100 protein-coding genes and 1 tRNA gene (2 of these 101 cut by a window edge) are annotated in these 115,343 nt (G+C 41.0%); 59 read left to right on the plus strand and 42 right to left on the minus strand.

The genetic code is table 11. The features are described from left to right. From asnS to pyrH, 5 genes are all read right to left on the minus strand, one after another. A protein-coding gene (asnS, locus tag AB8M93_RS11340; RefSeq protein ID WP_373057703.1) for an asparagine--tRNA ligase crosses the window boundary here: on the minus strand, positions 1-525 show its beginning. Its footprint begins 918 nt before the window's first position; only the first 525 of its 1,443 coding nucleotides appear in the window; it begins with the start codon at positions 523-525; its stop codon lies off the left edge, out of view. Between the two features lie 63 nt (positions 526-588). Continuing rightward, positions 589-3,015: an efflux RND transporter permease subunit gene (locus AB8M93_RS11345; protein WP_373057704.1), complete on the minus strand. Its 2,427-nt coding sequence runs from the start codon at positions 3,013-3,015 to the stop codon at positions 589-591. Positions 3,016-3,091: 76 nt separating this feature from the next. Then, positions 3,092-5,560 (minus strand): DUF5686 family protein, encoded by a 2,469-nt coding sequence (locus AB8M93_RS11350; protein WP_373057705.1) that lies wholly within the window; start codon positions 5,558-5,560, stop codon positions 3,092-3,094. Positions 5,561-5,680: 120 nt separating this feature from the next. Continuing rightward, entirely contained in the window at positions 5,681-6,232 is a 552-nt protein-coding gene (gene frr, locus AB8M93_RS11355) for a ribosome recycling factor (protein ID WP_373057706.1), read from the minus strand. 32 nt (positions 6,233-6,264) lie between these two features. Then, entirely contained in the window at positions 6,265-6,972 is a 708-nt protein-coding gene (pyrH, locus tag AB8M93_RS11360) for a UMP kinase (protein WP_373057707.1), read from the minus strand. 184 nt (positions 6,973-7,156) lie between these two features. Here pyrH and AB8M93_RS11365 point away from each other — a divergent pair, with 184 nt between their 5' ends. Next, complete coding sequence (locus tag AB8M93_RS11365) at positions 7,157-7,846, plus strand: zinc metallopeptidase (protein WP_373057708.1); 690 nt, start codon at positions 7,157-7,159, stop codon at positions 7,844-7,846. A 195-nt stretch (positions 7,847-8,041) separates the two neighbouring features. On the opposite strand, the gene AB8M93_RS11370 is transcribed toward AB8M93_RS11365, so the two are convergent. Beyond that, the gene (locus AB8M93_RS11370; RefSeq protein WP_373057709.1) at positions 8,042-8,512 is read right to left on the minus strand and encodes an Lrp/AsnC ligand binding domain-containing protein; all 471 of its coding nucleotides are present in this window, start codon (positions 8,510-8,512) and stop codon (positions 8,042-8,044) included. Positions 8,513-8,562: 50 nt separating this feature from the next. Further along, entirely contained in the window at positions 8,563-9,936 is a 1,374-nt protein-coding gene (locus tag AB8M93_RS11375) for a saccharopine dehydrogenase family protein (RefSeq protein ID WP_373057710.1), read from the minus strand. A 94-nt stretch (positions 9,937-10,030) separates the two neighbouring features. On the opposite strand from AB8M93_RS11375, the gene AB8M93_RS11380 reads away from it, so the two are divergent. Both AB8M93_RS11380 and pckA (AB8M93_RS11385) read left to right on the plus strand, forming a co-directional pair. Continuing rightward, positions 10,031-10,420 (plus strand): DUF423 domain-containing protein, encoded by a 390-nt coding sequence (locus AB8M93_RS11380; RefSeq protein ID WP_373057711.1) that lies wholly within the window; start codon positions 10,031-10,033, stop codon positions 10,418-10,420. A gap of 77 nt (positions 10,421-10,497) precedes the next feature. Then, positions 10,498-12,096 (plus strand): phosphoenolpyruvate carboxykinase (ATP), encoded by a 1,599-nt coding sequence (pckA, locus tag AB8M93_RS11385; RefSeq protein ID WP_373057712.1) that lies wholly within the window; start codon positions 10,498-10,500, stop codon positions 12,094-12,096. A 207-nt stretch (positions 12,097-12,303) separates the two neighbouring features. On the opposite strand, the gene AB8M93_RS11390 is transcribed toward pckA (AB8M93_RS11385), so the two are convergent. Both AB8M93_RS11390 and AB8M93_RS11395 read right to left on the minus strand, forming a co-directional pair. Beyond that, positions 12,304-13,050, minus strand: coding sequence for a uroporphyrinogen-III synthase (locus AB8M93_RS11390; RefSeq protein ID WP_373057714.1), 747 nt, complete (start codon positions 13,048-13,050; stop codon positions 12,304-12,306). A 24-nt stretch (positions 13,051-13,074) separates the two neighbouring features. Next, positions 13,075-13,731 carry a DUF4271 domain-containing protein gene (locus AB8M93_RS11395; RefSeq protein WP_373057716.1) on the minus strand — a complete coding sequence of 219 codons (657 nt, stop codon included), beginning with the start codon at positions 13,729-13,731 and terminating at the stop codon, positions 13,075-13,077. A gap of 104 nt (positions 13,732-13,835) precedes the next feature. Between AB8M93_RS11395 and AB8M93_RS11400 the strand changes: the two genes are divergently transcribed. Genes AB8M93_RS11400 through AB8M93_RS11410 form a run of 3 tightly spaced genes read left to right on the plus strand, consistent with a single transcriptional unit; the run spans position 13,836 to position 16,400 of the window. Then, positions 13,836-14,570: a polyprenol monophosphomannose synthase gene (locus tag AB8M93_RS11400; protein ID WP_373057718.1), complete on the plus strand. Its 735-nt coding sequence runs from the start codon at positions 13,836-13,838 to the stop codon at positions 14,568-14,570. After that, the gene (locus AB8M93_RS11405; protein WP_373057720.1) at positions 14,567-15,910 is read left to right on the plus strand and encodes a dihydroorotase; all 1,344 of its coding nucleotides are present in this window, start codon (positions 14,567-14,569) and stop codon (positions 15,908-15,910) included. The genes AB8M93_RS11400 and AB8M93_RS11405 overlap by 4 nt, the downstream gene beginning before the upstream one ends. Before the next feature lie 7 nt (positions 15,911-15,917). Beyond that, positions 15,918-16,400, plus strand: a complete 483-nt coding sequence (locus AB8M93_RS11410) for a DUF4296 domain-containing protein (RefSeq protein ID WP_373057722.1) — start codon at positions 15,918-15,920, stop codon at positions 16,398-16,400. Here the strand turns inward: AB8M93_RS11410 and AB8M93_RS11415 are convergent. Next, entirely contained in the window at positions 16,397-17,413 is a 1,017-nt protein-coding gene (locus tag AB8M93_RS11415; RefSeq protein WP_373057724.1) for an NAD-dependent epimerase/dehydratase family protein, read from the minus strand. The two genes, AB8M93_RS11410 and AB8M93_RS11415, sit on opposite strands and share 4 nt — an antisense overlap. An 80-nt stretch (positions 17,414-17,493) precedes the next feature. Here AB8M93_RS11415 and tyrS point away from each other — a divergent pair, with 80 nt between their 5' ends. Beyond that, entirely contained in the window at positions 17,494-18,789 is a 1,296-nt protein-coding gene (gene tyrS, locus AB8M93_RS11420) for a tyrosine--tRNA ligase (protein WP_373057726.1), read from the plus strand. Positions 18,790-19,002: 213 nt separating this feature from the next. On the opposite strand, the gene AB8M93_RS11425 is transcribed toward tyrS, so the two are convergent. The 4 genes from AB8M93_RS11425 to AB8M93_RS11440 all read right to left on the minus strand — a co-directional run bounded on the left by AB8M93_RS11425 (position 19,003) and on the right by AB8M93_RS11440 (position 24,632). Next, positions 19,003-19,980 carry a LuxE/PaaK family acyltransferase gene (locus AB8M93_RS11425; RefSeq protein WP_373057728.1) on the minus strand — a complete coding sequence of 326 codons (978 nt, stop codon included), beginning with the start codon at positions 19,978-19,980 and terminating at the stop codon, positions 19,003-19,005. Between the two features lie 74 nt (positions 19,981-20,054). Then, a complete protein-coding gene (locus tag AB8M93_RS11430; protein ID WP_373057730.1) occupies positions 20,055-20,393 on the minus strand; it encodes a T9SS type A sorting domain-containing protein in 339 nt (112 codons plus the stop codon). 166 nt (positions 20,394-20,559) lie between these two features. Further along, positions 20,560-21,840, minus strand: coding sequence for a hypothetical protein (locus AB8M93_RS11435; protein WP_373057732.1), 1,281 nt, complete (start codon positions 21,838-21,840; stop codon positions 20,560-20,562). 29 nt (positions 21,841-21,869) lie between these two features. After that, complete coding sequence (locus AB8M93_RS11440) at positions 21,870-24,632, minus strand: TonB-dependent receptor (RefSeq protein ID WP_373057734.1); 2,763 nt, start codon at positions 24,630-24,632, stop codon at positions 21,870-21,872. A 171-nt stretch (positions 24,633-24,803) separates the two neighbouring features. Here AB8M93_RS11440 and AB8M93_RS11445 point away from each other — a divergent pair, with 171 nt between their 5' ends. Further along, a complete protein-coding gene (locus AB8M93_RS11445) occupies positions 24,804-25,487 on the plus strand; it encodes a response regulator transcription factor (protein ID WP_373057736.1) in 684 nt (227 codons plus the stop codon). Then, positions 25,487-26,566, plus strand: a complete 1,080-nt coding sequence (locus tag AB8M93_RS11450) for a sensor histidine kinase (protein ID WP_373057738.1) — start codon at positions 25,487-25,489, stop codon at positions 26,564-26,566. Before AB8M93_RS11445 ends, AB8M93_RS11450 begins: the two co-directional genes overlap by 1 nt. On the opposite strand, the gene AB8M93_RS11455 is transcribed toward AB8M93_RS11450, so the two are convergent. After that, positions 26,513-27,565 (minus strand): glycosyltransferase, encoded by a 1,053-nt coding sequence (locus AB8M93_RS11455; RefSeq protein ID WP_373057740.1) that lies wholly within the window; start codon positions 27,563-27,565, stop codon positions 26,513-26,515. The two genes, AB8M93_RS11450 and AB8M93_RS11455, sit on opposite strands and share 54 nt — an antisense overlap. A 68-nt stretch (positions 27,566-27,633) precedes the next feature. On the opposite strand from AB8M93_RS11455, the gene trmB reads away from it, so the two are divergent. The 7 genes from trmB to AB8M93_RS11490 all read left to right on the plus strand — a co-directional run bounded on the left by trmB (position 27,634) and on the right by AB8M93_RS11490 (position 32,321). Next, complete coding sequence (gene trmB / locus AB8M93_RS11460; protein WP_373057742.1) at positions 27,634-28,305, plus strand: tRNA (guanosine(46)-N7)-methyltransferase TrmB; 672 nt, start codon at positions 27,634-27,636, stop codon at positions 28,303-28,305. Between the two features lie 3 nt (positions 28,306-28,308). Continuing rightward, entirely contained in the window at positions 28,309-28,932 is a 624-nt protein-coding gene (locus AB8M93_RS11465) for a LysE family translocator (protein ID WP_373057744.1), read from the plus strand. Then, a complete protein-coding gene (locus AB8M93_RS11470) occupies positions 28,929-29,279 on the plus strand; it encodes an MGMT family protein (RefSeq protein WP_373057746.1) in 351 nt (116 codons plus the stop codon). Before AB8M93_RS11465 ends, AB8M93_RS11470 begins: the two co-directional genes overlap by 4 nt. A 196-nt stretch (positions 29,280-29,475) precedes the next feature. Further along, the gene (locus tag AB8M93_RS11475; protein WP_373057748.1) at positions 29,476-30,612 is read left to right on the plus strand and encodes an Mrp/NBP35 family ATP-binding protein; all 1,137 of its coding nucleotides are present in this window, start codon (positions 29,476-29,478) and stop codon (positions 30,610-30,612) included. Further along, the gene (locus tag AB8M93_RS11480; RefSeq protein ID WP_081210586.1) at positions 30,613-30,855 is read left to right on the plus strand and encodes a NifU family protein; all 243 of its coding nucleotides are present in this window, start codon (positions 30,613-30,615) and stop codon (positions 30,853-30,855) included. It abuts the gene before it with no gap. Positions 30,856-30,879: 24 nt separating this feature from the next. Next, positions 30,880-31,941 carry an NAD(P)/FAD-dependent oxidoreductase gene (locus tag AB8M93_RS11485; RefSeq protein WP_373057750.1) on the plus strand — a complete coding sequence of 354 codons (1,062 nt, stop codon included), beginning with the start codon at positions 30,880-30,882 and terminating at the stop codon, positions 31,939-31,941. Positions 31,942-31,985: 44 nt separating this feature from the next. After that, positions 31,986-32,321: a 2Fe-2S iron-sulfur cluster-binding protein gene (locus tag AB8M93_RS11490; RefSeq protein WP_373057752.1), complete on the plus strand. Its 336-nt coding sequence runs from the start codon at positions 31,986-31,988 to the stop codon at positions 32,319-32,321. Between the two features lie 67 nt (positions 32,322-32,388). Here the strand turns inward: AB8M93_RS11490 and AB8M93_RS11495 are convergent, their stop codons facing one another. The 7 genes from AB8M93_RS11495 to rplM form a co-directional block, all read right to left on the minus strand. Further along, positions 32,389-33,177 (minus strand): DUF3050 domain-containing protein, encoded by a 789-nt coding sequence (locus tag AB8M93_RS11495; RefSeq protein WP_373057754.1) that lies wholly within the window; start codon positions 33,175-33,177, stop codon positions 32,389-32,391. Between the two features lie 288 nt (positions 33,178-33,465). Then, positions 33,466-34,641, minus strand: coding sequence for an acyl-CoA dehydrogenase family protein (locus tag AB8M93_RS11500; protein WP_373057756.1), 1,176 nt, complete (start codon positions 34,639-34,641; stop codon positions 33,466-33,468). 194 nt (positions 34,642-34,835) lie between these two features. Beyond that, on the minus strand, positions 34,836-35,582 hold the full coding sequence (locus AB8M93_RS11505; protein WP_373057758.1) for a tRNA1(Val) (adenine(37)-N6)-methyltransferase: 747 nt from the start codon (positions 35,580-35,582) through the stop codon (positions 34,836-34,838). A 183-nt stretch (positions 35,583-35,765) separates the two neighbouring features. Next, positions 35,766-36,593 carry a translation elongation factor Ts gene (gene tsf, locus AB8M93_RS11510; protein ID WP_373057760.1) on the minus strand — a complete coding sequence of 276 codons (828 nt, stop codon included), beginning with the start codon at positions 36,591-36,593 and terminating at the stop codon, positions 35,766-35,768. Positions 36,594-36,685: 92 nt separating this feature from the next. Continuing rightward, positions 36,686-37,579: a 30S ribosomal protein S2 gene (rpsB, locus tag AB8M93_RS11515; RefSeq protein WP_373057762.1), complete on the minus strand. Its 894-nt coding sequence runs from the start codon at positions 37,577-37,579 to the stop codon at positions 36,686-36,688. 171 nt (positions 37,580-37,750) lie between these two features. Then, positions 37,751-38,137, minus strand: a complete 387-nt coding sequence (gene rpsI, locus AB8M93_RS11520; protein WP_373057764.1) for a 30S ribosomal protein S9 — start codon at positions 38,135-38,137, stop codon at positions 37,751-37,753. Beyond that, positions 38,137-38,592, minus strand: a complete 456-nt coding sequence (gene rplM, locus AB8M93_RS11525) for a 50S ribosomal protein L13 (RefSeq protein ID WP_373057766.1) — start codon at positions 38,590-38,592, stop codon at positions 38,137-38,139. Before rplM ends, rpsI begins: the two co-directional genes overlap by 1 nt. 359 nt (positions 38,593-38,951) lie before the next feature. Between rplM and AB8M93_RS11530 the strand changes: the two genes are divergently transcribed. Next, a complete protein-coding gene (locus AB8M93_RS11530) occupies positions 38,952-39,539 on the plus strand; it encodes a lipocalin-like domain-containing protein (protein WP_373057768.1) in 588 nt (195 codons plus the stop codon). Positions 39,540-39,644: 105 nt separating this feature from the next. On the opposite strand, the gene AB8M93_RS11535 is transcribed toward AB8M93_RS11530, so the two are convergent. From AB8M93_RS11535 to AB8M93_RS11550, 4 genes are all read right to left on the minus strand, one after another. Beyond that, a complete protein-coding gene (locus AB8M93_RS11535; RefSeq protein ID WP_373057770.1) occupies positions 39,645-40,691 on the minus strand; it encodes an AI-2E family transporter in 1,047 nt (348 codons plus the stop codon). A gap of 345 nt (positions 40,692-41,036) precedes the next feature. After that, positions 41,037-43,865 carry a DNA polymerase I gene (gene polA, locus AB8M93_RS11540; RefSeq protein WP_373057772.1) on the minus strand — a complete coding sequence of 943 codons (2,829 nt, stop codon included), beginning with the start codon at positions 43,863-43,865 and terminating at the stop codon, positions 41,037-41,039. 96 nt (positions 43,866-43,961) lie between these two features. Continuing rightward, a complete protein-coding gene (locus AB8M93_RS11545; RefSeq protein ID WP_373057774.1) occupies positions 43,962-45,272 on the minus strand; it encodes a sugar MFS transporter in 1,311 nt (436 codons plus the stop codon). A 17-nt stretch (positions 45,273-45,289) separates the two neighbouring features. Continuing rightward, entirely contained in the window at positions 45,290-46,261 is a 972-nt protein-coding gene (locus tag AB8M93_RS11550) for a glycosylasparaginase (protein WP_373057776.1), read from the minus strand. Between the two features lie 187 nt (positions 46,262-46,448). On the opposite strand from AB8M93_RS11550, the gene AB8M93_RS11555 reads away from it, so the two are divergent. After that, positions 46,449-47,672, plus strand: coding sequence for a metallophosphoesterase (locus AB8M93_RS11555; RefSeq protein WP_373057778.1), 1,224 nt, complete (start codon positions 46,449-46,451; stop codon positions 47,670-47,672). 74 nt (positions 47,673-47,746) lie between these two features. Next, complete coding sequence (locus AB8M93_RS11560) at positions 47,747-48,043, plus strand: thioredoxin family protein (protein ID WP_373057780.1); 297 nt, start codon at positions 47,747-47,749, stop codon at positions 48,041-48,043. Here AB8M93_RS11560 and AB8M93_RS11565 read toward each other — a convergent pair. Then, entirely contained in the window at positions 48,040-48,738 is a 699-nt protein-coding gene (locus AB8M93_RS11565) for a polysaccharide deacetylase family protein (protein ID WP_373057782.1), read from the minus strand. The genes AB8M93_RS11560 and AB8M93_RS11565 overlap by 4 nt on opposite strands. A gap of 64 nt (positions 48,739-48,802) precedes the next feature. Further along, a complete protein-coding gene (locus AB8M93_RS11570) occupies positions 48,803-52,117 on the minus strand; it encodes a glycosyltransferase family 117 protein (RefSeq protein WP_373057784.1) in 3,315 nt (1,104 codons plus the stop codon). A 313-nt stretch (positions 52,118-52,430) separates the two neighbouring features. Here AB8M93_RS11570 and AB8M93_RS11575 point away from each other — a divergent pair. Further along, positions 52,431-52,503, plus strand: a tRNA-Gln gene (locus AB8M93_RS11575). 238 nt (positions 52,504-52,741) lie between these two features. Then, entirely contained in the window at positions 52,742-53,413 is a 672-nt protein-coding gene (locus AB8M93_RS11580) for a DUF2490 domain-containing protein (RefSeq protein WP_373057786.1), read from the plus strand. A 176-nt stretch (positions 53,414-53,589) separates the two neighbouring features. Here AB8M93_RS11580 and pckA (AB8M93_RS11585) read toward each other — a convergent pair whose 3' ends face one another. From pckA (AB8M93_RS11585) to AB8M93_RS11595, 3 genes are read right to left on the minus strand one after another with little or no spacing between them, the layout of a single operon-like run. Next, entirely contained in the window at positions 53,590-55,221 is a 1,632-nt protein-coding gene (pckA, locus tag AB8M93_RS11585; RefSeq protein ID WP_373057788.1) for a phosphoenolpyruvate carboxykinase (ATP), read from the minus strand. A 27-nt stretch (positions 55,222-55,248) separates the two neighbouring features. Further along, positions 55,249-57,087 carry an SLC13 family permease gene (locus AB8M93_RS11590; protein WP_373057790.1) on the minus strand — a complete coding sequence of 613 codons (1,839 nt, stop codon included), beginning with the start codon at positions 57,085-57,087 and terminating at the stop codon, positions 55,249-55,251. 18 nt (positions 57,088-57,105) lie between these two features. Further along, entirely contained in the window at positions 57,106-57,885 is a 780-nt protein-coding gene (locus tag AB8M93_RS11595; RefSeq protein ID WP_373057792.1) for a universal stress protein, read from the minus strand. Between the two features lie 337 nt (positions 57,886-58,222). Here AB8M93_RS11595 and AB8M93_RS11600 point away from each other — a divergent pair, with 337 nt between their 5' ends. From AB8M93_RS11600 to AB8M93_RS11610, 3 genes are all read left to right on the plus strand, one after another. Next, positions 58,223-59,473 carry a PAS domain-containing sensor histidine kinase gene (locus AB8M93_RS11600; protein ID WP_373057794.1) on the plus strand — a complete coding sequence of 417 codons (1,251 nt, stop codon included), beginning with the start codon at positions 58,223-58,225 and terminating at the stop codon, positions 59,471-59,473. Positions 59,474-59,497: 24 nt separating this feature from the next. Beyond that, on the plus strand, positions 59,498-60,550 hold the full coding sequence (locus AB8M93_RS11605) for a response regulator (protein WP_373057796.1): 1,053 nt from the start codon (positions 59,498-59,500) through the stop codon (positions 60,548-60,550). Between the two features lie 63 nt (positions 60,551-60,613). Then, complete coding sequence (locus tag AB8M93_RS11610) at positions 60,614-61,450, plus strand: universal stress protein (protein WP_373057798.1); 837 nt, start codon at positions 60,614-60,616, stop codon at positions 61,448-61,450. Between the two features lie 116 nt (positions 61,451-61,566). On the opposite strand, the gene AB8M93_RS11615 is transcribed toward AB8M93_RS11610, so the two are convergent. The 6 genes from AB8M93_RS11615 to AB8M93_RS11640 all read right to left on the minus strand — a co-directional run bounded on the left by AB8M93_RS11615 (position 61,567) and on the right by AB8M93_RS11640 (position 65,398). Continuing rightward, entirely contained in the window at positions 61,567-61,953 is a 387-nt protein-coding gene (locus AB8M93_RS11615; protein ID WP_373057800.1) for a group III truncated hemoglobin, read from the minus strand. Further along, a complete protein-coding gene (locus AB8M93_RS11620; protein ID WP_373057802.1) occupies positions 61,953-62,237 on the minus strand; it encodes a hypothetical protein in 285 nt (94 codons plus the stop codon). Before AB8M93_RS11620 ends, AB8M93_RS11615 begins: the two co-directional genes overlap by 1 nt. Before the next feature lie 105 nt (positions 62,238-62,342). After that, positions 62,343-62,642: a thioredoxin gene (trxA, locus tag AB8M93_RS11625; RefSeq protein ID WP_373057804.1), complete on the minus strand. Its 300-nt coding sequence runs from the start codon at positions 62,640-62,642 to the stop codon at positions 62,343-62,345. A gap of 170 nt (positions 62,643-62,812) precedes the next feature. After that, positions 62,813-63,394, minus strand: coding sequence for a YceI family protein (locus tag AB8M93_RS11630; RefSeq protein ID WP_373057806.1), 582 nt, complete (start codon positions 63,392-63,394; stop codon positions 62,813-62,815). A 104-nt stretch (positions 63,395-63,498) separates the two neighbouring features. After that, positions 63,499-64,782, minus strand: a complete 1,284-nt coding sequence (locus tag AB8M93_RS11635) for a hypothetical protein (RefSeq protein ID WP_373057808.1) — start codon at positions 64,780-64,782, stop codon at positions 63,499-63,501. Positions 64,783-64,810: 28 nt separating this feature from the next. After that, the gene (locus AB8M93_RS11640) at positions 64,811-65,398 is read right to left on the minus strand and encodes a YceI family protein (protein WP_373057810.1); all 588 of its coding nucleotides are present in this window, start codon (positions 65,396-65,398) and stop codon (positions 64,811-64,813) included. Between the two features lie 237 nt (positions 65,399-65,635). Between AB8M93_RS11640 and AB8M93_RS11645 the strand changes: the two genes are divergently transcribed. Further along, positions 65,636-67,987 carry a PAS domain S-box protein gene (locus AB8M93_RS11645; protein WP_373057812.1) on the plus strand — a complete coding sequence of 784 codons (2,352 nt, stop codon included), beginning with the start codon at positions 65,636-65,638 and terminating at the stop codon, positions 67,985-67,987. Then, positions 67,984-68,388: a response regulator gene (locus tag AB8M93_RS11650; protein ID WP_373057814.1), complete on the plus strand. Its 405-nt coding sequence runs from the start codon at positions 67,984-67,986 to the stop codon at positions 68,386-68,388. Before AB8M93_RS11645 ends, AB8M93_RS11650 begins: the two co-directional genes overlap by 4 nt. 28 nt (positions 68,389-68,416) lie before the next feature. Here AB8M93_RS11650 and AB8M93_RS11655 read toward each other — a convergent pair whose 3' ends face one another. From AB8M93_RS11655 to AB8M93_RS11665, 3 genes are all read right to left on the minus strand, one after another. Beyond that, the gene (locus AB8M93_RS11655; RefSeq protein WP_373057816.1) at positions 68,417-68,749 is read right to left on the minus strand and encodes a hypothetical protein; all 333 of its coding nucleotides are present in this window, start codon (positions 68,747-68,749) and stop codon (positions 68,417-68,419) included. Positions 68,750-68,894: 145 nt separating this feature from the next. Then, positions 68,895-69,515: a metallophosphatase domain-containing protein gene (locus AB8M93_RS11660; RefSeq protein ID WP_373057818.1), complete on the minus strand. Its 621-nt coding sequence runs from the start codon at positions 69,513-69,515 to the stop codon at positions 68,895-68,897. A 48-nt stretch (positions 69,516-69,563) separates the two neighbouring features. After that, positions 69,564-69,785, minus strand: coding sequence for a hypothetical protein (locus tag AB8M93_RS11665; RefSeq protein WP_373057820.1), 222 nt, complete (start codon positions 69,783-69,785; stop codon positions 69,564-69,566). Positions 69,786-69,972: 187 nt separating this feature from the next. On the opposite strand from AB8M93_RS11665, the gene AB8M93_RS11670 reads away from it, so the two are divergent. Continuing rightward, a complete protein-coding gene (locus AB8M93_RS11670; protein ID WP_373057822.1) occupies positions 69,973-71,487 on the plus strand; it encodes a hypothetical protein in 1,515 nt (504 codons plus the stop codon). Here the strand turns inward: AB8M93_RS11670 and AB8M93_RS11675 are convergent. Further along, positions 71,484-72,311: a universal stress protein gene (locus AB8M93_RS11675; protein ID WP_373057824.1), complete on the minus strand. Its 828-nt coding sequence runs from the start codon at positions 72,309-72,311 to the stop codon at positions 71,484-71,486. The genes AB8M93_RS11670 and AB8M93_RS11675 overlap by 4 nt on opposite strands. A gap of 164 nt (positions 72,312-72,475) precedes the next feature. Between AB8M93_RS11675 and rimP the strand changes: the two genes are divergently transcribed. The 3 genes from rimP (at position 72,476) to infB (ending at position 77,025) form a co-directional block, all read left to right on the plus strand. After that, positions 72,476-72,937, plus strand: coding sequence for a ribosome assembly cofactor RimP (gene rimP / locus AB8M93_RS11680; RefSeq protein WP_373057934.1), 462 nt, complete (start codon positions 72,476-72,478; stop codon positions 72,935-72,937). A gap of 12 nt (positions 72,938-72,949) precedes the next feature. Continuing rightward, on the plus strand, positions 72,950-74,182 hold the full coding sequence (gene nusA, locus AB8M93_RS11685; RefSeq protein WP_373057826.1) for a transcription termination factor NusA: 1,233 nt from the start codon (positions 72,950-72,952) through the stop codon (positions 74,180-74,182). 65 nt (positions 74,183-74,247) lie between these two features. Continuing rightward, positions 74,248-77,025 carry a translation initiation factor IF-2 gene (gene infB / locus AB8M93_RS11690; RefSeq protein WP_373057828.1) on the plus strand — a complete coding sequence of 926 codons (2,778 nt, stop codon included), beginning with the start codon at positions 74,248-74,250 and terminating at the stop codon, positions 77,023-77,025. Between the two features lie 148 nt (positions 77,026-77,173). On the opposite strand, the gene AB8M93_RS11695 is transcribed toward infB, so the two are convergent. Then, positions 77,174-77,563 (minus strand): SPOR domain-containing protein, encoded by a 390-nt coding sequence (locus tag AB8M93_RS11695; protein WP_373057830.1) that lies wholly within the window; start codon positions 77,561-77,563, stop codon positions 77,174-77,176. Positions 77,564-77,786: 223 nt separating this feature from the next. Here AB8M93_RS11695 and AB8M93_RS11700 point away from each other — a divergent pair, with 223 nt between their 5' ends. From AB8M93_RS11700 to AB8M93_RS11840, 29 genes are all read left to right on the plus strand, one after another. Then, positions 77,787-79,157, plus strand: a complete 1,371-nt coding sequence (locus AB8M93_RS11700) for a c-type cytochrome (protein ID WP_373057832.1) — start codon at positions 77,787-77,789, stop codon at positions 79,155-79,157. A 45-nt stretch (positions 79,158-79,202) separates the two neighbouring features. After that, positions 79,203-82,277, plus strand: coding sequence for a TAT-variant-translocated molybdopterin oxidoreductase (locus AB8M93_RS11705; RefSeq protein ID WP_373057834.1), 3,075 nt, complete (start codon positions 79,203-79,205; stop codon positions 82,275-82,277). Between the two features lie 30 nt (positions 82,278-82,307). Continuing rightward, positions 82,308-84,113 carry an NrfD/PsrC family molybdoenzyme membrane anchor subunit gene (nrfD, locus tag AB8M93_RS11710; RefSeq protein ID WP_373057836.1) on the plus strand — a complete coding sequence of 602 codons (1,806 nt, stop codon included), beginning with the start codon at positions 82,308-82,310 and terminating at the stop codon, positions 84,111-84,113. A gap of 5 nt (positions 84,114-84,118) precedes the next feature. Next, entirely contained in the window at positions 84,119-84,646 is a 528-nt protein-coding gene (locus tag AB8M93_RS11715) for a DUF3341 domain-containing protein (RefSeq protein ID WP_373057838.1), read from the plus strand. A gap of 5 nt (positions 84,647-84,651) precedes the next feature. After that, on the plus strand, positions 84,652-85,365 hold the full coding sequence (locus AB8M93_RS11720; protein WP_373057840.1) for a c-type cytochrome: 714 nt from the start codon (positions 84,652-84,654) through the stop codon (positions 85,363-85,365). 25 nt (positions 85,366-85,390) lie between these two features. Further along, a complete protein-coding gene (locus tag AB8M93_RS11725; RefSeq protein ID WP_373057842.1) occupies positions 85,391-86,779 on the plus strand; it encodes a quinol:cytochrome C oxidoreductase in 1,389 nt (462 codons plus the stop codon). A gap of 32 nt (positions 86,780-86,811) precedes the next feature. Next, positions 86,812-87,978, plus strand: coding sequence for a cytochrome c oxidase subunit II (locus tag AB8M93_RS11730; protein ID WP_373057844.1), 1,167 nt, complete (start codon positions 86,812-86,814; stop codon positions 87,976-87,978). A 20-nt stretch (positions 87,979-87,998) separates the two neighbouring features. Further along, complete coding sequence (locus AB8M93_RS11735) at positions 87,999-89,825, plus strand: cytochrome c oxidase subunit I (protein WP_373057846.1); 1,827 nt, start codon at positions 87,999-88,001, stop codon at positions 89,823-89,825. Between the two features lie 113 nt (positions 89,826-89,938). Further along, positions 89,939-90,961: a Holliday junction branch migration DNA helicase RuvB gene (gene ruvB / locus AB8M93_RS11740; protein ID WP_373057848.1), complete on the plus strand. Its 1,023-nt coding sequence runs from the start codon at positions 89,939-89,941 to the stop codon at positions 90,959-90,961. Between the two features lie 169 nt (positions 90,962-91,130). After that, complete coding sequence (locus tag AB8M93_RS11745; protein WP_373057850.1) at positions 91,131-92,462, plus strand: cytochrome P450; 1,332 nt, start codon at positions 91,131-91,133, stop codon at positions 92,460-92,462. Next, positions 92,459-93,382: a tRNA epoxyqueuosine(34) reductase QueG gene (queG, locus tag AB8M93_RS11750; RefSeq protein WP_373057852.1), complete on the plus strand. Its 924-nt coding sequence runs from the start codon at positions 92,459-92,461 to the stop codon at positions 93,380-93,382. The genes AB8M93_RS11745 and queG overlap by 4 nt, the downstream gene beginning before the upstream one ends. Positions 93,383-93,519: 137 nt before the next feature. After that, the gene (locus tag AB8M93_RS11755) at positions 93,520-95,811 is read left to right on the plus strand and encodes an NADP-dependent malic enzyme (protein WP_373057854.1); all 2,292 of its coding nucleotides are present in this window, start codon (positions 93,520-93,522) and stop codon (positions 95,809-95,811) included. A gap of 85 nt (positions 95,812-95,896) precedes the next feature. Then, positions 95,897-96,478 (plus strand): Holliday junction branch migration protein RuvA, encoded by a 582-nt coding sequence (gene ruvA, locus AB8M93_RS11760; protein WP_373057856.1) that lies wholly within the window; start codon positions 95,897-95,899, stop codon positions 96,476-96,478. A 5-nt stretch (positions 96,479-96,483) separates the two neighbouring features. After that, positions 96,484-103,656: a T9SS outer membrane translocon Sov/SprA gene (gene sov, locus AB8M93_RS11765; RefSeq protein WP_373057858.1), complete on the plus strand. Its 7,173-nt coding sequence runs from the start codon at positions 96,484-96,486 to the stop codon at positions 103,654-103,656. A 63-nt stretch (positions 103,657-103,719) separates the two neighbouring features. Continuing rightward, positions 103,720-104,100 carry a glycine cleavage system protein GcvH gene (gcvH, locus tag AB8M93_RS11770; RefSeq protein ID WP_373057860.1) on the plus strand — a complete coding sequence of 127 codons (381 nt, stop codon included), beginning with the start codon at positions 103,720-103,722 and terminating at the stop codon, positions 104,098-104,100. After that, on the plus strand, positions 104,090-104,485 hold the full coding sequence (locus tag AB8M93_RS11775) for a VanZ family protein (RefSeq protein ID WP_373057862.1): 396 nt from the start codon (positions 104,090-104,092) through the stop codon (positions 104,483-104,485). Before gcvH ends, AB8M93_RS11775 begins: the two co-directional genes overlap by 11 nt. Before the next feature lie 24 nt (positions 104,486-104,509). After that, positions 104,510-105,259, plus strand: coding sequence for an energy transducer TonB (locus tag AB8M93_RS11780; RefSeq protein WP_373057864.1), 750 nt, complete (start codon positions 104,510-104,512; stop codon positions 105,257-105,259). 111 nt (positions 105,260-105,370) lie between these two features. Further along, positions 105,371-106,093: an energy transducer TonB gene (locus AB8M93_RS11785; RefSeq protein ID WP_373057866.1), complete on the plus strand. Its 723-nt coding sequence runs from the start codon at positions 105,371-105,373 to the stop codon at positions 106,091-106,093. A 118-nt stretch (positions 106,094-106,211) separates the two neighbouring features. Beyond that, complete coding sequence (locus AB8M93_RS11790) at positions 106,212-108,347, plus strand: energy transducer TonB (protein ID WP_373057868.1); 2,136 nt, start codon at positions 106,212-106,214, stop codon at positions 108,345-108,347. Between the two features lie 89 nt (positions 108,348-108,436). Continuing rightward, positions 108,437-109,339, plus strand: a complete 903-nt coding sequence (gene cyoE / locus AB8M93_RS11795; protein WP_373057870.1) for a heme o synthase — start codon at positions 108,437-108,439, stop codon at positions 109,337-109,339. Then, positions 109,330-109,911 (plus strand): cytochrome c oxidase subunit 3, encoded by a 582-nt coding sequence (locus AB8M93_RS11800; protein ID WP_373057872.1) that lies wholly within the window; start codon positions 109,330-109,332, stop codon positions 109,909-109,911. The genes cyoE and AB8M93_RS11800 overlap by 10 nt, the downstream gene beginning before the upstream one ends. Positions 109,912-109,955: 44 nt before the next feature. Further along, the gene (locus AB8M93_RS11805) at positions 109,956-110,936 is read left to right on the plus strand and encodes a cytochrome c oxidase subunit 3 (RefSeq protein ID WP_373057874.1); all 981 of its coding nucleotides are present in this window, start codon (positions 109,956-109,958) and stop codon (positions 110,934-110,936) included. Between the two features lie 17 nt (positions 110,937-110,953). Beyond that, the gene (locus AB8M93_RS11810; protein ID WP_373057876.1) at positions 110,954-111,322 is read left to right on the plus strand and encodes a cytochrome C oxidase subunit IV family protein; all 369 of its coding nucleotides are present in this window, start codon (positions 110,954-110,956) and stop codon (positions 111,320-111,322) included. 78 nt (positions 111,323-111,400) lie between these two features. After that, positions 111,401-112,039, plus strand: coding sequence for a hypothetical protein (locus AB8M93_RS11815; RefSeq protein WP_373057878.1), 639 nt, complete (start codon positions 111,401-111,403; stop codon positions 112,037-112,039). 10 nt (positions 112,040-112,049) lie between these two features. Continuing rightward, on the plus strand, positions 112,050-112,787 hold the full coding sequence (locus AB8M93_RS11820; protein ID WP_373057880.1) for an SCO family protein: 738 nt from the start codon (positions 112,050-112,052) through the stop codon (positions 112,785-112,787). Next, on the plus strand, positions 112,784-113,320 hold the full coding sequence (locus AB8M93_RS11825) for a DUF420 domain-containing protein (RefSeq protein WP_373057882.1): 537 nt from the start codon (positions 112,784-112,786) through the stop codon (positions 113,318-113,320). Before AB8M93_RS11820 ends, AB8M93_RS11825 begins: the two co-directional genes overlap by 4 nt. A gap of 51 nt (positions 113,321-113,371) precedes the next feature. After that, a complete protein-coding gene (locus AB8M93_RS11830) occupies positions 113,372-113,596 on the plus strand; it encodes a hypothetical protein (RefSeq protein ID WP_373057936.1) in 225 nt (74 codons plus the stop codon). A gap of 197 nt (positions 113,597-113,793) precedes the next feature. Further along, positions 113,794-114,495, plus strand: coding sequence for an ABC transporter ATP-binding protein (locus AB8M93_RS11835; RefSeq protein WP_373057938.1), 702 nt, complete (start codon positions 113,794-113,796; stop codon positions 114,493-114,495). Continuing rightward, positions 114,488-115,343: the 5' portion of an ABC transporter permease gene (locus AB8M93_RS11840; protein ID WP_373057884.1), read on the plus strand. The gene runs 392 nt beyond the window's last position; the window shows 856 of its 1,248 coding nt (coding positions 1-856); it begins with the start codon at positions 114,488-114,490; its stop codon lies off the right edge, out of view. Before AB8M93_RS11835 ends, AB8M93_RS11840 begins: the two co-directional genes overlap by 8 nt.

The raw sequence follows: 115,343 nt of genomic DNA on the forward strand, positions 1-115,343 counted from the left end.
GACTTTAAACATTTCTCCGGCACCTTCTGCATCACTCCCGGTAATAATTGGGGTATTGACGTAGTGAAAATTGTTCTGCTGAAAATAGCTGTGCACGGCAAAAGACAATTTTGACCGCACCCTCATTACCGCGCCAAAAGTATTGGTGCGCACTCTTAAGTGTGCCTGCTCCCTTAGTTTTTCCAGGCTGTGGCGCTTGGGAGAAAGAATGGTAAGCTTTACTTCTTCCGGGTTGGCGTCTCCGTGTATTTTGATCTCTTTTACTTCAATTTCCACGCGTTGCTGGCTTCCGGCACTTTCCTTTAAGGTTCCTTTTATGCCCACTGCCGCACCTACCGTTATTCTTTTAAGGATTTCTTCGTCGGTATTTTCAAAATCTAAAACGCATTGAAGGTTGTTTATGGTGGAACCGTCATTAAGCGCTATAAAGCGGTTGCTCCGGAAAGAACGTACCCATCCGTTTACCTGAAATTCCTGTAAAAATTGATTGCTGTTTAATATTTCAGCAATTTTTGCCTGTATCATTATGCCTAGATTTTGTTGGAAACAAAGATAATTTTTCCACTGCAGCACACAAAGCTTTGATTTTTAATTTTGATTTTTGTTGGTATTCTGCTCTTCGGGATTTTCTTCATCCTCTTCAGAACTTTCTATAATATCAATTGCCGGTTCTTTTAGTACTTCTTTATTGGCAATGCTCCTTTCCAGGGACAGCAGCAGCGAGGGCAGCAACAGCAAATTGGCCAGCATGGCAAACAATAAAGTTGCCGAGACCAGTCCGCCCAGTGCAACGGTTCCGCCAAAACTACTAATCATAAATACTGAAAAGCCAAAGAAAAGTACAATAGAAGTGTAGAACATGCTCACTCCTGTTTCCCTTAAGGCAGCATAAACCGAACGTTTTATTTTCCAGTTATTGCTTTTTAATTCCTGCCGGTATTTTGCCAGGAAGTGAATGGTGTCATCTACCGATATCCCAAACGCGATGCTAAATACCAGGATAGTGGATGGTTTAATGGGCACGCCAAGAAAGCCCATCATTCCTGCGGTTACCAGTAAGGGTAGCAGGTTTGGTACCAGGGAGATCAAAATCATCCTGAAAGACCTGAACATCCAGGCCATTAGCCCTGCAATAAGAAAAATAGCCAAAGACAGGCTCAATACCAGGTTTTTTACCAGGTAGTTAGTCCCTTTTTGAAATATAAGGGCTTTACCTGTTAAGGAAACCTCATAACGGTCTTCAGGAAAAATTTTATTGATCTGTGGCCAGAGGTTTTCTTCTATACGTTGCATCTCTTCTGTACCAATATCTTTCATAAAAGTGGTGATCCTGGCATATTGCCCGGTAGAATCTACATAAGATGAAAGAAGATTGTCTGTAGAAGGCATGCCCTTTATGTAAGGCATAATAAAATTTTGCTCCTGCGAAGTGGGCAACTGGTAGTATTTTGGATTGCTGTTGTAATAAGCCTGTTTGGAGTATTTTACCAGCCGTACTACAGATAGCGGTTTAGAAAGCTCGGGCACTTCAGCAATAAGGTTTTCCAGCCTGTCCATTCTTTTTAAGGTGGAAAGTTTCATCACGCCCTGTTTCCTCTTCGTGTCGATAAGAATTTCCAAAGGCATAATCCCGTCAAATTCCTCTTCAAAAAATTCGATGTCGTGGAAGAATTCGGCATCTTGCGGCATATCTTCCAGCAGGCTGCCTGAAACTTTAATGTTGTAGATCCCAATAATACTCAATGCCAGTAAAGTAATGGAAACTATGTAAATACTAATCCTGCGATGGCGCACCATTTTTTCCATCCAACCCACAAAAGCGCCAATCCAGCGTTTGTTCAGGTGCTTCAGGTGTTTTTCCTTGGGCAGCGACATATAGCTATAGATAATTGGAATTACCAGCAGGCAAAGCAGGAAAAGCGCCAGAATGTTGATGGAAGCCACAATGCCGAATTCCTTCAGCAAAGTGCTGTCTGTTAAGATAAAAGTCGCAAATCCCGAAGCAGTGGTAAGGTTGGTCATCAAAGTGGCATTTCCCACTTTGGTAATTACCCGCTGCAGCGATTTTGCCTGGTTCCCGTGTTTCTGGATTTCCTGCTGATATTTGTTTATTAAGAAGATACAGTTAGGAATTCCAATTACAATAATTAGCGGCGGGATAATGGCGGTAAGAATGGTGATTTCATAATGTAGAAGGCCAATTACCCCAAAGGCCCACATTACACCAATACAAACCGTGACCATAGAAATAAATGTCGCTCTTGCCGAACGGAAAAAGAAAAAGAAAATTAAAGAGGTTACAATAAGGGCCGCAAGGAGAAAAAGCCCAATTTCATCTATAATATTTTGAGAATTTAGCGTACGGATGTAAGGCATTCCCGAAACCCTAACATCCAGATTGTACTTTTCATTAAAATTATTCAGCAGTGGCTCCAGCTCTTCAAGCACAAAGGTTTTGCGCTCTTTGGAGTTTACAATGTCTTTATTTACATAAAGCGCCGATTGTATGGTGTTAGAATGGGAGCTGTAAATAAGATTCTCATAAAAAGGCAGGCCGTTAAAAAGCTCATTTTCATATTCCTGTAATTTGTCCTGGCCCGGATTCCCTTCTTCAATAAAAGGGACCATTTCAAACCTGTTGGGATCATTAAATTTTTCCAGAGTTTGCAAGCCGTTGATGGACAGCACGTAATCTATCTGCGGAAATGTGGCCAGGCTGTCGTTAAGCGCAGTCCAGGCCTGGAATTTTTCAGGCGTAAACAAAGCAGAATCTTTTACGGCAATTACAATCAGGTTACCTTCTTCTCCAAATTTATCAAGAAAATCGTTATACGCCTGATTGATAGGATGATCATCTGGCAGCAAATTGGCTTCAGTATAAGAAAAACGCATATTTTTCCACTGGGTGGCCAAACCTATGGTGATCGCAATTATAAGAATTATGATAGTAAGCCTGTTCCGAAGAATAAGCCGTGCTACGGAATTCCAGAATCCAAAACTGAAAATCTTAGACATGCTGATTTTTTAAGGAGTGCAAAGGTAAAAAAAGCTTTGCTAATTCTTTAGGATAAGTTCCTCAAAAAAAGGCTTTTCAGAGCGGCAGCCGGAAGCTGAATTTAAGAGAAAAATTATCTTCAAAATCAGGTAGGTGATAAGCGCCGTAACGGTAAGCTGTGGTAAGGCCAAAACCTGCGAAAATATTGTTTAATTCCAGCCCGGCTTCAGAAAAACCATGGTCCAGGGATTTAAAGCTCGTGCCCAGATGTTGTTGTTTATTCCTTATATCCCCAATGGCAAAGCGGGAAACCAAAACCAGCTCTGGCCTTATGCTGCGGCCAAGTCTAAAAGGCCTCAACTGGTGCCTTATATTAAGCATGGCAAGGCGGTCACTGTAGAATTCGTTGAAATACATGGTTTCGAAAATAGATTTTCCTGATACCGAAAAGCGGTTAAATACCCCCTGCTCGTTAGCGTTATTTGGAGAAGCATTAAAGGTGTGGGTAAGGGGCAGATTTCCAAAGCTATAATTTCCTTCCAGAATAAATTCGGTGCGCGATTGGTCCAGCCTTATAATTTGATGGTCTGCTATCAGGCCTATTCTTGTAAAATTAAAATCTCCCCCGGCAATACCTTTAATAGCCTGAGAAACCTGTGCGGTAAAACGTGGAAAACCATTTTCTATAGTTACATACTCTTCAGGAGTATGCAAAAATTTGCTGAAGGGCCGCCATAATAAAGCCAGGCCTATTTCAGAAATTTCATATTCTGAATATATTTTTCCATTGTGGGAAAAGCGGTAATCTATACTATTATTCATCGCGATATTGCTCCTGCTCAGGAATAATTCAGATTCCAGTGAAGGAAAAAGGCGGTTTTCCAGGCCAAGTTTTAAATTCTTATAATTATAGAAATTGGTAATATTGGAATACCGGGGGCGGAGCAAAGTAAAATCGTTTACTTTTTTATAATATTCAAAAGATCCAAATTCCCTAATGTCGCTAGTATAACCAATATTAACAGCGGTGGCAGAAGCCTTGTGAAGATAAATTGAAGTGCCCAGATGATATTTAAATTTATGGTCTCTGAACCCATAGGCGCTATAAGCGTTAAAGCTGAATTTCTCAGAAAGTTTGGAATTGGTTTTTCCTCCAAATCCCGGCCTCAAGCCTTCGTAGCGGTTATAGCTAATCAAATTGCCCAGGTCCAGCTCCCAAAAGCCCAGAGGATAATACCCATTAAGCACAGATTTTTGCACTTCCAGTCTCCGCTCAATATTTTGCGCATCAATAATGCTATCTATATAAGCCGAGGTATTGCGGTCCCGCCGGGTGTATACTTCCTGCCGGTTCTCCTGCCAGAATTCCGGCGAATGCTGCGCAATATCGGGTAGCACCTCTATAGCTGCGGAATTAGGGGCTATGGAACTGCTGTAATTTAAGTTCACTTCATAATTTGTGGCAGTAGAAGAAAGATAGTTGTTGGGATTAGTTACCGTGCCTCCAAGCATACTGCTTAAAAGATCACTACCTCTTTGTAGGCTGCCTACAGAAATAATCCCGCCAAAAACCGAAATATCCTTACCTCCCGAACCCGGTCGTATGGTGGTAACCTGTTTTTCAGGAAACCAGAGGTCGTTTTCAGGATAATAGTTATAGTAGTGGTTTGCTTCCAGTTTTATAGCGCCCAGTAATTGGGCTTTAGCCTGTTGTATAGCATAACTAAGCGTGTCCAGGTACAGTACGCCCTCTAAACCTGCAACAATTTTCTCCCTTTTCGGGGCAAAATAAATTATATAGGCAGGCCTGGCAGTAGCAGTGGTGTCCAGAATGGTGAACGTGTAATTTTTAAAGGCGTCCCTGGCAAGCGGGGCGGCATAGTTGGTTCCAAAAAGCTTATAGTCCTCTTTATACAGAGATAACGGGTTGCTCTCCAGGCTTAACATCTCATAAACCGGTTCTTTAAAGCCGGCTGTTTCCAGGGCCAGGACGGTTTCTTTTATGCCTTTGCCCCGGCTATAGGTGTTGCGGGAAACTTTTTCTGAAAGGTATGCCCGGGCAGTATTTATAATTGTTTCTATTCCGGCATTTGCAGTGTCGGCCTGCAGCCTCATCTCTTCTGAAAGGTTATCGATAATGAGTTTTGTATAGGTTTTGTAGCTAAAATGTTCCAGTGCCCGCTGTGGGTCATTTTGATCTTTGTTGGCGATTGCCTTGCGGATGATTTTGTTAGCAGGGTTTTCTCCGGAAGAGAGCATTACAGGCGGCAGTTGTTGTAGTGAAGGCTGAAGTTTTACCAGAACATATTGCATCTCATGGCTAATCTGCACTGTTTTACTGCTGAAGCCGGCGTAGGAAATTTTTAGCTCAATTTGATCCTGATGATAATTTATCTGGAAGGAACCGTCTATATTGGTTAAAACCTGTTCCTCCCCAAAATTGATGCCTGCATAGGGGAGGGGTTCGCCATTTTCAGCATTAATGATCCTTCCCTGAATGCGGTACTGAGCACAGCACACTTCAGCAGTAAAAAAGACAAAAATCAAGATCAGCCAGTTACGCATATCTTTTTTTAGTAAAAGCACCAGAATTTTAGTTGAAAAATAAAATAAAAATTGCCAAACCGGGACATCCTTTAGAGGCCCAATCTGGCAATAATTAAACTTTTTCAGAATAGAAAAAAATCAGATAGTCATGATCTCTTTTTCCTTTGCGGCCAGGATCTCATCTATTTTCTTTATATGCTCATCTGTAAGTTCCTGTACATCCACTTCAGCATTTTTCCTTAAATCTTCTGAGATATCCAGGTTTTTTAATTCATTATTCGCATTTTTCCTGTCGTTACGCACTCCAACTTTCGCGTCTTCGGCTTCAGCTTTAGCACTTTTTACCAGCTGAGTACGTCTTTCTTCAGTTAATGGCGGCACATTTATAATTACATTGTCCCCGTTATTCATAGGGTTAAATCCAAGGTTAGCCTGCATAATTCCTTTTTCGATCTCTCCAATAAGGCTTTTTTCAAAAGGCTGGATGGTAATGGTGCGCGCATCTGGAGTGGTAACGTTGGCCACCTGGTTAAGCGGTGTTTTGGAACCATAATACTCCACCAGCACTCCCCCAAGCATGGCAGGGTTGGCTTTGCCAGCGCGAATGTTTACCAATTGTTTTTTTAAATGCTCAATAGCCTTATCCATACCTTCTTTGGCGGTATCTATAACGAATTCAATTTCTTCCATTTTATAAGAATTTTTAAGCTTTTCTCTTTTAGTTATAAATTGACTTTAGTTCCAACCTTTTCTCCGGTAACCACCCGCAATAAATTGCCGGGAGTATTCATGTCGAATACAATAATGGGCAATTCATTTTCCTGGCTTAAGGTAAAGGCCGTTGTATCCATTACTTTTAGCCCTTTTTTAATTACATCTTCAAAAGTAATATAATCAAATTTGGTGGCTTTTTTGTCTTTTTCAGGGTCTGCTGTATAGATGCCGTCCACCCGGGTGCCTTTAAGGATCACATCGGCGTGAATTTCAATGGCGCGCAATACCGCGGCAGAATCTGTAGTAAAATATGGGTTTCCGGTGCCTCCGCCAAAAATAACCACCCTTCCTTTTTCAAGATGGCGGATCGCTTTTCTACGGATAAAAGGCTCTGCAACTTCATTTATTTTAATAGCCGATTGTAGCCTGGTTTGTATCCCGCCATCTTCCAGGGCGCTTTGCAGGGCAAGCCCGTTGATTACCGTGGCAAGCATACCCATGTGGTCGCCCTGTACGCGGTCCATTCCTTTGCTGGCGCCGGCAACTCCCCTAAAGATGTTTCCCCCGCCAATCACTATGGCTACTTCAATTCCCAGGTCTGTTACAGATTTTATTTCTTCAGCATATTCTGCCAGTCTTATAGGGTCAATGCCATATTGGCGCTCTCCCATTAAAGCTTCCCCGGATAATTTTAGAAGTATTCTTTTATAGTGCATAGCGAGATTTATAAATGATTGATGCAAATATAGATAATATCTTAGTTTGAGAAATAACTTAAATAAAAGGAATCTTATTCCGGTAGCTTTTATATTTTGTCAGCCTGCAATGACAGGTTTCTTAAAATTTCAATTGGCCGGGTTTTTGCTATTTTAGAGGTTAGTAATTCAAGAAAATTAAAAGATGTTAGGATATTATATAATAGCAGGATTAATCTTTATTGTGAGCATGTATGTGAGCAATAAGCTAAAGAGTAAGTTTAAAAAGTACTCTAAAGTACATCTTCAGAACGGGATGAGTGGAAAGGAAATCGCTGAAAAAATGCTTCATGACCATGGCATTTATGATGTTAAGGTAATTTCGGCCCCAGGGATGCTGACAGATCATTACAATCCATCCAAAAAAACCATTAACTTAAGTGAAGGAGTTTATTCCCAGCGCAATGCCGCTGCCGCTGCAGTGGCTGCCCATGAGTGCGGGCATGCTGTGCAACATGCAAAAGCTTACAGTTGGCTGCAAATGAGGAGTAAACTGGTACCGGTGGTAAGTGTGGCTTCCAGGTTTTCGCAATGGGTGATCTTTGGTGGTCTAATGCTCATGGCCACAACGGCCATGGGAAGTACCATTTTGTTAATTGGGATCATTATGTTTGGGTTGGGAACCCTGTTTAGTTTTATTACGTTACCCGTGGAATATGATGCCAGTAAACGTGCCCTGGTATGGCTGGAGACCGAAAATATGCTGAGCAGGCAGGAACATGATGCGGCTGAAGATTCGCTAAAATGGGCCGCCAGGACCTATGTGGTGGCTGCAATTGGTTCTCTGGCTACCTTGCTTTACTTCCTTAGTATCTATATGGGAGGCAGGCGGTAAGAGCTGCTTTCAGATAAAGTTTATAATTATCAATCATATATTAAGATAAAAGGCCGCATTTTTCTGTGGCCTTTTTCAATTGATTTCTGCCTGTTTGTTACAAAATGCAATAGGATAAATTTAAGCAGGGAAGCAGGTTGATTTAAAAATTACTCGGTTCCTTAATTGGCACAGAAGACCTGATAGTTGAAGGCTTTAAATTTTTATTTGTCTTTTTATTTGCTGGTTTAAAGAAATAAAAGTTTCTGTCCTGGAGACACCTTCTATGCCCTGTATGTTTTTATTGAGCACCTGCATTAAGTGCTCATTATCTTTACACAATATTTTTAAAAATATGGACCAGTTACCGGTGGTATAATGGCATTCAATTACTTCAGGAATTTCTTTAAGCTGATTTACCGCCCTGGGATTACTAACTGCCTTATCCAGGTAAACCCCCACAAAGGCCATGGTTTTGTAGCCCAGCAGCCGTGGGTCTATCATTAATTTTGAACCTTCAATAAGGCCAGATTTTTCCAGTTTTCTCAGGCGCTGGTGTACTGCCGCCCCCGTAATCCCTATTCCCCGGGCTATTTCCAGGATGGGTTTTTTCGCGTCCTCCATTAAAGTATTCAGGATGGTTTTATCTATTCCATCTATAACTACACTTTGATCTACAACTTTCATAATGCCAGGTTTTGGATGTAAAGCTAAAATAAGAAATTTGCTTTACAATATTAACCTCCAACCGCTCCTAATGGATTATACCCCAAGTATTCTGTATGTTTTTCCTTGAATATGATATTATGCTTCGCCAGTTCCCCGAGAATGGGTTCATACACTTCTTTGGTAATGGGCAGCTGCACTCCGGGGGTGGTAATTTCCTTATTCAGGATTTTTAAAGCTGCAATGGCTACTGGCAAACCTACGGTTTTCGCCATGGCGGTCTCCTGTTGATTCTTGCCAATATGAGCCATGGTGGCATCTATCTGTTTTTTTTCTCCATGCAGTTCGTAACCAAATTTATGGTACATTACTATCATGTCCTTATCCTCCGGCTCAAGGGTCCATTTATCCATTAAAATTTTCTGAAGCGCCTGTGCCGGGGTGGCATCTTTAATCCCAATTTTCTTTTTGTCATTAAAAAGGTCCAGATCGGTCAATTTTTCCCACATGATATCATCCTGGTCAATCTTCAGAATATGGCGCATTTTCAATTCTACGGAATCGGTAGGCGAATAGGGCAGGAATGAGTTCACAAAATCGCGGTAACTCATATTTTCAGAGTTGAACATCGTAAAGCTGTCATCTGTCATTCCCAGTTGAACAAACATATTCCATGCACGGCTGAAGCCCACCCGCCTTATCGTGCCGCGATAAAGGGTAAGGATATCCTCCAGGCCGTAAAGAGAGCGATAATCGAGGGAATTCCTGTTGGCATAAGCTTCAAACTTCCCATAGCCTTCAATGGCTAGAAATTCTGTCCTTCTAAATAAACGGTGGTAAGGAATAAACTTATATTTTCCTTCCTGGATAAATTCGGCCACACCGCCCTGTCCCGCCACCACCACGTTGCGCGGGTTCCAGGTAAATTTATAATTCCAAAGGTTATTGTCGCTCTCCGGAGCAACCAGGCCGCCGGTAAAAGATTCAAAAAGCAGCATTTTACCGCCCTCTTCCCTAATCCTGTCAATTACCTGCATGGCGCTCATATGGTCTATGCCGGGATCTACGCCAATTTCGTTCATAAAAACCAGGTTCTTTTCTTTAACTTCTTCATCTAAAGCTTTCATCTGAGGGCTTATGTAAGAAGCGGTAACCAAGCTTTTTCTGAATTTTAAGCATGCCCTGGCAACTTCAATATGAAACCTGGCGGGAAGCATGGAAATTACGATATCTGCGATTTTCACCGTCTCTTCCAGGTTTTCTTGATTGAAAATATCAAGAAAAATGGCTTCACATCGGCCGTATCCTTCCGCTATTTTTTTAGCATTGGTAAGGTCAATATCGCCTATTTTCAGGAAAAGATCTTGTTTTTCAGATTGGTCCAGCAGGTATTTTATAAGGACAGCAGTAGATTTTCCTGCACCAATAATTAAAATTTGTCGCATAAATTGAGTTAGTTTTGTGTAGTGTATCTAAATTATTAAAATTTTGCGTCTGCTGGAATTTACAGGGCCTTCAGTTTGCTGAAATATATGTGAGATGAATAAAAAATTTCTGGTTGCGGGGGCTGTTTTTGGCCTTCTTGGAGTAGTCATTGGAGCCTTTGCCGCCCATGGCCTTAGGCCCTTAATTACTACGGAATCTTTGCAAACATTTGAAACCGGGGTCAAATATCAAATGTACCATGCCCTGTTTTTGCTGATTTTGGCCGGGGGAAATTTTCTTACTCCAAAACTAAAAGATGCTGTTTTTTATCTTTTGATTTTTGGCATTCTCTTCTTCTCGGGATCCATTTATTTATTGGCCACCAATAATTTAACCGGTTTTGACTTCCGAAGTATAGCATTGGTAACTCCTTTAGGCGGAAGCCTGTTAATTATCGCCTGGATTCTTGTCCTTATAAGTGTAATAAAGTTAAAAGAGAAATAAAACAGGATGAGAAAGAGGGCTTTCCATCAGGTATTTTTAATTTTGTATTTGTAATTAAACCACACAAACTAAAAATTATGATTACACATGAAGAAGTTACGAAAACGATTTCGTTAAGGGGCTACGGAATCAAAAATGCCAAAACTTATTATCAGCTTTCCCCGCAGGAACTGCATGAGGAAACTCTTAAAAGAGGAGAAGGGGTGGAGGCTGCCAGCGGAGCCCTTGCGATTAATACCGGTAAATTTACCGGGCGCTCTCCAAAAGACCGATTTATTGTAAAAGATGAACTTACTAAAGATGAGGTTTGGTGGGGAGACATTAATATTCCCTTTGAAAAAGAAAAATTCGACCGGTTGTACAGGAAGGTTGCAAAATATCTTTCCGGGAAAGAATTGTATGTGAGGGATGCTTATGCCTGTGCAGATGAGAATTACCGGATGAACTTAAGGGTGATTAATGAATATCCCTGGTCTAATATGTTCTCTTACAATATGTTTCTTCGTCCTGAAACAGAAGAACTGGCAACTTTCAGGCAGGATTGGAGCATTATTAATGCTCCCGGTTTTCAGGCAGATCCCGATACTGATGGCACCCGACAGGGAAATTTCGCTATTATTGATTTTACCAGTAAGATGGTACTAATTGGTGGTACAGGATATACAGGAGAGATTAAAAAAGGAATATTTTCAGCATTGAATTTTATATTGCCAAAATTTCATAACACCCTGCCTATGCACTGCTCGGCCAATGTGGGAGAAAAAGGAGACACTGCTGTTTTCTTTGGATTATCGGGAACCGGTAAAACAACTCTTTCCGCAGACCCGAATAGAAAGTTAATAGGAGATGATGAGCACGGATGGACTCCTGAAAATACCATCTTTAATTTTGAAGGCGGTTGCTATGCAAAGGTTATCAACCTGACTGAAGAAAATGAGCCGGAGATTTATCATGCCATAAAACCCGGTGCCATTCTGGAAAATGTTATCCTGGATAAAAAGGGCAAGGTGAACTTTGAAAATGCTTCTATTACTCAAAATACCAGGGTGAGTTATCCTATAGGTCACATTAAAAATATTCAGAAGCCTTCTGTTGGGGAGAATCCCAGGAACATCTTTTTTTTAACAGCCGATGCTTTTGGTGTTTTGCCTCCAATCAGCAAATTATCACCCGGCCAGGCCGCGTATCATTTTATAAGCGGTTATACCGCAAAAGTGGCAGGAACAGAGGCAGGTATAGAAGAGCCTGTGCCTAATTTTTCAGCTTGTTTTGGCGCACCTTTTATGCCGTTGCACCCTACGCATTATGCTGAAATGCTTAGCAGAAAGATGAAAGAGGCCAGGATTAATGTCTGGCTGGTAAATACCGGATGGACGGGAGGTCCTTACGGCACCGGAAGCCGGATGAAATTAAAGCACACCCGTGCAATGATTAGTGCGGCTTTGGAAGGAAAACTGGAAAATGTGGAATTTGAGACTCATAAAATTTTTGGGCTTCAAATGCCGCTAACCTGCGAAAATGTTCCTGCGGAAGTGCTGAATCCTGAAAAGACCTGGAGAAATATGGAAGATTATAACCGCAAAGCTAAAGAGCTGGCTTCTTCATTTAAAAAGAATTTCCGGCAGTTTGAAGAATATGCAAACGAGGAAATTTTAAATGGAGGCCCGGTTGTTTAGATTTAATTAGTTGAACAAAATCCGGTGCCTTGAATAAGCTGCCGGATTTTTAATGTCTTGTGATTGCGGAAAGCAAATGCCGTTAAATATTCATGGGATTTACAGATAAAAATAACTCCCGGAAATAACAGAAAATCTTCCGCAGCAATCAGAACTAATTATTTTAGACAACAGACAACAGACAACAGACAACAGACAACATGAGAACTACTTCTTATTCACCTGTGCAATATATTTATTAAGCGCCATGGTCATGGAAGGAGTTTCGGCAGTTGGAGCCTTAATATTGACTGTTAAGCCATGTTCTTTGGCAGCTTTAATGGTGGTGTTTCCAAAAACTGCGATCCGGGTTTCGTTTTGCTTAAAGTCAGGAAAATTTTCGAAGAGGGATTTAATACCGCTGGGGCTAAAAAACACCAGGATATCATAGGTTACATCCCTTAAATGGGACAGGTCGCTTACCACCGTCCTGTAAAGCACTGCTTTTTTCCATTCCACTCCAAGTTTGTTCAGGGTTTTAGGAACATCCGGTTTTAGCATATCTGATGAGGGAAGTAAGAATTTCTCGTTTTTGTACTTTTTAATGAGCGGGGATAATTCAGCAAAAGTGCGCTTGCCAACATAGATTTTACGTTTTCTATACACCACATATTTCTGAAGATAATATGCCACAGCTTCACTAAGGCAGAAATATTTAAGGGTATCGGGCACTTTGTAGCGCATTTCTTCAGCAATTCTAAAGAAGTGATCTACGGCATTCCTGCTTGTTAAAATGATGGCGGTGTACTTGGTAAGATCTACCTTTTGCTGCCTTACTTCCTTAGAAGGTACGCCTTCAACATGTATAAAAGGGATGAAATCAATTTTTACTTTTTGTTTTTCCTCAAGCTCAAAATAAGGAGAGTTTTCAACTTTTGGTTCAGGCTGAGAAATCAAAATTGTTTTCACTTTCATATATCAGTACTTTTTTATCCCCGGTTATTTAGTAACCACCTTGTACAAAATAATATAAGGGGCAATTTCGAGAGCGCAAAGGTACAAAATAAAATAAAACAACTGCTGTGAAATCAATCGCTGATTTTGTTTAATGACCATAAATAGTCCCAGGCCGTTACTCAGCAGCAGAAACAGGAGCAACCCGTAGAGAATATTACGGGTGGGACTAACGGCATAGGTTAGAAAAACGACTGCGATAAAAACAAATAACGCCAGAAAATTCCGGTAGCCCAGTTTTTTAAAAATGTATTCATCCATTTGCTGGTCCAGTCCAAAAATATTGGCGATTATTTTTTCAATCCCTGTTTTTACCATCACAAAACAGGTATAGCCGGTGGCAATGCGTATGTAAAGAATCTTTGGAGAGATTCCAGGAGCTCCTTCAAAAAACGTGTAAAACAAAAGGAGAAGAAGGGAAACCACGGCAATGTTTACCAGAAACAGCAAAATGTTAAAAGGATGAAAAGCATTGTTCTCCTTACCCTTAAACATCATAAATTTGTTTGAAGTTAGCATAGACAGGAACTCCCCGAAACGCTGTGGATAACGATTCCGGATTATAGCCAGGATAAGGATGCAAACCACAAGTATTATCGTAATCCAGTCGGTAGATTCTACTTGTCTCTCTATTGCTTGCAAGGGAAAAATATTTTTTACAAATGTATGATATTGAATGAAAAACTTGAGGCTCTTACCAAAGAAAGCATAAGTTAAAATATTACATTTGTGCAAAATTCTCCGGGATGGTAAAAGGGATAATTATTATACCCACCTATAATGAAATAGAAAATATAGAACGTATTATAAGGAATGTGTTTTCCCAAAGGCGTAAATTTCATATTTTGGTGGTTGATGATAATTCTCCGGATGGTACTGCAGCCAGGGTGCGTACTTTACAGGCAGAGTTTCCGGAGTGGCTGTTTCTGGAAGAAAGGAAAGGAAAACTTGGTTTGGGCACAGCGTATATTTTGGGGTTTAAATGGGCTCTAAAAAAGGGTTACGACTATATCTTTGAAATGGATGCCGATTTTTCTCATAATCCAAATGATCTTATCCGGTTGTACAACGCCTGTAAAAGGGATGCTGCCCATGTAAGTATAGGTTCCAGATATATAACGGGGGTAAATGTAATTAACTGGCCAATGAACCGTGTTTTAATGTCCTGGCTGGCTTCCCGTTATGTGAGGTTTATCACGGGAATGGATATTGAAGATACCACCGCTGGTTTTGTTTGTTACAAAAGGGAGGTGCTGGAAAGAATCAATTTAGATAAAATACAATTTGTAGGTTACGCGTTTCAAATTGAAATGAAATTCAAGGCCTACCTTTTAAAATATAAAATTGTGGAAGTGCCGGTTATTTTTACAGACAGGACAAAGGGAACTTCTAAAATGAGCGGCTCTATTATTTCTGAAGCCGTATTTGGGGTAATAAAAATGAAGATGAAAAGTCTTTTTAATAAGGTTGAAGTGCAATGAAAAAAGTTTTAATAAAAAACGCCAGAATTGTTAATGAAGGAAAAATTAAAGAAGGCGATGTTTTTATAGAAGATGGAATTATAATTGAAATTGCTGACAGTATAAGTGCTAAATCCCCCGATGTTGTTATTTATGATGCCGAAGGGAATTACCTTTTACCGGGACTAATAGATGATCAGGTTCATTTTAGGGAACCCGGCCTAACACATAAGGAATCTATAGAAACCGGGTCCAGGGCGGCTGTTGCAGGAGGCATAACTTCTTTTATAGAAATGCCCAATACCCTGCCGCAAACCACCACTATAGAGTTGCTGGAAGAAAAATTCCGCCTGGCACAGGAGTCTTCTTACGCCAACTACTCTTTTATGTTTGGAGGGACCAACACCAACCTGGAAGAGATTTTAAAGGTAAACCCCAAAACCACCGCCGCATTAAAATTGTTCCTGGGATCTTCTACAGGGAATATGCTGGTGGATGATGATAAAGTCCTGGAGCAGATTTTTTCGAAATCCCCTCTTCTAATCGCGGCACACTGCGAGGACGAGGCAATAATCCAGAAGAATTTAAAAGAATGTGTGGAGCGGTATGGAGATGATATCCCTGTGGAACTGCATCCTAAGATTCGCAGTGCAGAAGCCTGTTACAAATCTTCTTCCAAAGCTGTTGCGCTTGCTAAGAAAACAGGGGCAAGGCTGCATGTATTCCACGTTTCCACTGCTAAGGAAATAGGGCTTTTCAGCAATAAAAAACCCCTTAAAGATAAAAAGATCACCGCAGAGGTGTGCATCCATCACCTTTGGTTTGATGAATCAGACTATGCAAAAAAAGGAACTTTTATCAAATGGAATCCCGCGGTAAAAACAAAAAAGGATAAGGATGCTTTGTTGCAGGCTGTTAAAGATGATTACATAGATGTAATAGCCACAGACCATGCCCCGCATACCCGTGAGGAAAAGAAAAATGTATATACCAAAGCGCCCAGCGGCGGCCCATTGGTACAACATGCCCTTCCTGCTCTTCTGCAAATGCACCACCAGGAGAAGATAAGCCTGGAGAAAATTGTGGAAAAAATGTGCCATAATCCAGCCATTTTGTTCCAGATTGAAAAACGCGGATTTATAAGAGAGGGCTACAAAGCAGATCTTGTTTTAGTAGATTTAAATGCCCCCTGGGCAGTACAGCCAGACAATACACTGTACAAATGCGGCTGGTCTCCATTTGAAGGCACAACTTTTAAATCCCGGGTTACGCATACTTTTGTAAATGGCCGCCTGGTTTACCGTAATTTTAAACATCAGCCTTTTGTGCGGGTGGCAGAACGACTTACTTTTGACCGTTAAGCCTGAAATGATAAAAAAAATCCTTTTCATATTAATATCTTTTTTTCTGCTTTGTGCCTGTCAGAACATTGAGCGTACAGAGCGGCCAGATGATTTAATTGGCGAAGATAAGATGGTAGATGTGCTTACAGAACTGGCCATTTTGCAATCGGCAAGAAACCTTAACAAGAATGTGCTGGAGGAGGCCGGGATACATCCTGAAGAATATATTTATAATAAGTATGATATAGACAGCCTGCAGTTCCAAAACAGTAACGATTACTACACAGAGAATTTTACAGAATATGAGCATATCTTCACCCGGGTTAAGGACCGGCTGGAAAAGGTTAAAATAGTGAGGGACTCTATTAGGGAAGAGGAAGTGCGGGTAGAAGATTCCATAGCCAGGCTGGATTCCATCAGCAGGGATTCTATCAAAGAACTTCGGGGAAATAATATTAATGTACGGGACAGTCTAAATGATGCCGTACAATTCCGCAGGAAGCGCTAAGCATCAATTTTAGATTGGTAGATTTCTGCGGTTTCCGCAATACAATCTGCTACGGGTGAAAATTGAAAATCCAGGTATTGTTTTATCTTTCGATTGCTGAAGTGCCATTCATCAAATAAAGAATAGACCGAATCCCGGGTAAGTTGCTTTTTAAAGCCAAAAATACTGCCCAGGCTTTGCAGCATCCACCCTGCAAAAACCATCCATTTTTTTAATGCTCTGGAAGGAGGTTTTTTCTGAAGGCTCTCTGCAGTTAAGCTTAAAACGGTTTTAAAGCTGAGGTTTTCTGAAACCAGGATAAATTGTTCATTTTTTATTTCAGAAGCCATTAGATGCTGCATGGCTTTTACCACATCTTTCACCCCAACAAAGGCAGTAATCTTTGGAAAATGATATTTAAAACCTTTATAGACCTTTTTAAAGAGCAGGCCGCTGCCTGAATTCCAAAAACCCGGACCAATAATAACTCCCGGATTTACAATTACGGCATCTACGCCTTCCTGTGTCCCTCGCCATACTTCAATTTCAGCCCCGTATTTGGAGATCGCGTAATCGCTGTGGTCTTCTTCAGGATTCCAGGTGGTTGCTTCAGTAATATTATTCCCTTCAAGAGGTTTGCCCATACTGGCCGTACTGCTTACATGGCAGAGTTTTTTAATGGAATTGGCAATACACAGGTTTACAATATTTGCTGTCCCGGCAATGTTATTTTGTCTTAGTTTTTTTGCGTCTTTGGGGTCAAAAGAAACCAGGGCGGCACAATGGTACACATATTCCACTTCTTCAAATGCCCGGCTAAGTGCCGGAACATCCTGTATATCTGCCACACGCCACTCTATTTTACTGAAAAGCGCTTTTGCTTCTGAAGTAGAGGTATAATAAGAAAATACTTTTTCTACAGCATGAAGATCACTGGTTTTTCTATAAATCGCACGGATCTTTTTCTGGGATCTGCTGAGGTCAAACAGCAGATGTGAGCCCACAAGCCCTGTACCTCCGGTAACTAAAATCATGGGGTAAATATAGCGAAAGCACCTAGGAAAAATAACAGTTTATGGTATCTTTACGGCTGTTTTTATAAGAATTGTAGATTATGATTAAAAATTTTATAGAAGAACTTAAGTGGCGCGGAATGTTGCATGATGTAATGCCCGGTGCAGAGGAACATCTAAATGCTGCCATGAGATCTGCTTACATTGGTTTTGATCCTACGGCAGATTCCCTTCATATCGGGAACCTGGTGCCTATCATGTTGCTGGGCCATTTTCAACGTTGCGGGCATAAACCTTTTGCCCTTGTGGGCGGGGCAACCGGGATGATTGGTGACCCTTCAGGAAAGTCTGCCGAGCGTAATCTTTTAGATGAAAAAACCTTAAGGCATAACCAGGAGTGCGTAAAAGACCAGCTTTCGCAGTTTCTGGATTTTAATTCAGGCCAAAAGAACGAAGCGGTCCTGGTGAATAATTATGACTGGATGAAGAAGATCTCTTTTCTTGATTTTATAAGGGACGTGGGGAAACATATTACCGTGAATTACATGATGGCAAAGGATTCGGTAAAGAACCGCCTTTCAGGAGAGGGTACAGAAGGCATGTCCTTCACAGAATTCACCTATCAACTGGTGCAGGGGTACGATTTTCTTCATCTTTATAAAAACAATGACTGTACCCTCCAAATGGGCGGTAGTGACCAGTGGGGAAATATTACCACGGGAACTGAGCTTATACGGCGAATTGCCGGCGGAAAAGGTTTTGCCCTTACCTGCCAGCTAATTACCAAGAGCGATGGCAGTAAATTTGGGAAGAGTGAAGGGGGCAATGTATGGCTGGACGCCAACAGGACATCACCTTACAAATTTTACCAGTACTGGTTGAATACCAGCGATGAAGATGCTGAAAAATATATCAAAATTTTCACATTTTTAGATCGGGAGACTATTGAGCAGCTAATAAAGGAGCATAAGGAAGCACCACATCAGCGTTTGCTTCAGAAGACTCTGGCGCGGGAAGTCACTATTACCGTACACAGTGAGGAAGAATTTGAGAATGCTGTGAAAGCTTCAGAAGTATTGTTTGGCAAGAGTACTGCTGAGGATCTTAAAAGCCTTAATGAAGCAACATTTCTTGATATTTTTGAAGGGGTGCCACAGGCGGAAGTTCCTCTTGCAGAGGTGCAAACCGGCCTTGACATGATTGCCGCGCTTTGTGCCCGTACCAATTTCCTTAAATCTAACGGGGAAGCGAGAAGGGCACTAAAAGAAAATTCTGTTTCTGTAAATAAGGAAAAGGTAAAGGAAGATCATGTTATTACCCAAGCAGACTTGATAAACGGCAAATATGTGATCCTAAACAAAGGCAAGAAAAATACCTTTATAATAAGAGCGGTATAGCATGCAAAATCCCTCTGTACCATAGGGGATACAGAGGGATTTGCAACTAACTAACCAATCAATCAATTATAAAAAAACCAACCTAACCTATCAAAGAAGATACAGCATTAGGTTTGCTGTCCTTGCTTCTATTAAGTCGGTAAAATTGCTTCACATTACAAAATTCAGAACCTTTTTTCTTTGTTTAATAGAGGGAATTCCGGCTGTAAAATACTATAACACCATAAGGTTACAGCCGCGTATATCGCTGTTGTCAAATCTTCCCAGGATCTCGTAACTTTTTTCTGAAAGCATTTTGCCTAAATCCTGCGTGGCAATAAAAGAGCAGGAATAAAGGTTTGCAAGGTCGATAATATTTATTCCCCCGGTTTTGTTCGCGGGTAGAAGGCTTACCGCATCTTCAGGATCCCTTATGAGGATCTTCATCCACGGCGGGCATTCAAATATGCCTGCACCTTTAGAATAAGCCTGCGATAGCAGCTCTGTCATCCCGTATTCACTATGTATTTTTTCAACTCCAAAGCCTTCAGAAAGTATTTTATGAAGTTCTTCACGAATCATTTCTTTACGCCGGCCTTTCATCCCGCCGGTTTCCATAACAACAGTATTATTCAGCTGAAATTTATAGTTTTCAACAAGATCAAGAAGGGCAAAAGAAACTCCAATTAAAAGTATTTTTTTTCCGGCTTCATCTAATTCCTGCAATTTCACGGCCAGATCCTTAAGGTCATTAAGGTAAAAGCCACTTTCCGGGTTTTTGCTTCTCTTGATGAGGTGGTCTGCCATATAAATTAATGAGGAACCTTCCCTTTCAAGGTAAGATGGTAAAAGGGCAAATATTACCAGGTCCTGGGGATTTCCGTAGAAATATTCAAAAGCTTTATTGAAACTTGTTTCATAAAGGCCGAAATCTGTCACATAATGTTTGCTCGTGCTGCTTCCGGTGGTGCCACTGCTGGTAAAGGTGATTTGTGGCTTTTCTTTGGAAGAAAGTAAAGTTTTGGTTTTAAAAAATTCTATTGGCAAAAAGGGAATTTGGGTGATATTCTTTATTTCCGCTGGATTTTTTTCCAGCAATTCGCAAAACCTCCTGTAAAATTTATTGTGTTTGTACTGAAACTGAAAAACTTCTAAAGCGATATGTTGAAATTCAGCTTCAGAAGAAATAGCAAAAATTCTTTCTTTAAGCATTGGTGAAAGTTAAGGAAACCTGCAAATGAAAAAGCTTCTATGGGATAGAAGCTTATACAGAAGAATTAATTTTTTTATTTAATGACCAGTTTTCGTGTAGCCCTGTTGTTTTGCTCTTCAATCTTTAAAATATAAATGCCTGGAGTGAGACTTGAAACATCCAGCTCTCTTCCTCTTAACCTTATTTTTTTTACAGGTTTTCCCAGAACATTATAAATCTCTATTTCCTTTTCAAGATTCCTGGTAGTACTTATATATACTTTACCATTTGTCACAGGATTGGGATAAATGGAAAGGCCGGAGATGGGCACTTCTGTTTTATGCCCTGTGCTGGTAGTATCCTGTGCTTCAGCCGGAATGGCGAAGAACAGTAGAACTATTATGAAGAAACTGAAAAAGTATTTTTGCTTCATTCTTTCCTGGCTGGTTTTTACAAACTTACAAAGAAAATTCAAAAACCCTGCCATAAAATTTTGCCAAAAGCGTTAAGGAATTATTGAAAAATAGCAAAAGGCCGCTGTTGAGGCGGCCTTTTACTGGCTAATTATATTTCGGCTTTTGAAATTCCGAATAAAACCTTTACTCCATAGAAGGGAAAGAATATCCTGTCCAGTCAAATACTGAAGTGTCTGCTCCTGTATTACCAGGTGCTACAGTGATATTTGCTCCAACTTCATTTTTAATATCAGTACCATCGGCTTCACCAATTGCGCTAACATTTATAGAAGTGCTAGCAGCGGCAGGACCTGCGCTGTCAGTCAAATCGATGAAATCGCTTGCAGAACCAGCATCTTCTCCTTCAGCTGCCATGATAGCAATTACACCGTTATTAATTGTTATAGAGCTTCCTCTTCTTATTTTAATCATGTCAGCCATTGCGATGGTTGACTGGTGGTAGAGGGTAAGACCGTCAATGGTAGGATTAGATCTTGGATCTGCATCGTTGTTGTCACTGTTGTTATCAGCTTCAATTCCGCGAGGGTCTTCAGTTACATCATTATAACCAAATTCCCTGATTCCGTAAAAGTTGGTTCCGTTTCCTCTCCAACCTTCAGTCCAGTCAAACCAGTCATCTTTGGCGTTAACAATAAGGGCGTTGTCTACATCAACAGTTCCGCCAAACCATTCTATACCATCATCATCACCATATCGTACCATAATGTTGCTAATGCTGGTGCCGCTTCCTACTGCATAAAAAGTAAAGCCGTTAAATTCCTGTTCTCCACCAATACGCGCTCCGGTGTATTCCAGGATCATGTAATCTATGCTACCGGAATTATCTTCATCGTCATTACCTCCGTAAGTGATATCCGCAACCTCTGTTGTGGCGGTTTCACCTGAGTTAATAGAAGCGTATCCAGCTAACATTAGCCCTCCCCAGTCTCCTGAACGGGGATTTTCAGCAGCAGAAGTAATGGTGATAGGAGCATCAGCAGTTCCTTCAGCATCAATCATAGCGCCTTGTTCAATAGCGATGTAAACATCAGTTCCACCCGCAGCAGCCATAATAGTTGTGCCTGGTTCAATAGTTAAGGTAGCACCTTCTTTTACCTCAAGGGCACCGGTAAGCATCCATTCTGTATCGGCATCTAAAGTAATATCTGCAGTTACATCACCTTTAAGATCGGAAGCATCTAAATCCACATCATCCTGGGAGCCAATTACACCGTCTTTTTCTTCGGCTGCTTCACAAGGTTCGCAGGATCCGCCGCAATCAACACCGGTTTCATCTCCGTTTTGAATACCATCATCGCACGTCTCTTCTGTTGGTTCCGGATTAACCACATCGTCATCTTCGGAACAGCTCCACAAAAGTGATACAAGAGCGATTGCCATAAAAATTGATTTGAATTGTTTCATTGTTTTTCTAATTAAAAATTAATAATTGGTTAAAGTGAATAGTTAATGCCTATGGAAAATGTAGCTCCCTTTTTAAAGGAATTAATTACCTGGGAATTTCCATTTATATCTTCCTGAGTGAGTTCAAAATCTGGATTGAGAATATTTTGAACTTTAAAATTGATTCCCCAATGCTCCGCAAAAGTGCTTCTTGCAATAAAATCTAATGTGGGAATTCCGGTCTCTACAATATTTCCTTTTTGTTGAACTCCTAGTGAATATATCCTGTCGCTGAAGTAATTAAGAACTACCGAGGAAGTAAGTGCAAAATTTTCTGAATTATAGTTATGCGTTAAATCCGTGTTTAGAAGAAAAGGTGCGGCACCTTCAAGTTGGTCTTCATTATTTGTAAAATTTGTAGATTCATCTGTTAAATCCTGACGGGAGTAGAGGTAAGATGCGTTTAGCCCAAAAGACAATTCTTGATTTGTTGTAGAATTTTCTCCTCCTTCAACTTCAAATATATCTTTACGTACTTCCACTTCCACCCCTGCAACATCTGCTTCGTCACCAGAATTTATGTATGACAGTTGGTTGGCTGCTGAGTTTACCTGTACACGGTTTATAGGATCTATGATTTTTTTGTAGAAACCAGTAAGTGATAATATTTCACTGGAACTTAGGTAATATTCATATTTTATGTCAAAATTATAGTTATCTGAAGGTTGTAGGTCAGGATTACCATAACTGGCAAAATTTACATCCTCATATACAAAAGGAGCTACTTCCTTGAATTGAGGGAAGGTATAGGTTTTACTACCTACTACTCTTAAAATACTATTTTCGCTAAAATTGTATTTTCCTGTTATACTTGGTAGAAAGTAATTTTTGTTAATTGTAGAAGGATCAACGTTTAAATCGTCAGCACTGCTTGAAAGATTTGTATTCCAGTTTACATATTGTTCAACATTTTCATATCGCATGCCTAAAATGGCAGTTAATTTTGTGTTGAAGTTGTATACAACATCTGCAAATCCTGCATGAATGGTTTTTTCTCCTTCATAAAAAAATGGATCCAAGGGGTTAAAATCATCTCCAAAACCGCTATTGGTAGTTAACCTGAAAGTGTTGTTCGAAAGGTTTTCATCATTAAAAAGAAGGTCAGGGTTATTAGTGTCTACCGGGGCAGGAGAACCAAAATCATGGTTAAATTGTAAAAACTCAAAAGTTCTGTCGGTGTCTTTATAATCGTAGCCTAAATTTATTTGACCTTTAGTTGAACCATCATCTTCTATTTCTCCAATCTTATAATTAAAGTTTAGATGTCCAGCGATCTCGTTTTCTTCAAGTTCAGAAAAGAATCTTAGGTTATAGGCTGGTGTCCCTACAGCAACCCTGTAATTGCTGCCATTGTACACAAAAGTATTCTGCCGCCTGTCTGGTTCGTTGGCGCGGGTCATATTGTATGCTACCGCCGCGTTTAGATCCAGTCTCTCAGATAATTTGAAATTCCCGTGAAGCTGATTGACAAAAATACTATTATCATTTACCTGTTGCCTCCTTATGAATGCATAATCGGTTTCTTCTTCAGAAATGTTAGCCGATTGGCCAAAATATTCTCCCACACTTTGGGAATTGTTATGGATATAAAAGGAATTAAGTTCTAAATTGTTATCATTAAATTCATAGTTAAAATTACCCATTAATATTTGAGAAATATTATAAAGGTATTTTTGAAAATCCAGGTTACGCAATGGTAAACCCTGGGCGTTTATAACTTTTGTATTTCCTTCCTGGTAAGCATACTTACTGTCCATAGAACCAATTAATAATGCACTAAATTCATTCTCCCCTATGTCAAAACGCTTTCCAGCCTGGAATGAGGCTTGTGTATTTATTTGTGTATTTCTGGAATTAGGAGCCAGGGAATTTTGAAAGTCATAATTGTTTAAGCTGGTAATTGGGCTGTTATTGTCTGTTCCGTAACCAAACCAGCTGGCACCATCTACGGTCTTAAAATCTCTATTTACTGCCAAAGAATTAAATCCTGTGCCTATTCCAATTTGCAAGGCTTCGCTTCCATAAAGTTCTTTGGAAACAATATCGATGTTTGCGCCGGCCATATCCCCGTAAATTTCAGGACGAAATGTTTTGCTTATGCTTAAGCTGTTAATAATGTTCGAGTCAAAAAATTCCAGTGCAATATTTTTATATTCAGGATCTTCTGAGGGTAAAGGCAAGCCATTAAGAGTCGTAGAATTATATCTGTCTCCCAAACCGCGAACAAAAACATTTTTCACACCTTCCTGCTTACTTACGCCGGCAAGTTTTGTTACGGCAGATTCAGCATCACTTACACCTTTACGCGCCAGCTCCTGTGCGCCTATACTTTCCTTAATTTGAATAGCGCCTTTTTGCTCCAGCAGAAGCGCAACTTCAGAATCCCTTCGTGAAACGGTAGAGATTACCACTTCATCCAGAGAGGCCGCACTTGCTCCAAGTCCTGTGTTTACTTCTGTCACCTTTCCTGCCACCACCTCTACGTTAGGAACTTCAAGGGTTTCGTAGCCCACAAAGCTAAATTCCACAGTATAAGTGCCGGGTTGAAGTTTGTCCAGCACATAAAGTCCATCCATATCTGTAGTAGTTCCCCTGGATGTTCCTTTTATGATTACATTAGCAAAGGGAAGCGCTTCCCCGTTCATTTCTTTGTCGGTTAATTTCCCAACGATGGAACCCGTGGTACCTTCCTGCGCAAGTGAAGGCAGGGTGGTGAAAAAGATTAAAGCTAAAAGCGTTACAATTTGTTTCATTCCTGTGTTTAAATTCTATGGCGCAAATAAACGGCGACAATGTAAACACGAGGTTAATCACATATTAATCGTTTATGATGTTAATGTTAGATAAAGGTTACCAATCTTCCGGATGAACCTAAAAATGAAATTTATCTTTATTTTTACTCATAATTTCTCTTAACTACTGTAATGAAGAAAAAAGATATTACTATCCTGTTGGTAGACGATGAACCCGATATTCTTGAGATTGTTGGGTATAACCTTTCTTCGGAAGGCTACAAGGTAATAACTGCCGATAATGGCGCCGAGGGTGTGAAGCTCGCTAAAAAGAAAAATCCACAGCTCATTATCCTGGATGTGATGATGCCGGGAATGGACGGGATTGAAGCCTGTGAAAAAATCAGGAAAATTCCTGAACTGGAAGATACCATCATCGCCTTTTTAACAGCAAGAGGTGAAGATTATTCCCAAATGGCCGGTTTTGATGCCGGAGCCGATGACTATATTACCAAACCTATCAAGCCAAAAGTACTGGTAAGTAAAGTAAAAGCGCTTTTAAGAAGGTTTAAGGATGATACCCCTAATGCCAATATTGTAAAAATTGGAAATCTTACAATTAATCGAGAAGAGTACAAAATAGTAAAGGATGGTAAGGAAATGCTTTTGCCCCGTAAGGAATTTGAATTATTGTCCCTGCTGGCTTCCAAACCCGGGAAAGTTTTTAAGAGAGAGGATATCATGGATAAGATATGGGGTAATGATGTGGTGGTAGGAGGAAGAACCATAGATGTTCATATAAGGAAACTGCGGGAAAAAATTGGGGACGATAGTTTTAAGACGGTGAAAGGAGTGGGATATAAGTTTGTGGTTTAATGGCAAAAAAATTTAAGCGTTCATACAAATTTGCAATAAAGACCTCGGCATACATCGCGGTATTTGTGAGTCTTTTGGTAGGCGCTTTTTTGTTTTTTATGGGGAACCTGCAAGGGGTGCCTATGCTCATTTTTATAATAGCAACCTACACCTTCTCTTTCTTTATAATACAGCAGCGGGTAGAGTATTTTATTTACCGCCGTATTAAAAAGATCTATGACAATGTTTCTTTGCTGGATTCCACAACCCTCCGCCCCAGCCAGGTCACTACAGATATGGCTACCCTTACCAAAGAGGTGGAGAAGTTTGCTGAAAATAAGAAGCTGGAAATTGAAGCTCTTAAAATAAGGGAAACCTACCGGAAAGAATTTATGGGAAATGTGTCTCATGAACTTAAAACTCCCCTTTTTACGGTTCAGGGATATATCCTTACGCTGCTGGACGGTGCAATGAAGGACAAATCTGTAAGAAAGAAATATCTTAACCGCGCAAGTAAAGGGGTAGAGCGGCTCATCTATATTGTAAAGGACCTGGACATGATCACCAAACTGGAAACCGGCGACCTTCACCTGCAAATGGAAGATTTTAATATTGTGGATCTTATACAAAGTACTTTTGACCTTCTGGAAATGAAGGCTGCCAAGAAAAATATTACCCTTACGTTTGATACCGCCTACCAGGAACCTGTTTATGTTAACGCAGATAAGGAAAGGATTCAGCAGGTACTTACCAATCTGGTGGTAAATTCCATTAAATACGGGAAAAAGGATGGTACCACAGAAATTTCCATAGAAAACCTTATCAAAAATAAGGTAATTGTAAGAATTACCGATAATGGAGAGGGCATAGAGAAACAGAACATTCCCCGGCTTTTTGAGCGCTTTTACCGTGTGGACAAAAGCGGTTCAAGAAAAGAAGGCGGCTCGGGATTAGGCCTTTCTATTGTAAAGCATATTATTGAAGCACACGAAGAAAAAATATATGTGGAGAGTGTTTTTGGTGTGGGAAGTGAATTTTCTTTTACCTTAGAAAAGAGCAAAGAGTTCCCTAAAATGGCTGGTACCTCCAATATCTTTTAAGCCCTTGTAATCTTTAAGTTCCTTTAGGAGGGAAAGCTCAAACTTATCCTGCCTGCAAAAAGGCGCAATTCCTAAATTCTCTAATCGTTCTGCCAGATATTCCTGTTCAAACTGGCCTGGGGTGGGTATAAAAAAGGCCTTCTTTTCCAGTTTGGCGAAGTCCATGATACTGGTGTAACCAGAGCGGGAAATAATATTTTCCGAAGAATTAAGCACTTCTTCCAGTTCTTTTCCAAATTTATAATTTTCTATCACCAGATTTTTATTGTCCAAACTTGGGGTAAAGTTTTCACCCAGCAGCCCTCTAAGCATTAAAACCTTTTCTGAAGTATTTTCAAACTTCTTCAGAAGGATTTCTTCCAGCAGGCTGCGCTGGGGCTCGGGCCCTGAAAGGAGGATAAGAAATTTGTACTTCACTGGCAGGTCCCGTTTTTTAAACCTGCTTAGGGGCCCTATGTATTTTATCGCGTCAGCCCTTTTTCCAAGATGGCCAAGTATGCCACTAAGATTTTTACTGCCAGGGGCATCTGGAATCCAGCATTCATCAAATTTCCTAATATATTTTTGATGAATTTTACTGCTGAAGTAAGTGGTGCTTCCGCTTAGCACATTTAACTGGTGAGTGATAAACACACAATTCAGGTGTTTATACCGTACTCCAAAACGATTATCTGAAATAATGCCGCTAAGATTGTAATCTTCCACCAGTTTTTTTGCAAGCTTTTTTTCCTCTTTTATGGCTTTCAAGATTCTTGGGCTGTCCCACATCATTTTCCATTTTAGGGTACTGCCATTGGTAGAATATTCAACATTATAAGAAGGGAGTTCAAAACTGGAAAGGTGTGGAAATTCCTTTTCCAGCAGCAAAAGGGCATTTCCATCTGAAGCCAGCACAGGTTCAAAATTGTGTTGCTCCAGCGCATGAATAATAGGAATACAGCGGGCAGCATGGCCAAGGCCCCAATTTAGTGCTGCGACTAAAATTTTTTTTCTGCGCATATAACAAATATATTGTTATCTCCCACTTCCCTATTTTTGTTAATTTTACCAAAATATTAAATATTGCCGTGGGAAGTAAAAATAAATTAAAGAGATTTAGAGAAAATGAGAATTTTGCAAATGTTATTCAGCCTTCAAGAGAAGAATTAACGGCCGGCAGGTTTGAATGGCAGGGACGCTGGAATCAATTCTTTGGAAACGAAAATCCGCTAATACTCGAGCTGGGATGTGGGAAGGGAGAGTACAGCTTAGGCCTTGCCCGGCAATATCCTGAAGCCAATTTTATAGGAATAGATATTAAGGGTGCCAGGTTTTGGCGTGGTGCAAAAACCGCCCTGGAAGATAATCTTTCCAATGTAGCCTTTCTGCGCACCCAGATAGAACTTATTGATCATGCTTTTGCTGAAAATGAGGTAGACGAAATCTGGATTACCTTCCCAGATCCGCAGATTAAATATAAAAGGACAAAACACCGGTTAACCAACAGTACTTTTTTGCAAAAATATAAGCATATTCTAAAGCCTGAAGGAATAGTAAATCTAAAGACCGACAGTGAATTTATGCACGGTTACACCCTTGGGTTGCTTCACGGTGCAGGACATGAGGTGATTTATGCACATCACGATATCTATAAAAATGAATATTCGCCAAAAGAAGTGCGCGAAATTCAAACATTCTACGAAAAGCAGTACCTTGAAAAAGGAAAGCCTATTACTTATATAAAATTCAGGATAAACTAAGGATTGGAAGAAGCGAAACTTATAATCATCACCTATTTTGCTGCCTTACTTGGCGTTTTGCCTCCCGGTCTGGTAAATATGACCGTAGCTAAAACCTGCCTTAAAGAAGGGAAAAAGAGTGGGGTGTATGTGGCTGCAGGAGCTTCCAGTATTGTGTTGGTGCAAGCATTTATTGCGGTTTTGCTGGCCAAGTATATTTTTGCGAACCCGTTTGTACAAAATATCCTGCTTAGAGCCGGGCTGGTGATTTTTCTCATTTTAGGTATTTACTTCTTTGTAATGGCCAAAAGAAAAACGGGGATTGAGCACAAATCCCATAAGGCGAATGCCCATAGTATTTTTAAAGGCATGCTCATTGCGGCTCTAAATGTATTTCCAATTCCATATTTTGTTGCCATTGCAGGGGCTTTAAACGTGGGAGTAGGAGTGACCTATCACTGGTACAAGATCATCACCTTTGCCATAGCAGCTTCTTTGGGTACTTTTACCAGCCTGTATGTTTATGTCTTTTTTTTTAACAGGATTGAAGGCAAAACCGAGACCTTCTCCCGTTATTCTAATTATTTTATGGCCGGTTTAATGCTGGTGCTGGTAATTATCACCCTCTTTAGAATTTACAACGCATGAAGCAGGATGGCAACAGTGGTTTTTTCAAGAAGGTATATCAGGTAGCTGAAAAAATTCCTGAAGGAAGGGTGACTTCTTATGGTGCGATAGCAAAATATCTGGGCTCGCCACAAAGCGCAAGAATGGTGGGATGGGCAATGAATGCTTCAAAAGGAATGGAGAACATCCCCGCGCACCGGGTGGTAAACCGTAAAGGCCTGCTCACCGGGAAAAGCCATTTTAGCGGGACCAATGCCATGCAGCTGTTACTGGAAGAGGAAGGTGTACAAGTAAGGGAGCTTCAAATTCACAATTTTGAAGCAATCTTCTGGGATCCCATGAAAGAACTTGATGAAGAATTCAACTAGTAAAAAGATCATCAACCAGGTTTATGCTTCAATAAATCAATTATAGGTAAATCCTTCGTATTCTTAGGTTTTCCACCTATATTTGCATTTAGAATCAATCTACATAAGCTGTTATGGGATTGTGTTAAGTTTATATAAAAAAGCCTTTTCAGGCTAAATGAGCAGATAATTTTTTCTGCTGAAAAATAAATACATTGTGAACTTGAATAAGAAAGACATTTTAAAAGCCCTGGAATCTGTTTCCGTGGCCGGTGAAGGAAAAAATATGGTTGAAGCCGGGGTGGTTCAGAATATCATGATCTTTGGAGATGAGGTGGAGGTAGACCTGGTTCTTGGATCTCCTGCGCTTCATATCAAAAAGAGGGCAGAGGTTGATGTAATGAAGGCCATTCACGAAAAGGTGAATCAAAAGGCCAAAGTGAAGGTGAACATTAAAGTGGAAGCCCCAGAGAAAAAGAAACCTGAAATAAAAGGTAAACCAATTCCCGGAATAAACAATATTATCGCCGTAGCTTCAGGCAAAGGGGGTGTGGGAAAATCTACCGTTACTGCCAATCTTGCGGTTACATTAGCCAAAATGGGCTTTAAAGTAGGGATTCTTGATGCCGATATTTATGGCCCGTCAACTCCAATGATGTTTGATGTGGAGGCAGAGAGGCCTCTTTCTGTGAATGTAGACGGAAAATCTAAAATGAAGCCTGTGGAAAATTACGGGGTGAAGATCCTTTCTATCGGATTTTTCACTAAACCTAACCAGGCTGTGGTTTGGAGGGGCCCTATGGCTGCAAAAGCTTTAAACCAGATGATTTTTGATGCGGCATGGGGAGAACTGGACTTTTTACTGGTAGATCTTCCTCCGGGCACGGGAGATATTCATCTTTCTATTATGCAGTCCCTGCCAATTACCGGCGCGGTTGTGGTAAGTACGCCTCAAAATGTAGCTTTGGCAGATGCTAAAAAAGGCGTGGCCATGTTTCAGCAGGAAAGTATTAATGTACCTGTGTTGGGTATCGTGGAAAATATGGCCTATTTTACTCCTGAAGAATTGCCTGATAATAGATATTATATTTTTGGCCAGGAGGGGGCCAAATATCTTGCTGAAGATTTGCAGGTGCCCTTTTTGGGAGAAATCCCATTAGTACAAAGCCTGAGGGAATCGGGGGATATTGGCCGTCCTGCAGCCTTGCAAACGGCAACTCCCCTGGAGAAGGCATTTGAAGATATTACCAGGAATATGGTGCAGGAAACCGTAAACAGGAACGAAAGTTTACCTCCAACCGAGGCAATTAAGATTACTACCATGGCTGGATGTAGCGCCGTTAAAAAGAAATAGATGACAAGCGAAGAAGTGAAACTTAACGTAGAGAAAGCTTTGGCTGAAATACGCCCTTTTCTGGAAAGTGATGGGGGCAATATCTCTCTGGTTTCTATTGAAGATGACCGGCTGGTAAAAGTACAACTGGAAGGAGCCTGTGTAGGTTGCTCTGTTAATCAAATGACGTTGAAATCTGGGGTGGAAATGACCATCAAAAAATACGCACCTCAGATTGAACAGGTTGTTAATATTGAGCGATAACAGCTTGGCATCAGGATGTAGATTATGATCAAAACCGATATTATTATTATAGGAGCAGGCCCCACAGGCCTTTTTGCCGTTTTTGAAGCAGGATTATTAAAGCTGAAGTGTCATCTTATAGATGCCTTGCCACAACCCGGTGGCCAGTGCTCAGAAATTTATCCAAAAAAACCAATTTACGATATTCCTGGTTTTCCTGAAGTGCTGGCAGGAGATCTGGTGAAAAATCTAATGGAGCAAATACGTCCCTTCGAACCTGGATTTACTATGGGGGAAAGGGCCGAAGCCATACGCAAACAGGAAGACGGTAGTTTTATAGTGACTACAAATAAAGGCACTCAGCACCAGGCTCCGGTAGTAGTAATCGCCGGGGGCCTCGGCAGTTTTGAACCCAGGAAGCCGCCTATAGCCAATATTGCAGATTATGAGGACAAAGGTGTGGCTTATATTATTCGGGATCCTGAAATTTACAGGGATAAAAAGGTGGTGATTGCGGGAGGTGGAGATTCGGCTTTAGACTGGTCCATCTTTCTGGCAGGTGTAGCTTCAGAGGTGACATTAGTGCATAGGCGTAAAGATTTTCGTGGCGCTTTGGATTCCGTAGAGAAAGTAGAGGAGCTTTCTAAAATTGGTAAAATTAAGCTTATTACCAATGCTGAAGTTGTAGGATTACAGGGGGAAGAGAAATTAGATGCTGTAATCATAAGGCATAAAGACACCGCAAGGGGAGAAGAGGTAAAAGAAGTAAATCATTTTATCCCGTTGTTTGGATTGTCGCCAAAGCTTGGACCTATTGCAGACTGGGGGCTGGAAATTGAAAAAAATGCAATCAAGGTTAACAATGCCTATGATTATGAAACCAATATACCAGGAATTTACGCCATTGGTGATGTAAATACCTATCCCGGGAAATTAAAACTTATTTTATGCGGATTTCATGAAGCGGCGATCATGTGCCAGAGCGCGTATCAAAAAATTTTTCCGGATAAAAAGTATGTTATGAAATATACTACCGTGAGCGGGATAAACGGTTTTGACGGCAGTAAAAAAGAAGCCAAAAAAGAAGTGATTAAGAGTATAAACTAAAATGAATAAGCATACAGGGCTCCAAAGCCTGTATTTTTAAAGATATGTCTGATATTAAAATTACCATTATAGACAGAGAAGGGCAAGCTCACGTGGTAGATGCCCCTACAGATATGAATATGAACCTGATGGAAGTGGTGCGTTCTTACGAACTCGCTCCTGAAGGAACTATTGGCATTTGCGGAGGAATGGCGATGTGCGCCTCCTGCCAGTGCTATATTCTAAACCTGCAGCACATGCTGCCCGAACAAAGTATAGAGGAAGAAGATATGCTGGACCAGGCATTTTTCGTGGAAGATAACAGCCGGTTAAGTTGCCAGATCCCAATTACCGAAGAGTTAGACGGCCTGGAGGTGAAACTTGCCCCGGAAGCGATGTAGTATTTTTAACCTTTATGGCAATCTTAAAAATAATTGACTTCTAACCTTTGCGGTAAAACCTTTTGAGTTATACCGTTTTCTTTATGTTAGTCTTTTCCGCAATTTCCTGCTCTATGCCGTTCCAAAGTGCAATGCGGCTTTCAAGGGATTTTTGAGCGGTAGTTTTTGCCTGTGCCCATTTATCAAGATCTTTTTCACAAAGTTTTTCAACCATACGGTAAGCCATTGGCCCGTGTTCATCACCATCCAACTCTATATGCCGGTCAAAATAATACTTAAATTGCTGCAGGTCCTTATCAGGAAAATTTTTCTGAACATTTCCTATTATTGAAGAAAACATATCGGGGATTAATCCTTCCCTGCCAAATGTGAAGGCCGCTGCAATATTATGAGGCTTTCCTTCAGAAATAATATCAAAGGTATTTTTAAGGAACTGCTTTATGCTTATAGGTAATTTAATGGCGGCGATAACCAGGAATATATCCGTACCGTGAGTAACCTGTAACAAAAAATCTTCTATTCTGGTAGTATCGGCTCCCGCTGCAGCCATAGCTTCCAGGTACATTTCAAAATGGCTCTGGTGCTTTCCCTGCAGGTTGATATCGGTTTCTTCTGCAAGTACAATTTCATTAATAAGGTAGCGCACTTCCGGATCACCTACAGGGATCCAGGGATTGGTGGTACGGGTAAACTTTTGCTGTAAGGCGGTGAGCAGGGACATAAAATCCCAAACCGCAAAAACATGATGCTCCATAAAAATCTGGAGTTGTTGCGGAGTAGTGATTTTTCCGTACAAGGAGTGGTGGAGCAATTGCTCGCGTTGCGGTTGAAGGCTTTTATTTATCTCTTGTATCATATCTGCAAACTTTTTTGCAAAAATACCAGCTATTCAAGGAACTCTAAAATCTCAGGGGAATTTTTTGATCCAAAGTAGCCACATCATCTTTTTTATAGCATCAGGAAGGTGTACCTGTAAATATTCCTGTTCCTTTGAGCGGATCTTTTATTCTGAAAAGCTATAAACGAGTCTTTGAAAAGAAAAACACGGTCTTTGTCCAATTATAATGTGAGCATCTGCTCAAATCCATCTGAATTGTCACTCTTATTAAAAAATTCACTCTTTTCCTCATTAGCTTTTGCCAGGCTAAAACGCCGAATGCCCCGTAATGTCCAGCCCGGTAATAAGAAGATGGATATCATGGGTCCCTTCATAGGTAACCACACTTTCAAGATTCATCATATGCCGCATGATGCTGTATTCCCCGGTTATTCCCATTCCGCCTAACACCTGGCGTGCTTCACGGGCAATTTTAAGCGCCATTTCCACATTGTTTCTTTTTGCCATGGAGATTTGGGCAGAAGTTGCTTTTCCTTCGTTCCTGAGTACTCCCAGCCGCCAGGCGAGTAATTGCGCTTTAGTGATCTCGGTGATCATTTCTGCCAGCTTTTTCTGCTGAAGTTGTTTTGAGGCAATGGGAACTCCAAATTGTTCCCGTTCTTTGGCATATCTTAGTGCGGTGTCGTAGCAATCCATAGCCGCACCAATGGCGCCCCAGGCAATTCCATATCTGGCAGAATCCAGGCAACCCAGTGGTGCTCCCAATCCGCTTTTGTTTGGCAATAAATTTTCCTTCGGAATTTTCACATTATCAAAGATCAATTCTCCGGTGGCGCTGGCACGCAAAGACCATTTGTTATGCGTTTCGGGAGTGGTAAAGCCTTCCATTCCACGCTCTACAATTAGCCCGTGAATTCTCCCGTTTTCATCTTTGGCCCAAACTATAGCGATATCTGCAAAAGGGGAGTTGGAAATCCACATTTTCGCCCCGTTAAGCAAAAAATGGTCTTCTTTTTCTTTAAAGCTGGTGGTCATCCCGCCGGGATTGGAGCCGTGGTCGGGCTCTGTTAAGCCAAAGCAGCCTATAAATTCTCCTGTGGCCAGTTTAGGCAAATATTTCTTCCGTTGTTCTTCGGTTCCATATTTAAAAATAGGGTACATAACCAGGGAAGATTGCACTGAAGCGGTTGAACGAATCCCGCTATCTCCTCGTTCTATCTCCTGCATAATCAATCCATAAGAGATTTGGTCCAGCCCGGCGCCGCCATACTCTTCAGGAATATAAGGCCCAAAAGCGCCAATTTCGGCGAGGCCTTTGATAAGCTGTTTGGGAAACTGTGCTTCCTGCGCGGCCTCTTCAATAACCGGTGAAATTTCCCGTTTTACGAATTCCCTGGTAGCGTCTCGCACCATCTTATGCTCCTCAGAAAGTAGCTCATCAAGGTTGTAATAATCGGGCGACTGGAATGGATCTGGTTTCATCGTGGTGTGGTTTTACACAAATGTAACCAAGTCTTATACAGTAAACAATGATTTTATTTTAGAAGATATAAAGGTTTGCCGGTTTTGTTTCAATTGAATAATTGAGAGTTGTAATTTAGAGAAAGTCTGGCAAATTGAGCGATTTAAACCAAGGTTTTACAAACCTTGCAGGAGGAACATTAGCATGTGTTACGCTACAACTTTAAATAAAAAGGAGCGACCATTTTTTTAAATTCTTCCGTGTAATTATGCCGTGAAATTTCCAGGATAAGTTCATCTTCTTCTGTTCCGGTTTTATGAAAACTGAAGTTTAGCAGCGATCTTTTAAGCTCACTTTTTTCTGTTCCCCTTACCCGTGTGATCTTCTGCGGAAAAAGATTTTCTTTGGCAGCTAGGCTGATGAATTTTTCTTCTTCAGCATAAGGGATAATAACGCTGAAGATTCCATCTTCTGAAAGTAAAAAGGAAACCCCTCTTACCAAATGTTCAAAAGGCAGGGCATCGTTAAACCGGGCAATTTTTCTTGCCTCACTAAATTTCTCTCCCCTGGGGGGAGATGCCACAGGAAGAGGGGGAGAATAAAAAGGAGGATTGGAAATGATAAGGTCATACTTTTCTTCGTCCTGCATTTCTTCGGCGAATTCATTTAAATCTGCATGGTAACAAAAAAGTCGGTCGCCCCACATACTGTTTTCAAAATTCTCCACAGCCTGCTCATAGGCATTTTCTTCAATTTCTATGGCATCTATAAGGAAAGCCTCAGAGCGTTGCGCCATCATCAAGGCAAGAATCCCGGTGCCGGTGCCAATATCCAGAATGGATTTAGGATAATGGGAAAGGGGAACCCAGGCACCAAGCAGTACACCATCGGTACCTATTTTCATGGCACATTTATCCTGTTCTACAGTAAACTCTTTAAATTTAAAGGCCTGGTTTGACATGGTTTTTTGTTGCTATATTTTATAAAGAAAATTTGGAGAAAAAATGGGCATTTTATTATTGAGGATTTTTTCAACTTTAAAAGAAACTGGCTTTTCGACTGAAACTTCAGCTTAAAAATAATGAAAAGAAAAAACCGCTTCCTGAAATAGAAAGCGGTTTAAATTTATTTTCTTCCGAAGAAATTATTCTCCTAAAGCTACTCTTTCAAACCCAACAACAGTAAGGCCGGCATCTACAGATTTTACATAATCTGCAACGCTTTCTTTGTTTCCTTTAATGTAATCCTGGTTTACCAGAGTATTGTCTTTAAAGAAACGTTTAATTTTACCTTTTGCGATATTATCAAGCATTTCTTCTGGTTTTCCTTCCTGGCGTAACTGGTCTTTAGCGATTTCAATCTCTTTATCTATAGTAGACTGGTCTACACCGTCTTCATTTAAAGCTACAGGATTCATTGCTGCAGCCTGCATAGAAACATTTTTGGCAACTTCATCTGCACCATCCACGTTTGCAGAAAGTCCTGTGATAACAGCAATTTTGTTCCCTGCGTGAATGTAGGATCCTACGAAAGGCGCCTGTAAAGTTTTAAAAGCTCCTATTTCGATTTTCTCCCCAATAACACCGGTTTGCTCGGTAAGTTTGTCCTGAACGGTGATTCCTTTATAATCTGCAGCCAAAAGTGCTTCTTTGGAATTATAGTCCAGAGCAAGTTCAGCTAAACTCTGAGCCAGTGCCACGAAATCTTCATTTTTGGCAACAAAGTCTGTCTCGCAGTTAAGGGAAATTACCACACCTTTAGTGCTGTCTTCATTTACTTTTGCGATTGCAGCACCTTCGCTGGACTCTCTATCTGCTCGCTTGGCAGCAACTTTTTGTCCTTTTTTACGAAGCACTTCAATGGCTTTGTCAAAATCACCATCAACTTCAACCAAAGCCTTTTTGCAGTCCATCATTCCTGCACCGGTAGCTTTTCTTAATTTATTTACTTCTGCGGCGGATATCTTAGCCATAGTATTTTGATTTTGTTTTGAATTAATAAGTCGTTTAGCCGGATTAAAGAAACGAACTAAACGACTTATAAAAATTTACCAAACTGTTCTTTTTATTCTTCTTCTTCGTTAGAAGAAGCTTTATCTAAAGTTTGCTGTTTAGATTCAAGCTTCACGTCTTTTTTAGCTTCTTTCATTGCCTTTTTGTCTTCGGCATCTGTAGAAGGCACTTCAGCTTTCTCTTTTTTAGCTTTTGGAGCCTTTTCTCCTTTAGCGGCTTTCTCAGCTTTTTCTTCTTTTTTAGAATCCTTGCTGGATTTTCTTTCAGAAAGGCCTTCAATTATAGAATCGGCAACATAAGAAATCACTTTGCTGATAGACTTGGAAGCATCATCGTTGGAAGGGATCAAATAATCTACTTCACGAGGGTCAGAATTGGTATCCACCATCGCGAAAATTGGAATGTTTAATTTTTGAGCTTCTTTAACTGCAATGTGTTCACGGGTAATATCAACAATAAACAAAGCTGCCGGAAGTCTGGACATGTCAGAAATGGAGCCCAGGTTCTTTTCAAGCTTTGCTCTTAAACGGTCTACCTGTAAACGTTCCTTTTTAGAGAGCGTATTAAAAGTACCATCTTTCTTCATCCTATCTATAGAGGCCATTTTCTTAACAGCTTTACGGATAGTAACAAAGTTAGTTAACATCCCACCAGGCCACCTTTCAGTGATATAAGGCATGTTAGCTCTTTCAGCTTGCTCAGCTACAATTTCTTTTGCTTGTTTTTTGGTAGCTACGAAAAGTATTTTCCTGCCACTGGCAGAAATTTTTGCCAAAGCCTCTCCGGCTTCCTGCATTTTTGCAGCACTTTTATATAGGTTGATGATGTGAATCCCGTTGCGCTCCATATAAATATAAGGAGCCATGTTTGGATTCCATCTTCTTGTGAGGTGTCCAAAATGTACACCTGCGTCAAGTAATTCTTTTACTTCTACTTTGTTTGCCATTTTTGTAATAGTTTACGTTCTGTTGAAGATAGCAACAGGCAAGTGGCTATTTTATTGAAAATACGGCCTTGCATGTTTAGATGCTAAACTAACTCTGCTCTCACATTTGAAAACAGTAACAACAAAAATCTTTTTAATTTTAAATGAACTTTTAGGGCTGTGCCCAAATAATTAACGTTTAGAGAACTGGAATTTCTTACGAGCTTTCTTCTGTCCGTATTTCTTACGTTCCACCATACGTGGGTCTCTTGTAAGTAAACCTTCCGGTTTAAGAGTTAAGCGATTTTCCTCGTCAAGTTCTACCATAGCTCTGGAAAGTGCAAGGCGAATAGCTTCTGCCTGGCCTGTAATCCCACCGCCATAAACATTTACTTTCACATCAAAAGTCTGGTCGTTTCCGGTAAGGTTTAACGCCTGGTTTACTTTATACTGAAGGGTTCCGGTAGTAAAGTAATCTTTCATGTCTTTTTTGTTCACGGTAATGTTCCCATTTCCATCAGAAACATAAACACGTGCAACAGCCGTTTTTCTACGGCCAATTTTGTGAATAACCTCCATTACCTAAGATCGTTTAAGTTAATAGTTTTAGGTTTTTGTGCTTCCTGTTCGTGTTCAGATCCTGCATAAACCTTTAAATTTCTGAATAAGTCTGCGCCCAGTTTATTCTTAGGCAACATTCCTTTAACCGCTTTTTCAATCAAACGCTCCGGAGCTTTGTTGAATAATTCAGATGCTGTAAGACTTCTTTGTCCACCTGGATAACCGGTGTGGCGAATGTATTCCTTGGAATCCCATTTCTTTCCGGTTAAGTTGATTTTTTCAGCGTTAGTAATAACCACGTTATCGCCGCAATCAACGTGTGGGGTGAAGTCTGGTTTGTGCTTCCCTCTTAGTAACTTTGCTACGTTTGAAGCAAGACGTCCCAGTGTTTGTCCTTCAGCATCTACGTGTACCCACTCTTTGGTAACGCTGGCCTTATTGGCCGATACTGTTTTGTAACTTAATGTGTCCACACTAAATAGTTTTACTTAATTATTAAACATTCCATTCCCGTAAACCCAATTTTGATCTTGGGAAAACGGGCTGCAAATGTACAATTATAAATTCATATAGCAAACAGGAGATTCATTATTTTAAATGATTCGAAATTGCTGATTGTCAGATTATTTTTAGCCTAATTTTGAAACTACTGCCTTCCCTTAAATGCTTACAAACATAAAGGAGATTATTCTACTTTAAATATAGCTATGCTTCCTTTAGATTTATGCTGAAAGACACGAAAATACGATAAGAGGTATAAATGATGTTAATAAAGTCATAAAGTGAAGCAGGATTGTCTAATTTTGTATTTCATGATTTTAACCTGAAGGTGATGAAGAACCTACCCCCCTTTCCTGCTTTTGTTATAATAGTTTTTACCGTTCTCTTAGCTTCCTGTGAAGCTAATAGGGATGAGCTGATGGAGGCTAATGCAAAAATGACCACAGCAAACCTTACCATTGCTAATACAGATCTTATAGGTACGTGGAACATGTATTCCATGACTTCTATAGGACAAAATGTAGATTTTAACCAGGATGGAAATTACACCTATGATTTACTGGAAGAAACCAATTGCTTTGACGGGATGTATTTCACCTTTAAAGAAGGAGGAATAGTGAATACCTTGCAATCCAGACTTTATTTTACCTCAACAGGAGAATTTACCTGCCAAACCACGGGAAATTATGATGCCACTTACCAGGTAAGCGGAGATCAGCTCACCGTAAATTTTGATGTGGATGGAAGTAATTATACCGAAATTAAAACCATTGCCACTTATATGGAAAATGGAGAGAATTATCTTAAGGTTAGTCTTTTAAAAGAAGAGACTAATTCTGCAGTTTATGTTGCTAACGATCCTGGAACCACTGTTGCTTCAGGAATTAAGGAAATAGAGATAATATATAAAAAGGAATAGTAATTGATTTTTGTTTTTAGTGTTAGTTAGTTAAAAGCCCCGCGATTACCGTGGGGTTTTTTGGTTCCTTTTCTTTAACTGCGGGAGCCCGGAACATTCAGGCTCTTATCCGGAATTCTGATTTTTTTCTTCCATGGGTTTTACATAGAGGTCTTCCACAAGAATAATGGCAATTAACATGATAGGAGTAGCCAAAATAATTCCCCATATTCCCGTAAAAATTGCCACAATTAATTGCGCCGTAATAATTAGGGCCGGGGGAATACTTATGAGGTGCTGTTGTACTTTGGGGGTAATAAGGTTGCTTTCCAGGAACTGTACCACAAGGTATAAAGCCACCACAATAAGGGCAGTCTGAGGGTCTTGTGAAAGTGCTACCAACACAGCGGGGATCATAGCTATTAAAGGTCCAAAATTGGGGATAAAGTTTAAAAATCCAGCGATAATGGAGAGGGCCAGCCACATAGGCACGCCAATAATTTTTAGGCCTATGGCGGTAAGCACAAAAACCACGAACATTGCAAAAATTTTTCCGGTAAGCCATTGCTGCAAACCGTGGCCAAGGTGGCTTAGTACTTTATCTGCTTTCCCCCGGCCACTCGGTGGGACTAATTTTTTAATCCCTCTGGTGTATAAAAAGGGTGTCGCCGTGAGATATGCCCCTACTAGAAGAATCACATACAAATCTCCCAATAGCCCAAATGTGGTTTTAAAAAAAGTGGAAAAGACATTCATCATCTTACCGTCTCTGTTCTGTATGGAAATTCTTTCTGAAACTTCCTGGCCAAGCCAGCTGTCACTCAGGTAGCTCCGGGCATTTTGGAAGGTGGAGGGAAGTGATTTGCTAAGCTGGGAAAGCTGAGACTGGATTTCTGAACCAATTAGCCATACAATACCTGCAATGATAAGGATGGTTCCTAAAACCGAGATAGTCATGGTAATTCCAGATTTCCAGCCGGTCTTCTTTTTAATGTATTCACTAATTCCTCTAAAAAATACCGCTATAAGGGTTCCGGCAAGTAAAAGAATAAGAACGCTGAAGGTAGCTTTAAAGAGTAGCAGCAAAACCGTAATAATGGCTAAAATGCCTCCTGTAATCCATACCTTTTGGACAAAGGAATATTCTTTTTCATGACGCGTTTCTTCTGTCATCCCTGATATTTTTTGATTTTCAATTCGTGTATTTAAAAGGTACTAAAATTTGTTCTTTCTGCTGCTGCTGTTAACAAACTCTTGCACAAATCAAACTCTGAATCATTAAAAATCCTCCCGGCATAAGGTGAGATTTGCAATTCTTATCTTTGTTTTCCTGTAAGAGTTACGGCAGGCTTAATCTTACCGTAGAAGGGTATAGGAATATTCAACAAATGTATTTTTCTGAAGCTAAAAAATTACATTTTAAACGCGCATCTGTTAAAACTTAAATACTTTCATTTGTCTATGGTCCAGTTTCTTGATCCCTGCAGTATAAGCTTACTATAGTTTTCTTATAAGGATCTAATGCGCTTCCAGCCAGTTTTGTCCCTCGCCCAGGTCCACTTCTAATGGCACTTCCATAATATAGGCGCTCTCCATTTCCGACTTTATCATCTTTTTCACTTCTTCCAATTCGGGTTTATAAACATCAAAAACCAGTTCATCATGCACCTGTAGCAGCATTTTTGTTTTGTAATTACTGTTTTTGAGCTTTCGATGAATATTTATCATGGCAAGTTTTATAACATCGGCGGCACTGCCCTGTATGGGGGCGTTCACCGCATTTCTTTCTGCAGCGCCCCTTACCACGGCATTCTGGGAATTGATGTCTTTTAAATACCTTCTCCTGCCTAAAATGGTTTGCACATAGCCGTTTTCCCTGGCATAGGCCACCTGTTCACTTATGTAATTGCTTAGCATTGGATAGGTTTTATAGTAGGTATCAATCAGCTCTTTGGATTCTGTTCTGGAAAGGCTGGTCTGGTTGCTTAACCCAAATGCAGAAACGCCGTACACGATACCAAAATTTACCGTTTTTGCATTGCTCCTTTGCTCGCGGGTAACTTCTTCAATAGGAACATTAAAAACCCTGGCAGCGGTAGAAGCGTGAATATCTTCGCCTTCTCGGAAGGCTTTAATCATATTTTCTTCCTTGCTTAGCGCAGCGATTATCCTTAACTCAATCTGAGAATAATCGGCAGCGAGAAGGATATGCTCGTTGTCTCTTGGAACAAAAGCTTTTCTCACTTCACGACCGCGTTCGGTCCTTATGGGGATATTCTGAAGGTTGGGATTGTTGGAACTTAATCTTCCTGTAGCCGCAATGGTCTGTACATAATCTGTATGTACCCGGCCGGTGGTTTTTTCGATTTGCCCCGGAAGAGCATCTACATATGTATTTTTCAATTTAACAAGTCCGCGGTAATCCAGGACGCGCTGGATAATTTCATGGTCTTTGGCCAAAGCCGAAAGTACATCTTCACTCGTGGAATATTGCCCGGTTTTGGTCTTTTTAGGCTTTTTTACAAGCTGCATTTTTTCAAAAAGGATAATCCCAAGCTGTTTGGGAGAACCAATATTAAATTCTTCGCCGGCATCAGCATAAATCTTTTCCTCCAGTGCTGCAATATCTCTTTCTAATGCTTTGGAAAGGGAGCCAAGAAAATTTTCATCCAGCCTGATGCCTTCCAGTTCCATATCTGCCAGTACTCTTACCAGCGGGATTTCAATATCATCAAAAAGTTTCCTGGTATTCGCATCGGTTAGTTCCTTTTCAAAAAACTGCTTTAGCTGAAGGGTAACATCTGCATCTTCCACGGCATATTCGCACTGTTTCTGCAACGGGATCTCCCGCAGGCTCTTCTGATTTTTACCTTTTTTGCCCACCAGTTCCAAAAGGGGCTGTGGGGAATAATTGAGATAAGTTTCCGCCAGCACATCCATATTATGGCGCATATCGGGATTAATAAGGTAATGCGCAATCATGGTATCAAAAAGAGGGCCTTTTATTTCTATGCCATATTTCGCCAGAACCTTTATATCGTATTTAAGGTTTTGCCCTGTTTTTTCTATATTTTCATCTTCAAAGAACGGCCGTAATTCTTCAAGAAGATTTTTTGTCTCATGTTGATCTTCAGGAAAAGCAAGATAGAAACCTTTACCGGTATCCCATGAAAAAGCAATCCCTATAAGGCAGGCTTCCAGCGGATTTTCACTGTCGGTTTCCGTTTCAAAACATACACTTTTTTGCTTCATTAAATTCTGAAGAAAAAGCTTCTGGGCCATTCCTGTGGCTATAGACTGGTATACATGAGGCGTATTCTCCAGGGATTTTCTTCCTGTAGTAGTTTCAATTTTTTCAGCATTCCCGGTACCAAATAATGAAAATTGTCCCGCTCCCGCAGTTTGTGCATTCTGTTTTGCTGAAGGGGAATTGCTCACCTGCGTTTGGGGATGGTCTTCTTCCCCGCTGAATAATTTTATAAACTGGTCCTTCAGTCTTCTAAATTCCAGCTCATCAAAAATTTCCTGTACCTTTTCAGCATCAGGCATGGAAAGCTCGTAATCTTCAGCATGAAATTTTACGTCACAATCAGTGATAATTGCGGCCAGTTTCTTAGAAAGTATTCCCTGTTCTGCATGGGCGATCACTTTCTCTTTCATTTTACCTTTAAGCTTATCGGTTCCGGCCAGCAGGCCCTCCATACTGCCAAATTGTTTCAGGAATTTCTTGGCCGTCTTATCTCCCACGCCGGGTAGCCCGGGAATATTATCTACGGCGTCGCCCATCATTCCCAGGTAATCTATTACCTGTTCCGGGCGTTCTACGGCAAAACGCTTCTGGACTTCGGGAATTCCCCAAATTTCGATCCCGTTGCCCATTCTTGCCGGGCGGTACATAAAGATGTTTTCTGTGACCAGTTGCGCAAAATCTTTATCGGGAGTTACCATAAATACCTTATAACCTTCTCCTTCAGCCTGTTTTGCCAGTGTTCCAATAATATCATCTGCTTCACAACCTGGCAGTTCCACCACCGGGATATGCATTGCCTTTAGGATATCCTGAATAATGGGAATTCCCTGCATTATTGGCTCTGGAGTGGCATCGCGGTTTGCTTTATATTCGGTAAACATTTCGGTACGTACTGCACTGCCTTCCTTATCAAAACACACGGCAAGGTGATCTGGTTTTTCCCTTCTTATCACATCAAAAAGAGAATTCATAAAGCCCATAATGGCTGAAGTATTGAAGCCTTTGGAGTTAATCCTTGGATTTTTTATGAAAGCATAATATCCGCGAAAAATAAGTGCGTAGGCATCTACCAGAAATAATCGTTTTTGAGAAGACATATAATTGGAAATGTTATTTTACTGAAAGTTTCAAAACTACAAAGATAATCTTACTAAAAGAAAAGCCGTTCAATTTAGGAACGGCTTTCATTTTAATTAGATACTTACCTGCCGGCGTTTATTCCTGAACCCGTAATAAAAAATATAGGCATAGCAGCACATTACCAGGATAAAAGCCACATTAAAGCTAAAGCTGTCTACTAAAAAACCATAGGCGGGCGGGATAATAGCTCCTCCCACAATCATGGTACACAATACTCCGGAACCCTGGGGTTTATCGTCTCCCAAACCATCTAGCGCAAGGCTGAAAATGGTGGGAAACATTATAGAATTGAAAAGTCCTATGGCTATAATGGTCCACATAGCCACCAGGCCTACCGTAAAATTAGTAATGAGGAGCATCACTACCGCACAGGCAGCAAAGGTGCTTAATACCAGAGCGGGATTCATGATTTTGGTAAGGTAGGATCCTATAAACCTGCCAATCATTGCGCCGGTCCAGTAGAAAGTCACAAAAACTCCCACTACGGCCATACTGCTGGCCTGAGTAACACCTGTGGAAAGGATCCATTCCGCAATTGTGCTCATAAAAGGGGTGTTAATAATGATTTCACTAAGATTTAGGCTCAGGAAATAATTTACCATATAACTGCCCAAAGCAACCTCTGCTCCAACATAAAAAAATAGGCCAATCGCGCCCAGGATAAGGTTTTTGTTCTTCAGTACTTTTCCATAATCATTGGAAGCGGCGGTATCTCCAATTTTTGGCAGTTTTACAAACGCAAAAATAACAGCGATTATGGCAATAAAAATGGCGATGCCTACAAAAGGTACCTGTACTGCGGCTGCTTCAGAAATATAATATTGCTTTTGCTCTGTGGCATTCATAGACGCAATTTCTTGTGAAGTCATTACTTTATCGCTAAGGATAAAAAGGGCACCAATTGCCGGAGCAATAGCCGTTCCCAGGGAATTAAATGCTTGCGAAAGGTTAAGCCGGCTGGAGGCAGAACTTTCCGGACCCAGGATGGTTACATAGGGGTTGGCGGCCACCTGCAGGATAGTAATCCCGCCAGCCAAAATAAAATAACCAAGCATGAATACTCCAAAGATCCTGTAAGAGGCTGCGGGATAAAATAAAAGGCAACCGGCGGCCATAGTACTTAATCCTAATATAATTCCTTTTTTATATCCAATTTTAGAGAGGATATATCCTGCAGGAATAGAGAGTAAAAAATATGCCCCGAAAAAGGCAAATTGCACCATCCCCGCCTGGAAGTAACTCAGGGTGAAAACTTCCCGTAACCTTGGAATAAGGGAATCTACCAATACGGTAATGAAACCCCAGAGAAAGAATAAAACAGTTAAAAAGATAAATGCCGTACGATAGGATTTTTGCTGATTCATTTTGAAATGCTTCGTGTTTAGATATAAAATTTACTTAGATTATTTGAAGTTTCCCGGTTTTGGTATAGGGCATAAGAAAAGCCCTGGTGGAGACAGTAGGAACCCACCTCACCATTTTTATTTAAAGCTACAAAAGCTACCTGAAAATCCTGGTAATTTGGATTTTGTTTTACAATCCGCTTTACGGCAGTTTCGCAGGCTTCCTGGGGAGATTTCCCCTGTCTCATTAATTCCACAATTAAAAAACTGCCCACGCTTTTCATTACCGCTTCTCCCATGCCCGTAGCCACAGCGCCGCCAATTTCATTATCCAGAAAAAGTCCTGCGCCAATTATGGGAGAATCCCCCACACGCCCATTCATTTTATAAGACAGCCCAGAAGTGGTGCATGCTCCTGCAATATCTCCTTTTTCATCTATGCACAGCATTCCAATAGTATCATGATTTTCGATATTAATGATTGGCTTGTAATTTTTATGCTGCAGCCATTTCTTCCATTCTTTTTCAGATTCTTCGGTTAAAAGGTTAACCTTTTCAAAACCGTTTTCTAAAGCAAATTGTAAGGCACCTTCCCCGGCAAGCATTACATGCGGGGTTTCTTCCATTACTTTTCGGGCTACAGAAACAGGATGAGCGATGTGTTTTAGGTAAACTACCGAACCTGCGTTGCCTTCCGGAGACATAATACAGGCGTCCAGGGTTACATGGCCATCTCTGTCTGGAGCTCCGCCATTGCCTACCGTTGTGTTTTTTAGATTTGCCTCTTCCACCCGCACACCCTCTTCTACAGCATCAAGGGCATTTATCCCCCGGGATAGCATTTCTCCTGCTTTTTTAGTGGCATTTTGAAAATTCCATGTGGCAACACATATGGGGGTATTTTTCATCATGGAAAAAGAGTTTAGGGAAGCAAAGTTTAAAGTTGAAGGAGTGGCGGCCAATGAGGCACCTGCCATTCCTGTATTTTTAATAAAATCTCTTCTTTTCATCAGGCGGGCGAACGTGATTTTAAGCGGGCGAGAAGTTAGGCTTTCGGCTCCAATTATACAAGAATAATTCAGCTTTAAGAAAAGATGGCCAGCATAAAAATTGCTTATCTCGTTATCAGATTAAAAATCAGATAATTTGCCAGGGTGGCATCCTTAAGATTTATCTTTGCCGAAAATTTAAAAGTTCATGCGCTGGATTATTTTTGTGGTTGCTTATGTGCTGCTGGATGTTTATGCTTACCAGGTATTCAGGACCATTAGCCGATATTCGTGGGTTTATTATATTTATTTGTTCCTGTCACTGGCTGTTCTGGCCAATATTATCTATCAGTTTAATACCGGTAATGGAGAAGGCTGGGCCGGGGCAAAATCTTATGCCATAGGTTTTTTTCTGGTGTTCTTTTTACCCAAACTCGTCTTCTTCATATTTATGTTTGGGGAAGATTTAGTAAGACTGGTAATAGGGACTGGTAAAAAAATAGCAAATACGGGCAGTGACTTCCACCTTCCGTCGAGAAGAAAATTTATTAGTCAGGTGGCGCTGGGGCTGGCTGCTGTTCCCTTTGCTTCTGTTCTCTACGGCATGTATAAAGGGCGCTATAATTTTAGGGTGCTGAAGCATACACTATATTTTGAAGATTTGCCCCCTGCTTTTGACGGGTATAAGATTAGCCAGATTAGCGATATTCACAGCGGCAGTTTTGATAATCATGAAAAGATACAATACGGTGTAAACCTGTTGAAAGAGCAGCAGAGCGATGTTATCTTTTTTACCGGCGATCTAGTAAATAATAAAGCTTCTGAAATGGAAGGTTGGAAGAAGTTGTTTTCTTCCATAAATGCACCGGACGGTGTTTTTTCTATTCTGGGAAATCATGATTATGGAGATTATATTGAATGGGAAAGTGCTGCCGCTAAAGAAGCCAATCTGGACAGGTTGAAGAACATTCATGCGGAGATGGGCTGGGATTTGTTGCTTAACGAGCATCGCTTTTTGGAAAGAAGTGGTGAAAAAATCGCCCTGGTTGGCGTGGAAAACTGGGGAGCCGGGGGATTTAAAAAGAAAGGTGATCTTGATAAGGCGGGAGCGGGATTAAGTTCCAAAGAATTTAAAATTCTGCTAAGCCACGATCCTTCTCATTGGGAAGAAAAAGTGAGGTATGATGACAAACATTACCAGCTTACCCTAAGCGGCCACACCCATGGGATGCAGTTTGGAATAGAAATTCCAGGCTGGATTAAATGGAGCCCAATCCAGTACAGGTATAAACACTGGGCAGGAGTTTACGAAGAACTGGGCAGGGCCATTAACGTAAATCGCGGTTTTGGGTTTTTAGCTTACCCGGGCCGTGTGGGAATCTGGCCTGAGATAACTGTGATTGAGCTAAAAAAAGGCCCTAAACCTGCATAGTAAAGGGAAATTATTATATTTGATTTAAGTAAGAAATTCAGGTTAATTAGCCTGTTTTTATAAAAGCGCGTTATATGTCAAAATTTGGGGAATTAGTAGATTTAAATATTCCTGTGTTGCTGGATTTTTTTACCGACTGGAATGAGTCTTCAAAAGCCATGCACCCGGTACTTCGGGATGTGGCTGCTGCTTTGGGCGATAAGGCGAAAGTGATAAAAATAGATGTAGATAAAAACGCACAGCTTGCCGAAGCATTGCGTGTAAAAACACTCCCTACGCTAATGATCTATAAAGAAGGTGAAATGAAGTGGAGGCAAAGCGGGGAGCAGGACGCCAACACGCTCATAAATTTGCTGCAGGAATACGCTTAAAGGCGCCTGAAATTATAACCTTTACTGCTGAAATGTTTTAAAATCTGCGGCAGGACCTTCTCCAGGTTTTTAAAAGCTTTTATGCTGTCGTGAAAAACTACAATACTGCCTTCCCTTGTATTTTTCAGTACATTTTGCAGGCATTCTTCTTCAGGTAAATTCCTGTTGAAATCGTAGCTTATAATATCCCACATTACAATTGTATAACCCGCTTTGGAAAGTTTTCGCGCCTGGCTGTTCTTGATTTTACCATAGGGCGGGCGAAAGAGGTTAAAGTTAGGAGTTCGTGGTTTGGAGTCTATAATCTGAAATTCGGATTGTTCATTCCCTCTTTTCCTTTTTTGCTCATTTACTTCTGAAATTATTACTTCTTCAGCCTGAAGAGTATTTTCAATATATGCTGAAGTAGCGGTTTTCCAGCCGTTAAGGTGGTTAAAAGTATGGGTTCCCACCGCATGCCCTTCAGCAATAATCCTTCTGAAAATTTCCGGATGCTTTTGCACATTATCACCAATACAAAAGAAAGTGGCTTTGGCATTGTATTTTTTCAGAAGGTCCAGCACCCAGGGAGTAACTTCCGGCACAGGCCCGTCATCAAAAGTGAGATAAATGGAGTTGGTGCCTTTAATTCGCGTAAGCCTTTTTGGATAAAACCATTTCAGGAAAAAAGGATATTTAACCAGTAAGCTGTTCATAATGATCTAATAAAAGAAGCCACGAAAATAGGCATTTCGTGGCTTCAGTTTTATTTGAAAAATATTACTCCTGAAGTTCCTTTAAGGAATCTACGGGTAAGGAATCTATCCTGCCCTGCGGGTTCATTTCCCTGTCAAACTGATCTTCAATTATTTCCTGCTGCGGATTGGTTTCCGGTATTTCTTCTTCCTCTGCATAAAAATGCCTGAACATCCTTAGGTATTCGTTAAATTCTTCAGCCTTTTCCCGAACAATCTCTTCATCCTTCTGTCTTACGAGGAGGTCTACAAGGCTGCGGTAACGCTCAATATTAGAGATAATCTCATCAGCATAGCGATATTGCCGGTCCAGATCCCAACTACTGTAATATTTGAGGTTTTCCTGGTATTTTTGTGCCACCTGCTCCCAGATTTCCCGGGCTTTTTCAGGCTCATTTACTTCATAATAGCCGTTGATGTAAGGCTCTAAAAGGGAATAATAGCCATATTCATCTATAGGCATTTTTTCCATTGCCAGGTCAAGAATCTCTTTAGCTGCAGTGGTATCGTTTTCTCTAAGCAGGTTTTCTACCAGCCTGGCGAGATTGCTCCTGTAGGTAATGGCATTTTTGCGGGTTTCAGGATCGTGATAAATGTTAGGGTCTCCCATATTTCCCCAGTCCCAGTGCTTGACGATATTGTACATCTTTTGGGTATTGACCCGGCCCATATCAAAAGGATTCCTTGGGTCTACCGGTGTGCGGATTGGCACGAGCTTATAGGCCACGCCTTCCAGCTGCAAGTAGTCTTTCATCCACAGGTAATCTTCATCCCCAAAGCTGCCGCCGGTAAAATAAATGGGGCGTTCCCAGTTATTGTTGGCAATAATATCCAGCATCATCAGGCGGTTTTTGTAAAGCACCCGGCCATCTATTTTTATGTCTATATGATCTACAATTTCTCCAGCTTCATCTGGCTGAACTATTCCGTTTTCCAACACCGCCTGTTTGTCAACAGGTATTCTTACAAACTGGGTGGGGTAAGTATTTACAGATTGCCCTCCCTGAAGTTCAGCTTTGGTACGAGGATCGTCGCTTTGAATAAAATTAAGCCATGTGCTAATGTCTAAAGTGTCATTGGTACGCTGTTCAAGGAAGATCGCGTCATTTTTCCCGGTGTAAAAATCGTGACTTAGTTGCGATGGGATGGCATCGCTTTCAAAAGCCTTACGTTTCATCTGGTCTATATACCAGTCGGTAGCGAATAAACTGGTATTGATCACCCGAACATCGGTACGGTATTTTTCTACCTGCTGGGCATACCAGAGGGCGAAAGTGTCATTATCTCCAATGGTGAAAATTATCCCGTTTTCTTCAACAGAATCCAGGTACATCTTGGCCATGGCAAGCGCTGTAAATTTGTTGGAACGGTCGTGATCGTCCCAGTTCTCGCTGGCCATTAGCGTTGGAACTGCAAGGAGTGTTGCAATTACCACCACGGGAACGGCAATTTTAGGCTTTACAAAAGCCTTGAGCTTATCTATAAGGGCGTAAACCCCAAAGCCAATCCAGATGGCAAAAACGTAAAAAGAACCTACCAGGGCATAATCCCTTTCCCGGGGTTCAAAAGGCCTTTCATTCAGGTAGATTTTAAGGGCAATTCCCGTAAAGAGGAAAAATACCAGCAACACCCAAAAAGTGTTTTTATCTTTTTTAAATTGAAAAACCAGCCCTATTAATCCCACGATCAAGGGCAGGAAATAATAGGTGTTACGGGCTTTGTTGTTTAGCGCGTCACTGGGAAGGTTTTCCTGTGGCCCCACATGCATCCTGTCAATAAAATCTATTCCGGAGATCCAGTTTCCGTTCAAATCGGTATATTTTCCCTGGATATCGTCCTGCCGGCCCACAAAATTCCACATAAAATAGCGCCAGTACATATAACCAATCTGGTATTCCAGCAGGTAAGCAATGTTGGAAGCAAAAGAAGGTTTTTCAACATCTATATAATCGCTAAACCGGCGCAGGAAATTATGATAATCTTCATTGGTAAGCTGGCCACGGGAATAGCTGGTGCGAAATTCATTAATAGCCTGCATTAACTGTTGTTCTCCCTGGTATTCGGGTTTAACGGTAAAATCCAGCGGCCCGGTGAATTCCATGTAATTTACGGCGTGCTCAGTACTCCACATCCTTGGTAGGAAGGCTTTGTGATTATCATCCAGGTTCTGCCGAGCGTTCTTGTAATCATTAACAATTACATATTTCCCCAGCTCTTCATTTTTCTCATATATAGGCTTGGCATCCATATAAGGATTATCTTCGTCCAGGCCGGAATACATTTCAGACCATTGGGGCCCGTAAAATAGATAAGTCTCCCCATATTGTTCACGGTTGTAGTAAGCCAGAAGTTCCCTGGCGTTATCTGGACTGTTCTCATTTATCACCGTGGGCGCATTGGAACGGATGGGCAGCATGATCCAGCTGGAAAAACCAATGAGGATAAACAGGATACAGAGTAGAAGCGTATTTAGCTGGTAGTAATTTTTCTTCCGGGTATAATTTATTCCGAAATAAAAAGCGGTGATAATAACCAAAAAGGCTATTATGGTACCTGTATTAAAAGGCATCCCCAGGGAATTGGTAAAAAATACTTCTGAAGCTGCAAAAAACGTGAGCGTGTACGGCAGCAGAAGTTTAAATATGAACAAAAGTACCGCCACCACCACAATATTGGCGATAATAAAATTCTTTACAGTGACCTTTTTATAGTTCTTAAAGAAGTAAAGAAAGCCAATGGCGGGGATGGTGAGTAATCCTAAAAAATGAACTCCAAAAGAAAGCCCTATGACCAGGCTTATTAAAATAACCCAACGGTTGCCGCGTGGTGTAAACATGTCTCTTTCCCAAAGCAGTCCCAGGTAAAACATAATTGCCATAAAACAGGAAGCCATGGCGTAAACTTCGGCTTCTACCGCGCTAAACCAAAAGCTGTCTGTAAAGGTGAAGGCAAGGGAACCTACCATTGCACTTCCCAGGATGGCCATTTTTTTAGAAGCAGAAAGTTTTGCTACAGGTCCGGTAATTTTTAGAAGCAGCAACGTAATGGACCAGAACATAAACAAGATGGTAAAGGCGCTGGCCAGGCCAGACATAAAGTTCACCATAAGGGCTACTTTGCTGTTATCTGGCGCAAAAGTGGAAAAAAACGCGCCCATCATCTGGTAAAATGGAGCTCCCGGCGGGTGCCCTACTTCAAGATTGGCAGAGGTTGCTATATATTCTCCCGCATCCCAGAAACTTGCTGTAGGCTCCAGGGTTGAACTATACGTGGCAAGGGCAATGGCAAATACCAGCCATCCCAGTATTTTGTTCCACTTGCCAAAATTAAAATCTGTCATTTTTATTTGAAGTTGAATCCCCAGTAGGGTTTAATTCCGCGAGGCAGGCCCCGACTTTAATTTTTTTAAGATACCTCGCAGGATTATGCGGAGGTGTTTATAATAATGTGGCGAATTTAATAATAAATATATGAATGCCTGATTAACGGACTTTAAAACAAAATATTTTTCAGATATTTTTTAAATAAATTTGAACAACATTTCCCGTACCAAAACCGCTCGCAAAATTTTTGAAGATGTTTTTGTAAAATTATTCCAAAAATTGTTTGTGTAAAAAGAAGTTTGTTTTAAATTTGCATCCGCATTTAAGCATTGGCCTATGGTGTAACTGGCAACACGTCTGGTTTTGGTCCAGAAGAGTCTAGGTTCGAGCCCTAGTAGGCCAACAAAAAAATGTAAAACCGAATTGTGAAAACAGTTCGGTTTTTTGTTTTTATACATCTTTAGTGACTTTCATAAAACAGTAAAAATTACTTCTGTAATTTGCAGGATTCACTTCTTTTTCTGCAGTGTTTTTCTTAGTTTTTAAAATAGAAATAATTAGCATTTTTGCGCCTGTATTATTAGCGACAAGCCGCGTAAAACCTGTGCATTTCGTATCTTTGTGGTATAAAATCTTTGGCCATGAAAAAGAAGATTTTTACCTCTCTCGCTTTGCTTGGTTCCTTAATAATTTCAGCTCAAAATCCGGAAGGATTTTTAGGTTCCTGGACGCTTATTGCGGGCCGGCACAAAATTGCTGAAAAATGGAGTATTCCCACCATTGCCATTCTGCAATATTATCGTGTTTATGAGGATTTTCAGTTTGTGCTGGCAAGAACCGGGATTAGTTATGACCTGAGCCCACAGGTACAGGCTACTGTGGGTTATGACTATTTTCATTCTGAAGCATTTGAAGGATCCGCAGCTTCGGGAAAGGATCAGAACAGGCTTTTTGAAGAACTGGTTTTGAAGAATAAATACAAAAATTTAGGTGTTTCGCATCGCTACCGGCTGGAAAGCATCTGGACCAGCCAAAATGATGAAAACAGCCTGGCACATAGAGTAAGGTACAGGCTTAACCTGCAATACCCGCTTTACAAAAACCTTTATGCCACGGCTTTCGATGAAATTTTCACCATCCTGGAAAAACCGTACTTCAATCAAAATCGGCTGCATCTTGGTTTTGGTTATGTTTTCAATCCGCACTATAAAATGGAAATTGGATACTTCAGGAGCAACTTCAGTACAACTTCCTATAATCGGGTTAGGGTGGCGATTATTTTTAATACGGATTTAAGTAAAAAGACGAGGTGATACTGATTTTCCCAAGAGCGCAACAGAATATTTTCTTCTGAATAAAACTAGGAAGAAGCTTCAGACAGTTACAAGAGGAAGTCCTAAAGCGGGAAGTGAATCTTCAGGTAAGAAAAAAGACCGCAATCCTTTTCAACTTTAGGCTCGCGGTCTTTTCCATTCAACCTTTTATTTTTCTACAAATCTGAAGGTATTTTATGGTGCTCGTCAATTAGCGGGCCTCCTGCCACGATTTCTTCGGAAGCTTTTACCGCAAACTTTTCGAAGTTAAGATGGAAAGAATGTGCCAGCTGAATGGACTTTTGGATATATGCGCCTTTTTGAAGCCACGTATTTATGGGATTTAATATTTCTGAAGGTACGCCGTGACAATATTTTGGCATTTTTAACCCGAAAATAGGGTGGGTTTCATAATCTACATCCTGTAAATTGCCTTTCAAAATTTCAGAAATCATGCTTCGGGTATATTTCAGTTTAATTCTTGACCCCACCCCATAGGGGCCGCCGCTCCAGCCGGTATTAATCAGCCATACATTAACATTTGCTTCCTGCATTTTGTCGCTTAGCATTTCAGCATAAACAGTAGGATGCAACGGCATAAACGGTTCGCCAAAACAGGCGGAAAATGACGGAACAGGTTCAGTTATTCCAGCTTCAGTACCGGCAACTTTGGCGGTATATCCTGAAATGAAGTGATAAGCGGCCTGTCCCGGAGTAAGTTTGGAAACCGGTGGCAGCACTCCAAAGGCATCGCAGGTAAGGAAGAAAATATTCTGCGGGTTTTCAGCATAAGAATTCTCCTGGATATTCTTAATATGATCAATGGGATAGCTCACCCTGGTGTTTTGGGTAATTGTGCTGTTAAAATAATCAACTTCGCCGGTGCCTTCTTTAAAAACTACATTTTCAAGAAGTGCCCCTGGCTTAATGGCGCGATAAATGTCGGGTTCATTTTCTTCAGTAAGGCCAATCACTTTTGCATAACAGCCGCCTTCAAAATTGAAAATTATATTATCCCGGGTCCAGCCGTGCTCATCATCACCAATCAGTTTTCTTTCAGGATCTGCGGAAAGGGTGGTTTTTCCTGTACCTGAAAGCCCGAAGAAAATGGCTGTGTCCCCTTCTTTTCCAACATTGGCAGAGCAATGCATGGGAAGTACATTTTTTTCCAGCGGAAGGATAAGGTTTAAAGCTGAAAAAATTCCTTTTTTCATCTCCCCCGTATAAGCTGAACCAGCGATAAGCGCAATTTTGCGGGTAAAATTCAGAATGCTGAAGTTGCCCTGGCGCAAACCATAGTTTGTAGGATTTCCTTCAACGTATCCTGGTGCACAAAGTACCAGCCAGTCTTCTTCAAAATTTTGCAGTTCTTCCTCGTTCAGCCTTAGAAACATATTCTTCACAAAGAAGTTGGACCAGGGGTATTCTGTAATCGTCCTTACATTCATTCTGTATTCAGGATAGGCACACACGTAGCCGTCATGCACATAAACCTCTTTCCCAGAAAGATATTTGGCCACTCTGTTGTATAAGAAGTCAAAATTTTCCGGGGAAATGGGTTTGTTTATTTTTCCCCACCATACTTTGGAGGTATAATCATCCTGGACAAGAAAACGGTCCTGGGGAGACCTACCGGTAAATTTTCCCGTATTCACGGCAAGGGTGCCATTATGGGTTTCTTTGCCCATTCCTTTTTCAATAGTGATTTTCTGCAGTTCTTCTCCGCTGAGGTTCCATTGTATCACATTGTCCCTTAAACCATACTTTTTGAGATTATTGGCTTTTGGACGGTCTAGAACATTTTCCATATTATTAATTTTAAGTTAGTTATTACTCTAGTAAGGCCATATTGCCGGAACCAGTAAGATGGTGGTGGCAAACATTAACAGCAGCAGGGGAGCCCCCACTTTAAAATAATCTACAAACCTGTAATTCCCGGCAGACATAACCATGGCATTTGTTGGCGTAGCCACTGGAGTAAGGCAGGCAGTAGAAGCGCTTATGGCCACTGTTATTAAAAATGGCGCCGGGGAAACCTCCAATGTTGTTGAAGCAATTAGGGCGATTGGGGCCATAAGAATGGCCGTAGCCGAATTGCTAATTGCCTGGCTGAATAGTGAAGTCACTAAAAAGAACCCTGCCAGAAGCGCGGTTGGATGTATCTGCCCAAGGCTCTCTACCAAAGCCCCGGCGGTAAGTTGAGCCAGGCCTGTTTTTTGAAGGGCGGCACCCATTGGGATCATGGCGGCGATCATTACCACGCTGGTCCAGCTAATATTACTGTAGGCTTTTTTAATGGGAACACAGCCGGTTAGCATTACCACCCCGGCGCAAATTAAAGCCGCAACTGCGCCAGGAAAAACATCAAGAACCAGCAAAACGATCATGGCCAGTAATGCTCCCATCGCGATATAAGATTTTGTGCCTAAAACATCTACGTCTTTGCTCATGTTCTCCGGGCTGCCCACAATTACCAGATTTTCATGCATTGCCTTCAGATTTTCAATATTTTCCCAGGAGCCTCTAATCAGCAGGGCGTCCCCGGCCTGGATTTTTATGTTATTTTCTTTTAGTGCTTTACTGCCACGGTTTGCCCCCAGTAACTGAATATCGTTTTTCTGAAGATAACGGCCCATCCCAATGTTTTCTCCTACCAGGCTGGAGCCGGGGGTCACCAGCATTTCGGCCATTCCCACTTCCTGATTGATAAATTCCTCTTTTAAGCCTTTTTCATCTGGTGGGCCGGGCACGATACCCAGGTTGAACAGGAGTATAAGCTTATCTACCGCTTCTGCACTGCCTTTAACCGTGAGGATATCATGATAAAGCAGCTTGGTTTCCTGAACAGGAAACTCCACATAAGGATGAATTCCTTTAAGGGGTTTAGGATGCCTTCTGCGCAGCCTTACTATAGAAATATTATACTTATCTTCCAGGTTCCAGTCCTTAATCCGGGTGTTTAAAAGCTGGGACATAGACCTTATTCTAAGGCGGTAAAGGTTTTCGCCAATGCTGAAATGTTCTATCCATTTATGCATTTCAGAATCTATATTGGCGGGGCGGGCGACAGAAGACCTTTCTGGCAGCAGTTTGTGACCAAAGAACCTGAAGTACAACAATGTTACCATTAGCAAAGGAACTCCTATAAGGCTGAACTCAAAAAAGGAAAAACCTTCAAATCCATTCTGCGCCAGCGTATTGCTTACGATAATATTTGGAGGAGTACCGGTTAAAGTAAGTAATCCTCCTGTATTGGAACCATAAGCCATGGGAATTAGCAATTTTGAAGGTAGGGTTCCCGCATTCCATGCGGCTGAAACCGTCATGGGCATTAAAGCGGCCACCGCCCCGGTATTGCTTACAAAACCCGAAAGTACCCCGGAACCCAGGGTAATTAGCACCAGCAGCCTATTGGTGCTTTTTTTTGCCATGGCAACAAATTTCTGGCCGGCAAGGGCAGTCCACCCGGTCCTGGAAAGGCCTTCTCCAATAATAAACAGGGCGGCAATCATAATCACCGTTGGATTGCTGAATCCGCTAAGGGTTTCCTGAAGGTCCAGAATGCCGGTAAGGAACAGCGCCAGCATAGACATTAAGGCTACAACATCTGGGGGATATTTATCCCAAACAAACAGTCCCAGGGTAATTACCAGTATAATTAGCAGGATATACATGTTTCATATATTTAGTTACTAATCGAGTACCAGCAGGGGAGTTTGGGTATGCAGGGTTAAAATCCTGGTAAGCCTTCCTTCAGAAGCATCTCCGTTCTCTAAATGGGTATTAGGCATTATGGCCAGCATATCCACATTATGGTTATCCAGATATTCCATAATTCCTTTTTCTATATCTTCATTTTCAAGAAAAGAGTGGTGGGAATAAAACATCTCCAGGAAGTATTGGAGGGTGTTTTCATTGCTCTCATCATCTTCAGAATATCCCATTGCTGTCTTTTCTTTATCGATGGTGAGAATATGCACTTCAGCTCCAAATCTTCGGGAGACTTCCAGTAAAGTGTACAAAGCATCTTTATCGGCTATTTTTTCTTTCCCAAGGGTGAGAATGATGGTTTTAAGTCTAAAGGGTTTTGCTTTTTCAGGGATTACCAGCACCGGAAGGTCTGCTTCCTGAACAAATTTGGAGGTTCTTGTGGCAATGCTCTCTTCATTTGGTTCTGCTCCTTTTGTGCCCATTATCACCAGGTCTATTTCCAGTTGCTCCTGGATTTCCAGTATGGAAGGAATTAATTTTCCGCCACGAACCAGGGACTTTATTTTTGGAGCTAATGGCTTGTGGTATTTGGAAATTGCTTTTTCCAGTTTATGCTCAATTTTTTTCTCGTCGGCATCTTTATCTTTTATATGAAGAAGATAGAGGAGAACAGATGGGTCTTTGGCTGAAAATTCAACCGCATAATCCAAAGCGTTCACGGAAGCTTTGGAAAAATCGAAAGGAATAAGCACGTTTTTCATGACAAGAAGATTTAAAGTATTGAACAGGTTGCTTCTGAAAAAGCCTTTAATATGGATATAAATATAGCGGTGAAATGCTGCGGGAAATATGACGGTTGTCAGTTCTTAAACCAATAAATTTCAGGTTTTTACATCGAAAACGATTGAAGTTTCAGGTGCTTGGGATGCCAGGTTTAAAATCAAAAAAAACAGCTCAAAATTGCCAAATATCTTGCCGGTATATTTCAGCACAGAAATTTCAGTTGTAAAAAAGCGTGAGTGGACATTGGTGCGGAATTTTTAAGATTGATTCTCTATTTGCCATAGCTTTTGTATTTTCGTGAGAAATTTAATCCCGGTGGAAAAAAAAGATTTTTTCAGGAATAAAAATGTTTTCAATGTGCTGTTTGAGGCAGCTTCAGAAGGGATTATAGTAGTAGATTCTTCACAAACCGTTATTGCGGCAAACAAGCCGGCAGAACACATGTTTGGTTATAAAGAGGGTGAGCTTTTGGGGCAGCCGCTAAACTTTTTGATTCCCCGTAATTACCGCCAGGATCATGGCAAACATTTTAGGCATTTCCTTAAAAACAGTGAAAAAAGGCAAATGGGGCATGGGCGGGATTTATACGGCCTTAAAAAAGACGGAACAGAATTTCCCGTAGAGGCCGGCTTAAATCCTTTTGTTATAGACGGGGAGGAGTATGTAATGTCTTTAATTATAGATATTAGCATACGTAAAGAAACCCAGCGGCAAATAACAGAACTCAACACCCAGCTGGAGGATAAAATCCAGGTACGGACTAAAGAATTGCAGGAAAGCGTTAAAAAGCTGCAAAAACTAAACCTGGACCTGGAAGATGAAATTCAGAAGCGGAAAGCGGCCGAGCGCAAAATAAAAGATGCCCTTCAGAAGGAAAAAGAATTAAACGAGCTCAAGACCAAGTTTCTTTCCCTTGTTTCCCATGAATTTAAAACCCCTCTTAGCGGGATTCTCACTTCAGCTACCCTGGCTGAAAAATATACCAGGGGGGAACAACAGGAGAAACGTGAGAAACACCTTGGCACCATAAGGAACAAAGTGCATTATTTAAATAATATCCTTAATGATTTTCTGTCCATTGAACGTCTTGAAACTGGCAAAGGCCAGTATAAATACACTTCCTTTAGCCTTAAAAGGCTAATTAATGAGGTGGTTTATAATGCAAATATTACCTTAAAGCACGGGCAGGAAATTATTTATCCTAAAGATATTGAAGACAGGATGCTCTACCAGGATGAAAAGATACTGGAACTTATTCTTTCCAATCTCCTGGGTAACGCGATTAAATATTCTCCTGAAGATACGCTGATTAGCTTTAAAGTTAACGCGGAAGATCACCAGGTTTGTTTTGAGGTAAAAGACCAGGGAATAGGAATTCCTGAAAAAGATCAAAAACATATTTTTGAACGCTACTTTAGGGCAGAGAACGCCCTTTTGGACCAGGGCACGGGAATAGGTTTAAATATTGCCAAAACCCACCTGGAAAATCTCGGGGGGAGCATCAATTTTGTAAGTAAACAAAACGAAGGCACCACATTTACGGTAAAAGTTCCTATCCTAAAATAATACGTAAATTCAAGAAACGCCACTATGAAAAAAGTATTGCTAATAGAAGACGATGTTACCGTAAGAGAAAACACAGCGGAACTTCTGGAACTATCAGATTATGATGTGCTTACGGCCTCCAACGGCAGGCAGGGAGTGGAAAAGGCAAAAGCAAACCTCCCTGATATTATAGTGTGTGACATTATGATGCCAGAAATGGATGGTTATGGCGTGCTGCAGGAATTGAGCAAAAGTGAGGAAACCATTAATATCCCATTTATATTTCTTTCAGCAAAAACAGAGCATAAAGACATTCGTAAGGGGATGGACCTGGGGGCAGATGATTATCTTACCAAGCCTTTTGAAGAGGAAGACCTGCTTAGCGCCATAGAAAGCAGGCTGGCTAAAGTTTCTATCCTTAATTCCTTCAAAAAAGAGAAAAAGCAAACCGCACCCGTTGCCGGGGATACCAACCTAAAGGGGATAGAAGACCTGCGTAGCATTATGGGCAATTATGAATTGCTGGAATTTAAGAAAGGCGAAAATATTTATGAACCGGGTAAGCAATCCAACTATTTTTACCTTGTAAACCGTGGAGTGGTAAAAGCGCATAGAATGGATAGCCAGGGGAAAGAATTAATTACAGAGCTTTTTAAGGAAGACGACTTCTTTGGAAACATGTCTTTTAACAGCGCAACACCTTATAAAGATTTTGCCACCGCAATGGAAGATACCCGGCTATATGCCATCTCCAAAGAAGAGTTGCATAAGATTTTAACAAATAACGGGCGGGTTACGCTACAGCTGGTAGAGGTGTTAAGCAATAGCTTATCTGGCTTAAAAGAACAATTAATGGGAATGGCTTATGGATCGGTGCGTAAAAAAACAGCGAATACTATTTTATTGTTTGCTGAAAAAATTAAAAAGCATCCGTTAAAAAGCATCAGGATTTCCCGGGCAGATCTTGCGGGAGTAGCCGGAATGGCTCCCGAAAGCCTTATCAGGACACTTTCAGATTTTAAAAAGGAAGGCATGATAGAAATAGAAGGGCGGAATATTAAATTGCTCGATTCCCAGGCTTTAAAAAGCGTAGTTTAGGTTTTTCAAAAAATTCCCGGAACTGATATTGGTCATTTTTCACGGGGAATGGTTCGTATAATTTTGTATAAATTACTTGAACCAGATGTGATGAATGTACTAATCCTGACTGATTTTTCAGAAGTGTCGGATAATGCAGGCAAATATGCCCTGGATTTCCTTGGCAGTACCCCTGGCCAGATTTATGTCCTCAATATTCAGGATATCGATTTTAATAAAGCGGCGCCAGATGTGCTGGAGCAAAAAATGCTGGATATATCCCGAAAATTGCACAAAAGTATAACACTTTTTAAACGGCATACCAAAAATCCAAATCAGGAGTTTCACAGTATATTATCTTCAGATAATCTTATTAACGCCGTGCGAAAGTGCGTTGATGAAAAGAAAATCGATTTAATTTTTATTGGCGCAGTAAGCCTTGATGCCCGTCACCATCCTCTTCTGGGAAACCACGCTTATGAGGTGGTGCGAAAAATAAGGTGCAATATTGTGGCGGTGCCTGGAAGCAAAAAATACAAAAAGCCAAAAACGAGTATTCTGCCAATAGATTATTCGGTTTTAACTGAAGAAAAAATCTACCAGCTCATCAAAAACTGCAGTTTTGTTAAGGATACCAATATGACCGTACTTGAAATAGAAGAAAATTCACCGCGATCCCTTAAGAAAAAGGCGGTATCCCATAGCCTGCCAGGAATGCTTAACGGTGCCACGGTAGATTATGTAGATATGGCAGCACCGGCAATTTTTAGCAGGGATGTTTTGTTGGAAATACAGGATAAGTTTGATATTATAGTGGTCCTGGGAAAAAATCTTAATGTTTGTGACCGGTTGCTTCATACCCGCTACGGCCTTTGCTCAACAATAGATAATCAGCTTCCCATTCTTGTGCTTCACGAATAGCGAACCACATTTCACTACTTTTATTCAGAAGCGAAATAAGCCTTTTCTAATAGCGGGGCTCTATTTTTTACTAAGCTGAAGAAATGTCCGTAATTTTTAAGAAGGAAAACTAGTATTTATTTTGGCCTACTGCTGAAAATCTTCAGGTAAAGGTGCGTAGACATTTTTCTGGCATTGTGTTTTGCCCTTTCGGCCAGTGCTCCGCTGAAGTTTTCATCAATTGTTTCAAACCAAAGGTTTAGCCAGATCCCAAAGTGATATTCATTTATTTTATTATGATTATCATGGTCTACTTTTACATGCGCAAATTGAGGATTTCCTTTGTAACTTCCGGTAAAGAAAAGGTTACTTTCCCAAAAATCAGTAAGTTTATTAAGATGTGCGTCCCAATCTTTAATACTGTTATTGAAAAAGTAGCCTATTTCCCTGTTCTTCCTTACTTTATTATAAAAGGAAGATATTAAATAATGTACGTCTTTCCTGTCCCTAAGGTCTCTGTTCATTACAGGGGTACATTTAAAGCGATTAATATTGCACTTAAAAGGCAGCTGGCTATAAAAGAGTTTACCACGTGCTTGGCTTTTAGTTGTGCCAGTACCGCAGCGTTAAAACCCATAGATACAACGACTACAAAAAACAGTTGGATCATATTCGTCAAAGTGTGGCCGTTCATTAAAATCATCATCGCGGCAACGGCGCCCATACAACTGGAAATAATTATTCCCGCACTCACATATCCATAATAGGATTCCTGAAAGTTAGCTACAAAGTCCTGATAGAGTTTCATGATATTTCTTTTTTAATTACCACGTAAAATTACCATGAAAGCCCTGGCTAAAATATGACTGTAATCATATTAAGCCGTATTTGTATATGTTTAATAAGGTGAAATTCAGGAATGTGAACGTACCACTTTTATAATTTCATCTTTGGGCAGGACGCCGCTTTGTCTCCATAGCTGTTGCCCTTGTTTAAACAAAATCATGGTGGGCACGCCTCTTACCTGATATTTTCCCGCCAGCTCCTGATTTTTGTCCACATCTATTTTCACGATTTTCACTTCTTCTCCCAAAGAAGCTTTGGCATCTTTTAGAATAGGAGCAAGTGTTTTACACGGGCCGCACCAGTCGGCATAAAAATCTACCAGCACTGGTTTTTCATCATTTATAATCTCGCTGAACTTACTTTTCATAACAACTGAATTTTAATAAAAATGCCGAAAACTGATAAAAATCGAGTACGGCTTTTTAAAAACTTTTACATCTAAAAATACGAAAAATCAATATTTCTATGCGGGAAAATGGGCGCTCTCTTTATCCTGTTAATTTAATTTTTTCTGAAGCTGAGAATTGAGGTTCCTCTTTATTTTTGTGGCTTTACCACAAGATTGAAATTAATTTCTATATCGTCTTTAATTACAATTAATCCGAAAAATTTTCTTGGAGGTTCCAATCCAAAATCTTTGATGTTTAGGTGGAGACTCCCTTTATAATTGGGAGTGGGGCAATTTATAATTGTTACCGGTATAATATAGTTTTTTTCAATTCCGGCCATTATAATATTTACCCTTGCCATTGCATTATCTTCTTGATCAAAAGAAACTTTTTTAAGCTCCAGTTTTATGCCGGGATATTTTTCGGTTTGCATAAGGGCATTAAAATCTTTATTAATCGCCCTGTTGCCACAGTCAAAGCCCTTATTTTCCAAATTTAATACAGCATTTTTAAAATAAATACTTCCGGTTTCTTCAGAATATTGAAATTCATGTTTCCCCTTGAGCAGCGAAGTGTCAAACTCGCAGTGGAAGGCGCTAATGTTGGTGTCGCCACTTATATTCAAAACGCTTTCCGGAAGGATCTGTACAGTTTTTTGTTCATATTGTTGCTGGGAAAAGCAGGTTGAGGTAGCGAGGCCAAGAAGAAATAATAAAATTGCGTTTTTCATAGCTTCAGTTTTTAAGTTTGCTTTAACGGGCAGCGATTTTGGGAAGAATTTTAATAAATGTGGGGAGACAAATGTCCCCCCGCTTTTGGCTAATTCAATTTTTTTTAGAAGCTGATGACTGCTTCAAACACTACTCCATTAAACTTACCTCCATTGTGGATATCTGTTGTAGGAAAATCGTTATACTCCTGGTTTACATATTCAATCTTGCTAAGGATGTTTTTGGTCATAAACCAGCCGGCACCCAGGTTGTAACGGTTAACAGTTACATCTTCACCACTTTCCAGTTCTCCGTTTACAGAATTGTAACGTCCTCCTATATAAAAGTTTTCAGTATTTCCAAAGCGGTAGATCAATTCACCTGCATACTGGTTCCAGGTTCTTTGATCTGCTTCAGCGGAAAGTTTTCCTGAAGCCCTTTCGTAGATTCCGAAGAATTCAAGTCCGCCAAATTTTAAGAACGGGTTAATCATAACAGCGGTAAGTTCATTCTTAAGGTTTGGGTTTACCCTGGCAGATCTAAAGCCGTCACCGGCGCCTTCAGGAGTCGTCATTAGGCTGTAGTAGCGTGATCCTGCACGGTCACCGCTGTAAAGATATGCGCTTGAGGTTTGGTTGGTGTGGTATATAGACCCGGTTAACCTGAACCTGAAATCATCGGTAAAATTTTTATCGTATCCAATTTTTGCCAGTAAAGAGGGGCTTGTATTACCTGGATTAGTAACATTTTGGTTCAATTTGCCGTTGGTAGCGCCAAGCATTCCCAAAAATCCATTGTTAAAATAATATACTTCCACACCAACTTCAGTAGTAAAACTATCCATTAAGTAGTTTCCAACAAAAGGGTTGTAAAGTGCCATGGCATTATCTGTCCTGCGGAAGTGCGCATCGCCATAGTTATTTTCCATGTGTCCAATCTTGATCCTCATGTGATCCATAAGGCCTTCAGCAAAACCTTTACTTATAAAGTCCAGCTTGTCTATTTGAAGGTAACCGCCTTTTACGTAAGTTTCATTGTGGTGTTGAGAAGACAGATAGGTTCTAAGGTGTAACCTCACACCATCATAAAGCATCACATCAAAATCCAGGTTAGCGGTGGCAAGGTTAAAATTATCGCCAACATCGGCCAAAGCGGGAGTGGCGGTATTACCCGAATTTTCCTGATCTATGGCCTGGAACTGAAGTGCAAAAGCACCTCCCACGCGAACGTTTATTCCATTAAAATCTGTTAAAGTATCCTTGTGAGGTTCAAAAGTGTCAAGGCCTCTTTGGTCTGGATATCTAAAGTTGGGTAAATCCCTGTTCCATAGATTATTTTCCTGAGCCTGCATTTGCATTCCAAAAAACAGGGCAATTGCAATACCTAAATATTTGAGTAGATTTTTCATTTTAGTTTATTTTAAAAGGTTGAAATAGTTATTTAGAAAATGTTGTTTGAAATTTAATCTTCACTTCGTCACCGGTGGTGATAGCGCCAAACATGGCTGTTGGCGGATCAATTTTATATTCAGACATTTTTACTTTTTCACTGCCTGAGAGCACGATCTTACTTTGGCCTAATTTTGCGTTAAAGGTGATGTCTACAGGTTTTTTTGTTCCTGCAATTGTTAGATACCCGCTGGTGGTCACCACGCATTTTTCGCTAGAGGTACAATCTATATTCTTGACTTTGTTGAGGGTATAAGTGATTTTCTTGTGCTTATCTGTTTCCAAAGCCTTATAGGTGTTTTTGTCCATTGCACCTTTACCGCTTTTTAGGCTTTCTGCTATTACGGTAAATTCAAGATTTTTAATTTGAGTTAACTGGCCATCTTTTAATTCGGCAGTAAGTGTTCCTTCAAAATCCTCGGCTTCTATTTCCCAATCGTGGATATTGGAAGTGCCTTCAATCTTCATATTGGAACCTGTTTTTTTTACGTTGAATGTTTGTGCGGTTGTTGAAACTGAAATTATCATGAGAAGAAAGCTTCCTGCTGCCAACCAATAGTTTTTAAAAGTATTCATGGTTTCCTGTTTTTATTTGATACAAATTTGAGGCAGGAATGCCGGGAAAATTATGACGATAATCAGCTTTGGCCAGATTTTATGTACAGGCTTGTCCAGGAAAGCTCCAGAGGTATTAGCAAATGATTACTCCGCCGCCCCAATTTAATCTGAAACTTAGGTGTGCATGATTTTTGTATATTGCGCCCAAGAATTAGAATTTTTTTTCTAATCCTTTTTAGGTGAGCCCCAAGCCTTATGAAAAAAAATCATGTACCCTACTTCTCTCCCCCTCTTATAAAGAGGCCGGTTGCTGCCGGGGTTATTACATTCCTCTTTTTTACCGCACTTGGATTTTTTATTCTTTGGCAACGTTTTCATTTAGCTTTAAAAGAGGAAGAACAGGAAACGTCGGCTATAAGTAACCTTATAGAGCAAAATATTGAGCAATCCCTGGCATACAGTTATGCCGCGGCCCTTTCTTTGGCACTACAAGTAGATAAAGATGGGAATGTTTCAGATTTTGAAGAAATAGCCGGCCCTATTGTAGATAATAACCCTAATATAGATGCGGTACAAATGGTCCCGGGAGGGGTTATAAAAAAAGTCTACCCTTTTGAGGAGCATAAAGATGCTCTTAATTACAACATTCTGCAGGATCCGGAGGTAAATAAAGAGGCCTTTAAAGCTATAGACACAAAGAAGATGTATTTTGCCGGTCCATTAGAGTTAAAACAGGGCGGAATAGCTGTTATTGGCCGTTTACCGGTATTTATAAAGAATGAATTCTGGGGATTTTCAGCGGTGATCATCTATCTGGATAACCTGCTGGAGCAGTCTGGGATTAAGCATCTTGGAGCCAGTAAATTTGCAATTCAATTTGGTAAGGTAAACCCGGAAACGGGCACAGAAACATTTTTTCTGCCTGAAATAGCGAATATGGGCAATTCATATTCAGAAGAAATAACCCTTCCTGAAGGAGACTGGAGAATTTATGTAGCCCCTTTAAATAACCATCATATTTTGGAGGCACAGTTTCCTATAGCCATATTACTTTTTTTTGTGTCTGTATTTTTGGGTTGGTTAGCGTATTTACTGGCCAGGCAACCAGCAAGATTACAGGTGCTACTGGAAAACCAGGCAAAGGAGATGGCAAAAAATGAGCTGAAGTTCCAGACCATATTTAATCAGGCGGCCATTGGTATGGCATGGGTAGATTCCAAAACCGGAAGATTGCTGCAATCAAACAAAAAGTTACAGGAGCAATTGGGTTATTCTAATGAAGAGCTGGTAAATATGGAATACAGCAAGATCTCACATCCCCTGGACATTCAGGAGAATAAGAGATTAATGGCTGAGCTTAGTAGTAATAAAAGGCGGGGGTATAGCCAGCAAAACAGGCTTGCCAAGAAAAACGGGGATTATATCTGGACAAAATTAACCGTTTCGCCTCTGTGGGAGACGGGGGAAGAACCTACCACACATATTGCTCTGGTAGAAGATATTTCTGCGAGAGTGCAGGCCCAGCAAAAACTAAAAGAGAAGGAAAGGCGTTTTCGTGCTTTGGTGGAAAATTCGCATGATGTTATTCTCATCCTAAATAAGGAGGGGCAACTTACTTACTTTTCACCTGCACTTAAAAGAATCACGGGCTATAATGATGAAGAATTGTTACAGATAAATGTTGCAAGCCTTCTGCATCAGGACGACCTGGAAAATATACGGGAGCAAATGAAATTTATATATCATAATCCCGGAATTCCCTGTGCGGGTGCAGTGGCGCGTGCAAAAACTAAAAATGGAAAATGGCTTTGGGCAGAATCTACAATTACCAATTGTATTAAGGAGGAAAATATTAATGGATTTATAATTAACCTGAGAGATATTACCGAAAAAAAGGAAGCCGAAATGCATTTAAAAAACTCTTATCAAATGCTAATGGAGAAAAACGCCAGGCTCCTTAATTTTTCCTATATCGTCTCTCATAATTTAAGGTCTCATACCACTAATTTGGAATCGCTGCTTCATCTTTATAATACTTCCTGTTGTGAGCAGGAACGTAAAACCTATATGAATCTGCTATTCACAGTATGCAACGCTTTAAACAACTCCTTGTATGATTTAAATGATGTGGTTTCCATCCATACAGACCTTAACCTTAAAGTGGAAGAGCTGGCAGTAAATACCTGTCTTAAAAAAGCGCTGGAAGTTCTAAAGTCTCAGATAAAATCTTTAAACGCCCGGGTGGTGGTCAAGGTTCCTGAAGAGATGGTGGTGGCATTTAATGCAGCCTATATGGAAAGCGTCTTGCTTAATTTTCTTACCAATGCGCTGCGCTACAGAGATACCAGGCGTACACCAGAAATGGTAGTTCACGGGTATCTTGAAAACAGCAAATGGGTTCTGGAAATTTCAGATAATGGAATAGGAATTGATATGAAGAAGAACTCTGGAAAGTTATTTGGGCTCTATAAAACCTTTACAAAAAGGGAAGGCTCGAGGGGTATTGGTCTTTTTATGGCCCGCAATCAAATACATGCAATGGGTGGAGAAGTGACGGTAAAAAGTAAAGTGGGTGTAGGAACAACTTTTAAAATAATGTTTAAATGATGGGGAAGAGGAGTATTTGCGTAATAGATGATGATGAAATTTATCAAATGATTATGCATAAGGTAATTGGAAGGGTTGGTTTTTTTGATGAGAAAAAAAGATATTGTAGTGCAGTAAGTGCTTTACAGGATTTTCAGGATTTAGAGAAACCTCTGCCTGATGTTATTTTGCTGGACATTAATATGCCAGAAGTAGACGGGTGGCAGTTTATAGAAAATATGAGGAAATTAAGGCCAGGTTTTACTGAAGAAACCCGGATATATCTGGTTACTTCTTCTATAGCTCATTCTGATATTGAAAAAACCCGAACGTATCAGGAAATACATGAATTTGTTAGTAAGCCAGTGAGTATGGCAAAACTGAAGGAAATTGGAGAATCTTTATTTATAAAGAAACAATAAAAAACTCCGGTGGTGCCGGAGTTTTGTTTTATGCTGCTACAATCACATTATAGTGAGAGAGCAAATCCTGATAAAAATACAGATTTTTTTCATCTTGTTTAAGGCAGGCTTTCAGGAATCTCTCGATATCCTGGCATTCAAATGTAATACTGGTATATTTCTTTTTTCCAACAGGAATTTGCATTTCCACCAGTTGCTTGTTGTAATCAATTTTTACGTTTTTAGCCTCAAAATATTTTTTGATAATCGCTCTGTGCATAATCGTAAAATTCGATTTTTCCGCCTCCAGGTTAGAAATACTAAAAGAAATAAGATTTTTAACCTCCTCTATTAATTCTGTAGGTGTATAGGTGCTATTCATAATCTTAATTAGTTGTATTTTCTCTTTAGATCCGGCTGCTAAGTTACTATGAGAAAGCTTATTTGGTGTTAAAAAAAAGGTAATTAAGCATTACTTAATAAATATTTAACTCGGCAGCACCAGGGATTATATAAGTGTTAAGAAATTAAATGCTATAGGTAATGGGAGGATTAATGCTGCGGTATCGCTGGTCCAGGCAGCTGGCATTTACATATAGGGTTTCAGCCGCTTGTACAGATCCGTAGGAGTCGTGCAGGTGACCAAAAATGTGCAATTTTACCTTTAGGTATTTTAATTTCTTTTTTAGTTCCTCGCAGCCAATATGAGTACCGTTATCTAAAACATCCAAAATTTTATACGGAGGAGTATGGGTAATAAGTATATTTGTTTCGGGTGGTATTAGATCCCAGTATTTTTTAATCTCCTGGCCGCGTGCCCTGCTAAAGGCCCATTTTGTATCACCAGGTGTTACGGGAGATCCCCAAAAGAAAAAGTTGTCAATTAAAATACCGGTGTTTTGCAGGTAATGTACATTTTTGGGAATAAGTTTCTCCGGATTTAATTCTTTTTCAAAATAAAAATCATGATTGCCTGCAATAACTATTTTGTGCTTATGTGGCTGCGAAGCAAACCAGCTTAAAAAATCTTCAGTTTCTTTTTTTGTGCCTCTTTCGGTAAAATCCCCCGCGTGTACAAGAACATCAGCATTGGGTAAAATAAGTTCGTGATGTTTATTGTGCGTGTCTGAAATGCAGGTAAGCGTCATAAGGACTAAAATAAACAGGTAAATCTAAAAGTGGAAGTAAGTTTGGAATTATTTATCTTCCAGTTGCTCCGGGGTTTGTGGCGAAATATAATCTTTATCGGCAGGAAGTAGTTTATCCACCACTTTAGTCACCGCGAAAGCAATCATTATAGCAGTTACCACAAAGAAAATAAATTTCACTAGAAGGCTGTCACTAAGTATAATACTGTAGAAACCAAGAAAAATTTCTACGGCAATAAAACAAATTTTTATACTTAATTTTAGTAGCATCTGGTATTCAGGTTTGTTGCAAAGATACAATCAAAAACATCTAATTTTTACAGCCTTTAAATAGTTTGACTAAAATTTAACAACATCATTACCTGGCAACAACAGGTAAGTTAAAAATTCCTAATTGCCGCCACACCAACGCTATATATTGTAAATTGGATTTTAACCTAAACCAATTCGATCAAGCTTGAAAAAATCTAAAAAAACAATAAGTATTATAGGGGGAGTCCTCGTATTTATTGTACTTCTCCTTTTAATCTTAAATAATGTTGCTGAAAATAAATTAAAAAAAGGTCTGGAAAATGCTTTATCCCAAACCCAGTCTTCCTATGAAAACCTGGATGTGAGCCTTTTAAATAAAAGTGCAACTATTAATAAGGTAAATTTAGATATAAATGGTAAAAAAATTAGCGTGGCTCGTGCAGAACTCCAGGGCATAGATATTATGAAGTATTTGTTTAGCAATAAAATTGTTGTGGGGGATTTTACAATTACAGAGCCACATGTAATCCTTATGACCAGGTCTGGGGATTCTTCGGCTTCAAAAGAAAAAAATAATAAAGCTTTTAATCAGGATATTTTAATTAAAAACCTTGTTTTAAACAATGGCGATTTAAAATTATCTCAGGGAGATTCCGTGCCAAAATTATATACAACTTTCAGTAATATTAACCTTCAGGAGGTTTCTGTAAATAAGAACACGCTTAAAGGTCCTGTTCCTTTTACGTATAAAGCTTACAGTGTAAAAAGTGATTCGCTGTTTTTTCAGATGAATGATCTTCATACCTTAACCGTAGGGTCCATAACTGCTGAAGAAGGAAATATTCATATAAGCAACATTAAAATGATCCCTAAATATACTAAGGTAGAGCATCAGCGCCACATACCATACGAGAAGGACAGGTATGATCTTACTATAGGAGAGATTATAATGAACAATTTTTCATGGAAGATAAAAAATGATAGTCTTCAGTTCCAGAATCCGTATATGGAACTTAATGATGCTTCGCTGATAATATACAGGGATAAACGGCCACCGGATGATCCCCGCACCAAACACTTGTACAGTCAGTTATTGCGTGAGCTGCCAGTAAAAGTGGGTGTTGACAGCCTTGAAATTAATAGGGCTTACATCAATTACACTCAAAAACTTCGGGAAGATCGTCCTGCCGGGACGGTAGACTTTTCCAATCTTTATGCTTCTGTTTACAATCTTACTAATATAGGCATGGATAAGCCAGATTTTCCAAAAACCCAGATTGATGTGCAGACCCAGCTTTACCAAAAAGCCTCTTTAAAGGTACATTGGGAATTTGATGTAAGTGATGTTTCAGATCATTTTAGTATGTCTGGGAATATGGGTCATTTAGATAGTAATGAAATTAACGAATTTCTAACGCCGGCAATGAATGTAAAGGTTTCCGGAGCTATAGGAGATCTTGTTTTTGATTTTTCCGGGGATGACGATCAGGCAGGGGGAGATCTGGAGCTGGCTTATGAGGATTTTAAGGTAGAGGTGTTAAAAAATAATGGACAGGACAAAAATGGATTTCTTTCGGCAATTGCCAATGTGTTCGTTAAAAATACTACTGATGCCGAGAAGGATTTTAAAGATGTGCAGGTTTCCCGTGACCAGACAAAATCTTTCTGGAACTACCTTTGGGTATTTGTGAGAAAAGGTGCTTTAAAAACAATCATTTAAATTTTAAAAGTGACCACAGGCCTGCGGGCATGGTTCACGAGGTCCTCACTAATACTTCCATTAAAGAAATGAGCAAGGCCTTTTCTACCATGAGTTCCAATGCCTATTAAGCCAAAATTGTTTTCGGCAGCAAAGTTAAGGATCCCTTTTTCCACACTCACGTCATTATAGATATGAAATTGAGGCTGGGTTCCTGTTTCTTTCGCTACTCTTATAAGGCGTTCACCGGCTTCTTTTGAAGTTAGGAACTCATTGGGAGTATTAATATACAAAAGATGGAAATCTGCCCCCAGGGTTTTGGCAAAACCTGCGGCTTTTTGTGCGGTATGCATAGTAGAAGCTTCAGCATCTGTGGCATACACAAAGTGCGTGGTGTCTAACCCGGCCTCGGGATTTTTTATTACCAGGACTGGAATTTGGGAAGACCGTACCACCTTTTCTGTATTGGAACCTATAAACATCTCTTTAAATCCGCTGGCGCCATGGGACCCCATAACTATAAGGTCGCAATTAATTTCTTCACTAAAATCTTTTATCCCTTCAAAAGCCTGGTGAAACTGTACGGTCTCATGAACTTTGATCGTTTTTAAATAAGGGCGCTGCATGAGTTTTGCAAAACGCTGGTGGGCCAGTTTCATAAAGAAAATAGATTCCGGCAGGTTTCGTGAAGCACTGCCTTCTACAGGATCAATTAGTTGAAGCGGCAACTCCAGCATGTGAAGCAGGTAAATTTCGCTGTTAAACTTTTTCGCCAGGCCGGCGGCAACCTTTAAGGCAACTTCAGCCTGGTCTGAAAAATCGGTAGGGACGAGAATTTTTTTCATAATGCCCGGACTTAGCGTGATAGGAAGTATTTTATTATCATAAATTTACGAATAAATTATCATTGAGTAAGCGGTTTTCTATCTCCAAATTTATTATTATATTTGCATCGTTGAAACTAAAAAGTACAGCGAGGGGACGAAAAGTCCCCTCTTTTTATAATAGTATGTTGCAGGAGAAAGTAGAAAAATTGCTGAATGAGGCTTTCGAAAAAAATAATTCTTTATTTTTAATAAGTCTTGACATTAGCGGTAATAATAATATTAGAGTTGTTATTGATGGTGACCAGGGGATTTCGGTAAATGACTGTATAGAAGTGAGCCGTAGCATAGAACACAATCTGGACAGGGAGGAAGAAGATTTCTCTCTGGAAGTAACCTCTGCGGGGGTTGCCGAACCGCTGCGCCTGCCCCGGCAATACAAAAAAAATATAGGACGTAAATTGCAGGTAAAGACCAACGATGATACATTTGAAGGTACTTTAACCAATGCAGATGATGAGGAAATTTACCTGAAGTGGAAAACGCGTGAACCAAAACCTGTGGGCAAAGGAAAGCACACAGTGGAAAAGGAAGCGGTTGTGCCATATTCTGGTATTGTGGAAGCTAAAGTTATGATAACATTTTAATCAAAAATTGATATGGAAAATATCGCCTTGATAGAGTCATTTTCAGAATTTAAAGATGATAAATTAATAGATCGGGTTACCTTAATGGCGATCCTGGAAGATGTTTTTAGGAATGCTTTGAAGAAAAAGTATGGAGAAGATGATAATTTTGATATTATTGTAAACCCTGATAAAGGAGATCTTGAAATCTGGAGAAACCGCGTAGTGGTTGCTGATGGGGAGGTGGAAGATCCTAACCAGGAAATTTCGCTGAGCGAGGCCAGAAGAATAGAGCCAGACTTTGAAGTGGGTGAAGATGTTTCTGAAGAGGTGAAATTAAAAGATTTGGGAAGAAGGGCTATCCTTGCCTTAAGGCAGAACCTGATTTCTAAAATCCATGAACACGATAATACCAATATCTACAAGCAGTTTAAAGAGCTTGAAGGAGAAATTTATAATGCAGAAGTTCACCACATCAGGCATCGAGCAATAATTTTACTGGATGATGAAGGCAATGAAATTGTGCTGCCAAAAGACAGGCAGATTCCTTCAGACTTTTTCAGAAAAGGAGAAAATGTGAGGGGGGTTATTGAAAGTGTGGAGCTTAAAGGGAACAAACCAACCATTATTATGTCCCGTACCGCTCCCGGATTCCTTGAAAAGCTTTTTGAGCAGGAAATCCCAGAGGTTTTTGATGGCCTTATCACTATTAAAAAAGTGGTGAGGGTTCCCGGAGAGAAGGCCAAAGTAGCTGTAGATTCTTATGATGACAGGATAGATCCTGTAGGAGCATGTGTGGGAATGAAAGGATCCAGAATTCATAGTATCGTGCGGGAACTGGGGAATGAAAATATAGATGTAATTAACTATACCAATAACGACCAGTTGTTTATCACCCGAGCCCTTAGCCCCGCTAAAATTACTTCTATTAAATTAGATGAAGAGAATAAAAGGGCTGAGGTAATGCTAAGACCGGAAGAGGTTTCCAAAGCCATTGGGCGTGGAGGTCACAACATAAGGCTTGCAGGGCAACTTACAGGGTTTGAAATAGATGTTTTTAGAGAGGGTGTAGAGGAAGATGTAGAGCTAAGCGAATTTGCAGATGAAATTGAAGATTGGGTAATTGCCGAATTTTCTAAAATAGGCCTGGACACTGCAAAAAGTATTTTGGAACAGGATGTAGATGATCTTGTGCGACGTACAGATCTTGAAGAAGAAACCGTGAGAGCGGTATTCCAGGTATTGCGGGAAGAGTTTGAGGAATAACAAAGCTTTGAATTCGGAACATTTTTTTATAATAAACAAAAAGAGGTTAATTTAGAGGGCAATTTATGGCTGAAGCAAAAACAATGCGATTAAACAAGGTACTACGCGAATTCAATATTTCGTTGGATCGGGCTGTGGAATTTTTGAATTCCCAGGGCCACGAGATTGAAGCGCGTCCCACTACCAAAATCTCCCCTGAAACCTATCAGGTGCTTTTTGACGAATTTCAAACCGATAAGAGCAAAAAGGTGGCTTCCAAAGAAGTAGGAGAGGAAAAGAGGAAAGAGAAGGAAGAAATTCGTTTGGCCCGCGAAAAGGAATTGGAAGATAAACGCAAGGCTGAAGATAAAAAGGAGAAAGAGGAAGAAGTTGTTTCTGCAAGAGCAAAACTTTCCGGCCCCAAAAAGGTTGGAAAAATAGATCTTGATAAAAAACCTGGAACACAGGATCCACCTGAAACTGAAAAGGAAAAAGAGCCTGAAAAAGCCGAACAGCCCGCGGCCGAAACAAAAGCTCCGGAGCCTGAAGAAGAGAAAGCAGAAACACCTGCTTCTAAAGAAGAGACAAAACCTCAGGAAACACCCGCTGAAACTCCAAAAGAGGAACAAACACCTCCGGTTAAAGAGACTGCTGGAAAAGAAGAGGAAAAAGAGAGTAAAACGGAAGCTCCTAAAGAAAAAGAGGAAGAATCTAATACGCTTAAAACGAACTACGCAAAACTTGAAGGGCCTAATTTTACAGGTGAAAAAATTGACCTTTCCAAGTTTAAAAAACCTGAGAAGAAGAAAGATGATAAAAAAGCTGCAGACGATAAGGATAAGCGTAAAAAACGTCGCAGGAGAATTAGTAAAGATGTAAAACCTGGTGCTTCTGGCGGAGCTGGCAGAAAAGGAGGGCGTAACAAGCCGCGCTCAAGGCCAATCGCCAAAGAAGAGCCAAGCGAGGAAGAAGTGCAGAAGCAAGTACGGGAAACCCTCGAAAAACTTCAGGGAAAATCCGGAAAGGGAAAAGGAGCAAAATACAGAAGAGGGAAAAGAGATCAGCACCGCCAACGTTCAGAAGAAGATCTTGCACAACAGGAACTGGAAAGCAAAACATTAAAAGTAACCGAGTTTGTTACGGTTACTGAAATTTCCAATATGATGGATGTGCCGGTTACCAAAGTAATCTCTGCCTGTATGTCCCTTGGGATGATGGTAACGATGAACCAGAGACTGGATGCTGAGACACTTTCTATAGTTGCTGAAGAATTTGGATACGAGCTGGAATTTGTAACCGCAGATGTAGAGGAAACCACTCAGGAGGTAGAAGAAAATCCTGAAGATCTTAAACCAAGAGCCCCTATTGTTACCGTAATGGGACACGTAGACCACGGTAAAACGTCGCTTCTGGATTATATACGCCAGGAAAATGTGATTGCCGGGGAAAGTGGTGGAATTACGCAGCATATTGGTGCTTATGGTGTTGAACTGGAAGGCGGACAGAAAATTGCCTTTTTAGATACTCCGGGTCACGAGGCCTTTACCGCTATGCGGGCACGTGGTGCCCAGGTAACCGATATTGCAATTATTGTAATTGCGGCAGATGATGATGTAATGCCTCAAACAAAAGAGGCTATTTCTCACGCCCAGGCAGCCGGAGTACCTATTGTATTCGCGATCAATAAATCTGATTTGCCAACCGCAAATCCTGAAAAAATTAAGGAAAAATTAGCCGCAATGAACCTGCTGGTAGAAGATTGGGGAGGAAAAATCCAGTCCCATGATATATCAGCTAAAACCGGAATGGGAGTAAAGGAGTTACTTGAAAAAGTACTGCTGGAGGCTGAAATCCTGGAATTACAATCTAATCCAGACCGACTTGCCACAGGTACTGTGGTGGAAGCCTATCTGGATCGCGGTCGTGGATATGTGTCTACTGTTCTTGTGCAGGCCGGTACGTTAAGGATTGGGGATTTTGTGTTGGCGGGAAGAAGCAGTGGAAAAATAAAGGCTATGCAGGATGAGCGTGGCAAGGATGTTAAGGAAGCCGGGCCTTCTACGCCTGTTTCCATTTTAGGACTTGATGGCGCGCCGCAGGCTGGAGACACTTTTAAAGTGATGACAGATGAGCGTGAGGCCAAAAATATTGCCGCAAAAAGAACCCAGTTACAACGTGAACAAACGGTTAGGACGCAAAGGCATATTACCCTTGATGAAATAGGAAGAAGGATAGCCCTTGGAGAATTTAAAGAGCTTAACATTATCCTTAAAGGGGATGTGGATGGTTCTGTGGAAGCGCTTACCGATAGTTTCCAGAAACTCTCTACGGAAGAAATTCAGGTCAATATCATTCATAAAGGAGTTGGTGCAATTACAGAAAGTGATGTCTTGCTGGCTTCGGCTTCAGATGCGGTAATAATAGGTTTCAACGTTCGTCCTGCAGGAAATGCGAGGCAGGTGGCAGATAAGGAAGAGATCGATATCAGGACCTATTCCATTATCTACGATGCCATCAACGATCTTAAAGACGCTATGGAAGGAATGTTGTCTCCGGAACTTAAAGAAGAAATCACCGGTACTGCTGAAATTCGAGAAACCTTTAAGATATCTAAAATCGGAACGATTGCCGGTTGTATGGTTACATCTGGAAAAATTTACAGAAGTTCCGGCATAAGGCTTATTCGTGATGGAGTTGTGGTATTTACCGGGGAACTAGCCTCGCTAAAACGCTTTAAGGACGACGTGAAAGAAGTTTCTAAAGGATATGATTGTGGATTACAGGTTAAGAACTACAATGATATAAAAGAAGGTGATGTAGTGGAAGCCTTTAGAGAAGTAGAGGTTAAAAAGAAACTTAAATAACATATAATTAATTGCAAAGGTAAAAAAGCCGCTCCATTATGGATGCGGCTTTTTAGTTGGTTAACCTTCAGGCTTTTGTTGTTTTCAGGAATTCTTTTTTCGAAATAAGAATCCTCTTAATGCAGGCGCTAATGCGCTACTACAATTATTATCTCCTTTTTGGCTTCGGAATAAATGCACCAGGGAAGGCTTGTTTGATCACAAGGAGCGCGCGGTCCGCCTCTAAGCGATTTCGGAAATTTCCTACGTACACCTTATAATTTGGAGTTTCATAATCGATCATTGCCGGATATTCAAATTGGCTGGTGTACTTTTTATAAATTTCACTGGCTTCATTATTGTCTCCGTAAAATAGCTGAATTTTATAGCGGTCGCCTATTTTATTTTCTTTGGACATTTCTGTCTTTAGTTCCAGAAGTTTTGGAATTTTTTCATCCTGATTTATGTTAATATTTGCGGACTGAGCCAAAGCTGTGATGTTGTAAAAACTAAAAAAAGAAGCGGCAATCAGTATCTTTTTCGTGGCTAAAATTCTCATATTTATGGTGTTTGAAACAAATGTAAAATATAAAACTTAATTGTGTTCATATTTATTATTTAGAACTAATATAAATTATCGATTAACACTATTGTAACATTCCTAAAATCGACTTTATATATTACTTTTGTGACCGAATTTAGGGGTACAAAATGGTGTTTTTTGCTGTCATAGTTTAGTAGAAAAACCGTACCAAAGTTTAGACGTTAATTCAACTTACAATATGGAAAAGGTGAAATACCGCCAATCAACTTCACGATTACTGCTTTTAGGCGTAGCGTTTTTTCTCTCGTTTACAGTTATTGGAATTGCTCAGGACCAGGCGGATGCTTCAACGCAACAGGCTGATGCTGCGCAACAGGAACAGGTAGAAGGAGGACAATCTGAAGCTTCTGGTGCCGGGACAGATTTAGGTGATCCCTCTAACGGGAAATCGCTTTTTAACTCTTTATGTGCTGCCTGTCATAAGCCTTATTCAGAATCTATAGGGCCGGCTCTTAATGGAGTTACTTCCCGCCAGGATCTGGAATGGATCTATAAATGGGTTCATAATAACGCTAATTTAAGAGCTTCGGGAGACCCGGATGCAATCGCAATTTTCGAAGAATATAATGAAACCCAGATGCCTGCTTTTCCGCAGTTGTCCGAATCTGATATTAATGATATTCTTGCCTATGTAGAGCAGCCAAAACCTGAACCTGCGGCGGCCGCGACTCCGGCAGGAGGTGGAGCAGAGGGCACAGGCGGTAGTGGGGTTTCTATGAATATTGTTTTGGGGATCCTCATTTTTGTGCTGGTGATGTTGCTTGTAGTATTGTTCCTTGTGAATAAAACTTTAAGGAGTTTTGCAAGTGCAAGCGGGGTGGTGCTTCCGGAAAAACCTAAAAGGAAGCCAATTTATAAATCTTTTGTAGAGAATCAATTCCTGGTTTTGGTAAGTTCTGTCGTGGTATTGCTTGCTGTGGGATATTTTGCTTATGGCTGGATGATGCAGGTGGGTGTGGACCAGGGGTATCAACCAATACAGCCTATCCACTATTCTCACAGGATTCATGCCGGGGATAACCAGATAGAGTGTAAATATTGTCACTCTTCTGCCAGGGTTTCTAAAACATCTGGTATTCCTTCTCTTAATGTTTGTATGAACTGTCATAAGGCTATTTCTGAAGTGGCTCCGGAAACCGCTACTGAAGAATATTCAAAAGAATTCTACGATGGCGAAATTGCCAAATTGTATGACGCGGTAGGATGGGATCCTGCTTCCAGGACTTATAGCGGGGATGTAAAGCCGGTTAAATGGGAAAGGATTCATAACCTTCCTGATTTTGCGTACTTCAACCACTCTCAGCACGTCACTGTTGCCGGGGTGCAATGTCAAAAATGTCACGGCCCTATAGAAGAGATGGAAGTGGTTTACCAATATGCTCCATTAACCATGGGATGGTGTGTTAATTGTCACCGTGAAACTGAAGTAAGAATGGAAGGTAATGACTACTATGAAAAAATTCATGAGCAGTTGGCTAAGAAATATGGGGTAGAAGAAGTTACTGCCGCGCAAATGGGAGGGATCGAATGTGGCAAATGTCACTACTAGACTCACTCCTGAAAAATAATTTTTAAGAAAGTAATATTTATATATATGTCATCAAACAAGAAATACTGGAAAAGTGTTGAAGAGCTAAAAGAAAACAGCTCTGTTGTTGAGGCGCTCCAAAAAAAGGAATTTTCTGAGGAAATACCTGTTGAGGATTTTCTGGGAAACCAGGAGTCTATGGAAGGTTCAAAAACCTCCCGTCGGGACTTCCTTAAATATATAGGTTTTAGTACTGCGGCTGCTACTCTTGCTGCTTGTGAAGGACCTGTGGTGAAATCTATTCCTTATGTGGTGCAGCCAGAACGCATTGTTCCGGGTGTGGCAAATTATTACGCTACTACAATGGCAGATGGGTTTGATTTCTCTGGAGTTCTGGTAAAGACACGGGAAGGGAGGCCTATCAAAATTGAAGTAAATACCATGGCGGGTACCGGCTCTAATGCCAGGGTACAGGCCTCGGTATTATCATTATACGATAAAAACAGACTTAGGAGGCCAGCCGCTAAAGGTCAAAATATCTCCTGGGAAGAATTTGACCGCAGTGTAACAGGAAGATTAAATGACGTAAATGGCGAAATTGTCCTGCTTACTTCAACAATGGCAAGCCCTTCTACAGCAAAACTTATAAATGAATTTTCCGGGAGATTCGGGAAGGTAAGGCATGTGGTTTATGATGCTTTTTCTGAAGATTCCGCATTAAATGCTTTTCAGGCAAAATATGGGAAGCGTGCGTTGCCAAATTATGACTTTTCAAAAGCTGAAACCATTGTCTCTGTAGGTGCTGATTTCCTTGGAGACTGGCAGGGTGGTGGATACGATTCTCAATATGCAAGAGGAAGAGTGCCTAAAAATGGTAAAATGTCCCGACATATTCAGTTTGAATCTAATATGAGCCTAACCGGTGCTAATGCAGATAAACGCATCCCGGTAACCTTATCACAGCAAAAAGCTATTTTAGCTGCGCTGCATGGATACATTGTGGGTGGAGGTTCTACAAGTGAACTTTCTCCAAGGCTGGATGATGCAGTGGTTAAGGCGGCTGCACAGTTGCGTAAAGCCGGAAGAAACGGGGTGGTTGTTTCGGGGATTCCTGAGAATGATGCTCAAACACTGGTGTTGGAGATTAATGAGGCCATGAATAGTGGCGTTATGGATACTGAAAATCCAGTAATGGTGAGACAGGGAAATGCTGCGGAAGTAGAGCGTCTTGTTAAAGATATGAACTCTGGAAGTGTGGGCGCCTTATTGGTGATGGGTGTAAATCCCGCTTATAGCCTGCCTAATGCTGAAGAATTTGTGGAAGGCCTTAAAAATGTAGATCTTGCTGTTGCATTTTCAATGAAAATGGATGAAACGGCAAAACTTTGTGAGTTCGTTGGAGCTACACCTCATTATCTGGAAAGCTGGGGGGATGTGCAGTTTACTGGCAAACAATTTGGATTAACCCAGCCCACAATAAAACCTTTGTTTGATACCAGACAGTTTCAGGATACCTTATTAAGGTGGACCGGGAATTCTCAAAATTATTACGAATATCTTAAAGAAATGTGGAGTGGAGTGCTTGGTGGTGACCGTTGGTATACTGCCCTGCATGATGGCACTTTTGAATTGGAAGATACTTCTTCCCTGCCTCAGTTGCCAGATGCCGCTGCAAGCCTGTTACAAATGAATGCAGGTGCTGCTGCGTCCTCAGGTCTCACCTCTGCTTCTAAAGGAGAAGGGCTGGAACTGGAGCTGTATACCTCTGTGGCAATGGGAGATGGCCAGCAGGCTAATAACCCATGGCTGCAGGAAATGCCAGACCCTGTTACAAGGGCATCCTGGGACAATTACTTAAAAATGTCCAGCGTAGATGCTGAAAATCTTGGACTGGAAAATTACTTTGTTTCTAACGGAGCCCTTAATGGTAGCTATGTTAATATTAAAGTAGGAGACAGCGTTGTAAAGAATGTTCCGGTTTATATTCAGCCTGGCCAGGCTAAAGGAGTTGTGTCCCTTGCTGTGGGTTATGGAAAAAAGGAATCTATTCAGGAAGAAATGCAGGTTGGGGTAAATGCCTTTCCATTATATCAAAATTTCAAAGCGCATCAAAATGTAACTTTAGAGAAAGCTCCGGGAATACATGAGTTCGCCTGTGTGCAGTTACAGGGAACCCTTGCCGGAAGAGATGATATTGTTAAGGAGGCCACCCTCCAGGAATATAATTCCACCGAGGCAGAACATTGGAACCCTAAACCTGAGGTGAGCTATGATCATCAGGAAGTTCCAACTACTTCAGATCGTGCGGATATCTGGACCTCATTTGACAGGTCTATAGGACATCATTTTAATATGTCTATAGATTTAAATGCCTGTACCGGATGTGGGGCCTGTGTAATTGCATGTCATGTAGAGAATAATGTACCGGTAGTTGGTAAGGAAGAAGTAAGAAACTTCAGGGATATGCACTGGTTGCGTATAGACAGGTATTATTCTGCTGCCGATACTTTTGCTGAAGAACAGGAGGAGCTTGAAGAATTACCTGCATTTGAAACTTATCGTGAGGTGGAAACACCGTCTTACGACAATCCGCAGGTGGTATTTCAGCCGGTAATGTGCCAGCACTGCAACCATGCGCCATGTGAAACTGTTTGCCCTGTTGCTGCGATTAATCACGGGCGCCAGGGCCAGAACCAAATGATTTATAACCGTTGTGTGGGTACTAGATATTGTGCTAACAACTGTCCTTATAAGGTTCGTCGTTTCAACTGGTTTACGTATGCTGAAAATGATGAATTTGATTATCACATGAACAATGATCTTGGTCGCATGGTATTAAATCCAGACGTAACAGTGCGGGCAAGGGGAGTTATGGAGAAATGTTCTTTGTGTATCCAGAAAACCCAAAAAACCATTCTGGATGCAAAAAGGGAAGGCCGCCCTGTTAGGGATGGTGAATTCCAGACTGCATGTTCGCTTGCCTGTGATAAAGGGGCAATAGTATTTGGAGATGTGAACGATCACGATACCCTTATACATGAAAAAGTAACCGATGAAAGAATGTACCATAATCTGGAGGGCTTAGGTACTCAACCCAATGTGGTGTACCAGGTGAAAATCAGGAATACTTCGGAGTCATAAAATAGTATTAAGAATCAATTTTAAAAGAATATGTCGTCACATTACGAAGCGCCTATAAGAGAGCCTCTGGTTACCGGAGATAAATCTTACCACGATGTAAGTGTAGATGTTGCTGCTCCGGTAGAAGGAAGGGCCAACAAAGCCTGGTGGATTGTGTTTTCAATTGCCCTGGTAGCCTTCTTATGGGGGATAGGCTGTATTGTTTATACGGTATCTACCGGAATTGGAGTCTGGGGATTAAATAAAACCATTGGATGGGCCTGGGATATTACCAACTTTGTTTGGTGGGTAGGTATAGGCCATGCCGGTACGCTTATTTCTGCGGTGCTGTTGCTTTTCCGTCAAAAATGGAGAATGGCGGTAAACCGTTCTGCTGAAGCAATGACCATTTTTGCAGTTTTTCAGGCCGGGTTGTTTCCTATTATTCACATGGGACGTCCATGGCTGGCTTATTGGGTACTTCCAATTCCAAACCAGTTTGGTTCTTTGTGGGTTAACTTTAACTCTCCGCTGCTTTGGGACGTATTTGCAATTTCCACTTATCTTTCTGTATCCCTGGTGTTCTGGTGGACAGGACTTCTTCCAGACTTCGCCATGTTGCGGGACAGGGCGGTAAGGCCTTTTCAGCAAAAAATCTACGGAATATTAAGCTTTGGATGGAGTGGCCGTGTAAAAGACTGGCAGCGGTTTGAAGAAGTTTCCCTTGTTCTTGCAGGTCTTGCAACTCCGCTGGTACTTTCTGTACATACTATTGTATCTTTTGACTTTGCCACATCTGTGGTTCCGGGATGGCATAGTACCATTTTCCCTCCCTATTTTGTTGCAGGAGCGATCTTTTCCGGATTTGCCATGGTGCAGACCCTTCTTATCATTATGAGAAAAGTATCTAATCTGGAAAACTATATTACCCTGCTTCATATAGAGTATATGAACAAGGTGATCCTGTTAACAGGAGGTATTGTATCTATAGCATATATTACCGAATATTTTATTGGATGGTATTCCGGAAGCAGCTACGAGAACTACACCTATCTTTCGTTTGGAGCTGCTACAGGTCCTTACTGGTGGGCATTTTGGGCACTTATCATTTGTAACTTTGTAGTGCCGCTTAGTTTATGGGTAAAGAGCCTTAGAAGGAATATCTTATGGACGTTTATTGTAGCCCTTATTATTAATATAGGGATGTGGTTTGAGCGTTTTAATATTATCGTGGTAGATTTAAGTAAAAGTAGAACGCCTTCATCATGGGCAATGTTCTCGCCAACCTTTGTGGATATTGGGGTTTTTATTGGAACTATAGGATTCTTCTTCGTGTTGTTCCTTCTTTATGCGAGAAATTTCCCGGTAATTGCTCAGGCAGAGGTTAAGACAATCCTGAAATCTTCAGGTGAAAAATATAAGAAATTACGTGCAGAGCATGGAGATGATGTAAGCCATATACATGTGGATTCTGATCCTACAGCAAAAGAACCTGCATCTAATATCAAGGAAAGCACTACAGAGCAGTTCGAGGATGAAGAAGTGCATCACAATGATACTGTAAATGCAGATTCCCTTACTATTTCTGAAGTTACCAGGACGCAGTTGGATGAAATGCTGGAAAGGATTGGTGTTTATGATCCTGCCACACAATCTGCCGATGACCTTACAAAGCTTAAAGGAGTTGGCCCATTATTAGAGCAGCATCTGCACCAGGTTGGGATTTATACCTACCCTCAGGTTAGTAAGATGACTGAAAAGGATTTTGAGTTGCTGGATAAAGTGATAGATCCTTTCCCTTCCAAAGATCACAAGGGAGACTGGGTAGCTCAGGCAACAAAACTAAAAAACAGGTAATTAAGATGGCTTCAAGAACTATACACGCTATTTATACAGATGACGATTTGCTTTTACAGGCAGTAAAACAAATTCGGGATGCGCGCTATGAAATTGGTGAAGTTTATACCCCTTTTCCTGTACATGGGTTGGATAAGGTACTTGGACTGGCGCCAACAAGAATAGCCATTACCTCCTTTATGTATGGAATCACAGGATTATGTGTGGCAGTCTGGATGATGAATTTTATGATGATAGAGGACTGGCCAAGGGATATAGGGGGTAAACCTAGTTTTACCTTTATTCAAAACATGCCTGCTTTTGTGCCTATTATGTTTGAATTAACCGTGTTTTTCGCGGCCCACTTAATGGTAATTACTTTTTACATGAGAAGTAAACTTTGGCCATTCCGAAATGCAGAAAACCCTGATGTTCGTACCACAGATGATCATTTTCTTGTGGAAGTGGATGCGGCCAATCACAATGTGGATGACCTTTCTAAATTTCTTTATGACACGGGGGCTTCCGAAATTAAATTAATTGATAATAAATAGATCTGATGAAGAATTTGTTCTATAAATCTATAGTAATGTTTGTTTTGGCTGGCATGGTCATTTCCTGTGCAGATAAGGACAGGCCCAATTATCAGTATATGCCAGATATGTATGCTCCAATAAGTTATGAAACTTATGGAGAATATGATATTTTCCAGAACCAGCAGGAAGCAAAATTACCGGTTGAAGGAACTATTCCCCGTGGATGGATGCCTTATCCTTATGAAAATACCGCAGAGGGTATGGCCGCGGCCAAAGCCAACTTAAAAAACCCTCTTCCTTATACTGAAGATAACCTTAACGAGGGAAAACAACTTTACACCATTTATTGTGCAGTTTGCCATGGAGATAAAGGCGATGGCCAGGGAATCCTTGCCCAACGCGAGAAAATTTTAGGAATACCTGCCTATGATGATGCCGGGAGGGCCATTACAGAAGGCAGCGTATATCATGTAATGTATTACGGCCTTAACAATATGGGATCTTATGCTTCTCAAACAAGTATTGTGGAGCGGTGGCTTATAGATCATTATGTAATGAGCCTGAAGGATAATCTTGAAGGAAAACCAGAAAGGGAATTTGAAGAAGCAGAAGGCCCTGCTGAAGAAAATCTTATTCCTTCTGAAGCAGAAATCACAGAAATCCTTCCTGATGAAAATCAAGAGGTTCCCGTAGACGCGGAATCTCAGGAGCCGCAGGCAGAAGAAACTGAAAATTAAGAATAAAGCATTTAGATCAAGTAATATGTACACGCTATCCAGTAAGTTAAAAATTACAGCAATTATATTCATGGTTGTTGGTGCCATAGGCCTGGTTTATGGTTTTATAGCTGCGCCTTCAAGTATAGAAGAAGTAAAAGAAATTTTGGCCGCTGAAAGCCACCATGATGCTGAAGAAGGTTCCGGTGAAGCTATAGAGCATCAGCCTGAGACATCCGGAGAAGCACACATGCAGGGAGAGCGCGAAGAAGGAAACGCTCATGGAGAGGAAACAAGAGCCGGCGAAGAAGCTCACGGCGAGCATGGAGAAATGGCTCATTATGAGCATATACTTCATCAGATGCAAACCAAACCATGGTCGGCCTTATTTGTATCAGCTTTTTTCTTCTTTATGATTGCGCTGGGGGCATTGGTGTTTTATGCCATTCAGTTTGCCGCTCAGGCAGGATGGTCTCCTGTATTATTTAGAGTAATTGAAGGGATTACTTCCTACCTGCTTCCGGGCTCAATTATTGTAGCGCTGATTGTAATTTTTGCCGGCACACACTTTTTTCCGTGGCAAAATGAAGAATTGGTTGCTGAAGATAAGATCTTACAGGCAAAATCCGGCTATCTCAATTTTCCTTTTTTCGTAATAAGGGCGATTATTTATATAGTAGGCTGGAACCTGTACAGGTACTTCTCCAGGAAATTTTCTCTAGACCAGGCAAAAGCAACAGGAGACGATTTAAGGCCTTATAAAAAGAGCTTTAAGGGTGCCGTTTTCTTCCTTTTGTTCTTTATAGTAACCGAGTCTATGATGGCGTGGGACTGGTTTATGAGTATGACTCCGCACTGGTACAGTACTCTTTTTGCATGGTATGTATTTGCAAGTATGTTTGTGTCTGCAATAACAGTAATTGCACTGGTAACTATCCTTTTAAGAAGAGCGGGTTATTTAAGCTTTGTAAATGATAGCCATTTGCATGATCTGGCTAAATTCATGTTCGCCTTCAGTATCTTCTGGACCTATCTTTGGTTTGGGCAGTTTATGTTGATATGGTATGCCAACATCCCTGAAGAAGTAACCTATTTTATATTAAGAATTCAGGAGTATAATTTATTGTTTTTTGGCATGCTCGTTCTTAATTTTGTATTCCCTATCTTACTTCTTATGAATAGTGATTATAAGCGGCTTCCAATAATTATAACCATAGCAGGTTTGGTGATCCTTGTAGGACACTATATAGATATTTATCTTTTGATAATGCCATCTACCGTTGGAGCTAACTGGTTTTTTGGAGTTGCAGAAATAGGAGGTTTATTGTTTTTCCTTGGCCTTTTTATTCTTATTGTGGGAAATGGCCTTGGCAAAGAATCGCTTTATCCAAAAGGTAATCCTTTCCTTAAGGAAAGTGAACATTACCATTATTAATTAGATTGATTGTTTAAAGAAGAATATATAAAATGACCGTATTTTTAGTAATCATAGTACTAGCACTTCTTGCCTTAACCGGGTGGCAGATGTCGAAGATATTTCAGTTATCCAAAGGTCCGGATGTAGAAAGTTCGCAGGTTGCCACAGATAAGGATAACAGTGCACAGGGGCTCAGCCTGTTAATTTTTGTGATCCTTTTCTTCATATTAATGATCTACTGCTTCTGGTATTATGGTAATTTCTATCTGCCGGCAGCAGCTTCAGAACATGGTTCGCAGTACGATAACCTGATGTTTATTTCCATCGCTGTTATTATGACGGTACAGGTGATCACTCAGGCTTTACTGTTCTACTTTGGTTATAAATACCGCGGGAACAAAACTAAAAAAGCATTGTTTTATGCAGATAATGACCGCCTGGAATTTATCTGGACCATCATCCCGGTGGTGGTGCTTGCAGGTTTAATTTTATATGGTTTGTTCACCTGGTCCAACATCATGAACATCAATGAAGATGATGATCCTCTGGTGATCGAGCTTTATGCAAAACAATTCAGCTGGACGGCAAGATATTCCGGAGAAGATAATACCCTGGGTAAGGCAAATGTCCGTTTTATTGAAGGCATTAATCAATTGGGAGTAGATGAAAATGACACTTATGCCCAGGATGATAAGGTGGCTACAGAACTGCATTTGCCGGTAGGAAGACCGGTATTGTTCAAATTAAGGTCACAGGATGTACTGCATTCGGCATATTTCCCACACTTTAGGGCGCAAATGAACGTTGTACCTGGAATGATTACCCAATTTGGGTTTACACCTACAGTTACTTCCGAAGAAATGAGAAGTAGTGAGTATATGGAGGAAAAAGTGAGAAGGATCAATGAAATCCGAAGGGAAAACAGCACCGAGCTGGTGGCTAATGGGGAATCTCCACTGGATGCTTATGAATTCGATTATTATCTGCTTTGTAATAAAATTTGCGGGGTCGCCCATTATAATATGCAAATGAAAATTGTTGTGGAGAGCCCGGAAGAATATGAAGCCTGGCTTACAGAACAGCAAACTTTCGGAGAAACGATGGCAGCTCAGGATGCTGAAGAAAATGCGGCACCGGAGCAGGAAGAAGTACCAATAGATGCGCCGGCTGAAGTTTTGGAGACTACAGAGGCAAGGAACCAGGAAGAAGAAATTTAAAAGATTAAAGAATTAGAGATATGTCAGCAATAGCAACAAACGCACCGGCTCACGATCATCATGAAGATCATGGACATCATCATAAGCAAACTTTTATAACAAAATATATTTTTAGCCAGGATCATAAGATGATTGCCAAGCAATATCTTATCACCGCACTGGTTATGGGAACTATTGGTATAGGAATGTCTATATTGTTCCGAGTCCAACTTGCCTGGCCTGAAGAATCTTTCTGGATCTTTAAAGTTTTGTTAGGTGAGAAGTGGGCTCCAGACGGGGTAATGTCTCCATCTATTTATCTGGCCCTAGTAACCATTCACGGTACTATTATGGTGTTTTTTGTGCTCACACAAGGTTTAAGTGGTACGTTTAGCAACCTCTTGATTCCGTTGCAAATTGGAGCGCGGGATATGGCGTCGGGATTTTTGAACATGGTTTCTTACTGGTTGTTCTTCCTGTCCTCTGTAATCATGGTAAGTTCCCTTTTTGTGGAGTCAGGACCTGCAATGGCGGGATGGACCATTTATCCGCCGCTTAGTGCTTTGCCGCAGGCCATTAGTGGTTCCGGGATAGGAATGACTTTGTGGCTTGTTTCTATGGCAATTTTTATTGCATCTTCTTTAATGGGGTCCTTAAACTATATAGTTACCGTACTTAATCTTAGAACAAAAGGACTATCTATGACCAGGCTTCCGCTTACGATATGGGCATTCTTTGTAACCGCAATTATCGGGGTGGTTTCTTTCCCTGTGTTATTATCGGCGGCCCTGCTTCTTATCATGGACCGTAGCTTTGGAACTTCATTCTTCCTGAGTGATATTTTTATAGAAGGGGAAGTTTTGGCCCACCAGGGTGGTTCGCCGGTACTTTTTGAACACCTTTTCTGGTTCCTTGGCCACCCTGAAGTTTACATTGTAATCCTCCCGGCTATGGGTATTGCTTCAGAAATTCTGGCAACAAACTCCCGTAAACCTATTTTTGGGTACCGCGCCATGGTTGCCTCTATCCTGGCAATTGCATTCCTTTCCACAATTGTGTGGGGCCACCACATGTTCGTATCTGGTATGAACCCGTTCCTTGGTTCGGTATTTACTTTCACAACATTGCTTATCGCAATTCCTTCCGCAGTAAAAGCCTTCAACTGGATCACCACTATTTGGAAAGGAAACCTGCAGATGAATCCCGCAATGTTATATTCCATAGGCTTTGTGAGTACATTTATTACTGGTGGTCTAACCGGGATTATTCTCGGGGATTCCACGTTGGATATTAACGTTCACGACACCTACTTTGTAATTGCCCATTTTCACCTGGTAATGGGTATTTCGGCTCTATATGGTATGTTTGCAGGTATTTATCACTGGTTCCCGAAGATGTATGGAAGGATGATGAGCAAAAAACTGGGTTATATCCATTTTTGGGTAACTTTTGCAGGTGCTTACGGGGTTTTCTTCCCAATGCACTTTATTGGTATCGCCGGTCTGCCAAGAAGGTATTATACCAACACGGCTTTCCCTTATTTTGATGATCTTGCCGATGTAAACGTTATTATTACCGTTTCAGCAATTATTACCGCGCTGGTGCAGTTGGTTTTCATCTATAACTTTTTCCACTCGATGTTCTACGGAAAAAAGGCAGTTCAGAATCCATGGAAGTCCAATACCTTGGAGTGGACTACTCCTGTTGAGCATATTCATGGGAACTGGCCCGGAGCAATTCCTTCCGTGTACCGTTGGCCTTACGACTATAGTAAAACCAATGAAGACGGGAATTATGTAATCGCCGGTCAGGATTTTGTACCGCAAACCGTTCCGCTTCAAAAGGATGAAGAAGAACTGAATCATTAGAATAAGTTTCTCAATTTATACAAAAGCCTTTTCTTAACCGAAGAGGCTTTTTTCTTTTATCTTTGTTCGGAAGAAATTGCCGAAATAAAATTTTTCTGTACTAAAAAATTGTCATGAACGAAAATCTTGATCCTACCGGTGATAATTTTTCCCCGGAAGAATTTGATATTGAAAGGGCCCTGCGTCCCCTTAATTTTGATGATTTTGCAGGGCAGGACCAGGTGCTGGAAAATCTGAAAGTTTTTGTTCAGGCTGCAAATTTAAGAGGTGAAGCCTTAGACCATACCCTTTTTCACGGCCCACCGGGTTTGGGAAAAACCACACTTGCCCATATTCTTGCAAATGAGCTTAACGTTAGCCTTAAGGTTACGTCTGGCCCTGTGCTGGACAAACCCGGGGACCTGGCGGGTTTGCTAACCAATCTTGAAGAACGTGACATTCTTTTTATAGATGAAATCCATAGGCTTAGCCCGGTGGTGGAGGAATATCTGTATTCGGCAATGGAAGATTACCGTATAGATATTATGATAGAATCTGGCCCCAATGCCAGGACAGTCCAGATTAATCTTAATCCCTTTACGCTTGTTGGCGCCACCACAAGATCTGGTTTGCTTACTGCTCCCATGAGGGCCAGATTTGGCATTTCCAGCCGACTCCAATATTATTCCACCGAATTGCTTTCAGACATCGTGCAGCGAAGCTCTGATATCCTAAAAGTGCCCATTACGTTAGACGCGGCCGTAGAAATTGCCGGCCGTAGCCGGGGTACGCCGAGAATTGCCAATGCCTTGTTGAGAAGAGTCCGGGATTTTGCCCAGATTAAAGGCAACGGGAAGATTGACCTGGAAATTTCTAAATATGGCCTCAAAGCGCTTAATGTAGATGCACATGGGCTGGATGAAATGGACAATAAGATCCTGAGTACCATAATCGACAAATTTAAAGGTGGGCCTGTGGGAATTACTACTCTGGCTACAGCGGTAAGCGAAAGTGCTGAAACTATTGAAGAAGTTTATGAGCCTTTTCTTATCCAGCAGGGCTTTATTTACAGGACGCCCCGCGGCAGGGAAGTCACTGAAGCAGCCTATAAACACCTGGGGAGGATAAAGGGAAATATACAGGGTGGCCTTTTTTAAATATTGCTTAAAAAGTCTTCACTAAAAATATTAGTGAAATTGAAGTAAAAAACTTCTCAGTTGCAAAAAGCCAGTAGACTTCATGATGATGGTTTCAGCCCGTAAAATCGCCTCTCCGGTTTCTGAATAATGCCTATTGGCCAGAGCAGGTGGAACTTAAAATGACCAGATGAAAAACAATATTCCAACAGTTTCCACTTTTCAGTTTCTCAGGAATGCCAACCGCATTCTGCGGAATCCCCTGCCTTTTCATCATGAAAATTTTGAAAAATTCGGGGATATCTTTCAAATTAATGTAGGCTTCGGGAGAAAAATTGTCTTTTGCAGGGATGCCCGTCTGGCGGAATATGTGCTTCAGAAAAATCAGAAAAATTACCATAAGTCCAATATCCAGACCAAAGAAATGGCAAAATACATAGGCCATGGACTGCTTACAACAGATGGTGAAAAATGGCGAAAGCAGCGGCGGATGATCCAGCCTGCTTTTCATAAAAAACAACTTGCGCTGCTGCTGCAAACGGTAAATTTTGCCATAAAAGCTGAGCTTGATAAAATCCAGCCAGGCAAAAGCATGGATATTTTCCCTGTTTTTAACGATCTCGCTTTCCAAACCGTGGTGCAGTCGCTTTTTAGCGGCGTCGCCAGTCAGCAGGAAATAAACAGGCTGCAGTATATTACTGAAGCCGCACAGAAGATGCTGGTAAAAGAGCTGCGGCAGCCGTTTAAAAGATGGTGGTTCCATGTTGGCGGAAAAATTAAACACCACCTGGAACTAACGGCCGAAGCGCGGGAAATATTGAAAAAGATCGTTGCTGAACGTAAAAGGAGCGGCAAAAAATATGGTGATTTGCTGGATATGTTGCTGGAGGCCCGTTACGAAGATGGTAATGGGATGGATGAAGAACAGCTTATTGATGAAATTTTAATCCTGTTTACCGCAGGCCACGAGACCACCTCGAACGCGCTCACGTTTATTGCTGAATTGCTGGCAGGGCAACCTCCGGTTCAGGAGAAAATACTGGAAGAAGTAAAAGATGCAAAGGGAAATTCTTCAAATCTCTTCGAATTTTTAAAAAACTGCCCATATACTTCAGCGGTAATTGAAGAGGGCATGAGGCTTTACCCGCCGGTTTATTTTATTGACAGGGTGAATCTGGAAGAAGATCAATTTGAAGGTTTAACAATTCCCAAAGGCTCCAGTCTGCTTTTTTCCATATTTGAAATTCACCGGCATAGAGATCATTGGAAGGATCCTGAAGCTTTTAACCCCGAAAGATTTGCTGAAGGCGGCAAGAAACATGAACCATATTATTATCCATTCGGCGCCGGCCCCAGGAAATGTATTGGCAACAATTTTGCGATGTACGAGATGGTGTTAACGGTTGCCGAGTTGGTTTCCCGTTATAAGATTTTGGCTCCTTCAGAAGAAATTGAAATTTTACCACTTATCACCCTGAAGCCAAAAAATGCTGTGCTTAAATTTAGCCCGAGGTGCTCATGAACATTAAAGAGAAATATTCAGAAATGATTAAAACCGAAGCCAAACGCCTCGGCTTTTTGTCCTGTGGAATTTCCAAAGCTGAATTTCTTGAGGAAGAGGCACCACGCGTGGAAGAATTTCTGAATAAAAACCGGCACGGCGAAATGCAATGGATGGAAAATCATTTTGATAAAAGGCTGGATCCAACCAAACTGGTGCCTGGTTCAAAAAGCGTAATATCGCTGTTGCTGAATTATTATCCGCATGAATTTCAAAATAAGGAATCTTACAAAATCAGCAAATACGCCTACGGCAGGGATTATCATTTTGTAATAAAAGATAAGTTGAAGCAGTTGCTCAATTTCATGCAGGATGAAATTGGGGAAATTGAAGGCCGCGCTTTTGTAGACTCTGCGCCGGTATTGGATAAAGCCTGGGCTGCCAGGAGTGGCCTCGGCTGGATTGGGAAAAATTCAAATTTGCTTTCCAAACAAACCGGCTCCTTCTTTTTTATCGCTGAGCTAATCGTAGACCTGGGGCTTGAATACGACACCCCGGTCACAGATCACTGCGGCAGCTGCACTGCCTGCATTGACGCCTGCCCTACAGATGCCATTGTGGAGCCGTATAAAGTTGATGGCAGCAAATGCATTTCCTATTTTACCATTGAATTGAAGGATGAATTGCCAAATTCTTATAAAGATAAGTTTGACGACTGGATGTTTGGATGTGATGTTTGCCAGGATGTTTGCCCCTGGAACCGATTTTCAAAGCCACATAACGAGCCGCTTTTTAATCCGCATCCGCAGCTGCTTGAAAATGACAAGAAAGATTGGGAAGAAATTACCAAAGAGACCTTTAATGAAATCTTTAAAAAATCTGCAGTAAAAAGAACGAAGTATGAAGGCTTAAAGCGTAACCTTCATTTCTTAAAAGAGTAATTTACTTTTTTTATCATTGCAAAACATAATAGAAGAAGGGATATATTACTCCTCAATATCTTATAAACATTTTAAAATATAATATTAGTTATTGTGGGCAGGCTTTCTAACTTTGTAAGTAAGGTAAAAATATCATTATGGAGAACAAAGCAAGGAAGAGACGCGAAGCACTGGTTTATCATGCCAAACCTAAACCAGGGAAAATAGAAGTTGTACCCACAAAAAAATACGCAACCCAAAGAGATCTCTCCCTGGCCTATTCTCCCGGAGTGGCAGAACCCTGCCTGGAGATTGAAAAAGACAAGGATAATGCTTATAAATATACCACTAAAGGTAACCTTGTAGCGGTTATTTCAAACGGGACGGCGGTTTTAGGCCTTGGAGACATTGGCCCGGAAGCTTCCAAACCCGTGATGGAAGGAAAAGGGCTTCTGTTTAAAATTTTTGCCGATATAGATGTTTTTGATATTGAGGTAGATACCAAAGATGTAGATAAATTCATTGAAACGGTAAAAAATATCGCCCCAACCTTCGGCGGAATTAATCTTGAAGATATTAAAGCTCCTGAAGCTTTTGAAATTGAACAGCGTTTAAAGGCGGAACTGGATATTCCCGTAATGCATGACGACCAGCATGGAACGGCCATTATTTCGGCGGCAGCTTTACTTAACGCGCTGGAACTTGCAAAAAAGAAAATAGAAAAAGTAAAAATAGTGGTGAGCGGTGCCGGTGCGGCGGCGGTTTCCTGTACCAAGCTTTATAAATCATTTGGAGCGAAAGCTGAAAATATTGTAATGCTGGACAGCAAAGGCGTAATTCGAAAAGACCGCCCAAACCTTTCCGAAGAAAAAGTGGAATTTGCCACCGAAAGAAAAATCGATACCCTGGCAGAAGCCATGAAAGATGCCGACGTTTTTATCGGGCTTAGCATTGCTGATATTGTTTCTCCGGAAATGCTGAAGAGCATGGCTAAAAAACCCATTGTTTTTGCAATGGCCAATCCAAATCCCGAGATTGATTATGAGCTGGCAATGGATACCCGGGACGATATTATAATGGCAACGGGAAGGAGCGATCATCCTAATCAGGTGAACAATGTTTTAGGATTTCCTTTTATTTTCCGAGGAGCGCTTGATGTGCGGGCAACAAAGATCAACGAAGAAATGAAAATGGCTGCGGTAAAAGCCCTGGCTGAACTTGCCAAAGAAGCTGTACCGGAACAGGTTAATATCGCTTACGGGGAAACCCGCTTGAATTTTGGAGCCGATTATATAATCCCAAAACCATTCGATCCACGCTTAATCGCCAAAGTTCCGCCGGCAGTGGCTATGGCGGCCATGCAAAGCGGCGTGGCCAGGCAGCCTATCCAGGACTGGCAGAAGTATGAAGACGAGCTGCTGGAGCGAATGGGCAATGAGAACAAAATTACCCGCTTGTTAATTAACCGTGCCAAAACCAGTCCTAAACGTATTGTTTATGCCGAAGCCGATCATCTGGATGTGCTTAAAGCCGCCCAGATTGTTAAAGATGAAGGTATAGGGATTCCAATTCTTTTGGGAAGAAGGGAAGTGATTGAAGAATTAATGCGGGAGATAGATTTTGATACTTCAGATGTGGAGATTATCGATCCAATTTCCGATGAAGAAGAGGAACATAGAAAAGCTTACGCGCAGGTGTACTGGCAAACCAGGAGCAGGAATGGGGTAACCCTTTATGATGCGGAAAAACTAATGCGGGAGCGCAATTATTTCGCAGCTATGATGGTAAATGAAGGAGATGCAGATGCATTGCTTTCGGGATATTCCAGGGCTTATCCTACAGTAGTAAAACCAATGCTGGAACTCATTGGCATGGCAAAAGGAGTGACTAGGGTTGCCGCGACTAATGTTATGAATACTACACGTGGACCTATTTTTATAAGCGATACTTCTATCAATATTGACCCTTCAGCAAAAGATCTTGCTAAAATTGCCCAAATGACCGCACGTACGGTGCAGCTTTTTGGAATGGACCCGGTTATTGCGATGATTTCGTATGCTAACTTCGGCTCTTCTAAAGACCCCAGGGCGAAAAAGGTAAAAGAAGCGGTCTCTTATCTTCACCGTTTTCATCCCGAATTAAACGTAGACGGGGAACTACAGACAGATTTTGCCCTGAACCGGGAAATGCTGCAGGGAAAATTCCCTTTTTCTAAACTGGCCGGTAAAAAAGTGAACACGCTCATTTATCCTAACCTGGATTCTGCAAACAGTACTTATAAACTCATCAAGGAGCTAAACAATGTAGATTCTATAGGGCCAATTATGATGGGAATGAAAAAGCCGGTGCATATCCTGCAACTTGGAGCCAGCGTGGAGGAAATGGTGAACATGTCTGCAGTTGCAGTGGTAGACGCGCAGGAAAAAGAAAAACGCCTTAAGAAACAATAACAAAATGAGGGATTTAATAACGTAGAAGCCGTTTTGGCCTTTGCTTTATTTTACTACATTTGGGGCTTTAACTTTATGTTAACGCATGATCCATCATTTAAAAGGACAACTTGTTGAAAAAAATCCAACCCATGTCGTTATAGAATGCGGCGGCGTAGGATATTTTGTTCATATCTCCCTGCATACTTATTCTTTAATTCAGGATACTGAAGCTATTAGCCTTTACACGCATTTGCAGGTTAAGGAAGATTCCAATACGCTTTTCGGGTTTAAGGAAAAATCTGAAAGGGAAATCTTCAGGCTGCTTATCTCAGTGTCAGGGGTTGGGGCAAGTACTGCGCGCACCATGTTATCTTCCATAGAACCGGGACAAATAAAGGAGGCGATAGCAACAGGAGATGCGGCAACAATTCAAAGTATAAAAGGAATTGGTGCCAAAACCGCACAACGGGTAATCCTGGATCTAAAGGATAAAATTCTTAAAGTTTTTGGCGAAGACGAAGTTTTTGTGTCTTCAAACAATACAGAGAAGGAAGAAGCGTTATCTGCACTGGAAACCCTTGGTTTTGCCCGAAAGCAAGCTGAAAAAGTAATCGATAAAATTTTAAAGGAGAACAATGCCCTAACCGTTGAATCTCTTATAAAACAGGCGCTTAAAAATCTATAACTACTTTGAAGAATAATTACTTGCAATTGCCAACATCGGGATGGTCTACCTTAGTGTTGCTATTAGTAATTTCTTTCAACCTCTCTGCCCAGGAAGAGGAGCAAACCCCGCAGGATAGTACAAAAACGGGTTTTGTTTTAGGGGAAATTTCCCTGCCGGATCCTGAAAGCATTGTAACCAAATATGAGTATGACCCTGTTTTGGACCGATACATATACAAACGAACGCTGGGGGATATCAATTTCTCCCTTCCGCTAATCCTTACTCCTGAAGAATATGAAGACCTGGTGCTGAAGGAGGAAATGCAGAATTATTTTAAGCTGAAGAATGACGCGCTTGCCGGGAATAAGGAAGGCGCTGAAGAAATTCAGAAAGATCTGCTGCCGGATTTTTATGTAAACAATAACTTTTTTGAAAGCGTTTTCGGCGGGACCGAAATAGATATTGTGCCACAGGGAACGGTGGAAATGGACCTTGGGCTGCTTTATACCAAACAGGATAATCCCGCTTTTTCTCCCCGCAATCGCAGTAATCTGAGCTTTGATTTTGACCAGCGGATAAGCCTTAGCCTAATGGGCCGGATTGGGAAAAGATTAGGGGTTACCGCTAATTATGATACCGAGTCTACATTCGACTTTCAAAATCAGTTAAAACTTGAATATACCCCTACTGAAGATGATATTGTAAGAAAAATTGAGGTAGGTAATGTAAATATGCCTCTTAATTCCGCATTAATCCAGGGAGCGCAAAGCCTTTTTGGATTTAAGACCCAGCTTCAGTTTGGAAAAACAACTATTACGGGTGTTTTTTCAGAACAAAAGTCAGAGCGGCGTACGGTAAATGTTGAAGGAGGGGCTACTGTTGAAGATTTTGAACGTTTTATCCTGGATTACGATCAGGACCGGCATTTTTTCCTGGCACATTACTTCCGCGATCATTATAACGAGGCGCTGGAAAATTATCCTTTTATAAATACCAATATCCAGATAAAACGTATCCAGGTATGGGTGACCAATCGTACCAATAACGTGCAAAATCTTCAGGATACCCGCAATATCGTGGGAATCCAGGATATGGGGGAAAGCAACATTCCGGGGAATATAGGACTTGAAACTCCCCCGGCCGGATTTTTTAATGTGCCGCCCGGTGCATTTCCCGATAATGATAATAATGACTTTAATCCTTTTGGAATTACGGGTACTTCAGAGTCCATTTTAACCCCGGCTATTAGGGACGTGGCTACTGTAGACCAGGGTTTTGGCGGAGTAACAGTTTCTGAAGGGACAGATTATGTGAAACTCGAAAATGCGCGCCAGCTCAAGCCAAACGAATTTACGCTGAATACTCAGCTTGGCTACATCTCCCTTAACCAGCGGCTGAGCAATGACGAGGTTTTGGCGGTGGCTTTTCAGTATACCGTAAACGGCGAAGTTTACCAGGTGGGAGAATTTGCCAATGACGGGGTTAATGCCACCGGGGATGTAAGCGTTAATGATGATCCCGACGCCAACCCTCGCTCTAATCGAAACCTGGTGGTGAAACTGCTGAAGAGTACCATCACCAACGTAAATGAACCCATCTGGGACCTCATGATGAAAAACATCTACAGTCTCGGGGGCTACCAGCTAGAGCGGGAAGATTTCAGGATGAACATTTTATATACAGATCCACAACCGCTCAACTATATAAAACCAGCCGCAGATGCTTCAGTCCCTTTGCCTGAAGATGTACAGGAAACACCATTGCTTCGTGTTTTTAGGCTCGATAAGCTAAATACCAACGGCGACCCGATAAATGGTGGGGATGGCTTTTTTGATTATGTGCCGGGAATTACCATAGATCCCGAAAACGGGAATATCATCTTTACCACCGTAGAGCCTTTTGGAGAGTATTTGTTCAACAAACTGGATGTTACTCCAAATAACGGGAACGAACTTTATGAGGTGCCTTCCACCTGGAATGAGAATCAGCAAAAGTATGTGTTCCGGGCACTTTACCGCACCACAAAAACGCAGGCAGAACAGGAAGAAGCCGATAAAAATAAGTTCCAGTTAAAAGGCCGCTACACTTCCGGAGAAATAGAAGGGATTCCTATTGGCTTTAACCTGCCCCAGGGTTCTGTTACGGTTACTGCGGGAGGCCGTGTGCTTCAGGAAGGGGTAGATTATGTGGTAAACTATGAGCTGGGAAGGGTGCAGATTTTAGATGAAGCCTTGCTGGCTTCAGATATTCCCATTCAGGTAAATACTGAAAATAATGCGCTTTTTGGCCAGCAAACCAAGCGTTTTACAGGAATTAATGTGGAGCACCTCATCAATGAAAATTTTCTGGTGGGCGGGACTTTTCTTAACCTGAAGGAGAAACCACTCACCCAAAAATCCAGTTACAGCTACGAACCTATCAATAATACCATTTTAGGCCTTAACCTTAATTATTCTACGGAAGTTCCCTTTTTAACCAGGCTGGTGAATAAATTGCCAAACGTAGATACCGATGTAAAGTCTAATCTTTCCATTCGGGGGGAATTTGCCTATTTGTTGCCCGGGGCGCCAAATGCCAGTGATTTTGAAGGAGAAGTGACCACTTATGTAGACGATTTTGAGGCTTCACAAACTTCCATAGATATAAACTCCCCGTTAAACTGGGAACTTTCCAGTGTGCCGCTTGGTTTTGGAGGAGAGGTGGCTAACGGCGCGATAGAATATGGCTTTAAAAGGGCAAAAATGGCCTGGTACACCATAGACCCTATTTTTTACAGCAGTAACAGGCCGGCCGGGATTAGTGATGCAGACCTTTCCGATTTCAGGACAAGGCGGGTGGCGCTGAGTGAAATTTTCCCGAATACCGATGTGGTACAGGGGCAGCCGCAGGTGTTATATACCATGGATGTTTCCTATTTTCCGGAGCAAAGGGGATCTTATAATTATAACCCCGCCGCTGCGGGCACAGAAACGCTACCAAATCCGCAGGAAAATTTTGGCGGGATCATGCGGGGCATCAACACAACCAATTTTGAACAATCCAATGTGGAGTTTATTCAATTCTGGGTGATGGACCCTTACATTTATGGGGAAAACAGGAATAATTCCGGTGGTAAAATTGTATTTAACCTGGGAAATATTTCCGAAGATGTACTAAAGGACGGAAGGAAACAATATGAAAACGGGCTTTCTGAAGACGGGGGAGCGCAAAATGCAATTTTGACCAATTTCGCCAAAGTCCCTGCAGACCAGTCGCTGGTGTATGCCTTTGATTCTGAAGGGCAGGCGCGGGTGAACCAGGATGCGGGTTACGACGGACTTCTGGATGCTGCCGAGGCTGAATTTTTTCCTCAGTTTGCCGGTTCAGGAGACCCTTCTGCAGATAATTATGAATATTTCCTCAATACCGATGGCGGGATTGTGGAAAGATATCTCAATTACAACAATACCCAGGGCAATTCCCCCACAAATGTTGGCAATACCAGCCGGGGAAATACCACCCTTCCAACCACCGAGGATATCAACAGGGACAATACGATGAATACTATTAACAGCTATTTTGAGTATGAAATTCCTTTCTTTCCGGGCATGGGCATCGCCAATAACCAGTATATAACAGATGTTCGGGAAATCACTACCACTATGCAAAACGGGCAGGACCTGCCGGTAAGGTGGCTTCAGTTTAAAATTCCTATTTACGAGCCTACAGAGGCGTTGGGTGGTATTGCCGATTTCCGTTCTATCCGCTTTATGAGGATGTACCTTACCGGTTTTGAGGATCCTACATTTTTAAGATTTGGAACTATGGATCTTGTAAGGGGAGATTACAGGAGATACACCCAAAGCCTGAATGAAGAAAGCCCTGCCCCGGCGAATTCCAATACCTTGTTTGAAGTGGCCGCCGTCAATATTGAAGAAAATGAAAACAGGGAGCCTATCCCATACGTCCTGCCGCCGGGTGTGATCAGAGAGCAATTGTATGAAGGGAATACCAATATCAGGCAAAATGAGCAGTCCCTTCTTATTCGTGTTTGTGATCTGGAACCTCAGGATGCACGGGCGGTTTATAAAAATTTTCAGCTGGATATGCGGCAATATGAAAGGCTTGAAATGTTTCTTCACGCCGAATCATTTTTAGGGGAAGTTCCCCTGAAGGACGGGCAACTTGTCGCGTTTATAAGAATGGGAACAGATTTTACTGAAAATTATTACCAGATTGAAGTGCCATTGTCTCCCACCCAGTTTGATGCCCTTACTGCGGAAGAAATCTGGCCGGAGGTAAATAAGCTGGATTTATCCCTGGATTTATTGCAGAAGGTGAAAACTGCAGTTCTAGGTGACCCTTCTTTAAATACTACTGAAGTTAACTTTTTTACGGAAGACATACAGTTGACTGATGAAGAAGCCGATTATGAAACAGGCCGGCTGCGCATTGGTATAAAAGGAAATCCAAGTTTTGGAAACATCCGTATGCTTATGCTGGGAGTTAAAAACGGTACCAGTACCCAGGGAGTTCAGGACCTTTGCGGGGAAGTATGGTTTAACGAATTGCGGCTTTCAGGATTAAATAATGAAGGAGGCTGGGCAGGAATAGTAAATATGGATACCAATCTGGCCGATTTTGCCAATGTTTCGGCTACAGGAAGAAGAAGTACCGTGGGATTTGGTTCTATAGAACAGGGCCCAAACCAGAGAAGCAGGGAAGATTTGCAGCAGTACGACGTAGTGACCAATGTGAACGTGGGACAGGTGCTGCCGGTACAGTGGGGAGTTAAAATTCCGTTAAATTACAGCAGAGGGGAAGAATTGATCACTCCAAAATATGACCAGGAATACCTGGATTTAGAGCTGGATACCAGGCTTGCCGCGATTGAAGATCCGGCAGAAAGGGAAAGGGTAAAACAGCAGTCCCAAAGCTATACCAAACGCCAGAGTATAAATGTAATTGGTTTACGGAAAGAGCGTATGGGAGACGCCAAACCCATGCCTTACGATATTGAGAATTTTGCTTTTTCAACTTCTTACAACCAGATTAATCACCGGGATTTTGAAATTGAAGATGGCCTGGACAAAAATGTTAGAGTAGGAGGAACCTATGAATTCAATTTTGTTCCCAAGGAAGTGGAACCTTTCAAAAATATTGCGGCTTTAGACAGCAGCGATTATTTTAATCCGTTAAAGGATTTCAACTTTAATCTTTTGCCGTCAAACATTAATGCCAGCGCGACTATTTTCAGGCAGTATAATGCACAGAAATTCCGTTCCCTGGATCTTTCAGATGAAGATATAGGGATTCCAACCCTGTACCAGAGAAATTATTTGTTCGACTGGCAGTACGGGGTTAATTATAACCTTACCAGGTCCCTTAGTTTTAATTTTAATGCTTCCAACAACAGGATTATAAGAAATTATATTGATAATGAGGGGTTTGTAGATAATAGTATTGGCCTGTGGGACGATTTCTTCAGTATAGGCGAACCTAATTTGCATTACCAGAGCCTGCAGGTAAATTATGAACTGCCTTTGGATAAAATTCCGGTTTTAAGCTTTATAAAAGCAACATATTCTTATACAGGCGATTTCCAGTGGCAGAGAGGTTCTAAAATTTATGAAGACCTGGAAGGGATTCCCGATATTGGCAACAGTATCCAAAATTCTAATGCTCACCAGCTCAATGCTAACTTAAGCATGCAGGAGTTGTACGATTATGTAGGGCTTGTGGAGAAGAAAAAAATTGCCGCAAAACGCAGTATCAGGGAACGAAGCGCCGGTGTGCCAACCCCTGAGGCCACACGCGATCCTGAGGGGCAGAAGCCACAGCCGGAGCAGGAAAAAGCAAAGGGGCATGAAGCCTGGAACACTTTTGTAAATATCGCCACGGCTATTAAAACCATACAGGTGAACTACCGGAAAAATCAGGGGATATTTTTGCCGGGTTATACGCAAAGTATCGGGTTTATGGGAACTTTAAAACCTACTACAGGCTTTACATTTGGATTACAGGATGAGGTGAGGTACATGGCTGCCAGGAGGGGCTGGCTTACCTTATACCAGGAATTCAACCAGCAGTATTCTTCCGTCACAAATACGCAGCTGGATATACAATCTTCGGTAAGCCTGTTGCCAGATTTAACCATAGATATTAGTGCAAGAAGAGCTTATGCCGAAACTTTTACAGAAAATTATAAAGTAGATCCCCAGACCTTAGCATACCAGCCTTTAACACCCTATACTTATGGAAACTTTAGTATTTCCACTTTGTTAATTGGCACTGCATTTAACCAAAGCGATGAACAATCATCAGCAAATTTTGAAAGCTTTAGACAGAACAGGCTTGAAATTGCGAGAAGATTGGCTCAGGAGCGAGGCCTGGATCCAAATGATGTAGATGAAGAGGGCTACCCGCTGGGTGTAGGCAAAACCAACCAGGCGGTTTTGCTCCCTGCATTTCTCGCTGCCTATTCCGGGGCAAATGCGGGAGATGTTGATTTAGGCATTTTTAGAAGTTTCCCGCTGCCTAACTGGGCCATAAAATATACCGGACTTATGAGACTGGAATGGTTTAGGGACACCTTCAGAAGATTCTCGATGAGCCACGGCTACCAGGCCGATTATACCATTAACCAGTTTCAGACCAATCTGGATTATGATCCGGATAATATTGAAGAAACCAATCAGGCAGGCGATTTTAAAAATCCCGTACTTATTTCTAATGTGGTATTAACCGAGTTGTTTACCCCGCTTATAAGAGTGGATTTTGAAACCAAAGATGCTATTCAGGTTTTGGCTGAAGTTCAGAAAGACCGTGCGCTTTCTTTTAGTTTTGACAATAACCTGCTTACTGAGGTTCAGGGGAATGAATATATCCTGGGCCTGGGTTACCGGATAAGAGACCTGAAAATCGCTACAAAATTTGGCGGGCGCAACCGTATTTTAAGTAGTGACCTTAACATTAAAGGAGATCTCTCCCTGCGAAAGAATAAAACCATTATCCGGTACCTGGATCTGGAAGATAGCCAGGTAGTGGCAGGCCAGGATATATGGTCCATAGGCTTTACGGCAGATTATGCCCTTAGCCGTAACCTTACCGCGCTGTTTTATTATGAACATAATTTTTCTGATTATGCCGTTTCTACCGCCTTTCCACAAACCACAATAAGATCAGGAATAACTTTAAGATATAATTTCGGAAATTAAGTATTATGCGGGTTTGAACTATTGCGCTAAAAAATTAACTTTGCGAACATATAAAATCATGCTATGAATATTCCACAAGAATTAAAGTACACCAAAGACCATGAGTGGGTGAAGGTAGAAGGAGACATTGCCACTGTAGGGATAACAGATTTTGCGCAGGGAGAACTGGGAGATATTGTTTATGTTGAGGTGGAAACCGTAGACGAAACTTTAGACAGGGAAGAGGTTTTTGGAACGGTAGAAGCAGTAAAAACCGTATCAGATCTTTTCGCACCGCTTTCCGGAGAAATAATCGAGTTCAACACCAGTCTGGAAGATGAGCCGGAGAAAGTAAATAACGATCCTTTTGGAGAAGGCTGGATGGTAAGAATTAAGTTTTCTGACGCTTCTGAACTGGACGACCTGCTTTCAGCAGAAGAATATAAAGAGATTGTTGGTAGCTAAAATTTCCCTTTTAGCCGCTGGTATCTATACTACCGCCCTCACTTATTTCTCCCTTATAAAACTGGGGAAAATAAGTGTGGGCTCGTTCAATCCCACAGATAAAATGCTGCATGCCACTGCTTACCTATTGCTGGTAAGTATTTGGAAGCTCTATTTTATTATTTCTTCACGGGATAAACTAAATTACAAAGCAAATTTATTCTGGATTTCTGGCCTCTCTATACTATTTGGTATGTTAATTGAGGTTCTTCAGGGAACCCTCACCAGCTACAGGGATCCCGATTGGTTCGATATTATGGCCAATTCTACTGGTGTGTTACTTGCTGTCTTGATCTTTGCTCTTCTTGAAGGGCCTTTTAAAAGGTTAAGGCGGAAGTTAAACTAGTGCTTTTAACCAAATATCATTTTTATGAAACCCAAGAAAAATCCAAAGGCTGATCTAAGCCGTAAATGGGTATTGTTCCTGCAGATAGGACTTATCCTTGTTTTATTATTAACTCTTAATGCAATTGAATGGAAAACCTATACTTCAGAAAAAGACAATAATAAGTCTTTAGGAATGAATTTTGATACTTTTAAGTTAGAGGAAACTCCACCGGTGGTGACCATTAAACATGAACTGCCGGAACCTTTACCAAAGGCGCCGCGGGACCCGGTTCAGGATACATACAAAAAAACAGATGATGAGAATCCTGAAGCTGAAGATGATATAAAGCCAAGTGAAATTGATCCCACAGATCTGGGAGTTTTACCCGAAGTTGGCGATATAGAAGATCCTGATACCGAAGAACCGGTTGAAAAAGTTCCTTTTGAGGTGATTGAATTTGTGCCAATCTTTCCCGGTTGTGAAAAACTTGATAACAATGCGGCCAGGAAAAGCTGTATGAGTTCAAAAATCAGTAGCTTTATAAACCGGGAGTTCGATACCTCTTTAGGAGCAAAACTGGGTTTAAGCGGGATAAATCGTGTAATTGTTCAGTTTGTGATTAATGAAAACGGTGAAATTGAACAAATACAAACCCGTGCCCCTCATCCGGCACTGGAAGAAGAAGCAAGGCGGGTGATTGAGAAATTACCGGTTATGCAACCTGGAAAACAGCGCGGTAAAGCTGTTCCTGTTTCATACAGCATTCCAATACGCTTTAAAGTGCAGGATTAACATCAACTTATAATCCGTAAGAGGAGTATATTTTAAATACTATATTCTTCAGGATTAGTTTAGTTTTTTAGAAAAAATATTTATTTTAGCAATTCTTATTAATTAATAACCATGGAACCTAAGAAAAATCCAAAAGCAGATTTAGGAAGAAGAAGTGTTCTTTTCCTTCAGTTAGGGCTAATATTAGTTCTTTTTATTACCTGGCAGGCCATAGAATGGAAGACCTATGACAGGGAAGATATTGACATAGGCCAGGTAAATATGGACGCTCTAGATGATGAAGAAGTGCCAATTACCGAAATACAAAACACACCTCCACCACCTCCACCTCCACCACCGGCACCGGAGATTATCGAGGTAGTGGAAGATGAGGAAGAAGTAGAAGAGGATGAAATCCAGTCTACAGAAACCAGTCTGGATGAAATTGTAGAGGTAGAGGAAGTGGTTGAGGCTCCTGTTGAAGAAGAGATAGACGATGTGCCTTTTGCCGTTATTGAAGACGTGCCAATTTTCCCTGGATGCGAAGGTTTAAGCAACAACGACCAGCGCAAAAAGTGTATGAGTGAAAAGATTAGTCAGTTTGTAAACAAGAACTTTGATAAAGATCTTGGAGGAGAACTTGGACTTTCCGGTATAAACCGTGTGATCGTTCAGTTTAAAATCGACAAAAATGGTAAGATTACTGAAATACGTTCCCGTGCTCCTCACCCAAGGTTAGAGCAGGAGGCAGCAAGGGTAATAGGTAAATTGCCTAGCATGCAGCCTGGTAAACAACGTGGCAAGGCAGTAGGGGTAATGTATTCCTTACCTATAGTCTTCCAGGTGCAGGACTAAATTTACTACAATATTGAATTGAAAATCCCGGTTTTAGCCGGGATTTTTTATTTTCAAAAAGTAAGACTATTAAAAAAAATGTATATTTCGCCGGTCTAACCTTTCGCCCCAATGACTTATGAAGTATATTTTACTTCTTTCGGTTTTACTTTTTTCAAATACTCTTTTCTGCCAGGAAGTGATCTCTGGGTCAGAACTTCCGCCGGTTTTTCCGGAGTGTGAAAATGTGGTTTTTCAGCAGCGCTCCATTTGCTTCAGGAATAATCTTAAAGATCTTGTCTTAAATAATTTTGTGGTGCCCCAAAGCCTTATGGAAAAAGGCTATGAAGGCACTATGGTGGTTCTTTTTGAGGTCACCAGGGAAGGTAGGTTTGAAATTATTTATATTGATGCTGCCTATAATGAACTTAAGGAGGAAATGGAGAGGGTATTTAATAGTCTACCCCGGGTTCAGCCTGCTACCTACAATGGGAAACCCACTTATATGCAGTTTAGAATGCCGGTGAAAATTCCCTTGGATCGTCATGTGGAACCGCAGGTAATACCTTTAAGAACAGAAAAAGACGAACCGATAATTCCAAATGAAAAGCCTCAGGTTGAGGCGCAGGATGAAAAAGTGCTGGAGGAATATGATTTGATTGAGCCCATAGAATTTACTAATCCCGGGCTGGAGAGCCATCTTAATATTCCTCTTTCTCATGAATTGTACACAAGGTTCGATGCGCAAATGAACAGGATTGGGACGAATACCCATACCGGCTCCAAACCTTTTTTATATTCTGAAGTTGCTCCTTATTATAACTTTAAAGCTGAACAGGAAAAACTGCTTAAAAATACCTCCACCTGGGTGGGAAGAAAAATTTGGAATGAACATCTGGTGCAATTTCAAACTGAAGACTACTGGTTTACCATAGACTTTGGACTGGACCTTCAAATTGGAAAGGATTTTCAGCAAACCGCCTACGACTTTACCTATAATAATTCCAGGATGGCTATTCTTAACGGTGGTTTGGGCGGCAATCTTAATTTTTATGCGGTCGCTTACGAAAACCAGGGCCGTTTTGCCGAATATTATAATTTTTATGCGGAATCTATCCGGCCAGATGGCGGGGATCCAGCTATTGTTCCGGGCAGGGGAATCGCCAAACCTTTTATGAATGGCGGTTACGATTATCCGGTTGCTGAAGGTTATCTGTCTTATTCCCCAAATAAATACTTTAATCTTCAGTTAGGACATGGCAAAACGTTTATAGGAGATGGATATCGTTCTTTGCTGATGAGTGATGTGGCTTCCCCTTACCCGTTCTTCCGGCTTTCCACCACCTTCTGGAAATTAAAATATACAAACACCTGGATGTCCTTAAGAGATGTGCGGCCTGAGGTGACTGCCAACGGTTCTTTCAGGACAAAATATATGGCCAATCATTATTTGAGCCTTAACCTTGCCAAGCGTTTTAACATTGGTCTTTTTGAATCTGTAGTCTGGCAAAATGATAATGACCGTGGCTTTGATCTTAATTACCTGAACCCCGTGATTTTCTACCGGGCCATAGAATTTGCCACCGGAGCCCGGGGAGGAAATGCCATTCTTGGGCTTACTGCAAAATACAAATGGAGCGATAAAGTAAATATGTATGGGCAATGGGTGATAGATGAATTTTCTTCCGGAGATATTTTCGGGACTTCCCAGAGTTGGAAAAATAAACTTGGCTACCAGATTGGCGTGAAATATTACAATGCCTTCAATATTCCAAACCTTTACTTACAGGCAGAATATAACCAGGTACGCCCATATACCTATTCCCATAATAAAGAAGTGGTTTTAAATTACGGGCATAATAACCAGTCTCTGGCACATCTGTGGGGTGCTAATTTCCGCGAATTTATCGCCATTGCAAGGTATAAAAAGGAACGTCTTTACGGGAACGCGAAATTTATCTACGGGAAAAGAGGTTTTGATTTTAATGATGGAACAGATACTTTTTCTTACGGAGGGGATATTTACCGGAGTTATAATGACAGGCCTTTTGATACCGGGGTGGTAATTGGACAGGGAAATACTGCAAATTCTTTTTTTGCTGAACTTGAAGCCGGATATATTATCAATCCCGCGACTAATTTAAAGTTCTACGGAAGTTTTATATACCGAAACCTGGATACACAGGTAAAAACCCCGCTTCATTTTGATAATTCCACCACGTGGCTGAATTTTGGAATCAGGACCGATATTTTCAATTGGTACTATGATTATTAGGGAATAATTCCTTCTGAAAATTAACATTTTTCGACCCTTGCCAAAACCTAATTAAGGAGTATCTTTGCGCCAATTGAAAAATGCCCTTTTTGAGCAACGCGCGTACACATACTTCCTCTGTTTCGGTACTGTCAGATTTTAAAGAAATAACAAAGATGCGGCTGGCGATAAGCGTGGTTTTTTCGTCTGTGGCGGGATATTTTTTAGGGGCGGAGGTTATAGATTTTGTAACGGTACTTCTGCTTTCTATTGGCGGTTACCTAATGGTGGGTGCTTCCAATGCATATAACCAGATTATCGAGCGGGACCTGGATGCTTTAATGGATCGTACCAAAAATCGCCCGCTTCCATCGGGAAGGATGTCAGTCACCACCGCATTTACCATAGCCAGTGTTTTTACCATTCTTGGATTAATTGTCCTTTACATTATCAATCCAAAGACGGCCATGTTTGGGGCCATAAGTATATTTCTTTATGTAAGTGTCTATACGCCCTTAAAAACAAAAACCCCACTTTCAGTATTTGTTGGGGCTTTTCCCGGCGCAATTCCATTTATGCTGGGCTGGGTAGCCGCTACGGGAGATTTCAGCATAGAGCCCGGGACGCTGTTTATGCTTCAGTTCTTCTGGCAGTTCCCTCATTTTTGGGCAATAGGCTGGTGGTTGTATGACGACTATGAAAAAGGAGGGTTTTTTATGCTGCCAACCGGGAAGAGGGATAAAGGTACAGCAGTTCAGGTGGTGTTGTATAGTATCTGGACGGTACTTGTTTCTTTAATTCCTGCCTTCGGCGTTACCGGAAGGCTTTATCTTACGCCCGTTGCCGCAGGATTAATTTTATTGCTGGGAGTGGGTATGCTCTACTATGCCTTCAGCTTATACAGGAAGAGAACTAAAAAGGCCGCAAAAAAGCTGATGTTCGCCAGTGTTTCTTATATCACACTGCTTCAGATAATATATGTTTTGGATAAATTTTTAAGACAATGGATTTAACAGAAGGTTCAGAAAATAATAAACATAACCGCGCGAAAAAAATGATGCTCTGGTTTGGAATTATTAGCATGGTGATGATGTTCGCCGGCCTTACCAGTGCTTACGTGGTTAGCAAAACCCGCCCAGACTGGCTTACTGATTTTGAAATGCCCCAGGCTTTTATATGGAGTACCCTTACCATCGCAGCCAGCAGTATTACTTTTTTTCTTGCCAGAAAAAGTATCGCCGGTGGAAAACGTAAGAACGGCAGTGCCCTGCTTATTGGAACCCTTGTGCTGGCTATTTTGTTTATGGTTTTCCAGTTTAAAGGATTTACAGATATCGTAGCGATGGGGTATTACTTTACAGGTAGTGAGAGTAATATCACTACTTCATTTATTTATATTCTTGTAGTGGCGCATCTTGCCCATCTGGCGGCGGGTTTGATAGTGCTTCTTGTTGTAATTTATAACCATTTTAAACAACGCTACCGTAAAGGGCAAATGCTTGGAATAGAGCTGGGTGCGACTTTCTGGCATTTTGTGGACTTTCTATGGATTTACCTGTTTGTGTTTTTATATTTCTTTAGATAATAAAAATGCGTATTTTTGCGCATCACTTAAATTAAAATTCTTCTATGGAAGCTACTGTTGTTAGAACAGGCACCGAGGGTAAAACCTGGGGTGGCGGCAATCAGCCGCTTGGTGCTAGCTATGGGAAAATGATGATGTGGTTCTTCATTCTTTCCGATGCACTTACATTCTCAGGATTTTTGGCCGCTTATGGTTTCTCCCGATTTAAATTTGCCAATATTTGGCCTATTGCAGATGAGGTGTTTAACCACTTTCCATTTTTACACGGGGTAGATGCTCCCATGTATTATGTGGCATTAATGACGTTTATTCTTATTTTTTCTTCTGTAACCATGGTGCTTGCGGTAGATGCCGGTCACCATATGCAAAAGGGGAAGGTTACTTTTTACATGCTGCTTACCATTATTGGAGGGCTTATTTTCGTAGGTTCACAGGCATGGGAATGGTCAAATTTTATTAGTGGCGAATATGGTGCGGTTACCACAACAGGTGGTAATATCCTGCAAATTGTTGATGGGGAAGGAGAACGAGTGGCTCTGGAAGAAATTGCCATAGACCAGGCTTCAGCAAGAATAGAACATGATGAAAATGAAGGGATTTGGTTTGAAGAAGGCGCCGGCCTTCCTTCATATTCCCTGGAAGAAGTAAGGGCAGGATTCCTGGCTAATGATAATTTGCTTATAAGAACAGGATATGTAGGAGAAGATGGGGAAAAGATTATTCTTTCCCGTGAAGAATCTTTAGAAAAAATGGCCACAGAAGCCGTAGGTGTTGTAGAAGGCGCTAATCTTACCCACAACGAATACGGTCCGCCGCTGTTTGCAGATTTCTTTTTCTTTATTACCGGCTTTCACGGTTTTCACGTATTCTCTGGAGTGGTGATTAACTTTATCATTTTTCTAAATGTAGTGCTTGGTACCTATGAGCGCCGCGGAACTTACGAAATGGTGGAAAAAGTGGGGCTGTACTGGCACTTTGTAGATTTGGTTTGGGTATTTGTTTTTACCTTCTTTTATCTTGTATAATTCTGAAGCACTAGAAAATGGCACACAATACAACACATGATCATCATCAGGATGCAGGCACCAAAAGAATTTGGTCTGTATTTATCATCTTGTCTGTTATCACCACGGTAGAAGTTATTCTTGGGATTATCAAACCAGAATTTTTGGTGGATAACCATCTGGTAAATATGTCTATCCTTAACTGGATATTCATTATCCTTACCCTTTATAAAGCTTACTATATCGTCTGGGCATTTATGCACCTGGAGCATGAAAAGAAATGGCTGCGAAGGGTGATTGTATGGACCGCAATATTCCTGGTAATTTATCTTATTTTTATCCTTCTTAACGAGGGCTACTATATCTACCAGGTCTACCAGAAAGGCTATATAGAATGGGACTTTTAAAAAGTTAAATCCTTTAGAAAAGACGGTTTTTAAAAGCCGTCTTTTTATTTTTGCACAGCTTTTGTGAAGAATCTTCCTATGAAAAAGTTTTTTGTACTTGGTGTGCTTTTTGCCTTGCCCATTGTTGCTTACCTCTTTTTTTCTTCCGGCATAAATCATTTTGCGAAACTACCGGTCCTTAATGAAGAGGTGCAGGATCTTCAAGGCTTGGAAACCCTGGATGGCAATCCGGTTACTTTTGAAGATCACATTAGTATCCTGGCCTTTTTTGGAAACGATCTTCAAAAAATAAGAGGAAATACTTTTAATCTGGATCAGAAAATACTGGAAAAATATTATGATTTTGAGGATTTTCAGTTTGTAATTGTTTTGCCTGAAGAAGCCAAAGAGCAGGTGGAGGATTTTGTAGAGCAGTTTTCAGGCATTAGCCATTCCAATAAATGGCGGTTTGTTTTTGCTTCTCCTGAAAAAATTCAGTCTGTCTTCAACAGCATAGGATCCCCTCATAAACTGGATGCAGATTATTTTTCCCCTTATGTGTATATCATAGATAAAGAAGCCAGCCTTCGCGGAAGGGATGATGATGAAGACCATGGAACATTGTATGGTTACGATTCTGCGTCAGTGGCAGAGCTTAGCAATAAAATGAATGATGATGTGAAGGTTATTCTGGCTGAATACCGGCTGGAATTAAAAAAATACAAGGCTAAGAGATAATTTAATAATTATGAATAAGAACTATTCTTATATAGGAATTTCACTGATAATATTAGTTTTTGGAATTATTTTTATTCCGAAGATAATAGACCGTGTAAACAATGAAGAAGTGGTTTCTTCAGACCGGCTAAACCGCAAGACCGAAAAAACCTCGCGGGATTCTTCTGAAGAGCTTGCGTACGTGGTTATGAACGGTAAAAAAAGAAAGGCCCCGCAGTTTAAGCTGGTAGATCAGGATGGAGATACCATTACCAATAAAGATTACCAAGGGAAAGTATATGTGGCCGAATTCTTCTTTACCACCTGCCCTAGTATATGCCCAATCATGAACAGAAATCTTATTGAAGTTGAAGAGGAATTTGAAGGTAATGATGAGTTTGGCATCGCTTCTTTTACCATAGATCCCGCTCATGATACGCCACAGGTGCTTAAACAATATGCTAAAGATCATGAAATTACAGATCCAGACTGGCATTTTCTAACCGGCGACAGGAATGATATTTATGGCCTTGCCAATGGTGGGTTCAATATATATGCGGGTGAAGATGATGCTGTGCCAGGAGGATTTGCACACTCCGGGATGTTTGCGCTTGTAGATCAGGAGGGGTATATACGTTCAAGAAATGACAAATTCGGAAATCCTATAATCTATTACAGGGGTTCTGTGCCGCGCAATACTTCCATAACTGAAGGCGAGCAGGAACCACAGGTGAATTTATTAATAGAAGACATTAAAAAACTACTGTGAGAGCTTTAACAAAATCAGATAAAATTGCCGTTCCGGTAATCATCAGCCTTTCTATTCTGGTGCCTGTAATCGTGCTAATACTAATGTTGTTGCCGGAGCGTTATAACATTTTTGGAACACAGTCAGGAACCTTTCCGTTGTTCCATGCGGCGCTAAATGGTTCTACCGCTGTCTTGCTCATGCTGGGTTATTTTTTTATGACTATAAAAGAATACCGCCTGCACAGGAACATCATGATTACCGCTTTTTCGCTTTCAGCCGTGTTCCTTATAAGTTATGTTCTTTCAAAAATAAGTAACGATCCTGTGCCTTATGGCGGCGAAGGGGCTATGAGGTATATTTACTTTTTTATTCTTATTACCCATATTGTATTATCAGCTATTATTGTACCACTGGTGTTGTTTACGATGTACCGTGGCCTTACGGGAGAATATTATAAGCACGCTAAAATTGCAAGGTGGACTTTTCCCATTTGGTTTTATGTTGCTGTAACAGGGGTACTGGTTTATATATTTATGCTGCCCTATTATTAATTTCTGCGGAAGTAGTTTTTAGGATCTGTTTATTAAATTTGTAGTATGATGATGAAATTGAAAAATATATTGCTATTGTGCCTGTTAACGCTGATGCCTCTTTTTGCTGAAGCCCAGTGTGCAATGTGCCGTGCGGTACTGGAAAGCGAAACAGATCAAAGCGCCGCCAAAGGTATTAATGACGGCATCCTGTACCTTATGATTTTTCCTTACCTGCTTATTGGTGGCGTGGGTTATTTTATCTACCGGTCCAGGAAAAAACGCAGCTCTTCATAAACTTACTTCCCCCCTGATTTTGGACCGGCATTAATAGAGGTTATTGTTTCTTAGGGGTACTCCTACTTTTAAAACTACCGTATTATAAAATTTAAAATTTTATAGTTTGTAGCAGTTTGGTGTAACTTTTTGCTTTTTTAGGAGTCTTATAATTGCGAAACAGGAAAATCCTGTCACAACTACAATTTCTGGCCGCCATGATTGAAATTCAGGATCTACACAAGTCTTACAAAATGGGACACAATTCCCTGCACGTTCTTAAAGGAATAAACTTTAGCGTGAAAGAAGGAGAGTTGGTTTCTATTATGGGTTCATCCGGCTCGGGTAAATCTACTTTACTGAATATTTTGGGAATGCTGGACGAGGCAGACAGTGGTTCTTATACGCTGGATGGCCTTCCTATAAAAAACCTGAATGAAAAAATTGCGGCGCGCTACCGTAATAAATTTCTAGGATTTATTTTTCAGTCGTTCAACCTTATTTCCTATAAAAGCGCTTTAGATAATGTTGCCCTTCCGCTTTATTATCAGGGAGTAAAAAGAGCTGAACGTATAGATAAAGCCATGGCTTATCTTGAAAAAGTGGGTCTTGCCAATTGGGCCGGCCATTTGCCAAATGAGCTTTCCGGAGGGCAAAAACAAAGGGTGGCCATAGCAAGGGCGCTTGCCAGTGATCCAAAAGTTCTCCTGGCCGATGAACCTACCGGAGCGCTGGATACCAAAACTTCTTATGAAGTTATGGACCTTATCCAGGGAATTAATGATGAGGGAAGAACAATTCTTGTGGTTACCCACGAGCCCGATATCGCCCACATGACCAAAAGAATTGTAAATCTTAAAGACGGGTTGATAATTGATGATACAAAGGTGGAACAGGTAAGAGCACTCAGCAATGTTTGATATCGAAAGATGGCAGGAGATATTTGAAACCATCAGCAAAAACAAGCTGAGGACGTTTTTAACGGGAGTCTCTGTGGCTTCCGGAATATTTATTCTTGTAGTTTTACTTGGGATTGGGAAAGGCATGCAGAATGGGATTTCCAATGAATTTGAGAATGATGCCAGCAATATCCTTTACATCTGGACTGGGGTAACTTCCAAGGAATATAAAGGGCTCAATCCGGGGCGTAGAATTACCATGCATAATGAAGATTATAATACCACTGTGGCCAATCATAAAGATGAGCTGGAATTTAAATCCTCCATTTACAGGATCTGGAATGGCTCTGTTACCTACAAAAAAGAAACAGGATCTTACCGTGTAGAAGGTGTACTCCCGGATTATCAGTTTCTTGAAAATGCCAGTATGGTACAAGGGCGGTATCTTAATGAACAGGACATAAATTCTATCGAAAAATATGTGGTTATTGGGAATAAAGTAAAAACAGATCTTTTTAAGAACGGGCTGGATCCTGTGGGCAAATATGTGCAGGTTTCCGGGATTAATTTTAAAGTTATAGGAGTCTTTTCCGATCCCGGGGGAGAGAGGGAGGAATCCCGGGTTTTTATGCCCCTCCCTACGGCACAAAGAGTTTTTGGCGGTTACGATGAACTGCAGAACTTATCTTTTACTCTTCAAAAGGAAGATAATTTTGAAGCTGCTCTTGCTGCTTCCCAACGATTCTCGGCAGAGCTGGAAAGTTTTTTAAAGGATAAATATAGCATTGCTCCAGATGATAATAGCGCGGTTACGGTAAACAACTCCCTGGAAAACGCCAAACGCTTTTTTGATCTCATGAACATGATCC

The organism is Autumnicola aciditolerans, assembly GCF_041679265.1.
Taxonomy (GTDB): Bacteria; Bacteroidota; Bacteroidia; order Flavobacteriales; family Flavobacteriaceae; genus Autumnicola.

Excerpts from the sequence above, each read along its gene's own strand:
- AB8M93_RS11345 (WP_373057704.1), bottom strand. The coding sequence starts at position 3,015 with ATGTCTAAGATTTTCAGTTTTGGATTCTGGAATTCCGTAGCACGGCTT.
- AB8M93_RS11350 (WP_373057705.1), bottom strand. The coding sequence starts at position 5,560 with ATGCGTAACTGGCTGATCTTGATTTTTGTCTTTTTTACTGCTGAAGTG.
- frr (WP_373057706.1), bottom strand. The coding sequence starts at position 6,232 with ATGGAAGAAATTGAATTCGTTATAGATACCGCCAAAGAAGGTATGGAT.
- pyrH (WP_373057707.1), bottom strand. The coding sequence starts at position 6,972 with ATGCACTATAAAAGAATACTTCTAAAATTATCCGGGGAAGCTTTAATG.
- AB8M93_RS11365 (WP_373057708.1), top strand. The coding sequence starts at position 7,157 with ATGTTAGGATATTATATAATAGCAGGATTAATCTTTATTGTGAGCATG.
- AB8M93_RS11370 (WP_373057709.1), bottom strand. The coding sequence starts at position 8,512 with ATGAAAGTTGTAGATCAAAGTGTAGTTATAGATGGAATAGATAAAACC.
- AB8M93_RS11375 (WP_373057710.1), bottom strand. The coding sequence starts at position 9,936 with ATGCGACAAATTTTAATTATTGGTGCAGGAAAATCTACTGCTGTCCTT.
- AB8M93_RS11380 (WP_373057711.1), top strand. The coding sequence starts at position 10,031 with ATGAATAAAAAATTTCTGGTTGCGGGGGCTGTTTTTGGCCTTCTTGGA.
- pckA (WP_373057712.1), top strand. The coding sequence starts at position 10,498 with ATGATTACACATGAAGAAGTTACGAAAACGATTTCGTTAAGGGGCTAC.
- AB8M93_RS11390 (WP_373057714.1), bottom strand. The coding sequence starts at position 13,050 with ATGAAAGTGAAAACAATTTTGATTTCTCAGCCTGAACCAAAAGTTGAA.
- AB8M93_RS11400 (WP_373057718.1), top strand. The coding sequence starts at position 13,836 with ATGGTAAAAGGGATAATTATTATACCCACCTATAATGAAATAGAAAAT.
- AB8M93_RS11405 (WP_373057720.1), top strand. The coding sequence starts at position 14,567 with ATGAAAAAAGTTTTAATAAAAAACGCCAGAATTGTTAATGAAGGAAAA.
- AB8M93_RS11410 (WP_373057722.1), top strand. The coding sequence starts at position 15,918 with ATGATAAAAAAAATCCTTTTCATATTAATATCTTTTTTTCTGCTTTGT.
- AB8M93_RS11415 (WP_373057724.1), bottom strand. The coding sequence starts at position 17,413 with ATGATTTTAGTTACCGGAGGTACAGGGCTTGTGGGCTCACATCTGCTG.
- tyrS (WP_373057726.1), top strand. The coding sequence starts at position 17,494 with ATGATTAAAAATTTTATAGAAGAACTTAAGTGGCGCGGAATGTTGCAT.
- AB8M93_RS11425 (WP_373057728.1), bottom strand. The coding sequence starts at position 19,980 with ATGCTTAAAGAAAGAATTTTTGCTATTTCTTCTGAAGCTGAATTTCAA.
- AB8M93_RS11430 (WP_373057730.1), bottom strand. The coding sequence starts at position 20,393 with ATGAAGCAAAAATACTTTTTCAGTTTCTTCATAATAGTTCTACTGTTC.
- AB8M93_RS11435 (WP_373057732.1), bottom strand. The coding sequence starts at position 21,840 with ATGAAACAATTCAAATCAATTTTTATGGCAATCGCTCTTGTATCACTT.
- AB8M93_RS11440 (WP_373057734.1), bottom strand. The coding sequence starts at position 24,632 with ATGAAACAAATTGTAACGCTTTTAGCTTTAATCTTTTTCACCACCCTG.
- AB8M93_RS11445 (WP_373057736.1), top strand. The coding sequence starts at position 24,804 with ATGAAGAAAAAAGATATTACTATCCTGTTGGTAGACGATGAACCCGAT.
- AB8M93_RS11450 (WP_373057738.1), top strand. The coding sequence starts at position 25,487 with ATGGCAAAAAAATTTAAGCGTTCATACAAATTTGCAATAAAGACCTCG.
- AB8M93_RS11455 (WP_373057740.1), bottom strand. The coding sequence starts at position 27,565 with ATGCGCAGAAAAAAAATTTTAGTCGCAGCACTAAATTGGGGCCTTGGC.
- AB8M93_RS11470 (WP_373057746.1), top strand. The coding sequence starts at position 28,929 with ATGAAGCAGGATGGCAACAGTGGTTTTTTCAAGAAGGTATATCAGGTA.
- AB8M93_RS11480 (WP_081210586.1), top strand. The coding sequence starts at position 30,613 with ATGACAAGCGAAGAAGTGAAACTTAACGTAGAGAAAGCTTTGGCTGAA.
- AB8M93_RS11485 (WP_373057750.1), top strand. The coding sequence starts at position 30,880 with ATGATCAAAACCGATATTATTATTATAGGAGCAGGCCCCACAGGCCTT.
- AB8M93_RS11490 (WP_373057752.1), top strand. The coding sequence starts at position 31,986 with ATGTCTGATATTAAAATTACCATTATAGACAGAGAAGGGCAAGCTCAC.
- AB8M93_RS11495 (WP_373057754.1), bottom strand. The coding sequence starts at position 33,177 with ATGATACAAGAGATAAATAAAAGCCTTCAACCGCAACGCGAGCAATTG.
- AB8M93_RS11500 (WP_373057756.1), bottom strand. The coding sequence starts at position 34,641 with ATGAAACCAGATCCATTCCAGTCGCCCGATTATTACAACCTTGATGAG.
- AB8M93_RS11505 (WP_373057758.1), bottom strand. The coding sequence starts at position 35,582 with ATGTCAAACCAGGCCTTTAAATTTAAAGAGTTTACTGTAGAACAGGAT.
- tsf (WP_373057760.1), bottom strand. The coding sequence starts at position 36,593 with ATGGCTAAGATATCCGCCGCAGAAGTAAATAAATTAAGAAAAGCTACC.
- rpsB (WP_373057762.1), bottom strand. The coding sequence starts at position 37,579 with ATGGCAAACAAAGTAGAAGTAAAAGAATTACTTGACGCAGGTGTACAT.
- rpsI (WP_373057764.1), bottom strand. The coding sequence starts at position 38,137 with ATGGAGGTTATTCACAAAATTGGCCGTAGAAAAACGGCTGTTGCACGT.
- AB8M93_RS11530 (WP_373057768.1), top strand. The coding sequence starts at position 38,952 with ATGAAGAACCTACCCCCCTTTCCTGCTTTTGTTATAATAGTTTTTACC.
- AB8M93_RS11535 (WP_373057770.1), bottom strand. The coding sequence starts at position 40,691 with ATGACAGAAGAAACGCGTCATGAAAAAGAATATTCCTTTGTCCAAAAG.
- polA (WP_373057772.1), bottom strand. The coding sequence starts at position 43,865 with ATGTCTTCTCAAAAACGATTATTTCTGGTAGATGCCTACGCACTTATT.
- AB8M93_RS11545 (WP_373057774.1), bottom strand. The coding sequence starts at position 45,272 with ATGAATCAGCAAAAATCCTATCGTACGGCATTTATCTTTTTAACTGTT.
- AB8M93_RS11550 (WP_373057776.1), bottom strand. The coding sequence starts at position 46,261 with ATGAAAAGAAGAGATTTTATTAAAAATACAGGAATGGCAGGTGCCTCA.
- AB8M93_RS11555 (WP_373057778.1), top strand. The coding sequence starts at position 46,449 with ATGCGCTGGATTATTTTTGTGGTTGCTTATGTGCTGCTGGATGTTTAT.
- AB8M93_RS11560 (WP_373057780.1), top strand. The coding sequence starts at position 47,747 with ATGTCAAAATTTGGGGAATTAGTAGATTTAAATATTCCTGTGTTGCTG.
- AB8M93_RS11565 (WP_373057782.1), bottom strand. The coding sequence starts at position 48,738 with ATGAACAGCTTACTGGTTAAATATCCTTTTTTCCTGAAATGGTTTTAT.
- AB8M93_RS11570 (WP_373057784.1), bottom strand. The coding sequence starts at position 52,117 with ATGACAGATTTTAATTTTGGCAAGTGGAACAAAATACTGGGATGGCTG.
- AB8M93_RS11580 (WP_373057786.1), top strand. The coding sequence starts at position 52,742 with ATGAAAAAGAAGATTTTTACCTCTCTCGCTTTGCTTGGTTCCTTAATA.
- pckA (WP_373057788.1), bottom strand. The coding sequence starts at position 55,221 with ATGGAAAATGTTCTAGACCGTCCAAAAGCCAATAATCTCAAAAAGTAT.
- AB8M93_RS11590 (WP_373057790.1), bottom strand. The coding sequence starts at position 57,087 with ATGTATATCCTGCTAATTATACTGGTAATTACCCTGGGACTGTTTGTT.
- AB8M93_RS11595 (WP_373057792.1), bottom strand. The coding sequence starts at position 57,885 with ATGAAAAACGTGCTTATTCCTTTCGATTTTTCCAAAGCTTCCGTGAAC.
- AB8M93_RS11605 (WP_373057796.1), top strand. The coding sequence starts at position 59,498 with ATGAAAAAAGTATTGCTAATAGAAGACGATGTTACCGTAAGAGAAAAC.
- AB8M93_RS11615 (WP_373057800.1), bottom strand. The coding sequence starts at position 61,953 with ATGAACAGAGACCTTAGGGACAGGAAAGACGTACATTATTTAATATCT.
- AB8M93_RS11620 (WP_373057802.1), bottom strand. The coding sequence starts at position 62,237 with ATGAAACTCTATCAGGACTTTGTAGCTAACTTTCAGGAATCCTATTAT.
- trxA (WP_373057804.1), bottom strand. The coding sequence starts at position 62,642 with ATGAAAAGTAAGTTCAGCGAGATTATAAATGATGAAAAACCAGTGCTG.
- AB8M93_RS11630 (WP_373057806.1), bottom strand. The coding sequence starts at position 63,394 with ATGAAAAACGCAATTTTATTATTTCTTCTTGGCCTCGCTACCTCAACC.
- AB8M93_RS11635 (WP_373057808.1), bottom strand. The coding sequence starts at position 64,782 with ATGAAAAATCTACTCAAATATTTAGGTATTGCAATTGCCCTGTTTTTT.
- AB8M93_RS11640 (WP_373057810.1), bottom strand. The coding sequence starts at position 65,398 with ATGAATACTTTTAAAAACTATTGGTTGGCAGCAGGAAGCTTTCTTCTC.
- AB8M93_RS11645 (WP_373057812.1), top strand. The coding sequence starts at position 65,636 with ATGAAAAAAAATCATGTACCCTACTTCTCTCCCCCTCTTATAAAGAGG.
- AB8M93_RS11650 (WP_373057814.1), top strand. The coding sequence starts at position 67,984 with ATGATGGGGAAGAGGAGTATTTGCGTAATAGATGATGATGAAATTTAT.
- AB8M93_RS11655 (WP_373057816.1), bottom strand. The coding sequence starts at position 68,749 with ATGAATAGCACCTATACACCTACAGAATTAATAGAGGAGGTTAAAAAT.
- AB8M93_RS11660 (WP_373057818.1), bottom strand. The coding sequence starts at position 69,515 with ATGACGCTTACCTGCATTTCAGACACGCACAATAAACATCACGAACTT.
- AB8M93_RS11665 (WP_373057820.1), bottom strand. The coding sequence starts at position 69,785 with ATGCTACTAAAATTAAGTATAAAAATTTGTTTTATTGCCGTAGAAATT.
- AB8M93_RS11675 (WP_373057824.1), bottom strand. The coding sequence starts at position 72,311 with ATGAAAAAAATTCTCGTCCCTACCGATTTTTCAGACCAGGCTGAAGTT.
- rimP (WP_373057934.1), top strand. The coding sequence starts at position 72,476 with ATGTTGCAGGAGAAAGTAGAAAAATTGCTGAATGAGGCTTTCGAAAAA.
- nusA (WP_373057826.1), top strand. The coding sequence starts at position 72,950 with ATGGAAAATATCGCCTTGATAGAGTCATTTTCAGAATTTAAAGATGAT.
- infB (WP_373057828.1), top strand. The coding sequence starts at position 74,248 with ATGGCTGAAGCAAAAACAATGCGATTAAACAAGGTACTACGCGAATTC.
- AB8M93_RS11695 (WP_373057830.1), bottom strand. The coding sequence starts at position 77,563 with ATGAGAATTTTAGCCACGAAAAAGATACTGATTGCCGCTTCTTTTTTT.
- AB8M93_RS11700 (WP_373057832.1), top strand. The coding sequence starts at position 77,787 with ATGGAAAAGGTGAAATACCGCCAATCAACTTCACGATTACTGCTTTTA.
- AB8M93_RS11705 (WP_373057834.1), top strand. The coding sequence starts at position 79,203 with ATGTCATCAAACAAGAAATACTGGAAAAGTGTTGAAGAGCTAAAAGAA.
- nrfD (WP_373057836.1), top strand. The coding sequence starts at position 82,308 with ATGTCGTCACATTACGAAGCGCCTATAAGAGAGCCTCTGGTTACCGGA.
- AB8M93_RS11715 (WP_373057838.1), top strand. The coding sequence starts at position 84,119 with ATGGCTTCAAGAACTATACACGCTATTTATACAGATGACGATTTGCTT.
- AB8M93_RS11720 (WP_373057840.1), top strand. The coding sequence starts at position 84,652 with ATGAAGAATTTGTTCTATAAATCTATAGTAATGTTTGTTTTGGCTGGC.
- AB8M93_RS11725 (WP_373057842.1), top strand. The coding sequence starts at position 85,391 with ATGTACACGCTATCCAGTAAGTTAAAAATTACAGCAATTATATTCATG.
- AB8M93_RS11730 (WP_373057844.1), top strand. The coding sequence starts at position 86,812 with ATGACCGTATTTTTAGTAATCATAGTACTAGCACTTCTTGCCTTAACC.
- AB8M93_RS11735 (WP_373057846.1), top strand. The coding sequence starts at position 87,999 with ATGTCAGCAATAGCAACAAACGCACCGGCTCACGATCATCATGAAGAT.
- ruvB (WP_373057848.1), top strand. The coding sequence starts at position 89,939 with ATGAACGAAAATCTTGATCCTACCGGTGATAATTTTTCCCCGGAAGAA.
- AB8M93_RS11745 (WP_373057850.1), top strand. The coding sequence starts at position 91,131 with ATGAAAAACAATATTCCAACAGTTTCCACTTTTCAGTTTCTCAGGAAT.
- queG (WP_373057852.1), top strand. The coding sequence starts at position 92,459 with ATGAACATTAAAGAGAAATATTCAGAAATGATTAAAACCGAAGCCAAA.
- AB8M93_RS11755 (WP_373057854.1), top strand. The coding sequence starts at position 93,520 with ATGGAGAACAAAGCAAGGAAGAGACGCGAAGCACTGGTTTATCATGCC.
- ruvA (WP_373057856.1), top strand. The coding sequence starts at position 95,897 with ATGATCCATCATTTAAAAGGACAACTTGTTGAAAAAAATCCAACCCAT.
- gcvH (WP_373057860.1), top strand. The coding sequence starts at position 103,720 with ATGAATATTCCACAAGAATTAAAGTACACCAAAGACCATGAGTGGGTG.
- AB8M93_RS11780 (WP_373057864.1), top strand. The coding sequence starts at position 104,510 with ATGAAACCCAAGAAAAATCCAAAGGCTGATCTAAGCCGTAAATGGGTA.
- AB8M93_RS11785 (WP_373057866.1), top strand. The coding sequence starts at position 105,371 with ATGGAACCTAAGAAAAATCCAAAAGCAGATTTAGGAAGAAGAAGTGTT.
- AB8M93_RS11790 (WP_373057868.1), top strand. The coding sequence starts at position 106,212 with ATGAAGTATATTTTACTTCTTTCGGTTTTACTTTTTTCAAATACTCTT.
- AB8M93_RS11800 (WP_373057872.1), top strand. The coding sequence starts at position 109,330 with ATGGATTTAACAGAAGGTTCAGAAAATAATAAACATAACCGCGCGAAA.
- AB8M93_RS11805 (WP_373057874.1), top strand. The coding sequence starts at position 109,956 with ATGGAAGCTACTGTTGTTAGAACAGGCACCGAGGGTAAAACCTGGGGT.
- AB8M93_RS11810 (WP_373057876.1), top strand. The coding sequence starts at position 110,954 with ATGGCACACAATACAACACATGATCATCATCAGGATGCAGGCACCAAA.
- AB8M93_RS11815 (WP_373057878.1), top strand. The coding sequence starts at position 111,401 with ATGAAAAAGTTTTTTGTACTTGGTGTGCTTTTTGCCTTGCCCATTGTT.
- AB8M93_RS11820 (WP_373057880.1), top strand. The coding sequence starts at position 112,050 with ATGAATAAGAACTATTCTTATATAGGAATTTCACTGATAATATTAGTT.
- AB8M93_RS11830 (WP_373057936.1), top strand. The coding sequence starts at position 113,372 with ATGAAATTGAAAAATATATTGCTATTGTGCCTGTTAACGCTGATGCCT.
- AB8M93_RS11835 (WP_373057938.1), top strand. The coding sequence starts at position 113,794 with ATGATTGAAATTCAGGATCTACACAAGTCTTACAAAATGGGACACAAT.